Consider the following 115,343-nt stretch of genomic DNA (forward strand, 5'->3'; position numbering starts at 1 on the left):
TTTCAGCCATCACACCGACAATAGCGCTAGAACCGTTACGGATTTGCTGCCCGATATCAGCGGCAACTTCCAACTGGCGGCGGTGCATTTTCTGACAATTACCATGGCTAAAATCGACCACCAGATGTTCCGGTAAATCGAATTCACGCAGGCTGTCACAGGCTGTGGCAATATCAGATGCACCATAATTAGGCTGCCGACCGCCACGCATAATAATGTGCCCATGCGGGTTGCCGCTGGTTTGGTAAATCGTCATCTGGCCGTTTTTATCCGGGGATAAAAACATATGGCTGGCTTGCGCGGCACGGATAGCATCAATTGCAATGCGGGTATTGCCGTCAGTGCCATTTTTGAAACCCACCGGGCAGGAGAGGGCCGATGCCATTTCTCGATGAATCTGGCTTTCCGTGGTACGTGCGCCAATGGCCCCCCAACTGATCAGGTCGGCAATGTACTGACCTGTCACCATATCAAGGAATTCGGTGGCAGTAGGTAGACCTAACTCATTAACTGCCAATAGCAGTTTGCGCGCCATCTCAATCCCTCGATTGACCTGACATGAGCCATCCAACGCCGGGTCAGAAATTAACCCCTTCCAACCCACGACGGTGCGCGGTTTCTCGAAATAGGTGCGCATGACGACTTCCAGGCGATCCTGATAGCGCTCGCGTAATACATTCAGTCGGGTGGCGTAATCAATGGCGGCATCAAGGTCGTGAATCGAGCAGGGACCGACAACCACTAGCAAGCGGGAGTCTTCGCCGGTGAGGATCTTTTCAATTCGTTTACGTGACGCTGTCACGTTATCGGCAATGCTGGCAGAAATCGGTAATTTTTCCGCCAGTTGTTGTGGCGTGATTAAGCTATCGATGCGCGCAGTCCGCAGTTCATCTGTTTTGTGCATGGAAATTCTCTAAATCTGTTCTTCTCTGCGGCAGGAATACCGGGAAGTGATGGCGATCACAATAAACCAAAACTAAATGAATTCAACCGCCACGGCCTTGATTCATACAATTTGTGATGAAATAAACTGTAAATAATATCTCAGGCAAATATTCCATTAAAACATGCGGCGACTCATGCCTAAAATATCCAGGATTTTGGTGGAGATTTCCTCAACGGAGTAGTTAGTGGAGTTCAGATAGCGAATCTGATTCTTGCGAAATAGCGCTTCTACTTCACCCACCTCTATTCGGCATTGGTGCAGCGAGGCATAACGGCTATTTTCACGTCGTTCTTCACGGATTGCCGCCAGCCGTTCAGGGTTAATTGTCAAACCAAACAGTTTTTGCTGAAAAGGTTTCAGCGCGGCGGGAAGTTGCAAATTGTCCATATCATCGGCGATAAATGGGTAGTTTGCAGCACGAATCCCAAATTGCATGGCTAAATAGAGGCTGGTTGGGGTTTTACCGCAACGGGAAACCCCCAATAGAATCACCTGTGCTTGATCCAGATTACGCAGAGAAATACCGTCATCATGGGCCAGGGCGTAGTCGATAGCCGCAATCCGCGCATCGTATTTGCCCAAATTGCTTTCAGTAAGACCGTGGGTTCGGTTGAGCACCGGTTGTGGGGCAACCCCCAGTTCGCCCTGTAGTGGGGCAACCAGTGCTTGCACAATATCCTGACAAAATCCCTCACTGTGCTGAATGAGTTCACGCACTTCCGCACTGATTATCGAATAGAAAACCAGCGGTCTAACGCCAGTGTCTTGATATATCTGATTAATCTTCTGGCAAACCTCTTGCGCACGCGCAGCACTTTCGACAAACGGCAGCGTAAAGGTAGTGGCTTTAACAGGGAACTGCGACAAAACAGCATGACCGAGTACTTCTGCAGTGATGGCGGTACCATCCGAAATATAAAACACACTTCTCTCCACGCTGACTCCTGAGTATTTTTCTGGTCGGATTGACCACACTGATAAATGAGCATCTGGTGACAAGTTTAGCCTAATCAGTGTGCCTGATTCGGCCTATCGGTAAAGCGTTTGCTGTCAGAATCGCCTGAAAATAACTTTTCTTGTTGGGTTGATCGATTCACCTGTCCATGGACTATGGATCATTGTGCTAGTCTGAAATAGCTGATTCGTCAGCCGTGATACCTCCGTCTGTACCCTACTGACCGTCCATAATTAATAGACAATGTAAAAAGGATTGTTTCGATGTCCAACAATGGCCTAAATCTGTGCAATGTGCTTTGGTACAATCAGCTTGGCATGAACGATGTTGAGCGGGTAGGCGGCAAGAATGCCTCCCTGGGTGAAATGATAACCAATCTTTCAGACCTGGGTGTTTCGGTACCTAATGGTTTTGCTACCACAGCTCAAGCATTTAACGAATTTCTGGAGCAAAGCGGTGTTAACCAACGCATTTATCAATTGTTGGATCAGACCAATGTTGATGATATTGCGGCATTAGCCAAAGCGGGCGCGCAGATTCGTCAATGGGTGGTTGAGACGCCGTTCCATCCCGAGTTTGAACAGGCTATTCATGAAGCCTACCAACAATTAGCTGACGGTGAGCCTGAGGCTTCTTTTGCTGTGCGCTCATCGGCTACTGCCGAAGATATGCCAGATGCCTCCTTTGCCGGCCAGCAGGAAACCTTCTTGAATGTGCAGGGGATTGATGCGGTGATGGTTGCTATCAAGCACGTATTTGCCTCACTGTTCAATGATCGCGCTATTTCCTATCGTGTGCATCAAGGCTACGACCACCGTGGGGTGGCGCTATCTGCTGGTGTACAACGGATGGTGCGCTCTGATCTCGCCTCGGCGGGCGTGATGTTTACTATTGATACTGAATCAGGCTTCGATCAGGTGGTTTTTATCACCGCAGCTTATGGTTTAGGCGAAATGGTGGTGCAAGGGGCGGTGAACCCGGATGAGTTTTATGTCCATAAGCCAACATTGCGTAATGGCAAACCCGCGATAGTACGCCGCACTATGGGTTCGAAAAAAATTCGCATGATCTATGCCGAAAGCCAGGAACATGGCAAACAGGTACAGATTGAAGATGTGCCAGAAGTACAACGCAATCGTTTCGCTCTCAGTGATGAAGAGGTACAAGCGCTGGCGCATCAGGCACTATCAATCGAAAAGCATTATGGCCGCCCGATGGACATTGAGTGGGCCAAAGATGGCCATACCGGTAAGCTGTTTATCGTGCAAGCTCGCCCAGAAACAGTACGTTCCAACGAGCAAGTTATGGAGCGTTATCTGTTGAATGCCCAAAGTGAGGTGCTGGTGGAGGGGCGCGCCATTGGTCATCGTATTGGTGCGGGGCCGGTTAAGGTGATTAATGATATCAGCGAGATGGACCGTATTCAGGCGGGTGATGTACTGGTAACAGACATGACGGACCCTGACTGGGAACCGATCATGAAAAAAGCATCAGCGATTGTGACCAACCGTGGCGGGCGTACCTGCCATGCGGCAATCATCGCTCGTGAGCTGGGGATCCCAGCCGTTGTGGGTTGTGGTAATGCCACTGATATTCTGAGAGAAGGGCAGAAGGTTACGGTTTCTTGCGCCGAAGGGGATGCGGGCTATGTTTATCAAGAGTTGCTCGATTTCTCGATTCAGAGCTCACAAGTTACTGAACTGCCTGATTTGCCGTTGAAAATAATGATGAATGTTGGCAATCCAGACCGAGCCTTCGACTTTGCCCGTCTCCCAAATGACGGCGTTGGCTTGGCGCGTCTGGAATTTATCATCAACCGCATGATTGGTGTGCATCCTAAAGCATTGCTGGAATTCGATAGCCAGGAGCCTGCAATTCAGGCAGAAATCAAAGCCTTGATGAAGGGTTATGACGATCCGGTCGAGTTTTACGTTGGTCGCTTGACCGAAGGGATCTCTACCTTGGGTGCCGCTTTCTGGCCGAAACGTGTGATTGTGCGCTTGTCGGATTTTAAATCTAACGAATACGCCAATCTGGTTGGCGGAGAAGCTTATGAGCCACATGAAGAGAATCCGATGTTAGGTTTCCGTGGGGCGGGGCGTTATGTCGCAGACAGCTTCCGTGATTGTTTCGCACTGGAGTGTGAGGCGGTTAAGCGGGTGCGGAATGTGATGGGGTTGACTAACGTCGAAGTCATGGTGCCTTTCGTACGTACAGTGGCTCAGGCAGAGGCGGTGGTGGCAGAACTGGCAAGACAAGGACTGAAACGTGGTGAGAATGGCCTGAAGCTTATTATGATGTGCGAAATCCCGTCCAATGCATTGCTGGCGGATCAATTCCTTGAGCATTTTGATGGCTTCTCTATCGGCTCCAATGATATGACTCAGTTAACATTGGGGCTGGATCGCGACTCCGGTGTGGTTTCTGAACTGTTTGATGAGCGCAATGAAGCCGTTAAGGCGTTGCTGTCGATGGCCATTCAGGCGGCGAAACGTCAAGGCAAGTATGTGGGGATTTGTGGTCAGGGTCCGTCAGACCATGAGGATTTTGCTTTATGGCTGATGGATCAGGGGATTGACAGTTTGTCCCTTAACCCAGACACCGTAGTACAAACGTGGGTCAGTTTGGCGCAACATACTAAGCATTGATTGGACTCGGGTTATACCGATAGAGAGACATTTAATTATCCGCAGCTTAGGTTGCGGATTTTTTGCAATAATAAGTAAAAAAAAAGCCCGTCTAAGATGACAGGCAAAGACTACACACAGCAATACGTGTATTCGATTACAGATATTTAAATAAGTCATTTGAAGATGAATTATTTAAATGCCTTGGGGAAAGCACTTTCTAATAATAATATTAAGTAAATTCCGTGGCTTAGTCATTAAGAATCTTCTGAATATAATAGGTTAAATAAATGTTTTTATAGGATTAATTTCATATGGTTATTAATAATCATTCTATTTAATAACTAATGAAATACAGGTTGAGAATAGAAATAGAGGAATTAAAACGGTTGTTCTTAATTGTTAATAGCGAATGTCGCTGGATAATAGGGGTTCGGCAGCATAACTACCAAACCCCCGGTAAGAGCTAAAGCTCTTCTAAATGCTTGGCAACTTCCTTCATACTCTCTTCAGGTTCCGGCGCTTCATTGACCCAGGCAGAAGTCAGGCGGTAGGAGATGGCTAACACCACCGGCCCAATAAACAAGCCAATCATGCCGAATGACAACAAGCCACCAATCACCCCGGACAGGATGAGAATCATCGGCATATCAGCTTCCATACGGATAAGGTAGGGGCGTAAAACGTTATCCATGGTACCAACGATACAGCTCCAAACCAGCAGTGCCGTGCCCCAGGTGGTATCACCGGTCCAATACAACCAGATAATTGCCGGGACCAGTATCAACAGTGGCCCAAGCTGAGCTACGCAGCAGATAAACATTAATACGGTAAACAGTGTGGCGTATTGAATGCCCGCAATCGCCAGCCCAATCCCGCCCAGCACTGCTTGTACCAGTGCGGTGACCACGACCCCCAATGCGACGGCCCGGATAGCTTTAGCGGCCAGCACCACGACGGCATCACCACGTTTATCGGCAGCGCGCACCGCAAAATGGCGGATACCCAGCCCGACTTGCTCACCATGGAAATAGAGTAAAACACTGAACAGCACCATCAGCGCCAGATGAATCAAAAAATAACCTACATGGGCGGCTTGAGCTACCAGCCAGGTCGCGGCCGCACCAATATAGGGTTGAACTTTGGCGATCATCGCATTGCCACCACCGGCAACCAATGTATGCCAACTACTATAGAGTTTGTTCCCCACCATTGGGATCGATTGCAACCAGGTCATATCCGGCATGCGCACATTAGACGGGCTGGATGCCCACTGGATAAGCGGGCCGCTGTTTTCCACCAGGCTGCTGACCAGTAGGGCTATCGGGATGACAAACAACAACACCAGCAGCAGAGTCATGACAATAGCAGCCAGCCAGCGCTTACCCCAAAGTAGCCTTTGCAGCCTAATCAACAGTGGCCAGGTCGCAATGACTACCATGCCCGCCCAGGCAAAACCCATAATAAAAGGCTGTACCACCCAGAAACTGGCGATAATCATTATCATAATGAATATCACCCCAAACATCAGTTTAGGTAAATCGAAACGGCGCTGCTGCGGGTAATTCATCAATGGGTTCTCACATCGAAAGTCATGGCAAGGTGGCCATCGCACTGTTTTTTAGGCACTCATTAGATTTTGAACTAATTAAGCATCTGTACTAATCATGGTGTATTTTTTAATGTTTTAACAGACAACGCCGGATTTTACTGCTGTGATTTGTTAAAAAATAGCATTAGCTTGGACATAACAAAAACACCGACCGCAACCAAGGTGCTGAAACAATGTTCTTTCGGCGTGGTGCGACTATTATTTATACAATATATAATTTTGATACTTAATGATTTATTGCCGCATTTATCCTCGGCAGATACGCATCACTTTCTCATCATTCTGAATTGACATAAATTATTCGACAAAGAGGATTGCTAGCAGATAATCTCTTGGCGGAACCACAAACATACCTATTAGATAGGGTCACACTAATGATCCCACAGATTTCTCAGGCACCGGGTGTCATCCAGTTGGTGCTAGATTTTTTGGATGCTTTGAAGCAAAACGGATTCACCGGCGATACCGCCACTAATTATGCCGATCGCCTGACTATGGCGACGGACAACAGTATTTACCAACTGCTACCCGACGCCGTGGTTTTTCCTCGTTCGACTGCAGATGTTGCCTTGATTGGCCGTCTGGCTGGCCTGGAGAGTTTTAAATCCCTGGTATTTACGCCTCGCGGCGGCGGGACCGGCACCAATGGCCAGGCACTGAACAGTGGCATTGTGGTGGATATGTCGCGCCATATGAACCGTATTCTGGAGATTAATCCCGAACAGGGTTGGGTGCGGGTTGAAGCGGGGGTGATTAAAGATCAGCTCAATCAATATCTGCGGCCATTCGGCTACTTCTTTTCGCCCGAGTTATCGACCAGTAACCGCGCCACATTGGGTGGAATGATCAATACCGATGCCTCTGGGCAGGGGTCGCTAGTGTATGGCAAAACGTCCGACCATGTGTTGGGGCTACGTGCCATATTGCTGGGTGGAACCCTGCTCGATACCCGCGCCATGCCGACGGCATTGGCACAAACGATTGCGCAGGAGGACTCTGTAACCGGCCGTATTTATCATACGGTGCTGCATCACTGCCGTGAGCAGCGCGCGCTGATTCTGGAGAAATTCCCCCAATTAAACCGTTTCCTGACCGGATATGATTTACGCCACGTGTTTAGTGATGACCTGCAAACCTTTGACCTGACCCGAATTTTAACCGGTGCAGAGGGCACGCTGGCCTTCATTACTGAAGCGACACTGGATATAACACCGCTGCCTAAAGTTCGCCGTCTGGTGAATGTAAAGTATGACTCCTTCGATTCCGCTCTGCGTAATGCCCCGTTTATGGTGGAAGCCAAAGCACTGTCAGTGGAAACTGTGGACTCTAAAGTTCTTAATCTGGCCAAAGAAGATATTGTCTGGCACTCAGTAAAAGAGCTGATTACCGATATCCCTGATAAAGAGATGCTGGGGTTGAATATCGTTGAGTTTGCCGGTGATGATAAGGCACTGATCGATAGTCAAATGGAGGCACTTTGTCAGCGCTTGGATGACCTGATGTCTGCTCAGCAAGGCGGCGTTATTGGTTACCAGATTTGCAGTGAGTTAGCGGGTATTGAGCGCATCTATGGTATGCGCAAAAAAGCGGTTGGTTTGTTAGGCAACAGTAAAGGCCAGGCTAAGCCCATTCCGTTTGCGGAAGATACCTGTGTGCCACCACAACATTTGGCCGATTATATTGTCGAGTTCCGCCAACTGCTTGATAGCCACAATTTGAGCTACGGCATGTTTGGTCACGTGGATGCGGGGGTATTACATGTACGCCCAGCGCTGGATATGTGCGATCCACAGCAAGAAATGCTGATGAAACAGATATCTGACCAAGTGGTGCAACTGACGGCGCGCTATGGCGGCTTGCTATGGGGCGAGCACGGTAAGGGTTTCCGTGCAGAATACAGCCCTGACTTCTTTGGTGAAGTGCTTTACCACGAGGTGCGGCGCATTAAATCCGTTTTCGACCCGGATAATCGCTTAAATCCGGGGAAAATATGCTCACCGTTGGGCAGTGATGCGCCAATGATGAAAGTGGATACCTCAGCTAAACGCGGTACCTTGGACCGGCGTATTCCGTTAGCAGTAAGAACCTCATTCCGTGGTGCGATGGAATGTAATGGTAACGGTCTGTGCTTTAACTTTGATACACGTAGCCCGATGTGCCCGTCGATGAAGATTACCGGTGACCGTATTTATTCACCAAAAGGCCGGGCAACGCTGGTGCGAGAATGGTTACGGCTGCTATCTGAGCAAGGGGTTGACCCCATTGCACTAGAGAAAGGGCTGGCGACCAAACGCCCCAGCCTGCGTGGTTTGATTGAGAAAACCCGTAATACCTGGGCTGCCAGTCAGGGGGATTATGATTTCTCTCATGAAGTCAAAGAGGCGATGTCAGGTTGTCTGGCATGCAAAGCTTGCTCGACGCAGTGCCCGATAAAAATTGATGTACCGGGCTTCCGTTCCCGCTTCCTACAGTTGTATCACACCCGTTATCACCGTCCACTGCGTGACTATGTGGTGGCTGGAGTAGAGAGTTATGCGCCGTTAATGGCCAAAACCCCAAAAGTGTTTAACTTTTTCCTCAAACAGCCGTGGGTCAGGGAGCTAAGCCGGAAAAGTATTGGTATGGTGGACTTACCGATGCTTTCTAGCCCAACGTTGAAGCAATCATTATCCGGCCATTATGCCAGTACTATGACCCTTGAGCAGTTGGAGAAACTGTCTGAGTCAGAACGCCACCAGCATGTGCTGATCGTGCAGGATCCCTTCACCAGTTACTACGACGCTCAGGTGGTGGCGGATTTTGTTCACTTGGTCGAAAAACTGGGCTTCAATCCCGTGCTGTTGCCATTCTCACCCAACGGTAAAGCGCAGCACATTAAAGGTTTCCTGCAACGTTTTGCTAAAACGGCCCGTAAGACGGCAGATTTTCTTAATCGCATTTCGTTACTGGGGATACCAATGGTTGGGGTTGATCCGGCGCTGGTTCTTTGTTATCGCGATGAATATAAAGAGATTCTTGGTGATGCGCGCGGTGACTTTACGGTGCAATTGGTGCACGAGTGGCTACAGATGGCCCTGGCTGACCTGCCAGAGCAGCAGATGAGTGGCGAATCCTGGTACCTGTTTGGGCATTGCACCGAAACCACGGCACTACCTGCCAGCAGCCAGCACTGGGCAGCAATATTCTCCCGTTATGGTGCCAAACTGGAAAACGTCAGTGTCGGGTGTTGTGGCATGGCCGGAACTTATGGTCATGAAGCGAGGAACATCGATAACTCGTTGGGTATTTACGCGTTATCCTGGCAACAGGCGTTACAAAAGTTACCGGGTAAACGCTGTTTAGCCACAGGTTACTCTTGCCGGAGTCAGGTTAAACGTATTGAAGGCAATGGACTGAGACATCCGTTACAAGCTTTGCTTGAGCTGGTTTAACCTACGAGCTGACTATGCTATTTACTTCGTGCTACTTGCCGCCGCCTCGCAGAGGCAAAGCCCAAGGATGGGCTGAGTAATCAGAACAGCTATTGCTGCTGTAATTTCAACAACCAAGGGGAAAAGATGCTGTGGAAACGCACCGCAACGCTGGAACAGTTAAACCAGCAATGCCAGGGCTGTATGGTTGGGCATTTGGGCATTGAGTTTACCCGCCTCTCTGATAACGAAATAGAAGCCACGATGCCAGTAGACCAGCGGACGACTCAACCTTTCGGTTTACTTCATGGTGGTGCGTCGGTGGTGCTGGCGGAGTCGCTCGGTTCGATGGCCGGATATCTGTGTACCACCGAAGGCCAGCAAGTCGTGGGGTTGGAGATTAATGCTAACCACCTGAAAGCAGTACGTTCCGGGAAAGTTCGGGGTTGCTGTCGGGCCATTCATATCGGCCGCAGCCATCAGGTGTGGCAGATTGAGGTGTTTGATGAAGAAGACCATCTGTGTTGTACCTCGCGTTTAACCGTAGCCGTGTTGTCCCGATAAGGTCATTCCCCCACCAAATTACACGTGATTACCTGACTCAGGGCCACCAATGGCCCTGAGTGACGTCAGCAGCTCATGGCACTTGCTGCGGCTCCCTTCAGACAGTTTCATTTAGCCGATAAATGCGGCGAATCTCTATGATAGGTTTCCCCTGTGAGGGTTTTCAGCTAAAGTTAAAATAGAAATAGGTATTTTTTATGAATGTTTTAAATACTCAGCGGCTGACTGCGATTAGCCCTTAATATAGTAAGGGATTCGAGCGTCACCGAGGAATTTATTCATTTATTTCAGGGTGATAAAAGTGCACTTTTTCCTCCAGACCTCTTCGGCCATCGCAGCATGCTTACTCGTTGCCGCCTCATTCGAGGTTCAAACGGCACTTTTCTTAATATCCCTGCAAAACAAACGGTTGAAGTGATAATTATTATCACTACCATTGTAAATAATCTGTGTTGATTCTCCAATAATCAGCCAGCAAATTGTTAACCTGAAAAGATCAACCTAATGGGTGATTGCGAAATATAAGGTAGGGCATATGCAACAGGAATCAGTCGGGACATTTTCACTCGACGAGAATGTCTGGCAGGGCGTGACGATAACAGAGAGCGCTGCCGCACAAATTACACGACTCATGCAGCAAGATCCGCAAATTAAAGGATTGCAGCTTGGCGTGAAACAATCCGGTTGTGCGGGGTTTGCTTATGTAATGGATATGGCTAAAGAGCCCGCCAGCGACGCTCTGGTTTTCGAACAGGGCAGTGCCAAACTCTACGTACCGTTAAAAGCGATGCCGTTTATCGATGGCACCGAGGTGGATTATGTCCGCGAAGGGCTAAACCAGATTTTTAAATTTAATAATCCTAAAGCTCAGCATTCCTGCGGGTGTGGCGAGAGTTTTGGCGTTTGAGCGATGTAAACGAAATGACACGAAGCAATGTAGAGGTTCCAGATGATGTGCAGGCTTGGGTCAGCGATGGTCGTTACAAAGAAGGCTTTTTTACCCAGCTTGCGACTGATCAGTTAGCGAAAGGCCTTAGTGAAGATGTCATTCGCGCCATTTCAGCGAAACGTAATGAGCCTGAATGGATGCTGGAGTTTCGTCTTGGTGCTTATCGCAGTTGGCTCGAAATGGAAGAGCCTCACTGGCTGAAAGCCAATTATAAAAGTCTGGATTATCAGGACTACAGTTATTACTCCGCGCCGTCCTGTGGCAGTTGTGATGACAGTTGTGATTCGCAACCCGGTGCAGTGCAGCAATCGTCTGCGGACAGTGCGGCACCACGTGATCTGTCTGAACAGGCGATGAATGAGTACCTCACCGCAGAGGTTGAATCTGCCTTTGCTCAGCTAGGGGTTCCGGTGCGCGAAGGGGCCGAAGTAGCAGTAGACGCTATTTTTGACTCAGTTTCGGTTGCGACCACCTACCGTGGGAAATTAGCCGAACAAGGGATTATTTTCTGCTCATTTAGCGAAGCTATTCAGGAATACCCGGATTTGGTACGTAAATATCTGGGGTCGGTGGTACCGGCTAAAGATAACTTTTTTGCCGCGCTAAATGCGGCGGTGGCTTCTGATGGCACTTTTGTTTATGTGCCAAAAGGTGTGCGCTGTCCGATGGAGTTATCCACCTATTTCCGTATTAATGCGGCTAAAACAGGGCAGTTTGAACGCACCATTCTGATTGCTGACGAAGACAGTTATGTCAGCTATATCGAAGGGTGCTCAGCGCCAGTGCGAGACAGCTACCAGCTACACGCTGCGGTCGTTGAAGTCATTTTGCACAAAAATGCTGAAGTGAAATATTCAACGGTGCAGAACTGGTTCGCCGGTGCTGATAGCACTGGCGGTATTCTTAACTTCGTGACCAAACGTGCGTTGTGTGAAGGTGCGGGTTCAAAAATGTCATGGACTCAATCTGAGACTGGCTCCGCTATTACTTGGAAATATCCAAGCGTTATTTTACAGGGTGATAACTCAATCGGTGAGTTCTTCTCGGTGGCACTAACGAATGGCCACCAGCAAGCCGATACCGGTACCAAGATGATTCATATTGGCAAAAACACCAAATCAACAATTATTGCCAAAGGGATCTCTGCTGGGCATAGCCAGAACACCTACCGTGGTTTGGTGAAAATCCTGCCCGGTGCGGATAACGCACGTAACTTCACGCAATGTGATTCGATGTTGATTGGGCCGGACTCCGGTGCGCATACCTTCCCGTATGTGGAAGTGCGCAATAACTCAGCCCAATTGGAACACGAAGCGACAACATCAAAAATTGGCGATGACCAACTGTTTTATTGCTTGCAGCGTGGTATCAGTGAAGATGATGCCATCTCAATGATTGTTAACGGATTCTGTAAAGATGTGTTCTCCGAACTGCCGCTGGAGTTTGCCGTCGAAGCACAGAAACTGTTAGCCATCAGTCTGGAACACAGTGTCGGTTAAGTGTGAGTTGAAACACGCATTCGCAGAGTTTTGCGCTCTGGCGCACCAAGGAACCCTATGTTAAGCATTAAGAATTTAAAAGTCAGTGTTGAAGGTAATGAAATCCTCAAAGGTTTGGATCTGGAGATCAAACCCGGTGAAGTGCACGCCATCATGGGGCCAAACGGCTCAGGGAAAAGTACATTATCTGCCGCGTTGGCGGGGCGTGAAGAGTATGAGGTGACCGAGGGGCATATAACCTTTAAAGGGAAAGACCTGCTGGAGTTGGACCCAGAGGATCGCGCGGGTGAAGGCGTATTTTTGGCTTTTCAGTACCCAGTGGAAATTCCGGGTGTCAGTAACCATTTCTTCTTGCAAACTGCCGTCAATGCGGTGCGTAAATATCGCCAGCAAGAGCCATTGGACCGTTTTGATTTCGCTGATTTCATTGAAGAAAAAATTGAGTTACTGAAAATGCCGGCTGACTTGCTGACCCGTTCGGTTAATGTGGGCTTCTCCGGCGGCGAAAAGAAACGTAACGATATTCTGCAAATGGCGGCACTGGAACCCTCGTTATGTATTCTGGATGAAACCGACTCTGGGCTGGATATTGATGCGCTGAAAATTGTCGCTAACGGGGTTAACTCGCTACGTAACGAAAACCGTGCATTTATTATTGTGACTCACTATCAGCGTATCCTTGATTATGTAAAACCCGACTTTGTGCATGTGCTGTATCAGGGGCGGATCATTAAGTCAGGTGATTTCACATTGGTAAAACAGTTGGAGGAGCAAGGCTATGGCTGGCTTACCGACCAACAGTAAAATGCTGGAACAGCAGCATCTGCAACAAAAACAGCGCAGTGATGCACTGAAACAATTCGGTCAACTGTTTAATCTGCGCCAGCATGGCCATTCAACACAGGCCAGTGCGCACTGGCAACAGGTGTTACAGTTGGGTTTCCCGAGCTTTAAACATGAAGACTGGAAATACACGCCACTGGAACGTTTGCTGGTCAATAATTTCAGTTTCGCCAGCCCTGCGCAGGTGACGGCTAGCCAACGCGATGAACTGTCGTTGGTGCAAGATGCTCATCGTTTAGTCTTTATTGATGGCCGATATGCACCTGAACTCAGTGATATTGAGTGTGGCCCTTATCAACTGACCAACCTGAGTGGAAATACGCAGTTTCCTCCGGCGATCCAGTCTGAGGTGTTTTTGCATCTGACGGAAAGTCTGGCGCAGGAAAGTCTGCATATCCGATTGCCGGTGGGGAAACACAGTGAGAAGCCGCTCTATCTGCTGCATATCAGCTCAGGCAATGATTCTGACGTTGTGAATACCAGTCACTACCGACACCATCTGGTGATTGAAGCTAATGCACAGGCTGAAGTGATTGAACATTTCGTCAGTCTGAGTGAGCAGCCTCACTTTACCGGCGCACGGCTTACCATTGAGGTAGGTGATAATGCTGAACTACGCCATTGTAAGTTGGCATTTGAAACCCCTCACAGCTATCACTTTGCCCATAATGATCTGGTATTAAGTCGTGATGCGCGGGCGCGTAGTTATAGTTTCCTGCTGGGTGCCGGGTTGACCCGTCATAATACCAGCGCCCAGCTGAACGGCGAAGGTGCTACGTTATCCATTAATAGCTTGCTGCTCCCGATAGGGCGCGAAATCTGCGATACCCGCAGCTATCTGGAGCACAACAAAGGTTATTGTGAAAGCCGCCAGTTACACAAAACCATTGTGCGTGAACGGGGTAAAGCTATCTTTAACGGCATGATTAAAGTGGCTCAACATGCATTAAAAACTGACGGCCAGATGACCAACAATAATTTACTGTTGAGTAAATTGGCTGAAGTTGATACCAAGCCACAGTTAGAGATTTATGCTGATGATGTGAAATGCAGTCATGGTGCGACGGTTGGGCGCATTGATGCGGAACAGCTTTTTTATCTGCAATCGCGCGGGATTAATCAGGCTGATGCGCAACAGATGATTATTTTTGCCTTTGCAGCCGAATTGACGGAAGCCATTCACAGCGATGCCATTCGCAAAGTGGTGCTGGCGCGGATTGCTGAGCGCTTAGCCGGAGAATCGCTATGAGTTTCCCTATCGAACAGGTCAGAGCTGACTTTCCACTGCTGAGCCGTCAGGTTAACGGCCAGCCGCTGGCCTATCTGGACAGCGCCGCCAGCGCACAGAAGCCACAAGTGGTCATCGACAGGGAGCTTAACTTTTATCGTGAGGGTTATGCCGCAGTCCATCGTGGTATCCATACCCTAAGTAGCGAAGCGACCCAACAGATGGAAGCGGTGCGCAGCCAGGTTGCGGGTTTTATTAATGCCGCCTCGGCTGAAGAGATTGTTTTCGTTAAAGGGACTACCGAGGCCATCAACCTGGTGGCTAACAGTTATGGCCGTCATTTCCTGAGCGCCGGTGACAGCATCATCATCACTGAGATGGAGCATCACGCCAATATTGTGCCGTGGCAGATGTTAGCAACTGACTTGGGTGTTGAAATTCGTATCTGGCCGCTGACGGCGACCGGGGAACTTGAGTTGGCGGCATTGGCGGGCTTGATTGATGATACCACCCGGTTGTTGGCGATTACTCAGGTTTCCAATGTATTGGGGACCGTGAATCCCATACAGCAGATTGTTGCTCAGGCTAAAGCTGCTGGTCTGGTGGTGCTGGTGGATGGTGCGCAGGCTATCATGCATCAATCGATAGATGTGCAGGCATTGGATTGTGATTTTTATGTCTTCTCCGGCCATAAACTTTATGGGCCGTCAGGCATTGGTATTTTATACGGCAAGAGTGAACTGCTACAACACATGCCGCCATGGGAAGGGGGCGGTTCGATGATCAAAACCGTTAGCCTGACGCAAGGTACCACTTTTGCTGATGCGCCATGGCGTTTCGAGGCTGGTTCACCCAATACCGCAGGCATTATGGGGCTGGGTGCGGCAATCAGTTATGTTACTGATGTTGGACTTGCGCAGATCCAGCACTATGAGCAGTCGCTGATGCAGTATGCCTTGGAGCAACTGGGTCAGGTAAACAGCCTGACACTTTATGGCCCGCAAGCCCGTGCCGGGGTTATCGCGTTTAATTTAGGGGTGCACCACGCGTATGATGTTGGCAGTTTCCTTGACCAATACGGTATCGCGATTCGTACTGGTCATCATTGTGCCATGCCTCTGATGGCGTTCTACCAGGTTCCGAGTATGTGTCGTGCCTCATTAGCACTTTATAATACCCGTGAGGAAGTAGATCGCTTGGTGGCAGGGCTACAGCGCATTGAAAAATTGCTAGGTTGAGTGCTATTAATAAGCGCCGTACCTAAAATCAACTACTACCACATTATTGATGCCGCAGGATGAAGCTCATTAATGCCAATGAGCTTACGCGTTCGTGTAATTTGGCGGGGCAGTGGGGCCTTAATCTCCTGCGGCATCAAGTACAAAGGGTATCAGGAAGCACGCTATGGCTGTTTTGCCAGATAAAGATAAATTGATTCGTAACTTTTCCCGTTGTTTGAATTGGGAAGAAAAGTATCTGTATGTGATCGAGTTGGGTGGGCAGTTGGCAGCGTTAACGGAACAGCAGCGCCAGCCGGAGAATCTTATTTCCGGTTGCCAAAGCCAAGTGTGGATTGCCATGACAACCTCTGATGAGGGCCAGGTGGTTTTTGCCGGTGACAGTGATGCGGCTATCGTTAAAGGGTTGGTCGCGGTGGTGTTTATCCTTTATCAAGGTTTAACGCCACAACAGATAATCGAATTGGATGTTCGGCCATTTTTTGCCGACTTAGCCCTGAGTCAGCACCTGACACCATCGCGTTCGCAAGGTCTGGAAGCGATGATCCGTGCTATTCGTATTAAAGCGGCAAGTTTAAAAACTCACTAATTCATGCCAACATTTTGTGCTTTATTCCTCGGCGGTTGACCATTTTTGCGTCATGGGTCACAGTCTTAAAATGGTGGAATTTCAGCAGGTTAAATCGGCTTTCTTGCTGGATAAAGCATAATAAATTACTTTGTAACACCTTGATTTCTAGAGATATAAATTGCCTTTATAATAATGGCTGTTACTATATGTTGGCCTTATAATTGGCTGCTAGAATTAACGTAGATATACCCGTCATCTTTCAAACTGCTGGTGTGTTGGCTGCTCTCATCCCCCCGAATCACTTACTTGCGTAAGCTCAGCGGGATTCATTTGTTTGCCGCCTTCCTGCAACTTGAAATCTATCGGGTATAGCCGTGTAAACCGAATTTGAAGAAGTGATGTAGGAACTAAGCATGAAACGTGCATTAACTTTGATTGGTATGTTATTCGCAACTTGTATGGCGGGAAGTATCACCGCTGCCAATGCGACCGAGTATCCTCTGCCGCCAGCCAATAGCCGTCTGATTGGTGAAAATACTACCTATACCGTTCCAAACGATGGCCGTCCGCTTGAGGCTATTGCTGCCGATTATAAAATCGGTTTGCTGGGGATGCTCGAAGCCAACCCAGGTGCTGACCCGTATTTGCCGTTACCGGGTTCAGTATTAACTATCCCGACCCAGATGTTGCTGCCTGATACCCCACGTGAAGGTATCGTCATCAACCTGGCTGAGCTGCGTCTTTATTACTACCCTAAAGGCCAGAACAAGGTCATCGTATATCCTATCGGTATCGGCCAGTTAGGGCGTAATACTCCGACGATGACGACGTCTGTTAGCCAGAAGATCCCGAATCCGACTTGGACACCGACTGCGAACATCCGTAAGCACTACCTGGCACAAGGCGTTACCTTGCCATCAGTTGTTCCAGCAGGGCCGGAAAACCCAATGGGCCTGTTTGCTATGCGTCTGTCAGCCGGCGGCGGTGAGTACTTGATCCACGGTACTAATGCCAACTTTGGTATCGGTATGCGTGTCAGCTCCGGGTGTATCCGTTTACGTCCTGATGATATCAAGGCACTGTTCAGCTCAGTACCTAAAGGTACTCGCGTACAGATAGTCAACGAACCGGTTAAATATTCCGTAGAACCTGATGGTAAACGTTATGTGGAAGTTCATCAGCCGTTGTCCCGTGTAGACAGTGATGACCCACAAACGATGCCAATTGCGATTAGCAGCAGCCTACTGAAGTTTATGAGTGACAGCCAGACTGATGCTCAAGTGGTCCAGGATGCGATTGTACGCCGCGCTGGCATGCCCGTCATCGTAACAGTAGGTGAGACTGCCCCTGTAGAGGCTCCGGCCGCTGTAGCGCCTCAGGGCGAGCAACAGGCACAACCGCAGACAGAAGAGCAGCAACCGGCTGATGAAGCCGCACCTAAGCTGGTTCAGCCAGGTCCGGTCTACTCCGCCGCTAATTAAGTTTTAGATGCACCTTTGCCATGGCAACTTATCCGTCGTGGCAAAGCGTGTAGCAGTAACCGCAGGATGACATGGTGAGTCAGTAGCAAAGGAAGGTCGATATCAAGGAAGGTAACGTCAGGGATTCATTTTAGCGGGGTAAAAAAATGGCGCACAATGTGCGCCATTTTTCATTTTCAGGAAGTAATATTACTTCTTGTAAGCGTGAGCTTGGTTGTCCAGACGTTGGTTAGCACGTGCTGCATCGTCTTTAGCTGCTTGAACGTCAGAACGGATTGCGTTCACGTCGTTGCTCAGTTGGTCAACTTTAGCGTTCAGAGTTTGAACGTCAGAAGACAGTTGGTCGATTTTAGCATTGCTTGAACAACCAGCCAGCATAGTTGAAGCCAGGATTACCGCGCCCAGTACAAGTTTAGTACGATTCATTATTAACACCCTCTAGATTAAGTTAATCTCCATGTAGCGTTACAAGTATTACACAAAGTTTTTTCGAAAGAGAATAAATTTTTAGTGTTAGAGGGGTTTATTTTGATCGTTCGCTCAAAGAAGCACCTTGTTTTAAAAAAAAGTTAAAAAAACGAGGCAAAACAGCCGGATTCTATGGGATAAGTCTTATTTGAAAAAATGGCTTTAACGCAGTTGGGATAAAGCAGATTTTTCAGAAAGTTTATTTGGATGGTTTAAAAAAGGAAACGCCGCTATTGAAAGCGGCGTTTTTAATTATCATCCGAGAGGACGTGTTGGGATTATAACACGTGCACCGAAGCAGTATTGGTGGTGCCACTTGCTACCAGAGCACCAGAAACCATAACCACAACTTCGCCTTTCTGTGCCAGACCGCTGGCCAAAGCAGCTTCCTTACCGATGCGGTAGAAATCATCAGTTGAAGCAATCTTATCGACCAGTTGAGTCACCACGCCTTTAGTCAGAATAAGCTGACGTGCGGTGGTTTCATTGGTGGTCAATGCCAGAATGGTGGCGGTAGGGAAGTATTTACGCACTGATTTTGCTGATTTACCGCCACCAGTGGCAACGATAATCAGTTTTGCTTCCAGCTTTTCTGCTGTTTCTACCGCGCCACGGCAAACGGCTTCGGTGATTCGCATTTTACGATTATCATTCAGCGTATCAATGCGGCTAGGCATAATTCGGTCTGTACGCTCACAGATGGTCGCCATGATGGTGACAGACTCTAATGGGTACTTACCCTTGGCGCTTTCACCCGACAGCATCACGGCGTCTGTACCATCCAGAATGGCGTTAGCAACGTCGCCAGCTTCTGCACGGGTAGGGCGTGGGTTTTTGATCATTGAATCGAGCATTTGCGTTGCAGTGATAACAACTTTGCGAGCGCGGTTACATTTCTCAATCATCATCTTCTGCGCGAAGATAACTTCTTCAACCGGGATCTCAACACCCAGGTCACCACGGGCAACCATGATACCGTCAGATGCTTCCAGGATTTCGTCGAAGTTATTCAGACCTTCCTGGTTTTCGATTTTAGAGATGATTTGGATATGCTCGCCACCGTGCGCTTTCAGGTGTTCGCGAATTTCCAGCACGTCTGAACGTTTACGGATAAACGAGGCTGCAACGAAGTCCACACCTTGCTCACAACCAAAGATCAGGTCAGCTTTATCTTTTTCAGCCAATGCAGGTAGCTGGATAGAAACGCCTGGCAGGTTAACGCCTTTGTTTTCACCCAGGTCACCGTTGTTCAGTACTTTACATACCACGGTACTTTCAGTGACTTCAGTCACTTCCATGCCGATCAGACCATCGTCAACCAGCACGGTATTACCAATTTTCAGGTCAGCAGCAAAACCGGGATAAGTCACAGCAACGATGTTGTCGTTACCGATAACACTTTGATCCGTGGTAAAGGTGAAAGTTTGACCGGCAACCAGGGCTGCATCTTTGCCGCCTTCCAGTTTCATGGTACGGATTTCAGGGCCTTTGGTGTCCAGCAGGATGCCAGCTTTGTGGCCGGTTTTTGCCATGACAGCACGAATATTCTTGATACGTTGACCATGTTCTTCATAGTCACCATGAGAAAAGTTCAAACGCATAACGTTCATGCCGGCATCAAGCAGTTTTGTCAGCATTTCTTCAGATTCGGTTTTGGGACCGATAGTACAAACAATTTTAGTCTTTTTGTCGTTCATGTTCATGAGGATTTTTCTACAAGTTGTGATGGATTAAAAACGAAAGTTCCGTTAATGAGATCAACGGAGTGGGATCTGATTAGTGTCTGGTGTAGCGAAACGTTACAAAGAAGCAAAACATTACTAAGGATAGATGACAGTTGCGGAAGTTGAGCGGAAAACTTTAGCACGAGGCTAACCGCATGATCGGTATACGATGGCGTAAATGTGAGTTGTATTTTTTTAGCGTATCGGCAGATCAAGATGCTGAAACCATTCAACTGAAACGACGGTTCGTATTATAAGCGGTAACTAACGGGAAATGAAATAGAAAACAGAAACTCATTGCCGTTTTTTATAAAAAGGGGGAATTAGTCGCGCAAGTATTGCGAATATTTCTTATTTTGTTGCGCAACTGGTGTGATGTTTAACATTTTTAGCCAATCCAGGGTTGAAAAACAAGCAGGAGGTGGCAGGGCGATTGGTTGATATTTATTGCTTTATCTCGGTTATATATTGCAGGGAATAGGGGGTAAAAGAGTATTGGGAAGATTAAGAAAACAGAGAGTAAACTGCAAATGCAGAGTGGTGCGTTCTAATGGACTCGAACCATCGACCCCCACCATGTCAAGGTGGTGCTCTAACCAACTGAGCTAAGAACGCATCTAAAGATGATAAACCTGTTGCCAGAGTGGTGCGTCCGAATGGACTCGAACCATCGACCCCCACCATGTCAAGGTGGTGCTCTAACCAACTGAGCTACGGACGCACGTTACCCTACTGACTTGACGCTACAGTGTTACCAACTGCAACGACTACTACCTTAGCGACTGAACTAACAAAATATTTAACGCTATCTACCTGCAATAAATTTGGTGCGTCCGAATGGACTCGAACCATCGACCCCCACCATGTCAAGGTGGTGCTCTAACCAACTGAGCTACGGACGCATCCTCTTTTATTACTCACCATCAATGCTGACAGCGGGGACGAATATTAACGAGCTGCCCGTCTGCTGGCAAGGGGAAAAACACAATATTCACCGCAAACTCACGTAATTGCTGCGCTTTTGCCCATTGCGCTGTTTTTTTCTCCACCTCGGTGTTTTACGCAGTCGCGACTTGCCAATATGAATTCTGGCTGTCACGCCAGAGACTATCGGTACTAATGCGCCGCCTTTTGCAGGATAAATGCTGCTGGCTGTTTTTGTAACCAGCGGATGCGCAGTGCCATTAAAATCGCCGCAGAAGTTAAGCCAATAACGAACCCAATCCAGAAACCACTTGGCCCCATGGCGGGCACGATATAATCGGTCAGCCCCAGCACGTAACCACTCGGTAACCCCAGTAACCAATAGGCAGTAAAGGTAATAAAGAAGATCGAACGTGTATCCTTATAACCACGTAGCACACCGCTACCGATTACTTGAATCGCATCCGATAGCTGGTAAATAGCGGCCAGCAACATCAAGTGCGAGGCCATCATTACCACTGCCGGTGTTTTGTTGTACAGCAAGGCAATGTGCTCGCGGAAAATAACGGTAAATACCGCAGTGACACAGGCCAGCATTAAACCCACGGCAATACTGGTATAAGCGGCCACTCTCGCTTGTTCTACCGAGCCTTGACCGAGGCGGAAACCAACACGAATGGTGGCTGCTACGCTCAGCGACATCGGTAACATAAACATTAATGAACTAAAGTTGAGCGCAATTTGGTGCCCGGCAACAGCGACAATGCCCAGGGGTGAAACCAGTAAGGCGACAACCGCGAACAGCGTCACTTCAAAGAAGAGTGCCAGAGCAACCGGCAGGCCTAGGCCACCCAAGCGTTTCATTACTTGCCAGTCCGGTGCGGCGAACCCTTTCTCCAGTTTGATATCTTGCTGTGAACGAGCGCGGGTGACATACCAGCGCATCATCAGGAACATCACCCAGTAGACTGTGCCTGTTGCCACCCCGCACCCGACGCCACCCAATGCCGGAGCACCGAATTTCCCGTAGATGAAAATATAGTTAACCGGAATATTCACGAGCAAACCAATAAAGCCGATAACCATCCCCGGCTTGGTTTTGGATAATCCTTCACATTGATTACGTAGCACCTGGAAGAAGAGATAGCCCGGCGCACCCCACATAATGGCATGCAGGAAGCCCACGGCTTTATCTGCTAGCACGGGGTCAATATTATGCATTTGCATAATAACGTGGTCGCTATTATATAGAACAAACATAATTAGCAGTGAAACGCAAAACGCCAGCCAAAACCCTTGCCTGACTTGATGGGCAATTTGATTGCGACGCCCGGAACCGTTGAGCTGTGCAACTGTCGGGGTTAGTGCCAACAACAAACCATGGCCAAATAAAATAGCCGGTAACCAGATAGAAGTACCTACCGCCACGGCAGCCATATCAGTAGCACTGACAGAACCGGCCATAATGGTGTCAACCACGCCCATGGCGGTTTGAGATAATTGCGCGATGACAACGGGAATAGCGAGAGCCAATAAGCTACGCGCTTCGACGATATACTTCTGCACGTATGCACCTTTCTCTACCCGTCGCCCTTCAATATACAGGGGTGTTGGCTGCCCTTGCTCACTCCAGACACTTAGTTATCTAAGCTCCTGGAGGTTCACGCGGTTGCCGCCTACCTGTATCTCGAAGTAACTTGGGTATAACCTAGTTATGATTTCAATAACGACTATTTATCGCGCCATGGGCGATAAATAAAATAGCGGAAAAACAATGAAGGATTGTACCTGCTCATCGCGCTTAAGCAATCTTTGTTGCTAATTATCAGCTAAATACCTCTTATCTGTTTTTTTAGTGTAAGTGGTTTGGTTTTCCTTATCTTCTGAGGCAAAATCAAGGCAAAGAAACTTTCTTTCTATAGATAAGAGGCATGGCGTATGTTTACCGGTATTGTTCAAGGCACCGCGCCGGTGGTTGCCATCGAAGAAAAATCAAATTTCCGCACCCATGTAGTAGACATGCCAGCGGAGATGTTGCCTGAATTAGCGTTAGGCGCTTCTGTTGCCCACAATGGTTGCTGTCTGACAGTCACCGCCGTTGAGGGTAATCGGGTTAGCTTTGATTTAATGAAGGAGACACTGCGTATTACCAATTTGGGCGATATTAAGGTTGGTGATACCGTTAATTTGGAACGTGCGGCTAAATTCAGCGATGAAATCGGTGGGCATCTCATGTCCGGCCATATTATTTGTACTGCTGAGATTGCCAAGATATACACATCAGAAAATAATCGTCAGATCTGGTTTCGTATGCCCAGCTTTGATTTAATGAAGTATGTGTTACACAAAGGTTTTATCGGTATTGATGGTATCAGCCTAACTATTGGTGAGGTTGTGGGGAACCGCTTCTGTGTACATCTGATACCAGAAACATTGTCGCGGACCACATTAGGTAAAAAGCGTTTGGGACATCGGGTAAATATCGAGATCGATCCACAAACCCAGGCGGTGGTGGACACGGTTGAGCGGGTATTGGCTCAGCGGGAAACTGTACTCGCTACGCCGGTAGTTGATAAGGCCACTCGCGGATAAATGTGGGCTTAACGTAAATAGGATAGGACAGGCAGTCCACCTGTCCTCTTTTAAGTATTAACGCGGCACGCGAATCCCACCCTCGACCCCGTTAGGGCTGAATAATACTTGCCACAGTTGGATGTCTCTGGCGCGGAAAGCACCCGCACAGGCATTGAGATAATAGCTAAACATCCGCTCAAATCGCGACGAGTAATTCGCAGCCAGGCTCGGCCACGCGGCTTGAAAACGTTCATACCACGCCATCAGGGTGCGATCATAATCAGCGCCAAAATTGTGCCAATCTTCCATAATAAAATAAGGCTCACTGGCGTTAGCAATATGTTTTACTGACGGCAGGCAGCCATTAGGGAAGATATATTTATTAATCCACGGATCGATACTCAGATCAGTACGATTAGCACCGATAGTGTGCAGTAAGAACAAGCCATCTGGCTTCAAATTGCGGTTTACCACATCAAAATAGGTGTGATAGTTCTTTGGCCCGACATGCTCGAACATACCGACAGAAACGATACGATCGAACTGTTCGTTCAGATCACGATAGTCTTGCAATAAAATAGTGACGTCTAAACCTTCACAGCGTTTTTGTGCCAGTTTTTGTTGTTCAGCCGAAATGGTCACACCGGAAACGGCGACGCCGTAATGCCGGGCAGCATAGGCTGCGAGGCCTCCCCAGCCACAACCGATATCGAGCAATGTCATGCCCGGAGCCAATTGAAGTTTTTCGCAGATCATCCGCAGTTTATTTTCCTGCGCTTGCTCAAGGGTCGTGGCATCTTTCCAGTAAGCGCATGAGTATTGCATATTCGAATCGAGCATTAGGCTAAACAGATCATTACCCAGATCGTAATGTTCTTTGCCAACAATCCAGGCTCTTTTCTTTGATTGCAAATTAATAATACGCGCAGCAGCAATGCGTAAAGTATCTTTGAGATGGTGTGGAAGTTGATTTTCCAGGCCAGCCCTGAGAACCCGTTGGAAAAAGATATCCAAGCGGTCACATTCCCACCAGCCGTCCATATAACTCTCACCTAATGCCAAAGATCCTTCTTGAAGTATTCGTTTGAAAAAGTCTGGGTTATTGATTCGAATGTCGAAAGGGCGTGAGCCATTGATTTCAATATCAGCCCGATTCAGCATTTCTTGTACAATGCGAAACCAAGGGGTTTCTTGAATACTCTGGTCTTCTATACAGGATGAACTCATAGCTTCTCCATCACTTTCTTCTGACTTATGACCCGCGATATATGCAGATTCATACCAATAAGGTTGTCGTGACCTTGGTGTCTAATATCCATAACGGACAGAGGAAGATTAAGAAGAAACCCTAATAAAGATTGATTTAGGGTAACTCATCCATAAGCGTAAATGTGACGCAATCCACGCGCACAGAAAGTACTTAAGATAATGCTTTTTTTTAATGATATCGTAATTGGTTAAATCGAGTATAGGCTTGCCGGGAGGCTTTCTCAATAATAAATCACACCCGGCTCACGTGTTCCTTAGTGACTATTTCTATTGGAAATTAATTCACTTCGTCCTTGACGCTACCGCGGTGTTAGCGGCTCTCGTTACTTAGCCCATCCTTGGGTCTCGCCTCTATCAGGCTGCCGCTTGCAGCGTTCAAATCGATTTCCGACCCGAATCATTCCTTATCCAGGCTCACCGTGGTTCATTCGTTTGTTGCTTTGCTGTAACACCGATGACGTTGGGCATCGGATTAGTATCATTTTTTTCTTTTCGCAATGCGTAGCAATGAATGCCATATCCTAAAAACGCCAGCACCACGGTCGACAGCATCACGGTCACTGTTGCCAGCAATGGCTGGCTGATATAGGCCGATACCAACATACTGGCAACAAAACATAACCCGAGCTGAAGCGTATTTTGCAGCGCGGCTGCTTTACCGGTGTTAGCTGGAAAAGGCATTAATGCATTCGCTACGATAATAGGGTAGCAGGCACCATTCACCAGCGCCATTATGCAGAATGGAATAAGTAAGGTCAGCAGCGTCGGCGTGGTTAACGTTGCTATCAGATAAAGTGCAATCATGCTGATTGCATATCCCGCCAACAGCCACGGCAGCAAGGTATTACCCTTGATTCGGGAAAGAGCACTGCGACAACCAAATCCACCTAACAGGAAGGCCAGGGTCTGGGGGACATAACTTAATCCGATGACATTCGGGCTATAACCCATATCACCCAGAATAAAAGGTGAACCGGTTAACCAGGCAAAGAAACCGGCACTACAGGCAGCAAACATCATCACGTTGCCACTAAATGTTGCCGACTTAAGCAACTGCCAGAAACTGATGTTGGTGCTAATGCGTGCAGCATTATCTTGTGCGGTTTTTTTGCGTTCGTTCAACCGCGCCGTTGGGATCAATAGCAGCAACGTAACGGCCAGTAGCACTACAAAAATTGAACGCCAACTGAAGTGGTTTAATAACCAGGCACCCAGTAGCGGAGCTAACGCGGGAGAGAGTGCTACGAGCGGCATAATGGTGGCAAACACGCGATTGGCCTTGCCATCGCGATAACGGTCTACCACTAACGCCTGCCAACTTACAGCAGCAGAACACACCCCTACCGCTTGAATAAAGCGGAGTACCAATAATTGTGTCGCATTTTCAACCCATAAAATCCCCAGACAACCGATGGCAAATAACGCCAAACCGGCTAACAGTACCGGTTTACGGCCTAACTTATCCGATACGGGTCCCCAGATAAGCTGAGCGATAGCAAAACCGGCGAGGAAGATACTTAAGCTGGCACTGATGGCGCCGGCAGACGTTTGAAGCTCTTGTTGCATTGCGCCAAAAGCGGGTAGATACATGTCAGTGGCCAAATAGCCCAACATACTCAGACCGGCCAGATAGAACATAAAACCAGACGACGTTTTCATTCTTTATTTCTCTTTATATCCTTGGTCCTTGAAACCGCAGAGGTGTTAGCAGCGGCTCCAATGACGTTGGCTAAATTATAATTTTTGCAGGCAAAACTTCTGTTATAGAAAATTAATTGCGGAGGGCATTCTATCCGCTGCGATATTCTGTTGTGAAACGGTAATATTTGCACCATGCTATTAAAAAATTTGATAGCAAATTGGTGATGTAAAAAGGTGAAAAACTATGTGGTCTGAATATTCACTGGATGTGGTGGACGCAGTAGCCCGTACTGGGAGTTTCAGTGCTGCTGCTCAAGAATTGCACCGCGTACCGTCTGCGATTAGTTATACGGTGCGCCAGTTGGAAGAGTGGTTGGCCGTTCCGTTGTTTGAACGACGTCATCGCGATGTGGAATTAACCGAAGCTGGCGTGGTTTTTATTAAAGATGCGCGAGATGTTATCAAAAAAATGAATGACACACGCCGTCAGTGTCAACAGGTGGCGAATGGTTGGCGTGGGCAGTTAAATATAGTAATAGATAAAATTGTTAAACCACAGCGTAGTCGCCGTTTAGTGTTGGATTTTTACCGACATTTTCCTGATATTGAACTGCGGGTACGCTATGAAGTATTCAACGGTGTGTGGGATGCGCTGGTGGATGGGCAGGCGGAAATGGCCATTGGTGCGACCCGCGCGATCCCGGTCGGTGGGCGGTTCATCTTTCGCGATATGGGCTTTTTAAGCTGGCATTGTGTGGTGAGTGTCGATCATCCTTTAGCCCAATTAACCGAGCCACTTAGCGATAATCAGTTACGGCCTTATCCCTCACTTTGCCTGGAAGATACCGCCCGTAATTTACCTAAACGTGACACCTGGACTTTAGCAAACCAGCAGCGATTGGTCGCCCCGGACTGGGCAACGGGAATCGATTGCCTGTGTGCAGGATTGTGCATCGGGATGGTGCCGGCACACATGGTATCGCCGTTGATTGAGCAAGGGAAGCTAGCGGCACTGACGCTGGCTGAACCGTTGCCCGATAGTCCATGTTGCTTGACCTGGGAGCAGAACAACCATTCACCAGCATTGGCCTGGCTGCTGGAATATCTAGGTGACAGTGTCACACTTAATACCGAATGGTTGAAAGATGACAGTGAGTTATCAATCAATGACTGAGGATTAATGAGGCAAGATTAGCCGCCGATAGAGCTAAACACTACCGGCAGGAGAGGATTAACGGCGATAATCGAGGAACGGGCCATCAGCGACAGAACGGCGCTCAATCAGTTTAGGGTGTACCTCAATGGTCTGCGAATCTTCACGTTTGCTGACAATACGGTCAAGTAACATGGCAAAGGCCGTTTCGCCCAAGCGCTCTTTGGGCTGGTGAATAGTGGTAAGCGCCGGCGAGAAATAGCGCGCATTACGCACATTATCATACCCGATCACCGAAATATCTTGTGGTATCCGTAGGCCCAACTCATCAGCAGCACATATCGCGCCCATGGCCATAATATCGCCGCCACAGAACACCGCCGTTGGGCGATGTTTTTGTGTCAGGATTTGATGCATCGCTTTATAACCGGATTCCGGTTCAAAATCCCCTTGGACCACCCACTCATCACGCAGGGTAATATTTGCTTCTTCCAGTGCTTTCAGGAAGCCCTGGTGGCGGCCACCACCGGTATTACGGGCTAACTGGCCGGGGATAGCCCCAATGTCACGATGACCGCGCTCAATCAGGTAACGGCCCGCCAAATAGCCGCCTTCAAAAGCGTTATCAATAATCGAGTCAGTAAAATCACCCCGTGCGGTTCCCCAATCCATGACGACCATTGGGATATTGCGATATTCTTCCAACATCCCGAGTAGCTGCTCAGGATATTCTGAACACATCACCAGCAACCCATCGACACGTTTTTGTGCCAACATCGCCAGATAAGCTTTTTGCTTGTCCAGATTATTATGAGAATTACATAAAATCAGGGTATAACCTTTGCTATAACAACTATTTTCGACCGCTTCGATCACTTCGGCAAAATAGGGCGCTTCGCTGGATGTTGCCAGTAAACCAATTGATTTAGTGTGATTAACTTTCAAACTGCGGGCTACAGCGCTGGGTGAATAATGCAGTTCTTTAATGGCAGCCCACACCGCAGCCTTGGTATTCTCGGCGACGAAACGAGTTTTGTTGATAACGTGCGAAACGGTGGTGGTGGACACACCCGCGTGTTTGGCCACATCTTTAATCGTTGCCATAAAAAGAATGACTCCTAAGCTTACCGGTTACAGTAGGGTAAGTATTATGTTAATCGTTTGCCTGCATAACCCGAAAACCGCTCAGACAAAAACACGATATTAGGCTGGGAAGTTAAATCAGCTGATTGTCTGAGAGTATTTATTGGACGTTATTAGTCGGTATGCAGTTATGAACTGCGAATTTTGGCTGATCTGGAGGAAAAGTGAAAGGGGTAATCAAAGTTATAAAGTGCGTAATGAGCACAAGATTTTTTTTCTGAACTGTGGGAAAATAATTTAACACACTAACTATGTGCCTTTTCCCTACTACAAACTAACCGGCTAAGGAGTTTTTATGGATACCAATCTGAAAATGTCGCTGATTACGACTGTTGGTGCGCTGGCGATGATTATTGTCTTTAGCTTCGTGGCGGTAATGAATTAATTAAACCGCTTGCCGGTGTGAAGTGATAAGTAGGGCGGGTTAATCCCGCCCTTAATTATTTTTACGCGTAATGCGACGATGGGTTGTCACTCTTCTTGCCGTATCAGGCTAAATTTTTCTCAACGAAAGACCAGTTAACCAGTGCCCAGAAGTTTTCCAGGTATTTTGGCCGCGCATTGCGGTAATCAATATAGTAAGCATGTTCCCACACATCTACGGTTAACACTGGTTTATCGTTGGTGGTCAGTGGAGTTGCTGCATTAGACGTACTGACAATCGCCAGTGTGCCATCTGCTTTTTTAACCAGCCAGGTCCAGCCCGCACCAAAGTTTTTTACTGCCGCATCAGTAAATTGTGCTTTAAATTCAGCAAAAGAACCAAATGATTGATTAATGGCATCGGCAACTTTGCCCGTAGGTTCGCCGCCGCCGTTAGGTGACAGGCAGTGCCAGTAGAAGGTGTGGTTCCAGACTTGGGCCGCATTATTAAAGATCCCGCCATTAGCGGTTTTTACAATCTCTTCCAGCGTCTTACCCGCAAACTCAGTGTCTTTAATCAAGTTATTGAGATTAACCACATAGGTGTTGTGATGCTTGCCGTAGTGGTATTCCAGCGTTTCAGCTGAGATGTGGGGCTCTAGCGCATTTTGCGCATAGGGTAATGCCGGTAATTCAAAAGACATCGCTCTCTCCTTTCGGGGTTGCTCAGGGTGTTTGCTCCTCAAATCACATCAATTGCCACGGGCAGTGAGGTGGCGAAGAGCGGTTAAAGCTTAATTGTTGTATTTTTGTTGTGGGTATTAATCTTAACAACTTTCAACAGGAATGACAGATATAACCATACTGTTTGATGGGTGATTGTATCACCGTTATGCCATGGGGATAACAAGTGCAGGGGCGTTATTGTGCCATCAGCACCCGGTAGGACAACCGGGCGCAAACTGAAGTCTTAGCGGATGGTTTTCGGTGTGACCACACGGCGTGCGCCAACGTAATGATCCTGCCAGTAGTCATTGTCCAGCATACTGATACGAATTTCTTCACCAGTGCGTGGGGACTGAATGAACTTACCGTTACCCAGATAGACGCCTACATGGTCGGCGACGCCACGGTTGGCAATATTGAAGAACACTAAATCCCCGCTCTCCAGCTCAGCACGTTTGACGGGGGCGGCGTCACGCAAGTGATACATCTCGTTCGCGGTACGCGGCATTTTTATTCTGATCACGTCTTTATAGGCGTAATAGATAAGCCCGCTGCAATCAAATCCGGTATTAGGAGAGGTGCCACCCCAACGATAAGGTTTACCGACTTGCTTCATCAGTTTGCTCATCGCGGTCTGTTTGGCGTGTTGATAGCGTTTTTTATGCGCTGGACTGAGCTTGATTTTACTATTGGCGACTAATTCGGTAGCCGCTTTGCCTTGGGTTTTATTTCTGTGTCGGCCATAAGCGACTCTTTCTGTTTTTTTACCTGCAGTCACTTTTTTATTGGCTGCAGTTTTAATATTGGTTTTTTTCGTATTGCTGGTTTTTTTTGTAGCGATTTTACTGACTTCCTGCGTTTTCTTTTTAATGGTTTTAGTCGTGCCGGCGGCAATTTTCTTTTTATCGCTGCTGGTTGCTGTTTTATTGGTAGTCACTTTGCTGGTAGGGGTTTTATTGCTGGCTACTTTTACTTTTTTGGTACTTTTATCTGCTTTACGTTTTTTACGATCATCAGGGCTGGCCTGGCTGACCTGTCCTTTCTTCTGCTCAGCAGACACATGAGCCTGCGGCGACGCATGCGCCAGATTTAAAAATAGCTGGGTAAACAGCAGCACAAACAGCGTAAATATTAAACGCATAATAACGCTACCAACCTTGCCCTGAGATGAATATGAAGAGTCACAGTATTGCCGAAACTCACGATATAAAAAAGCAGAGAGCGACAGGATCTTAATCGATATTGTGAGAAAACATTAATGGCTTAGATATTGTCGCTTTTTCACACGTCTAATGGACTTAAATCAACCATACGTCAACGAGTTATCTCTTTCCTACTTGAAGCCGCAGGGGGAATCCCATAAAGAAGATAATAGTGAAGTGATGGGATCAAAAATGTTATTCTAAATGCACATATTTGTAGCTGACAATATAACCATTCGTCCACGGAGTAAAGCCCCTGCAAAAGATGGCGTTTTATTCCAGTGGTAACAGTCGCTACAATAGGCCGGACGCAATAATAAAACAGCCCTAATGGATAGGTTCTAAGTATTGTAGCCACTATATGGCTTGAGGAAGCAAGAAATGACGACGATTGATAAAATCCAGCGCCAGATAGCAGAAAACCCAATCCTGCTTTATATGAAGGGTTCACCTAAGCTGCCAAACTGCGGTTTCTCGGCTCAGGCTGTGCAGGCGCTGTCTGCCTGTGGCGAACGCTTTGCTTATGTTGATATCCTGCAAAACCCGGATATTCGTGCGGAACTGCCAAAATATGCTAACTGGCCAACCTTCCCACAATTGTGGGTTGATGGTGAATTGGTCGGCGGTTGCGACATTTTGATGGAAATGTATCAGCGTGGCGAACTACAACAGTTGTTGAAAGAAACCGCTGACAAATACCGAGCACAAGAAGAAAAGCCTGCCGCAGAATAGGGCATGTGTGTTTTCTGTGACAAAAATAAAAAGGTGGCCTTTGGGCCACCTTTTTTGAACGTAAAATTGTTGCGTCTTCTCTCATGAACAATCTTATTTCGTGAACACTGCGCTATTCGGATTCCCCCGCCGGTATAGGCCAGCCACCCAGTTTTTTCCAGCGGTTGACCAGTTCACAGAATAATTTTGCCGTTTGCATGGTGTCATACAATGCGGAGTGCGCCTGACTACTATCAAACGGAATACCTGCCGTCAGGCAGGCTTTCGCCAGCACAGTTTGCCCCAGCACCAGCCCACTGAGCGCCGCAGTATCAAAGGTTGCAAATGGGTGGAACGGGTTACGTTTCAAACTGGCGCGTTCAGCAGCAGCCATCACGAAGCTGTGATCAAAATTGGCGTTGTGTGCCACGATAATAGCTCGGTTACAACCTTGATCTTTCAGCCCTTTACGCACGGCTTTAAAGATGGCGTGCAAAGCATCGTATTCACTCACAGCACCACGCAAAGGGTTGGTTGGGTCAATGCCATTAAATGCCAGTGCTTCTGGTTGCAGATTGGCACCCTCAAATGGTTCTACATGGAAATGCAGCGTTTCATCGGGTAATAACCAACCATCCTTGTTCATCTGCAAGGTTACGGCAGCAATTTCTAATAATGCATCGGTTTGCGCATTAAAACCGGCGGTTTCCACATCAATTACAACGGGGTAATACCCACGAAAACGGCCACTTAGGGCGTTAAGATCACTTTTATCTGCCATCAGTTTCTTATCTTCATCGAATTCAGCGCGCATTATGTCAAATTTTAGCGCGGGATGCAGGGGGATATCGCGATGAGAAAAAAGGCACCTTAGGTGCCTTTGCGCTAATCAGTTGCCAAGGCCGTGTCCGGCGCTCTTATTCTCGATTAACTCGATTTTGTAACCGTCGGGATCTTCGACAAAAGCAATAATAGTATTACCGCCTTTTACCGGGCCGGCTTCACGGGTCACATTCCCACCCGCCTGACGAATTTGATCGCAGGTAGCGGCAACATCATCCACGCCCAGCGCCAGGTGACCAAATGCAGTCCCCATGTCGTAACTGTTCACGTCCCAGTTATAGGTCAGCTCAATCACTGAACCTTCACTTTCATCGCTATAACCGACGAAAGCCAGCGAGTATTTATACTCCGTGTTTTCGCTGGTACGCAGTAAACGCATCCCTAATACCTTGGTGTAAAAATCGATAGAGCGTTGCAGGTCACCAACGCGGATCATGGTATGGAGTAAGCGCTTCATAATACCTCTTTATAATCAACAGTTTAAAGTCTTAAAATCATTATAAATCAAAACTGATTCATAATCATATAGTAATATCATCCCGCTCTCTACCATGACTCTTCTGATATTTGGTTATCATTATGGCGGGATTGTCCCTGGAAAGGGGGGAATAAATTGACTTTTTTTGTGACATTATGTCAGTACACTATTCTGATTCAGTAAAATATCTGTATTATCCCGTGGCTAGTCGTAGGAATTTTATGGGTACTATTCTTATGGATGAATCATTAAATGGACTCTTTAGTTGTAGCGATAGCAGAAGCTTTATTTAATTTATTGGTAAGCCTATTTTCTTTTTTATTTTCGATAATACTCTTCGTGGTTGAAGCAATTTATTCTTTAACCTAGGGTGCTAAATGGATACGTAGATTAATCACAGTAGGCGTATTGAGGGCTATTGCGGGTATTATCGTCTTTTTTGCCATCATGTGAAGATCAATTTAATCGACTCTCCCGCTATGCGTTCTTGTGGTTAATCATCTGCATGTTAAGTAATATCATTAAAAAACAATCTGTTAATTTATAGTTGAGTACCGTCACTTCTGAAATATCAGTTTGATGCCTAGCAGCGCCATGACCAAACCACCAATACGGTCAAAATATATTTTGAAACGCATATAATAGTTTCTTGGTACCGGGGCTGACAGGACACAAGCGACGATTGCGTACCAAATGAGGTCAATCAAGAATGCCAGAACAGGTAACACAATATACATCCAGCCCACGATATTCTGAGTAAGGATTGCGGCAAATATGCCGCCAAAAACCAATGCTGTATTGGGATTACTAATTTGTGTAATAAGCCCGATATAAAACGAACGAGACAGACTTGTTTGTCCGCCAACCTCGGGTTCAAATTTTATTGCTTTTTTAGGCGCGAAAAACATTTTAAAGGCTAAATAAATGAGATAAAAACCGCCGCCGATTTTAAGTGACATATATAGCCAAGGTACGGTGAGTAGCAAAGATTGCAAACCAAGCAGAGCGACCAAGGCAAAGAATGCACACCCGGTGCCCATGCCTAAAGCAACGGCTAAACCATTTTTAAGTGAGGATGACATTGCCGTTCGCGCAACAAGGATGAAACTCGGCCCTGGAGACATAGCCCCTAAAGCTATCACTCCACTGATGGTTAAAACAGAAATAATAGTGCTGTCCATTTTATCCTCCCTGTAAGTATTCCTCTGTTTCTACTCGTCATTTTTTACAAAATCAATGGCTTTATCTTGTTTCCAAAGAATTCGAAATGAATCACTAAATACCTAAGTCGATAGCGGGGGTTGTATTACATCATCCGTAGTGGGGGCAATTGCGCCATTTTTTGTGTTATCTCACCTGTAGCCATAAACAAAACAGCCAGTCAGAGGGTTAATCTAACTGGCTGTTATTCAATGATTTAATTTACGGACTAATCACAGAGTTGGGTAGTCGGTATAACCTTTTGCGCCACCGCCATAGAAGGTATCACCATCTGGTTCATTCAACGGAGCCTGTTGTTGCAGGCGGGTTACCAGATCCGGGTTAGAAATATAGCTACGGCCAAAGGCGACGGCATCAATAAACCCTTTATCAATGAGCTCTTCAGCTTTTTCAGCCGTGTATGCACCGGCACCCACAATCACACCTTTGAATTTGGCGCGGACGGCATCACGGAATGCGTCGGAGTAAGGCTTACCACCCGCCCAGTCGGGTTCCGACATGTGCAGATAAGCAATATGACGTTTGTTCAACTCGTCAATGAGGTACAACGCAGCCTCTTCCTGATCCTCGCCATTATCCAAGCCGTTGAATGGCCCCAATGGTGAAATACGAATACCAATATGTTCAGCGCCCCATTCGGCTACTGTTGCATCAACCACTTCCAATGTCAGACGGGTACGGTTTTCAATACTACCGCCGTATTGGTCGGTACGTTGATTGGATGCCGGAGACATAAATTGATGCAGCAGGTAGCCGTGGGCTGCATGCAATTCAATATAGTCAAAGCCAGCTTCACGGGCATTCGCTGTTGCCTGACGGAAATCATTAATGATGCCAGGGATCTCTTCTGTTTCCAGGGCGCGTGGGGTGGAGCAGGGAACGCGTACCCAGGCTCCCGTTTCATCGCGCACGGTGGTGCGGGTATCCGCGGCAATGGCTGAAGGTGCTACCGGCGCTTGCTGACCTGGCTGCAAACTGTTGTGCGAGATACGGCCGACATGCCATAACTGTACAGCAATATGTCCACCGTCTTCATGCACCGCCTGCGTGATTTTTTTCCAGGCGTTTAACTGTTCCTGAGTGTGTAACCCTGGAGCACCCGCATAGCCTTTCGCCTGGAAAGAAATCTGGGTGGCTTCGGTAATAATCAAACCGGCGCTGGCCCGTTGACGGTAATATTCAGCCATCAGAGGAGTTGGAATATCACCTGGCTCAATGCTGCGCAAGCGCGTTAGCGGAGCCATAAATACGCGGTTTGGCAATGTGAGCGCGCCAACTTTCAAAGGGGAGAACAGTTTAGCAGTCTTCATGGTGCGTCCTATATTAATAGACCAGTCAACTAGTAACTGGGTGAATTCTGAAAAACAAAAGTGTTAGCTTCAGAATCATTGGATTATGGGGTTGGTTGTAGAATCAGTTCGATACTTTCTAGCGCACAGGTCAGCGGAGCAACCGATCGTTTCACTTTAGCCCGCAGTGAAGCACCGAGCCACAAGGCATACAGTGTTTCAGCGGTTGCCGCCGGTGAGAGCGTAATGCGCAGCGAGCCCTCAGCAATACCGGCTTCAATGGCATCTTGCAACCGACCAATCACACGGGCAGTGCCGATATCCAATGCATGACGCATAGGTTCGGATAAGTCACTTACCTCTGCTGATAGTTTAACCGCCAGACAAGCATTGTGGCATTCACTGCCACAATAGTTAGCAATAGCTTGAGCAAAATAGTGCAACAAATGGTGGCGCATATCACCTTGTGAATGGGTGAGCAGGCTTTCCATTTCAGCGTCGTAACGATCAAAATAACGCTGTAGCATCGCTTCACCAAAAACTTCCTTAGAACGGAAATAGTGATAAAACGAGCCTTTCGGTATGCCTGCCGTGGTCAGTAACAGGCTGAGACCCATACCATTAAAGCCAAGACGCAGGCTAAGGCTCTCACCGGTTGCTAACAGATGTTCACGGGTGTCTATGTGTGTGTGCTGTATTTTGTTCATGTCGCAGAGCGTAATAGACCAATCGGTCTAGGTCAAGAAAAAAATGCCAGCGGAGGGAAACACTGGCATCAAGCTCACTATCAGGTATTAACTCTTTACGGACTTTTTTGACTAATTCTTTCGCCCTGAGTTCGGCATTTCTGTAGTAAATCTAGTTCTGATTGGTATTCAGTGGTTTGAATATTCATCATGCCCAATAAGGTATGGAACAGATTATCTTGTGATATTTCATCATGTTGTGCACTGGAGGATAAGCACTGACGGTCAATGCCATAGTTTTTTGTATATTCAGGTGATAGCCACATTAGAAATGGTATATGTGTCTGCTGACTTGGGGCGAACATATAAGGGGTACCGTGCAAATACATGCCATTTTCGCCTAATGATTCACCGTGATCAGAGAGATAGACCAGCGCAGTGTTAAAGTTATTATTGTGTTGTTGCAATAACTTAATGGTGTTACCCAACATCGCATCGGTATAAAGAATAGAGTTATCGTAGGTGTTTACCAATTCCTGTGGGGTGCAATCCTGAATTTGGTTGCTATCACAGGTAGGGGAAAACTGGCGAATTTCTGGAGTTGAACGGCGATAATAAGCCGGCCCGTGGCTGCCCATTTGGTGTAAGACAATGACACCGTCACCTTGTAGCCCATTAATATAATTATCTAATTTATACAGTAATGCGTTATCTAAACAGACCCCGTTCTCGCAATCGGTGGTGAGCTGCAATTGGGTAACATCCTGATGTGGAATGCGATCGCAGGCACCTTTACAACCCCCGTCATTTTCGCGCCATAAGACATTCAAGCCAGCGTGGGCAAGAATATCCATTAAGCCCTCCTGATGACTGGCGAGGGTGGCATCATAATTTTTGCGCGCCATATTCGAGAACATACAAGGTACCGACACCGCAGTTTCAGTCCCGCAGGATGATGCTTTGCTGAAATAGGTAACATCTTGTTTTTTCAGGTTCGGATTGGTTTCTCGCTCATAACCGCCCAAGGAGAAATTCTCTGCACGGGCAGTTTCACCGACCACGAGAATGACCAGCGTTTTCTTTTGTTGCCCACTAATCAATGGGCCTTTATGGGCATCTTCACCGAGTGTTACCAGTGGCAGATTACGGGTGAAATATTTGTGTTTAGTGAATTGAAAACTGCCACTGACAAAGTTGGATGGAGTTAACATTTTAACGATGTTTTTATTATTACGAATCAACGATGCATAATCTTTATAAAACAGGGCAGCAACCAACAGAATAATCACTGCTGATATCAAAATATTTGCTGCGCGCAGCCCCAACATATACCACCATGGGCGGCTGACCCGAATACGGGCAAAGCAGACCAGGGTCGCAGGAATAATACCTGCCACCAGTAGCCATAGGGCCATACGGGGAGTGAAAAGAGCGGCCGCCTCTTGTGAGTTGGTTTCAAAGGCATTTTGCATCATATTGGCGTCAATGACGGCACCATAACTAAACATAAAATAGTTTGCCGCCGCGCTGCCCAACAGCAATAGAATAATGATTGGCTTATGCAGAAAGGGCACAGCTAACAGGCTAAATATGATGTTCAGTGCGCAAAATATCACCACCGGAATTGTCGCGGCGAAGAAGTAACTGTCACTGCTGTCAAAATGGATCAGCGACCAGGCTTTCGCAATAAACAGTGCGTTATGACCCAGAGTGAAAAAGAGTGCACTGGCCAGGATAAAACTCAGGCTGTTACACCGTAACTTATATCGAACATTCATTGTGAAAATGGAATCCTACAGTTCACTAATTACCTGAATGGTATCGAATGAAACTTAAGATAACCTTAGCGGTTAAGGGCCGCGCCTCGGCGCTGATAGCGGATTTTTACAACCGTAAACAAATTGGACTTGCCAGCCGCGGTGAAGCAGTCTTCAATTAAGGTATCAGCCGCAGGAGGCAGCGTGTCTCAGCAACTTGAGTTTTTCGACATTCCCAGTCCGTGCCGTGGCATCTGCCAATCAGATGACCGTGGCTTTTGTCGTGGCTGCCTGCGTAGCAGGGATGAGCGCTTTAATTGGATGAAAATGAGTGACCCGCAGAAACGGGATGTATTGCGTTTATGCCGCCAACGCCTACTGCGCTTGCAGCGTGGTAACAAACAAGTCGATGAGCCGTTACCAGAACAACCTTCCTTATTCTAATTCGCGCTTAATCGGTCTTAAACTTTACCATTTCTGGCTATTTTACCGCTAAGCCCCCGTTTGACCTTTAATTGATGGTTCAGGGAGGATTTAACCTTACCGCCGGTTGTGTATGCTTATAGGTAGATAAACAGATGAGGTAGCTAATAATGGATACACGTAGCCAACTGGCTCCGCTTGGACCTGAATTTTCACGTATGATTTGCGGTTATTGGCGGCTGATGGAATGGGGCATGACGCCTGAGCAGTTGTTGGTTTTTATCGAGCAACACATTGAGTTGGGTATTACTACGGCGGATCATGCTGATATTTACGGCGGTTATCAGTGTGAACAAGCATTTGGCCAAGCCTTACGGCTTAAACCGTCCTTGCGTGACCAACTGGAGCTGGTGAGTAAATGTGGCATTGCCACCACGGCTAAACCGGAACATGCGTTGGGGCACTACATTACGGATAGTTCACATATCATTGCAAGTGCTGAGCAATCATTGGCCCATTTGCACACTGATTATCTTGATTTACTGCTGATTCACCGCCCGGACCCGTTGATGGATGCCGATGAGGTGGCAGAAGCCTTCACCCAACTGCACAAAAGCGGCAAAGTAAAACATTTCGGTGTGTCAAACTTTACCCCTGCGCAATTCAATTTACTGCAATCACGCCTGCCATTCTCGCTGGTAACGAATCAGGTAGAGATTTCCCCGCTACATCAGCCTGCTATTGTGGATGGTACGCTCGATGCTTGCCAGCAACTGCGTATCAAACCCATGGCATGGTCTTGTCTTGGTGGCGGTAGGTTGTTCAGCGACCCGGAGTACCAGGCATTACGTGATGAGTTACAGGCGGTAGCTGACGAAATCGGTGCAGCAAGCATTGAGCAAGTGGTTTATGCCTGGGTGCTACGTTTGCCGTCAGCGCCGCTGCCGATTATTGGTTCTGGCAAGATAGAGCGGGTTAAAGCCGCATGGGCATCACTCTCCTTGACGATGACGCGCCAGCAGTGGTTCCGCATTCGTCGTGCTGCACTGGGTTATGACGTGCCTTAAGCTTCTTTTCTGCGCCAGTAAGCTTCAGGCTGGCGCAGTTTTGCTTTCCTCAGCAGGAGGGGCCAGTTGCAGTTGTGTCAGTGAGCAATATAATCGCCAAATCAGCCCCGCCAGTTCCCGCCCAGAGGCATCGGGGTATTGAGCCAAAATAGCACTCATTCGTTGTAACTCCTGCAATGTTGCGAGTAACGAACTGGGTTGCACACCTTTTTCGGTCATACACCCCTTCAGGCAGTGAATACAAACGTCCCGTACTGCTGACAAGGGTGCAGAGGTGGTTTGCCAATCCCGTAATTGCCAGACCACATGGCTACAATTGAGCAATACCATCCCCCAACGCAGCAGCCACAGGCGAGCTGACTGATCTTTACTGAGATTGAGTTGGTTAATTCGATGGTAAATCAGTGATTCGAATTGATTCTGGCTCTGTTGTGGATGGCTACTGATTTGATCAATGAAATCGCGGCGGAGCATCCGAATGATACGTCGACTTTTGCGTTTATCAGAACTGGGGCGCAATAGCTGAAAAGCAACACCAGCTAACATTACGCCGACTAATTTACCAATATTATCATTAAGGAACTCTTGATAATCATAGCTCGGCGGGTTGGTTACACTTAGGAAAGAACCCATAAAGACAATCAATTGTCCCCACAATGAAGCATAGGCAGGATGCTGTAGTTTCATCATCTGCATGGTGATTAAAATGGGGAACAGTACGGCAGCAAATTGCCAGAAATCATCAATCTGTACCATCACACCAAACTTAAGAATAAAACAGCCGATAGAAAGCAGAACAATGGCTTTCAATAGTGTAGCAATACTGTCGGTTGGCGACGGGGTTGCGGAGTAGAGCACGCAACTTACCGCGGCCAATGCCAGTGCAGCACTGCCCGAACTCCACTGCGTATTTATCCAAAATGCACAACCAATAACAATACACACGAAGGTTCGCAGCCCATTATAGGCGGCCTCATAGGTATCGGTATGGCGAGCCAGCGCGGTTACTGGTGGCGGTTGTGGCAGGTCGCTGGCAGATTCTTTATCCAACTGTGTCAGCCAACGATTCACTTGCAAATATAACCAACAAAAATGCTGTAATCGTAACCAGAAGGCGCGGTGTCGATAGTCGAACTCATCATGCGGGGCGATTTGTTGCAGTATTTTGGCCAATTGATATTTATCGCAATCGGGTCGCTGTAGTGTTTGTAGCAACTGTGACAGAACTGGTGTCAGGTTCTCCGGTGGCGTTGGCCAGTTAAGCAACATGCGTCGTAAACTGGTAATTACACTGGTTATACGTAATTGACGATGCAAAATAAAATTCAAGACGTTATTTTGCCGCCGCAAGCGGTAATGGCTCCAAAAGGCTTGGATCCGCAGTACATTCATGGTCAGGATCTGGCCAATTACCCCTTCATGTGAGGCACGTAGCTGGGGGTTATGATCGGTTTGCCACAATAACTCGGCATGTTCCAGTAAGCGAGATTGCATGCGGCGCAGTGAGGTCAGTAATGCTTCGCCGTCGGAGGTGCTCGGCATCATCATCATCATCAGGCCACCACAAAGAATACCGGTAATTACTTCACACACTCGGGCTTGCGCGATATCAAAAATTTGCTGGGTGCCAGCGGTGTTGACCGTAGAAAAGGCAATAATCGCGGTGGTATAACCGGCTAACGCAAACGCATAAGAAACATTATTTTGATAGTGATTGGAGACAAAAGTACAAAGGGCAATCCAGGCTGCAATGGTAAAGGTAAACAGCCAGGGGTCATTTAGGCAATGGCCGGCAATTACCACTGATGCGGCCGCCCCCAGTAAGCTGCCGATGATGCGACCAATACTCTTGCTGATGACCCCGCCGACGGTGGGGAAACTCACCACTGCAGCGGAGGTCATTGCCCAGTAAGGCTCATCTAAATTCAGCGCAAAGGCAATCCACAGTGATAAGCACATTGCCAATGAATTACGCAATGCATAACGCCACTGACCGGTATTGGCTTTACCCCATGGGGTCTGGTGCCACAGGGGGAAGGAGATACGCATCGTTTAGTCAACCAGTGAAATAGTGCAGGTGGTGCCGGCAATAAGGGTGACATCGGCTGGGACATCCAGCAGTTTGATTCTTACCGGAACCCGTTGGGCCAGCCGTACCCAAGGAACATTAGGTTTTACATCTACCAATAAGTCACCGCTGCTATCAACACTTTGGTCATAAATAGCACGACCAATACTTTCGACTACGCCGCGTAAAGGAATGTTGCCATTATACAAAACAATCTTGGCTTTATTACCTTCTCTAATATGTTTCAACTTGGTTTCTTCGAAATAGCCCATCACATAGAATGAATTGGTATCGATTAGCGCGACTAATGGTATGCCGGCGGTAGCATAGTTACCCACCCGTGTTTGCAAGTTGGTTATATAACCATCGGTCGGCGCATAAATACGGGTTTTGCTGAGATTCCATTTCGCTTGTTCGACATTCGCCACTGCGCCCTGATAGGCCGCTTTCATGCTATCGGCGGTTAAGTTGGCAATGTCGAGATCTTCACCAGAAATGATATTTTTCGGTAAATTTCGCCGACGTTCTGCTTCATGATTCGCTTTAGCCAGGTCAGCTTGCGCCTTCACTAAAGCGGCTTGTGCGTTATCCAGTGCCAGTTGGTAGGGTTGTGGGTCAATCACAAATAATAAGCTACCCGAGCTTACCAACTGGTTATCATGAGCTACTATTTTAACCAGCCGGCCCGACACTTCCGGGGTGATGCTGACCAATTCAGCCCGGACTTTACCATCGCGAGTCCAGGGTGATTGCATGTAGTAGTTCCACATCCACCAACCCGCACAAAGTGCGAGAGCGAAGACAATGACAGAGGAGAAATATTTAAGAGACTGATGATTCATATCAATTTACCAACTGGCTAATATCCATAAAGAAACGCTGACCGCAATGACAAAAATTGACAGATCCATTAATATTGGATGCCAGATGTCACCAGAGTAGATCCAATTCCGTAGGACATGATGGATCAATAGCCAAAACACCAAACCTAGCATAACCGCCTTAAACATCGGCGGGAAATAGATTGAGGCACCTATAACCAAGTCTGTAAGAGGTGCGTTTATGGGTAACACTGATACATACATAAGGTTAATCCTTAATAGGTATTTTTAGCTAAAACATCATTTTTTCTAAAGGATTCGCCGTATTTATTGCTATTACCCTAGCATCGACGGTATATATACATTTGTGTTTTTAATGTTAATTACCCAAAATAGACGGGACTCTGGGAGTTATGCTAGCACGCTAATTAAAAGGAGGGGCAATTGGAATCGACATTAGGATCTGATTTAGCACGATTAGTTCGCGCTTGGCGCGCGCTTATCGACCATCGGTTGAAGCCGCTGGAGTTAACTCAAACGCATTCGCCAATTCCCAAACGAAATGCAACAAAGTGCCCCACCGGTCAGGTACGGATAAAATAGCCGTATTGACCCTGTCGGAGACCCTGTTGCATGAAGGGAAAACATTTGACTCAGCATGAGCGCTTTTACATCGAAAAACGAAAAGCTGAAGGCGTTAATCAGTCCTGCATTGCCAGAGAACTGGATGTCTCTCGCTCTACCCTGAGCCGGGAGCTCAGGCGTAATACGGACCCCGCCTTCAACGGACTTTACTCCTCCAGACGCGCTGATGCCTTAGCCAGACAACGGCGGGGCGCCACCTCGGCACACAATGCCTGTTTCCCTCTGGGCCAGCAGACACAAGACTTTCTCCGGCAGGCGCTGGCTGTACATACCTCCCCTGAGGTTATCTGTGGGAGACTGAAAATCCAGTTTGATATCGCCGTCAGCAAAAATACCCTCTACCGCTATATCCGTTCGGACAGACAGGCTGGCGGTAAGCTTTACCTTCAGCTCCCTCACCGGGGTAAACGCTATCGCTATGATACGGGTGAGCCCGGACGCACGCCCATCCCGGACAGGGTTGGCATTGAGCACAGGCCTGCTGAGGCTGAACTCAAACAGGTTCCCGGGCATGTTGAAATCGATACGATTTTTGGCAAAGACCAGAAGTCATTCCTGCTGACGGTCGTGGACAAAGCCACAAAGCAGGTCATTATCCGTAAACTCCCCAATAAGTGCGCTGAGAGCGTCGTGGAAGCGTTCAGGGACATCGTGGCGAATACTTTCTGCGAGTTTAAAACCCTGACGGCAGATAACGGACCCGAGTTTGCGAAACATAAGGACATCACTCAGGTAACGGGCGCAAAGGTTTACTTTGCCCGGCCTTATCATTCCTGGGAGCGGGGGTTGAATGAGCATACCAACGGTCTGATACGGCGGTTTTATCCGAAAGGAACCGATTTTAATGGCGTCAGCGATGAAGATATTGCGAGACTGGAGCACATCCTCAACACTCGGGGGCGCAAATCTCTGGAATACAGCTCACCGAATGAGGTATTTTTAGAGTATCTACTCGCTGCATAACGCATGATGGTTTGTTGCGTTTCGTTCGGGAATGGGGCATTGGGTTACCTTGCATAACATTAATCGTTTACCGCCTGAACAGTCACAAATTCAACTGGCAAAAGCGATTGGTATCGAACAACCATCATTGGTTAGAACCTTAGATCAACTGGAGGAGAAAGGTTTAATCACACGGCATACCTGCGCAAATGATCGCCGTGCGAAGAGGATAAAACTGACGGAGCAGTCTTCACCGATAATCGATACGGTTGATGGAGTCATATGTTCCACCCGTAAAGAAATTCTTGGGGGGATTTCAACAGATGAGATTGAATTGCTATCTGGTCTGATTAATAAGCTTGAGAGCAATATTAACCAATTACAAAGCAAGTAATAATAAAGATTTACGACTCTATTCACAGCAGAAAGAAATATTTTAGTAAAACAAGCCAGAGTTCATTACGAACTCTGGCTTTTACCTGAAGACAGTAATAGCAGAGTTATTAGCGTGGGCTAACGGTAACGGTGCTACCACTGCTCGCTAGCATCACGCGCTGACCGACGCTAAAGCGAGTTGGGCCTTGTTTTTGCACCACCAGAATGGTTGTGCCGTCATCTTTACGGACTTCAAGTTGCACGCCGTCGGTGCGGTTCATTGCGCCCTGAACACCTTGCCCTGCCATACCACCCGCAACAGCACCTGCTGCAGTTGCCAGGCTACGACCAGTACCACCACCAACAGTATTGCCAAGGAAACCACCCAAGACTGCACCGCCAATGGCACCCATAACATTGTTTTCATCGCCACCCTGAATAGTGACTGGGCGTACGGATAGTAGGGTACCGTAAGTCACAGTTTGTACTTGTCGGGCTTCGGATGCGCTGAAGACATCACCGGACAGGGTGCTATTATTGGCACAACCGGTCAGAGTAACCGCAGCGATAGCAACGGCGATTAGTGGCTTGATCATAAAAACTCCTATTAAAAATGCACAACCGTATTACGGTTCAGTATGCCAGGGATATCCAAATCCAGTCTATTGATGGCCCAGTATTTGCGCAGGGCCGATATTTGCACAAAGTATGGCTTACCCAAATGTTTATTTCACTACTTACTTATTTTAACTTTCTGCTTAATTTTTCGACCACCATCGATGGGTACGCAGCTTAGCGGTTTATACTTCAACGAATATTAAACGGCAGTTTAACTTTCTTAAAGTAAGAAATATCACTGCGATAAATGAAAATGTCAGTAAGAGTGACTTTTATGTGACCTTTCCTACAAATAAAAAGTAGCGTTTAGGACAGGCTCCTATAGCGGTATACACTTTAAAAAGTATATCTTTTCAGGGTGTTAATTTTATTATTCTGACTTGGCTTGTGGAAAGTCTTATTGCTATTTTGTCCCTGAATGAGGGAATAAGGTCATTGCTATGAAATCAGGCCGTTTTATTGGAGTGATGTCAGGAACCAGTTTGGATGGGATTGATGTGGTGTTAGCTGCCATTGATGAGCGTATGGTGGCCCAGCAGGCCAGCTATAGTCATCCAATGCCGCTACAGCTGAAAAAAGATATCCTCGGCATGTGTCAGGGCCAGTCTACGACCTTGTCCGCAGTGGGTAAGCTTGATGCCCAACTGGGTATCTTGTTTGCGCAAGCGGTGCAGGGCTTACTAGCAAAAGAAGGCCTTAGCGCACAGGACATTACCGCCATTGGCTGTCATGGGCAAACGGTGTGGCATGAACCGCTTGGTGAACCGGCGTTTACAATACAATTAGGTGATAATAATCGTATTGCTGCGTTGACAAACATTGCTACTGTTGGGGATTTCCGCCGCCGTGATATGGCTTATGGCGGGCAAGGTGCACCTTTGGTACCCGCTTTCCACCATGCGTTACTAGCCCATGCCACCGAGCGGCGCATGATACTGAACATTGGCGGTATTGCTAATTTATCTATGCTATTACCCGATTTGCCGGTGCGGGGGTTTGATACCGGGCCTGGCAATATGTTGATGGATGCCTGGATCTGGCGTAATCGTGCCTTACCCTATGATAAAGATGCGTGCTGGGCACTGTCGGGGCAAGTTAATCAACCGCTGCTTGAGCTTATGTTCAGTGATCCCTATTTTGCCAAGCCTGCTCCAAAAAGTACCGGGCGGGAATATTTCAATGCCGGGTGGTTGGATAAGCAATTGGCGAAGGTGCCGGGGCTGAAACCGGAAGATATTCAAGCAACGTTGGCAGAGTTAACCGCGCTATCAATCGCCGAACAGGTGCAGTTGGCGGGAGGCTGTGAGCGGCTGTTGGTGTGTGGCGGCGGGGCGCGTAACCCGTTGCTGATGTCACGGATGTCAACCTTGTTACCGGGGACGGAGGTGTGCGTAACTGACAATTTTGGTGTGAGTGGCGACGATATGGAGGCTCTGGCGTTCGCCTGGCTGGCATTTCGGACCTTGTCCGGTAAATCGGGTAATTTGCCCTCGGTGACCGGAGCCAGTTGCGAAACCATTTTAGGAGCAGTCTATCCTGTATCGTCACGCTGAGGGTGTTAAGCTGCCATAGGGTACGGTGCCTTATTCCATCAACGAGGACGACATAATGAAACACTTATTTGTTGCAACTTCAGTATTTGGCGTAACAGCAGTATTGATGTTGGCAGGATGCAGTCTGGTTCAACCTAAAAGTGAAACGTTGCATTATCAGTGTGGCACAACCCGGCTGACCGTTGCTCAGGACAACCGCCAAGATAAAGTCAATTTGGTGTTAGATGGTGAACAGTTGACCTTACCTCAGGTGCGTGCAGCTTCCGGCACTAAATATAGCAACGGCCACTATAGCTTCTGGTCGAAAGGAAATAGTGCTTTTGTTGAGCGTGATGGAAAAGTCATTATCAATGACTGTGTTTTGATCAAGTAATCAGGCCGTTGTCTGCTCTGAGTGATTGTGATTCTTGCTCTGCAAGGGCAGAATAATAGTCACTGCTTTCCTGCGCGTTACAGAGCTTATATGACTGACAAGAATGAATTTGATGTTGCAGATTTACGTCGTGAATATATTCGCGGCGGTTTGCGTCGCAGTGATTTAACCGAAAACCCACTGGACTTATTTGAACGTTGGTTAAAACAGGCCTGTGAAGCGCGTTTGCCTGATCCAACAGCTATGTGTGTGGCTACGGTAGCTGCCGATGGTCAACCTTATCAGCGCATCGTGCTGCTGAAGCATTATGATGATCAGGGTATGGTGTTCTATACCAATTTGGGCAGCCGCAAAGCGCAGCAACTGGCTGAAAATCCACATATTAGTCTGTTGTTCCCTTGGCATATGTTAGACCGGCAAGTCATCTTCCTCGGTACCGCAGAACGGCTTTCAACCCTTGAAGTGCTGAAGTACTTCAGTTCCCGCCCGAAAGATAGCCAGATTGGTGCCTGGGTTTCCCAACAATCATCACGTATTTCTGCTCGTGGTGTATTGGAAAGTAAGTTCCTCGAGTTAAAGCAAAAATTCCAGCATGGTGACGTGCCGTTGCCCAGTTTTTGGGGCGGGTTCCGCGTTAAGTTTGACTCTGTGGAGTTTTGGCAGGGCGGTGAGCATCGCTTGCATGACCGTTTTATTTATCAACGGCAAGCAGATGCATGGAAAATTGACCGTTTAGCCCCTTGAGAACGATGAAATAATTGTGGTTAAGCCTAGCGCTCGTGTGACGGGCGCTTTATTCTATACCCTTCGTACTTGAAGCCGCAGGGGGTTTTTACGTTCGTTACTCGGCCCACCCCTGAGTCTCGCCTCTGCGAGGCCACGGCAAGCAAATTTGTCACTCTAATCGCTTATTTCTTATTTGAGTAAGCCCAGTGGGATTTATTTGCTTGCTGCCTGGCTGCAACGCCAAGTTTTTTGGGTATAAATCCTCTTTTCCTGGTAAAAGATAATTTTTGTAAAAGACAATTTTTTGTGAAAAACAATGGAGTCGTTGATGACCAGCAGCAACCTGATTAAACAATTGCAAGAGCGGGGCCTCGTTGCCCAGGTTACGGATGAAGACGCGTTAGCAGAGAGACTGGCGCAAGGGCCAATTTCACTGTATTGCGGTTTCGATCCTACCGCAGACAGCTTGCATTTGGGTCATCTGGTTCCGTTGTTGTGCCTAAAGCGTTTCCAACTGGCTGGGCATCGTCCCGTGGCGCTGGTCGGTGGCGCTACCGGTATGATTGGTGATCCAAGTTTCAAGGCTAGCGAACGCAAACTGAATACGGAAGATACGGTTAACGAATGGGTGGAGAAAATCCGCCGTCAGGTTTCGCCATTCCTGGATTTTGATTGCGGTGAAAACAGTGCTATTGCGGCCAATAACTACGATTGGTTTGGTGGCATGAATGTGCTGACCTTCCTGCGTGATATTGGCAAGCACTTCTCTGTTAATCAGATGATCAATAAGGAAGCGGTTAAGCAACGCCTGAATCGCGATGACAGTGGGATTTCGTTTACTGAGTTTTCCTATAACCTGTTACAAGCTTATGATTTCGCTTGCCTGAATAAAGCTCACGGTGTGGCGCTGCAAATCGGCGGCTCTGATCAGTGGGGTAATATTACCTCTGGTATTGATTTGACGCGTCGCCTCCATCAGCAGCAAGTTTATGGCCTGACCGTGCCATTAATTACTAAAGCTGACGGCACTAAATTTGGTAAAACCGAAGGTGGTGCGGTATGGCTTGATCCGAAGAAGACCAGTCCTTACAAATTCTACCAGTTCTGGATTAACACCGCAGATGCCGATGTTTATCGTTTCCTGAAGTTCTTTACTTTCATGAGTATGGAAGAAATTAACGCGCTGGAAGAAGAAGATAAAAACAGCGGCAAAGCGCCACGTGCGCAGTATGTTCTGGCCGAAAATGTCACCGGCATGGTCCATGGTGCAGAAGGCCTTGCTGCCGCCAAACGTATTACCGCGAGCTTATTCTCCGGTGATTTAAATGAGCTGACCGAAGCCGACTTCGCTCAGTTAGCACAAGATGGCATGCCGACAATTGAACTGAGCCGCGATGCTGATTTACAACAGGCATTGGTTAATGCTGAGTTGGTCCCTTCTCGTGGGCAGGCGCGTACTATGATTGGTTCTAATGCTGTCGCCATTAATGGTGAAAAGCAGGCAGACCCAGAATACATCTTTACCGATGCTGATCGTCTGTTTGGGCGCTATACCTTATTGCGTCGTGGCAAAAAACATTATTGCCTGATTAGCTGGCTATAAGAATGAAATAAGATAAGGGGCCGAAATGCCCCTTATTTTTTGGCTAATGTTTTGTTAGCTGATGTTTTATTCCAGTCAGCGCTGTATTACAAAGTGGGCATGGGTGCCCTTAACTTTAGGCCGTTCCAATGAAAAATATACTTTCGATTCAGTCTCACGTTGTTTTTGGCCATGCGGGTAATAGTGCTGCTGAATTTCCTATGCGCCGAATGGGGGTCAATGTTTGGCCGCTGAATACCGTCCAGTTTTCCAACCATACGCAATATGGTCACTGGACTGGTTGTGTGATGCCCGCCAGCCATTTGACTGAGATAGTACAAGGCATTGCCGATATTGATCGGCTGAAAGATTGTGATGCGGTATTAAGTGGTTATATCGGTTCACCCGAGCAGGGCGATCATATTCTGGCTGCGGTTGCACGCGTAAAACAAGCCAATCCGAATGCCTGGTATTTTTGTGATCCGGTCATGGGGCATCCAGAGAAGGGCTGTATCGTCGCGCCAGGGGTGGCAGAGTTCTTCTGTAAAGAGGCCTTGCCTGCCAGCGATATCATTGCACCGAACCTGCTTGAACTGGAGCAACTTAGTGGTGTGCGGGTTGAAAGTGTCGAACAGGCCGTTAAGGTTGCTCGTGATCTCTGCGCCCAAGGGCCAAAAGTTGTGTTAGTTAAGCACCTAAGCCGCGCCGGTTATCATGCTGACTGCTTTGAAATGTTATTAGTCACGGCCGATGAGGCATGGCATATCAGCCGTCCGCTGGTGGACTTTGGTGCCCGCCAACCGGTCGGTGTGGGTGATTTGACCAGTGGTTTATTGCTGGTGAACTTGCTGAAAGGTGAAGCACTGGATAAGGCACTGGAGCATGTTACTGCCGCTGTATATGAAGTGATGCTGAAAACTCAGGAGATGGGTGAGTATGAACTTCAGGTTGTCGCCGCTCAGGATGGAATTGTTAATCCCGTCAGTAAATTCTCTGCCATCAAGTTATAATCCCAGCTATACAGTGCCCCTTAATGGAGGGGCACTCTAATTAATCAAAGGACTTATTTCTTAACGTCTTCTGCGGCTAATGCGGCTTTAACGGCTGGGCGTTCTGCTACACGGCTCATATATTTATCCAAATTACTGCGCTGGGTAATATCAAGTTTCAGCGCACTCGCCCAACGAGTGACAGTAAATAAATAGGCGTCAGCCACGCTGAATTTTTTGCCTAACAGATAATCGTGTTGTGCTAATACGCTGTCTACATAACTGAATTGTTTATTCAGCCGCTCACGTGCGATCGTTTTATAGTCATCTGGTGTTTTCGGGTTAAACAGTGGGCTGAAACCTTTATGTAATTCAGTCGCAATGAAGTTTAGCCACTCAATGGCATGATAGCGGGAAAGGGTCCCTGATGGGGCAATCAGGTGGCGGTCTGGCACCATATCTGCCAGATATTGCACGATAGCAACACCCTCAGTGAGCAGGCTGCCATCATCCAGTACCAAGGCGGGTACCTGTCCTTTTGGACTGATGCTTAAATAGTCTTCACCCGTTTCAGTTATTTTGGCCGCCAGATCGACACTCTCAATACTAAAATCTAACCCTGCTTCACGTAATACAATATGTGGAGACAGAGAGCAGGCACCGGGTTTATAGAACAATTTCATCACAAACTCCTTAATCGATCACTGAAAGAAAAAAGCTTCCTTAATCCTAAGGCAGGCGGGGGAAAAATGCTGCTAGCGGTGTAATATAATTGTGCGGGAAATAAAATTAGTCGCAGAAATAAAGTGTTGTCCTACAGCAGTGAGTATCCACCGCTGTAGGTAATCCCTGTCTGTTATTATCAGGCAGTGGAAATCAGTTACCGTGGTGGGCGAGTGCTGATCGATGCGGACCAGCTAAAAGTGGTGGTACTTGGTGCGGTTTTTTTGGTTTTTCTTTCTACGCGGGTTAACTTGGCGACTTGTTCCCGAGCGTTCATGATTTTATCTATTGCTTCTTCTCTTACTTTATTCTGTTCTGAATTGGTTAAAGCCCTTCCTAAATTTATTCTGGCTCTATCGAGTTGCGTTTTGACGTCACGTTGCTCACTTTCGGTCATTTCTTTTAATGTTAGCCTTTTCATTTTTTTCGCCTTGTTTGCATCAGTCTTACTCAGTGTACAACCTTATCCTGCGTGTGGATGTAAGAGATTGCGATCTGGGCGACATTAATCACCATAAAAGCCTGATATTAGCCCCAGTCAAAGCTAATAAAGCGAGGACCAACGGAGTAACAGCCACCGCTCTCTGTAAATGTTATCAGGAGCGGTGTTAACGAAGGGAAGGTTTGGAGGTCATAATAGCCGTGAACCGTAACCCCACAGCAATACAGTCAGACCAAGGAGTAACTCTAATACCAGCACGCCGATGGCAAATGTGGAACCGGAGAAGATAAAACCTTCTTGTCGGTCTATATTCAGGAAGGTGGGGATGCCCAAATACATCAGGTAGCCTGCATAGCAGAGTGCAATGATGCCAACCAATAAGCACAACCAGATAATCGGGTAGAGGGCAACCACGCCACCTAAAAACATGGGCGTTGCAGCATAACCGGCGAATAAGGTACAGCTTTGCCAACTAGGCCGGCTCTCATAGCGGCGGGCCATCCAATAAATTACTCGTCCCATGAGAGCTACCGCCGCCAAAATCAAAACATAGAAAATAATGGCAAAATAGAGTGCGGTAAGGGGAGCCAGTTTTATTATCTGACCATCACCAAAGTTCCAGCCCACTTGTGTGGTGCCGATAAACGCGCAAATCACGGGAATGGCAGCCATTAAAAGGACGTGATGGGCATACAGGTGGCGGACACTTTCCCCCTCGCGTTTAATTTGCTGCAATTCCTGACTAGGACGGGTCAGAAGCCCCCATACATGGTTTATCATAAATCACCTCCTTGCCGGTTATTGACCGCAAATAACAGACGGGTTTCATTCTGATATCGCTCAAAATGGAGTTAACGCTGTGCGGTCTGTTATCAGTATAGTTTATTTTTTGCGCACAAATAATGTGATGAAGTTATCATTGATAAGGCGAGTGATATTCATCATCTCAGTAAATGTTTAGGATGAATCAGTGAATTAATCAGGTATTTTAATCAGGAGCCGTTTATGGGTATTCAGGGAAATGATAGTCGAATTGACAACATAGAGTTTGCCGTCGGTGATATTGCTCGCTCGAAGGATTTCTATGGCAAGGTATTCAATTGGCGCTTTACTGACTATGGCCCAGGATATTGTGAGTTTACCGATGGCCGACTGACCGGTGGCTTCACCACCCTGAGTGACGTTCAGCCCAACGGTGGGCCGTTAATCATTCTGTATGCTGATGATCTTGAACAGACGCAAAAACGGTTGGAAGAAGCGGGAGCCTCTATTGTGCTGGCGATATTTACTTTCCCCGGCGGGCGTCGTTTCCACTTTACCGACCCGGATGGCTATCAGTTGGCGGTATGGTCTGACAAATAAGTATTGAATTTAGGACTTATTCTCGCCAAACGACAGGCTGTCTGAGTTTTACGTGGGAGTTGGCAGGATAAAGTGCTTAGCACGCGTGCTTTATCCTGCCGGGCAATTATGCGGCGGTTACTGGGGTCGCTTTATGACTCTCTGTTGGTGCGAGAGTCATGCGATACAGTTTTGGTGCAGTGAGCATCATCAATACTGCGATAATGGCAGTGACAATACCAATCTGCATAAATACATGGCTATAGATTGCCAGTGATGCATGGGCATCAGTAATATCACTTGGCACCGCAGTTAATGCTGCAACTTTACCGGCGATCAGGGCTGCTGCTGCTGTCGTCAGGAACCATGAACCCATGATGAAGCCCATCAAGCGCTGAGGTACCAACTGCGCAACCATCGCCAGGCCGAGGCCCGAAATCATCAGTTCCCCGATACTTTGCAATGCGTAGCTCAGGATCAACCAGTTAACGGACACAATGCCATGTTCGTTGGCGAAGCTGGCACCCCATGGTAGAACCAGGAAGGCCGCAGAGCAGAGCACCATACCGAAAGCAAACTTGTGTGGCATTGGCAGTCGGTCACCCATCTTATTATAGATAGCCGCCAGTATTGGGCTGGCTACCATGATCCAGAACGGGTTCAGCGCCTGATACTGTTCTGGTTCGAAGGTAATACCAAAGATTGAATGCTCAACGTTATGAATAGCAAAGAAGTTCAGCGACGTTGGCATTTGGCTATACAGCACAAAGAACACCACCGCTTCCAGCATCAGTAAGAATGCCACAATCATTCGGCGGCGGGCAGTGCCATGCAGAGAGAAGGTCTCTTTGGCAAAGATACAGATGATGCCCAGAGATACTAATGCCAACGCCCAACGTGCCACTATTTGGTTATGCAGCAACCAGCTTGACAGCGTGACCAGTGCAACCACACCCACCAATACCATCAGTAACTTTTTAATCTGTAGTGGTGCAAAGTCAGGTTTTGAACCTTGATTTTTTACCCATTTACGGCAGAACCAGAAGTTTACCAAGGTGATCAACATACCCACTACGCTCAGTGAGAATGCGACGCTCCAGCCATACTTCGCGGCTAACCATGGGGTGGCCAGCATAGAGAAGAATGAACCGATATTGACGGACATGTAGTACATGGTGAATGCGCCGTCTAAACGCGGATCATCTTTGTTATAGCATGTTGACAGCAGAGAGGATGGGTTGGCTTTGAACAAACCATTACCAACCGCAATGGTCGCCATACCCAGATAAACCCAGAAAATGTCATGGCCGGAGTAGGCAATCATGGCATAACCAACTGCCAGCGTTAATGCACCAAGTACGATGACACGTTTGGCACCGAGCACCTTATCGCCTAACCAGCCACCGATGGCCACAAAGCCATAGACCAGTGCACTGAAGGATGAGAACAAAGTGATAGAGTCGGCTTCGCTCATCCCGAGCATTTTTACCAGATAGACGGCCATGATCCCTTGCAGGCCGTAATAACCAAAGCGCTCCCAAAGCTCGATAGAGAAGATCAGGTAAAATGCTTTTGGTTGTTTGAAAGCATTCATACTGATGCTTTCGGGTTGCTCACTGTTGGGTGGCTGTTGACTGTTGTTTGCTGTTGACACGGGGACCTCTGTTTTTCACTACCGACCACAAATGGTGGGAGAGACAAAAGTGAATGCGCGAACCGGCATCCTTTTGCATTGTTATAAGATGTTTAGCGGCGGTTAATGTTCACTATCTTTGTCAACGAGACAAGGCTTTTGCAATATTCTGTTACATATATCTCAGGCAGGGCTATGCGACCATGTTACAAATGTTATGCAGTATTAACGTTTATGTTTTAGCTGTTTGACGATTTTTTGTTTTGATTAAAAGCTGAACTGATTTTATTTGGTGGTATATTCTGCTATTTGATTGGTTAGTGGTTTATATGGTCAGATGTGAGTGAATAAACAATTCAATATTGTGGTTATTGTGAATAATCTGAAATTATCCAAATTTCGTTCAAATGTTAATCAGTAAAATGCCTGAGTTGAAAGATGAAATGGGATCTGGATCAGATAGCTGTGTAAATTTTTCGCACGAAAAAGGCCAGCACGGCAAAACATGCCACCAAGGGACGATGGTATACTGGATAGAATCATGAAAATCTGAGTATCTGTATGGATATCAAGCAACTGGTCTATCTCTGTAATCTGGAGCGCGAGCGCCATTTTGGTCGTGCGGCTGAGGCCAGCTTTGTCAGCCAGCCAACATTGTCGATGCGTCTGAAAAACCTGGAGCGGGAACTGGGGGTGGCACTGATAAACCGGGGTAATAATTTCGAAGGATTTACCGCCGAAGGTGAGCGCGTATTAGCCTGGGCCAGAGAGATTGTCTCTGTCTATCAAGGGCTAAAGTTAGAGGTGGAGTCCCTTAAACATGGTTTAAACGGCACGCTGCGTATTGGTGTAGTACCACAATGCAGTATCTCGTTGGCACTATTACTTAAAAGTGCCAGTGAACGCTATCCCCATCTGGATTACCGTGTTTCAGTGTTAAGTGCTGACCAATTACTGGAAGCTTTAACCGGTCACTCGGTCGATGTGGGCATTGGTTTTTTTGAATTGACCACCTTGAATGAGCTGCATTTTCAGGTACAACCGCTAGTTGACGGGGGCATTGACCTGGTGTTTCACCCCGGACATTTCCCTGATTTGATGGGGACTGAGCCGCTGGCACTGGCCCAGGTAGCACAACTGCCGCTCTGCCTGGCTGAACCCAGCCGTTACTTCCGCCGCTATCTGGATAACAGTTTTCGTGATGCCGGTCTGCCGCTGCATGTGCGGCTGGAAAGTACTTCTATCTTTCAGTTGTTACAAGGCATCTTTGTCGGTTTAGGCTGTGGCCTGTTCCCGCAGGGTAGTCTACTTGAGGATATGTCACCCGACCTGCAACGGCGGCCGGTGGATATTTTGAAGATGAGTCGGCATGCTGCTGTCGTGGTGGCTGAACCAGGGCGAGTTACACCGCTGGCCCAGCACTTTTTTGATGTCGCTAAAACGTGGTTGGCTACCCACTAAAACACTGCAATCCGCAATTGCGGGCGAGTATCAAACAGCTTGCCCCAGCGTTTGTCTTAACCGGTTGGTCCATCCGGCTGCGGCGGTGTCGAAGATGATACTCACCAGTTGCTGATTACTGACACCCAGAGCTAACAATGGACTGATATGTTGATGGCTAAAGCGTTCTGGTGCGCGAGTCAACTCGGCTGCGGCATAGATAAGCCAGTGGATAATCTGCTCATCAGATTGAGTCGCCAAAGCGTTATCAATCCCCGCGTCAAGTGCCGTTATCAATGTGGTGTTAGGGGTTAATTGGTGCAATTGGTGTTTATGGATAGCCAGACAGTAGCGACTGCCATTGATGCGCGCAGTCACCAACGCCACCAATGCCAGCCAATCAGGTGGCAGCAACGGAGGATAATGTTGGCGGGTGATAATGGTGCGGTACGCGAGCAGACTTTGCTGATGGTGTTGTAGCAACTCACTGAGGGTTATCTCTGCGTCATCTGACGATGGCTCAGATGAAATGACCTCATTGATTGTCTTTGAGGGTAACCAACCTTGCCATTGCGCTACAGATGACGCTATCAAGCCTGCGGGAGCATCTTCCATGCGCGGAAAACCGGGCAATATTACCGTAGGATATCCAGCGAGTGCACAAAGGGCTGCCACTACTCTGGCTTGATAACTAACAAAACCAATAATCTGCGATAAAACAATAATATCTGTAGCGGTTAAACCTACATCAGCGAGTTGTTGCAAAGCATGCTTATCAATTAATGTCGGCTGACTGGCCAGTTGACGGGCATATTGGGTTATCTGTGTCAATCGCATATTACTTTCCCGCGATGCGTCCGGGCTGGAAAGTGGCGTCAGGCGGGCGGCATAATGGCTGCACAACCGTTGAACCCCGGTAACTTGTGCCACCGTCAGTGCGGTACTTAAGCGGTCATACAGTGAAAAGGTGTGGTCTCGGTTCAGCTCGACAGTGAGCGGGAAAAGTGCCTGATACATTGCATCTGAGGCAGACAAAATCGCCGCATGCTGGCGTAACGGGTCATCTAATCGGGCGGGAATAGTATCGGCTAAGCCAAGCAAAAAGATACCCTGTTCAATGCTGTTCTCATTTGTCAGCAGATTATCGCCATTACAACTATTAGCACTGTAACTCTCCTCGGTGACGGGGGCGGCGTAGATCTCCGGGTTACCGCTGCGTTGAGTTTCATGATACCAATGGGCATTATCCTGTTGTCGAAATTGCACCATGATGACCTCCGTTAGGGACAGCAACGCGCCCAGGTTAACGATAAAGAGGTTGTAAGCACCGTTTGGCTATAAACCGAGAGCGAATCAGTGACAAGGGTAGGTAGTGCGGTATCGGACCGGGAGCATAGCAAAGTAGTCGGTATCAACATCGGCAAGATATCCTGTTGTTTTATGGAATGAACACAGTGGATATCATTACTGATTGAGTTTGCGAGATAAAATAATGTTAAACCATAATCCATAACTAAAAGTAATAACATATTATTATATATAACAAAAATGTTGTTACGTTAGCGAATAAATGACTAAAGAAGCAGGAAAAAATCCGCGCTGAGGTGAGCGCGGAATGGGTGATCGTGGAGGTAAATGGCAGGGCAGAAAACCCGCCTAAAAATGGCCTGAGTCCCGCCGCCAGGCATCGGCGGTTAAAGCTTCACCAAAGTGGCTGGAAATCAGCCGCTTAGTCAGATCGTGCAGCGGGGATGCCAGCACCTCGGCCGTGCTACCACGCTCCACCACTTCTCCTTCATGCATCACAATCACCTGATCGCTGATATGTTTCATCATGCCTAAGTGCTGGGTGACATAAATATAAGATATGCCATGTTTTTCCTGTAATTCCAGCATCAGATTAATAATCTGTGAGCGCATGGACATATCCAAAGACGCCAGTGCTTCATCGGCAACAATCACTTTAGGTTGCAGGATAAGTGCCCGTGCCAGTGCGATACGCTGCTTCTGGCCGGACGCCAACATATGCGGATAATAGTTAGCGTGATCGGGCAGTAATCCCACTTGCCGCAAGGTCTGATAGATTCGTTGCTCACGAGCCACCGCGTCTAAATCAGTGTTCAATTTCAGTGGCGCATCCAACAACTGGCCGATGCGCTGACGCGGGTTAAGTGAGGTGCTCGGATCCTGAAAAATCATACGGATACGTTGGCTGCGGTAAGCATAATCACCGTAGGACAGGCGATGATCGTCAATCAGCAATTCACCATCCGTTGGTTCAATCATGCCCGACAGCATTTTTGCCAAGGTGGATTTACCGGAACCGTTCTCACCAATCACCGCCAGGGTTTGGCCTTCGCGTAAAGTAAAACTGACCGATTTGACCGCTTCTACGTGCTGACGACGAAATAACCCGGTGCGGTAGCGGAAGGTTTTGCTCAGATTACGGACTTCGAGCAGAGTCTCTGCCATTATTGCTCCTCCAGATTTAAGGGGAAGTGGCAGGCAAAGGCGTGGTTTTTTACCAGCCGCAAGCGCGGTGTTTCAATACAGGTTTTTTGCGCATAAGGGCAGCGAGGCCCAAGACGACAGCCAACGGGCAAATGCTCCAGTGATGGAATAGCCCCAGGCAAGGTATTTAAGCGACTTTTATGTGGCAGGGAGCGGCCAAAATCGGGCATGGCACGGATCAGCGCTTGAGTATAAGGGTGGTGGGGGGCGGCCAGCAGGTCTTCGCAAACGGCACTTTCCACAGTTTGGCCGCAATACAGCACGTTAACCCGATTCGCCCATTTACTCATCATCTGCAAGTCATGGCTTATCAGCAAAATAGTGGTGTTGTTATTCTGATTAAGTCGCGCCAGCAGACGGAAAATTTGTGCCTGAGTGGTGGGTTCCATGGCATTGGTAGGTTCATCGGCGATAAGCAGCCGAGGTTGATTAGCCAGTGCAATGGCAATCATCACCTTTTGGCATTCACCTTCAGTCAGCTCATAGGGATAACTGCACATAATATCTGTGTGGTCTTTAATCCCTACACGGTGCAGCAACTCAATTGCCCGCCGTTTGCGCCAATGAAAACGTTGCCACCAGCGACCTTTATAGGTCCAGCCCGGTATCGCTTGTATCAATTGCTGACCAATATTTTCTGAGGGATCCAGACAGGATTGCGGTTCCTGAAAAATCATCGAGATATTATGGCCGATCACCTTGCGTCGTTCGCGTGGGGTCAATTGCAACAGATCGATGTCGTCAAAGCGAAAACGGTCAGCGGTAATGCGCCAGTTATCTTTACTGACCCCACAGATAGCTTTGGCGATTAAACTTTTACCTGAACCGGATTCACCCACCAGACCACGAACTTCACCCTCAGTCAGGGTAATACTGATGCGATCAACCGCTTTGACCATCCCTTCAGAGGTCATAAATTCAATGGTGAGGTTACGAATATCAAGTAACGGCATTATTCCACCCCCGCATTAATTGCCCGGCGCATGCCGTCACCCAACAGGTTAACTAGCAGTACGCTGACTAAAATCGCGCCACCCGGCAACATCACGGTCCACGGGGCGACATAGACTAAATCAAGTGAGTCCCCCAGCATCGCTCCCCATTCCGGTGAGGGCAATTGTGCGCCTAAATCCAAAAAACCCAACGCAGCAATATCCAAAATTGCCATTGATAGTGCCCGGGTAAATTCAGTGACCAAAATAGCGGCAATATTGGGGAAAATAGCATAAGCCAGAATATGAGGGGTAGACGCGCCATCTAAACGGGCGGCAATAACATATTCTTTATCCAACTCATCATGTACGGCGCTATAAATGGTTCGTACCATTCGGGGTAGCAGTGCCAGCCAAACCGCGAACATGGCATGTTCTAAACTCGGCCCGACAAAGGCGACCACAATGATGGCCAGCAGCAGCGACGGAATAGAGAGCAGGGTATCCAGTACATGATTAAGAATAGCGGAGCGAAAGCCGTGAGTGATACCGGCAAATACACCAAGGATCACGCCACACAGCGCCGCAGCCAGTGTGACTAACAGTGCCGAGCCATAAGTCGATGCGGTTCCTGCCAATAATCGGCTTAAAATATCGCGGCCGAGATCATCAGTGCCAAGGAAGAACGAAACGTTGCCATAGCGCGACCAGGAAGGCGGGAGCAGTTGGTAGCCCAAAAACTGTTGGTCAAGGGCATAGGGTGCCAGTGTATTGCCCAACACACAAAGCACCAAGAGGGCGAGTACGCCGTAGAAGCCCACCATTGCCAAGGCATCGCCATAAAAAAGCCGCCAGGTATACAGCAACGGGCTGGGCATTTTCTTCTCACGGTAGACATTATCGAAGGGCATACCATTCCTTATGCTTTAGCGGTGTCATCATTGCACCCAGAATATCTGACAGGACGTTAATGACGATAACCAACGACCCGACCACCATTACCCCCGCAGAAATGGCGGCGTAATCCTGCTGGCGAATGGCGTTTATCAACCAACGGCCCAATCCCGGCCAGTTAAACACCACTTCGGTTATCATCGCTAACGTCAGCATGGTGGAAAACTGTAACCCCAGTTTTGGAATGATGGGCGGCAATGCATTATGCAGCACATGGCGGCGAATAATGGTAAAGCGTGATAGGCCGCGAGTGGCGGCGGCTTTAATGTAGTTTTGCCCAATAACATCATCGGTACTGGTGCGCATAAGGCGAATGACTTCGGTCGTTGGGGCCACCGCCAATGCGGTGATTGGCAGGATCATATGCTGCACAGCGCTGAGCATCATCTCTTTGCGATACGGCGAAGGTGATAGCCATGCATCGACCAGAGCCAAACCAGTGACCGGTTTCACTTGATATAACAGGTCAAACCGGCCAGAAACCGGCAGCCAACCTAAATGCAGTGAAAAGAACAACATCAACAGCAGCGCCAACCAGAATACAGGAATTGAGAAACCAAGTAATGCGACAGAACTGATGGCGATATCAGCCCATTTCCCGCGCATCACACCGGCAATAATCCCCAGCGGAATACCAACAAATAGGGCTAGTGTAAAGGCCAGTACACATAATTCCATGGTGGCGGGGAAGGCTTCACGCAATTGCTCGCTAATAGGTTGACCATTGATGCTAGAAACCCCGAAGTCCCACTGAAACAGGCTATTGAAATAGAAGCGGTAAGCATCCATTAAGGATGCGCCATTTAACGGCGCATGAGGGGTAAAGTAGCTCAGGCTAAAACTGACCAGTGACAACATAAACAACGTTATCACTAATAGTAATAAGCGGCGTAAGGTGAAGATAATCATGGTTTTTTGCCCTCATTGCTCTCACGGAACACGCCAGCAAAAGAAGAATTGCCAAACGGGCTTAATACCAAACCTTTAATATCATAACGGTATGCCTGTAACCGTAATGAAGATGCTAATGGCAACAGTGGCAATTGTTGCTCCAAAATACGCTGAGCTTGCTGATAATATTCAATACGCGCGGATAATTGCTGGGAACGTAATGCTTTTTGTAGCAATTCATCAAACGCCGGATCACACCAATGAGCATAGTTTGTTTGCGAACGAATTGCCGCACAGCTTAATAGCGGGCGGAAGAAACTGTCTGGGTCATTACTGTCTGTCGACCACCCCGTCAGCGTCAGGTCGTGATTCATCTCCATCAGCCGCGCCTCTTGGAATCGGCCTTCGACCGGCACTATATTGACCGTAATCCCCACCTGAGCCAAATCAGCCTGAATCAGTTCCGCCGTTTTTAATGGGCTGGGATTATAAGATTGCGAGGCGGTCGGCACCCATAGATTGAATTGTAAATTAGTCAATCCAAGCTGTTTTAGAATCTCTTTAGCTTTTTCTGGATTATATTCGGTTACCTGGGCCTGATTGTCATATGCCCATGATGCACGAGGTAAAATAGACGCTGCGGTCTCAGCGGTACCGTAATAGATTGACTGCATTAATCGCTGGTTGTTAATCGATAATGCGATCGCCTGCCGCACCCGCTGATCGTTGAGTGGTGGCTTACGGGTGTTGAATGCCAAATAAGCTACATTCATCCCTGGGCGCAGTGTCAGACGCAGGCGAGGGTCATCTCGTAAAATGGATAATTGGCTGGCTGCTGGATAGGCCAACACATCACACTCGCCGGTCAGTAGTTTGGATAAGCGGCCAGTACCACCCGCACCCAGATCGATAACCACCTGCGGCATGCGCGGTAAACCTTTCCAATAATCACTGTTACGGAACAGACGAATGTATTGCCCGGAGCGATATTCGTTCAACAAGAAGGGACCGGTCCCCACAGGCTCACGATCGATCTGCTCTTGTCGGCCTTTTTGGGTCAACACGTCGGCGTACTCGGCAGAGAGTACTGGTGCATAATGGGTAGCCAGATGCCAAAGGAAGGAGGCATCTGGAGCCTTCAGCTTAAATTCAACCGTATAATCATCCAGTTTTTTGACACTTTGCACTGCGTCGGCAAATTGTAAACTGTCGAAGTAAGGATACTCGCCACCATTGACATGGTGGTAGGGGTGTTGTGAGTCAAATACCCGCTGAAAGCTGAATATCACATCATCTGCGTTCATCATCCGGGTTGGGGTAAACCAATCGGTGGTCTGGAAGGGGACGTCTTTACGTAAATGAAAACGATATGTCGCGCCGTTATCCAGCACTTGCCAACTTTCAGCTAGTTCAGGGATTAAACGGTAGGTATACGGGTCAACGTCCAGCAGGCGGTCGTAAAGTTGTGCTGCCAGGGTATCGATGGTCAATCCGCTACTGGCCATCTGCGGATTAAAGGTATTGAGTATCCCGCTGACACAATAGACGAAGCCACGTTGGCGGATATCCGGCAGCGGTTGAGCGGGTTGAGGGGCCGGGGCGGGTTGCGCCAGCGCTGATGTCGCAAGGCAAGACAACGACAGCAAGCAAATAAGTAAAGCACGCATAAACGCTTCGCAGTAAGTAAGCAATACTCTTAGTGTACCGTAATCTGACACTCCCCCCAATCCATTGAGTAAAACAACTGCACTGTCTGCTGGTTGTTGCAGCAATCGAGGTGAATAAACAGCAAATTGTTGTTTATACGCGAGGATGTAGTGAGAGCAATGGGCGGCGGCGGCGGTGTTCGATGCTGTAATTGAGTATAATTCCATCATAATCAGTGCGGGAATGAGAAAAATTCTCAACAAAGTGTTTGCAAGTGATATTGATAACCATTATCATCATTTTGCTCTTCGAGATAAGGCCAGTAGCTTCTGGTTTTAGACAGGAAAGCACGACATTGCTCACATTGCTTCCAGTGTTTTTTAAGCCAGCTCGGGTGCTGGCTTTTTTTTTGCCTGGCGTCGCCTGGTCCTTTCATATGTTATGTGTACTGACGTTCGATCACGATTTAATTATAAATGATAATGATATTTATCCTGTGTGCACTCAGTTTTTTTGTATTATGAAATCAATACATCCATTGCTATATTAATAAATGAAAAATATTAGTGCTGAAACTGTATTTATATAGTCTGGTGGCGTTATGAAACGATGTCAATTAATGGTTTTATTGTTTATTTCTTATATAATAAGTATGAGTGGTTGGGCTAAACCGCCGGATATTGTTTGGCGTGTTGATACCCGCGATTATCAAGAGATATTCAGTCAGGGTTTTCACTCTTTAGGTGATAATGATTCTGTAGTAGAACACCTTAGTGGCAGAAGTTGCCGTGGTGACCATGCCACATCAGCGGATAGTATATTTATTTCCACTACAGCCGATAAAATATTTGCTTATAATTATTTAGAGAGAGTTTTGAAAAAAACACAAACGACAATAGGCAGTGATGCACTGGTTTATCTTTATCAGATAAGGGCTGATAGTAATATGTATAGCGCAGATTATACATTGAATTTTATATTACGCGTGGGGGCGAGTGGTATGCAACAGGAGCTTCACCATATTTTTCGCTATTCGCCGTTCTTATCGGAATGGATGGCGCATAGCAGAATTTTAGGAGAACAAATTATGTCAGCAACTTCATACCTGTTGCGTCAGGGCAAAGTTATCGCTAATGAGTTTATGCCTAACCCTTTGTATCGGCAAACACGATCGAGTGCCAGTGCGAATCCTTATCGCAATGCTTTAATAATACCGTCGACTCTGAATATAATGCGAGTCTGGATGTTAAGAATGGGAATAAGACCGATGGTCAGGGCGTGTTTTGGCAGTATGAAGTCAACGAACCACAAGCGGGGTATAGATTCAATTTATCGAGGTCATGGCAGAATGTTTAAGTTAATCGCTATTTTATAAAGTTAATATTCCTAATATGTAGAGGTTATATTATGAAGGTGGTTATTTATGGGGCCATTGTGTTATTTTGTAGTTCGGTATTGGCGACTAAACCTGGAGATTTAAAATCACAATGTGATGCTGATAACAGCATGATGATTTATAATCAGATAATTAAAAAATATAATGCGACTATTATGTGGCGACCGGATGATATGTCGCTTAATGCGATTAATATTAAAATAGATGATAAATGGTATGGAACTATAGCAGAAGATAAAGTTAATGGTAATGGAGCGAAAGGGCTATCCAGTTTTGCACAAGCCGCTTACTTAATTAATCTCCCTGTCGATGTCTGTGTTAAAGGTAAATATCTACGGGGGCTGGAGGGGGTTCATTAGCTTTTCGCTCAGATCAGCCGGTTATTATCCTCTGCACTGAACGAAATGAGAAGCTAATTCTTTTCTACTGACCGATATCACCGCTTAAAATAGCATGTTTCTTTAACATGCCACGTAACTGATGGTAGGTTAGCCCGAGTAAACTCGCCGCTTTGCGTTGATTGAACCGCGCCTGTTCCAAAGCGTGTTTCAACATTTGCTGTTCACTGTTTTGCAACCACTGCTTTAGGTCGAGAGGCAATTGAGGAAGTTCAGAAACGTGAACGTCTGCCATTTGCGGCGCTTTGTTTTCACGAGGCTGTCGGGGTGCGAAAGGATTAATAATGATATTATCCAGTGATTGGTCACTATTCCCGTGGCGATAAACTGAACGTTCCACCACATTTTTCAACTCCCGCACATTACCCGGCCAGTCATAATCCAGTAGTTGCTGTTTAGCTTGTGGCGTAAAGCCGGGAAATAGCGGCAGACCTAACTCTCTACACATCTGGATGGCAAAGTGTTCAGCGAGTAACATGATATCTTGCTGACGTTCACGTAACGGTGGTAGTTGCACTACATCAAAGGCGAGCCGGTCCAGCAGGTCGGCGCGGAATTTACCTGCCTGCGCTAAAGCGGGTAAATTGTCATTGGTAGCACAAACCAGCCGGACATCCACTTGCAACGGCTGACTGCCGCCAACGCGCTCCAGATGACCATACTCAATCACACGCAGTAATTTTTCCTGCACTAACATAGGCGCTGTGGCCAGTTCGTCTAAAAAGAGCGTCCCCCCATCTGCTCGTTCAAAACGCCCCAGATGGCGCTTCTGCGCACCGGTAAACGCCCCAGCTTCATGACCAAATAATTCTGAGTCAAGTAAGTTTTCATTCAATGCGGCACAGTTAAGTGAGATGAATGGCCCCTGCCAACGGTTTGATAAATAATGTAACCGGTGCGCAATCAGCTCTTTACCGGTGCCTCGTTCACCAATCACCAACACCGGCTTATTCAACTTTGCCAGCCCGGAAACTTGCTCCAGCACTTCAACAAAAGAGTTTGCTTCGCCTAACAGGTTTTCTAATTGCTCGCTCATGATGAAATTCGCCAATAGTTGGTTAAAACACTCACTTTACATTCTATCTTAATTTAAGCAGAAAATATTTTTTTGTTATTTTTCAAGTTATTAAAACTAATGAAAAGTTGGCACGACTCTTGATAATAGTTATTCCACAAGAGTTAGGCGAATGGATGCAACCAGACGCCGCTATTTCAGAAAGCCATTAAGTCAAAGAGGACATACATTATGGGTATTTTTTCACGCTTTGCCGATATCGTGAATGCCAACATCAATACATTGCTGGATAAAGCGGAAGATCCACAAAAGTTAGTACGCCTGATGATTCAGGAAATGGAAGATACACTAGTCGAAATTCGTTCAACATCTGCCCGCGCATTAGCTGAGAAAAAACAGTTGTTGCGTCGCATCGATCACAGCGAAAGTCAGCAGCAAGAGTGGCAGGAAAAAGCCGAGCTGGCTCTGCGTAAAGATAAAGAAGATTTAGCCCGCGCGGCACTGATTGAAAAACAAAAAGTTGCTGCATTGATTGATACACTGACCCGTGAAGTGGCCACAGTAGAAGAAACACTGAGCCGCATGAAACATGAAATTAGCGAGTTGGAAAGTAAGCTAACTGAAACCCGCGCCAGACAACAGGCGCTGACCCTGCGCCATCAGGCTGCTGCGTCATCTCGCGATGTGCGCCGCCAGCTCGATAGTGGGAAACTCGACGAAGCTATGGCACGTTTTGAGCAATTCGAGCGGCGTATTGACCATATGGAAGCTGAGGCTGAAACTGTGGGGGTCGGCAAACAAAAGTCGCTGGAAAGCCAGTTTGCTGAACTGAAAGCAGATGATGAAATCAGTAACCAGTTGGCCGCACTGAAAGCGAAAATGAATTCGGCTGAGTAATGGTCTTGATCCATTTGCGTAAGCCCTATCTTTTGCTCTGTTTTATCGCTTTAGTGGCGAAAATATATCGAGCGGGCCGTAAGCAATAAAGCGGCCTGCCATAATTTAAATGCGGATACCCGCCAGATGATTAAGGGGAACGAATGAGTATCCTGTTTCTTGCCATACCACTGACCATTTTTGTACTGTTTGTCGCACCTATTTGGTTATGGCTGCATTACAGCAATCGCCAGCAAAGTGGCGCTCAGCTTAGTCATCAGGATATGCAGCGCCTATCACAGTTAACTGATGATGCTCGCCGGATGCGGGAACGGATTCAAACATTAGAAGAAATTCTTGATGCGCAACATCCGAACTGGAGGCAGTCATAATGGGCGATGTTTTTAAAAATAATATGTTAAGTGGCAAAAAACTGTACCGGGTGCCAGAAGAGGGCATGATCAAAGGGGTGTGTGCTGGTCTGGCCCACTATTTTGATATTCCAGTACGATTGATTCGGGTGATGGTGGTGTTATCTCTGTTCTTTGGTTTGTTTGTTTTCACTATCGCGGCCTATATCGTACTGACTTTTATACTGGAACCGGTCCCCGCAGCCAGTTTTAATGGGCAGCATGAAGCAACGCCTCGTCAGCTGCTGGATCAACTAGAGTTTGAGTTGGGCGCCGGGGAACAGCGTTTGCGCCAGGTAGAGCGCTATGTCACCTCTGAGACTTTTGGTGTCCAGAGCCGTTTTCGCCAGTTGTAGTGTTACCAATTATTGCAGCCGGGAATGTTGCCCATAGATGTTACTTACCTATCCATACAGCCTGCCGGAGGGCAAAAGATGAACAATAATCCCGCCCGTTCACGTGCAGGTGTAGTATTAACGTCACTGGTTAAAATTATCTTTACTGTTGCATTGGCCTATGGCCCAGCCAGTGCGGCTGGCTTGATAGTAAAGAGTGTGAGTCGCAAGCCCCTGCGTTGGTTGCTGCTGATGCTGCTCGAGCCAATGTTAAAACGCGCAATGCAGGCAGCTGCTGGCCAATTTGCCAAGGAGAAGCATGAAACGACTGCAAAATGAGATCACGTCTTTGGTTAATCGTGGGATGGATCGCCATCTGCGATTAGCGGTAACCGGCTTGAGCCGCAGCGGGAAAACTGCCTTTATTACTTCGTTAGTGAATCAATTACTTCATGTCCACAGCGGTGCACGTTTACCGCTGTTTTCGGCTGTGCGCGAAGAGCGGCTACTGGGTGTAAAACGGGTACCGCAGCGTGATTTGGGTATTCAACGTTTTACCTATGATGAAGGATTGGCGTCTTTATATGGCACACCGCCAAACTGGCCAACCCCAACCCGTGGCGTCAGTGAAATTCGCTTAGCATTGCGCTTTCGTTCTGGTGATTCGCTTTTGCGCCACTTTAAAGAGACATCGACACTTTATTTGGAGATTGTCGATTACCCCGGTGAATGGTTACTGGACCTGCCTATGTTGGAACAGGACTATTTAAGCTGGTCCCGCCAGATGGCTGGTCTACTACAAGGGGATCGCGCACAGTGGGCCAAACCTTGGCTAACATTGTGTCAGCAGTGTGATCCGTTAGCACCGGCAGACGAAAACCAGCTAGCGGCCATTGCACAGGCCTATACCGATTATCTTATTCGCTGCAAGAATGAAGGCCTGCATTTCATTCAACCCGGGCGGTTTGTCCTGCCTGGTGATATGGCTGGTGCGCCTGCACTACAGTTTTTCCCGTGGCCGGAGGTGAATGAACTGAGTGAATCACGGCTGGCGCAGGCGGATAAACATTCCAATTTGGGTATGTTACGCACCCGTTTTAGCTATTACTGCAACTCGGTGGTGAAAGGTTTTTATAAAGAACATTTTGTCCGATTTGATCGACAAATTGTGCTGGTGGATTGTTTGCAACCTTTGAACAGCGGGCCGCAGGCATTCAACGATATGCGCCTGGCTCTGACACAATTAATGCAGAGTTTCCATTACGGAAAACGAACGTTATTCCGTCGCTTATTCTCGCCGTGTATCGATAAGCTGATGTTTGCGGCGACTAAAGCGGATCACGTGACGGCGGATCAACACGCGAATCTAGTATCGTTACTCCAGCAATTGGTGCAGGAAGCCTGGCAAAATGCTGCTTTCGAAGGGATCAGTATGGATTGTGTTGGGCTAGCATCGGTACAGGCGACAGAAAGTGGCATAGTCGAACATCAGGGGCAAAAAATCCCTGCATTGCGTGGCCATCGCCTACTGGATGGTGTACCGCTGACGGTATTCCCGGGGGATGTCCCGGCGCGTTTGCCTGGTCCGGCATTCTGGCAGCAACAGGGTTTTCATTTTGATGAATTTCGTCCACAAGCGGTGAATGTTGATAGCCCATTGCCCCATATTCGGCTGGATGCAGTGATGGAGTTCTTATTGGGAGATAAGTTGCGATGAGTGAGCCGTTGAAACCACGGATAGATTTTGAACAGCCTTTGCAGCCTCTTGATGAGCCAGTATTAAAAGCAGCACAGGCTTTTGATCAACAAACCGCGGAGAACTTCTACCCTGCGGCACCTGAACTAGACGCTGAAGATGAAGAAGGGCGGGTGGAAGGGTTGGTGAATGCTGCGCTGAAACCCAAACGCAGTCTGTGGCGCAAAATGGTGACGGCCGGACTGGCACTCTTTGGTGTCAGTGTAATTGCCCAGTCAGTGCAATGGGTTAATCAGGCTTGGCAGCAGCAGGATTGGATAGCACTGGGGGCAACGACTGCCGGTGGGCTGATTGTGGTGGCCGGAGTTGGTTCGGTGTTGACCGAGTGGCGGCGCTTATACCGTTTACGCCAGCGGGCACAAGAGCGAGATATCGCCCGTGAACTCTTGGTGAGTCACGGTATCGGGCAAGGGCGCACCTTTTGTGAAAAACTGGCGCGTCAGGCCGGACTGGATCAAGGGCATCCGGCACTGCAACGTTGGCAGGCGTCCTTGCATGAGACGCATAACGATCGAGAAGTGGTTGAGTTATATGCCAAACTGGTACAGCCAGCACTGGATAATCAGGCACGGGCAGAAATTAGCCGCTACGCTGCTGAATCAGCATTAATGATTGCGGTCAGTCCTCTGGCGTTGGTGGATATGGCCTTTATCGCCTGGCGTAATATTCGTCTGATTAATCGTATTGCTGCTTTGTATGGTATCGAATTGGGATATTTCAGCCGAATTCGGTTATTCCGCTTAGTGTTACTGAACATTGCTTTTGCCGGGGCTTCCGAATTGGTACGAGAAGTGGGTATGGACTGGTTGTCACAGGATTTGGCCGCGCGTTTATCGGCTCGTGCGGCGCAAGGGATCGGGGCGGGGCTACTGACCGCCCGACTGGGTATCAAAGCGATGGAGCTATGTCGCCCGTTGCCATGGCTGGATGGTGATAAACCTAAACTGGGAGATTTTCGCCGCCAGTTGATTAGCCAATTGAAAAATACGCTGCCGAAAAAAGACCAAGCTAAGCCATAGCCGGTTGGCTATTTCAATCGCGGATCGAAGGCGAAGGAGAGTGTTTTAGCGGTACTCAAACAGGTCTGAAAATCTTTGTGGCGTGGGTTGACCAGCATATTGTGTTCTGATGGCACCAGTGTGGACGGGACCAGTAATCCAATTGATGATTCTGATGCCAACCACTCGGTGCCGATATCCATCGTAGCGACAGGTGCGGGGTCGTTACGCCAGTCAATGGGCCAATCCTGTGGCTGTAACAGCATGATATTGCTATCATCAATCTCAATTTGAAATAATTCAAACTCACAGAGTGTTGAGCTGTCTTGAATATGCACCAGTGTTTCCAGCATTGCCAGTGACACACTACTGGCTAAATAGATGGCAGCGTGGCCTTTATGATTCCAGCGGCCGCCATAGATTTCAGCGCCATAGCCGGTCCAGGTTGAAGCAAGATAACGGCGCATCACAATGCGATAGAGCATCATAAGTATTGCCCCGTCGGGTTGCTAGTAATTGTGAACTTATCCATGTCATCTTCCCTATACAACTTTTATCCTTCCTGGCACTCAGCTATGAAAATACACCGTGTTCCAGCCGGCCAATTAAATCACAGATTTCTAGTGCGCCGGTTTCGGTCTCCAGCAGTGAGTCAGGGCTGCGATGCCCAAGCCCCTTAATTGGCGTCGACATCCAGACGATGGCTTTGCCTTTATCACCACCAAATAGATCAACGGCGGCATCCATTACTCGCACGAAACGCGCAATTCGCTCGCTTTCTTCCGGTGTGAAACGGCCATCATGGGTGCGTCTGCGGGTTAGACTACGGCTGGGAATACCGGTAGCACGCAATACTTCAGATTTAGGTATGGACGCCCAGAGATGGATGCTATCGATGACATCGACAGAAAAACCCAATTTGATGCTATCCACCAATACCGTGCCACGACTGGCCGGCAAACCAATTTCACGCCAGAGCGCCCCTGCCTTGGTTGTGGGGGTAGGCTGATAAGCTCTCATGTAACCTCCTCGGTCATATGGCTACCTCTACTATAGCCAGTTGGCCGATGGAATGCAAAGTGTCACCTCACCTTGACGAAGGGACTGATACAGTCAGGCATTATATTATTCTGAATTATTCTTATAAAAACTAATAACTCGCTAGATGTATGGCGCACAGGCGCTGAAAATCTTACCTTGCTAGTATTGGTCGGGAAAAAAATCAGCAAAAACCCGATTCCTGTCAACTTTTGCTGACAGACTGCTTCATCAGCAAGGGGGGACAGGGTATTATCATAAGCAGAGACTCCGCACCTGCACTATATAAGGTCGATACTGATGCGCTTGGAAGTTTTTTGTGAAGACCGACTCGGTCTCACCAGAGAGTTACTTGATCTCTTGGTTTTACGCAGCATTGATTTACGGGGGATCGAAATTGATCCGATAGGGCGTATTTACCTGAACTTTTCTCAACTGGATTTCAGTGTATTCAGTGCTTTAATGATGGATATTCGACGTATCGAGGGGGTAACAGACGTTCGAACCGTCTCCTTTATGCCATCAGAACGTGAACACCGCGCGCTGCGAGCGTTACTTGAATCGATGCCAGAACCGGTATTCTCCATTGATTTAAGAGGTAATCTTGAGTTAGCTAACCCTGCGGCCCGTGAGCTTTTCTCCCTTCATGAGGAGCGTATTCGCCACAAAACTGCCGGCAGCCTGCTCGGGGGATATAACTTTGCCCGTTGGTTTGAAGGGGGGGAAACCGCGCCTCATACCGAACGGGTGTTGATCAACAATCAGGATTACCTGATGGAGATAACCCCCATCGAGCTTGAAGACGAGCATCAGCAGAACCAAACAGTGGGTGCAGTGGTGATGTTAAAATCCACGGCGCGCATGGGTAAACAGTTACAAATCTTATCAGTTAACGATGATACTGAATTTAAAAAGATTGTTGCCACCAGCGTTAAGATGCGCCAAGTGCTTGAGCAAGCCCGTAAATTGGCGATGCTGGATGCCCCCTTGCTATTGGTCGGTGATACCGGTACTGGTAAAGATCTCTTGGCTCACGCCTGTCACTTGCGTAGCCCGCGCGGGAAAATGCCTTTCCTTGGCCTTAATTGTGCTTCAATGCCGGACGATGTGGTAGAAAGCGAGCTATTCGGCTATGCAGCCGGGGCTTACCCGAATGCCATCGAAGGTAAAAAAGGCTTCTTTGAGCAGGCGAATGGTGGCTCGGTGCTACTGGATGAAATCGGCGAAATGTCGCCACGCATGCAAATCAAACTGTTGCGATTCCTAAACGATGGTACCTTCCGCCGTGTCGGGGAAGAACATGAAGTGCATGTCGATGTTCGGGTTATTTGCGCCACGCAAAAGAACCTGGTGGAGTTGGTTCAGCGTGGTGAGTTTCGTGAAGATCTCTATTATCGCCTTAATGTGCTGACTATCACCTTGCCACCATTGCGTGAGCGTCAGGCTGATATCATGCCACTGACCGAATTGTTCGTTGCCCGCTTTTCGGACGAACAAGGCGTGCCACGGCCGAAGTTGGCTCCTGAACTGAGCAGTTTTCTGACTAATTATGGTTGGCCCGGCAATGTACGGCAGTTGAAAAATGCCATTTATCGCGCTCTGACCCAATTGGACGGTTTCGAACTACGGCCCCAGGACATTATCTTGCCGGAGTTCGAAGTTGAAGCCGTACTGGGGGACGAAGTGCTTGATGGTTCGCTTGATGACATCAGCAAACGCTTTGAACGCTCAGTGCTGACCCGTCTTTATCGTAATTATCCCAGTACACGTAAATTGGCCAAGCGCCTTGGCGTCTCGCATACCGCGATTGCCAACAAGTTGCGCGAATATGGTTTAAGCAGTAAGCGGCCAGTCAGTGATAACAGCGAAGAAGAGTAAGCAACAGAGCAATACGTTGCTATAAATGGATTGTATTAAAAACGGATTGTATTAAAAACGGATTGTATTAAAAAACGGCTGTACCCAGATGGGCCAGCCGTTTTGAGTTAATGCTCCGGTTTAGTTAAACCCAAGTTAACCAGTTACTTCAATGCTGCCAGGGCGGCATCATAGTTTGGTTCAGTGGTGATTTCGTTAACCAGTTCACTGTAGATAACGTTATCTTGCCCATCCAGAACCACCACAGCACGCGCAGTCAAACCAGCCAATGGGCCTTCGGTAATGGCCACACCATAAGCTTGTTTGAAATCGGCGCCACGCAGCGTTGATAAGGTCGTTACGTTGCTCAGGCCTTCAGCACCGCAAAAGCGTGATTGAGCGAATGGCAGGTCAGAGGAGATACAAAGAACGACAGTGTTCTCAAGTTCGCCAGCCAATTGATTGAATTTACGTACCGATGCCGCACAAACGCCGGTATCAATACTTGGGAAGATATTCAGGACTTTACGTTTGCCAATGAAGCTGCTCAGGGCAACATCAGATAAATCTTTCGCAACCAAAGTAAAGTCTTTTGCTTTATCACCAGCTTGTGGCAGTTGACCTGCAACAGTCACTGGATTGCCTTGAAAATGTACGGTCTGTGTCATTATTTGATCCCTTTTACAGATGTGTAACACGAAGTTCAGTTTAAGGTAACAATGGCGGCTTGGATATGAGAAATTTGCTAAATAATTGAGATTTCGCTTACGTTAGGTTCTAACGTCTGATACTCAAACCCGAATTTTGCCAAGGAGCCATAATTGAGAACAATGCGTTTCTACCCTGAGGCATGGCCTTTACATTCTGCGTTTGTTATTTCCCGTGGTAGCCGCACAGAAGCCAAAGTGGTGGTCGTCGAGATTGAAGAGGACGGCATCCTGGCTTGCGGCGAATGTACGCCATATCCACATTATGGTGAAAGTGAATCATCGGTCATGGCACAGCTCGCCTTGGTTGTTAATGCCATAGAAGGTGGCATTTCACGGCAGGATTTACAGCCGCTATTATCCGCAGGGGCCGCCAGGAATGCGGTGGATTGTGCACTGTGGCAGTTGGAATGTTTACAGAGCCAGCAAAGTTTGTGGCATATGAGCCAGACAACGGCTATTCCCCATATTTCAATGGCTCAAACAGTCAGTATCGGCACGCCAGAAGCGATGGCGTACAGTGCCAGTGCATTGGCACATCTTGGCGCCAGATTGTTGAAAATAAAACTTGATGACCATCTTATTGCTGAGCGTTTAGTGGCGATCCGCAGTGCTGCGCCAGAAGTGACCTTAATCGTGGATGCCAATGAATCCTGGCAAACCGAAGGGCTGGTTGCCCGTTGCCAGTTACTGGCAGATTTAGGTGTGGCGATGCTGGAACAGCCGCTACCGGCCGGTGAAGATGATAGCTTGCAGAATTTTATTCATCCGTTGCCGATTTGTGCTGACGAAAGCTGCCATACGCGGGCGGATTTAGCCGGACTGGTTGGCCGCTATGACATGGTAAACATTAAACTGGACAAAAGTGGCGGGTTAACCGAAGCGTTATTGCTAGCCGAGCAGGCAAAATCACAGGGATTTGCCATTATGCTCGGTTGCATGTTGTGTACTTCCCGCGCCATACGAGCGGCCTTGCCACTGGCACCGGGCGCGCGGTTTGTTGATCTCGACGGCCGACATGGTTGGAACAGGATATTGAGGGTGGGTTGCACTTCTCAACAGGGGCGATCGATTTGTCGGTTTAATCCGCCAACGTGAGTAAATCCACCAATGCAGCCAGATAACATTCACTGGCCGCATCGGCGGAAATTGGCGGTAATTCTGCGGTGATACACGGCAAATTGCGATCAGCGCACCAGCTACCAAATGACCCAGGTGTGGCGTAACCGACACTGTTAACGAGCGGTAATGCGAAATTGGCTGCCAACCGAGCCCCTAGCACAGAGCTATCAGGGTCTTCAATGCAGGCCAGCGGCTCATGGAATGAGACGACCCAGCGGGGAGCAAGTTGCTCAATCAAGGCGCATAAAGCTTGTGTTTCTGGCTCTGAACCTGCGTGTTCGCCCGTCAATAACCGGACATCACGTGCATCAGCGGCACTGTTCCAGCGATAAACCGTCTCGCCTGGTTGCCAGTTTTTTGCCGGGAAATTGCGATTAAGATCAACACCATTGGCATTAGCACGTAACCCTAATTGGCAACCATCCGGGTTCACTGCTAATACCACATGATGGCGCTGTTGTTCCGGGGCAATAGTGCGTAACGCGCAGGAAAGGGCAACAATGGCCGCACTTTCATCGCCATGGGTGCCGGCGATAATCAACCCGGTGTTCACAGATGACGTGGGGGCAGGGAAGTAAAGCAGCGGTGCCCCCAGCAGCGATTGGCCGTAGTGTTGGCCTAAGGTGAACAAATTTCCTCGTGCTGAACGAGGTCGATATTGAGTCATAATGTTCTCTGTTATCCTGAACATATTTATAATACTTTCAACATAGCATTTAATATTATTTCTTTGAATCAATAAGTTATTTTTGATGCTGATGGCAATGGTTCAGAGAACCATAAAGGCTAACGTCAGTCGCTGATTGTATTGTTGAATGCAGTTTACTTTTGATGTTGCCGTGGTGAGCTATATTTTATCATCGTCAGTATAGGGTTTAATCTGCTAGTTTATATCGACAACGTGTTGAGTTGATGTTGAAGCTTTACTGTTTGATTTACTTTAAATAAATAGATCTAGAAATAATGATGCGTTAAATTTACACACACAGTAACCCCAAGGTCATGGCTGAATATTACCTACATAGAATATGTTGGTACGCGCTGTGAGTAGTTAACGTTATGAGCAGTCAGGGGCTGCTTTCGCTGACATGGACAACAACGATAAGGTTATCGATTATGCGCTATTTCCGTTATGCATTGTGTGCCGCATTAGTGGGCACCGCGTTGGGCGCAGCAAATGCTGCTGATGTTCCTGCGGGTACCGTATTGGCAGAAAAACAAGAAATCGTTCGTCATATTAAAGATGAGCCAGCCTCCCTTGATCCGATGAAAGCCGTGGGGCTCATCGAGGCTCAGGTCGCGCGTGACCTGTTTGAAGGCTTAGTGAATCAGGATGCTCAGGGCCAAATAATTCCCGGAGTGGCATTAAGCTGGCAAACAACAGATAACCAAACCTATATATTTACTTTACGTAAAGACGCTAAATGGTCTAACGGCTCACCGGTCACTGCACAGGACTTTGTTTACAGCTGGCGTCGATTAGTTGACCCTAAAAGTTTATCTCCTTTTGCCTGGTTCGCTGAATTAGCGGGGATGGAGAATGCACAGCAAATTATTTCAGGGAAAATGTCACCCGACACGCTAGGGGTGAGTGCTATTAATAATCACACCTTAAAAGTCAAACTCAGTAAACCAGTACCTTATTTCCCAAGTCTGACAGCAAATTTCAGTTTATTCCCGGTACCCCAGTCTGTTGTTGAACAATATGGTAATGATTGGACCAAAGTCGGTAATCTGGTAGGCAATGGCGCATTTAAATTACAAGATAGAGTCGTCAATGAGAAATTGGTCTTAGTACCGAATGAACATTATTGGGACCATGCGCATACGGTGCTGACCAAAGTAACGTTTGTTCCAATTAATCAGGAAGCAAATGCCACTAAACGTTATCGTGCGGGTGATATTGATATTACAGAATCATTCCCGAAAAATTTATATCAGAAGTTGCTAAAAGATATTCCTGACCAGGTTTATACGCCTGATCAGCTAGGAACCTATTATTACGCCTTTAATACGCAACGTGCACCAACCAATGATATTCGCGTACGTAAAGCATTATCTTATGCGATAGATCGTAAAATCATTGCTGAAAAAGTATTAGGTACTGGAGAGAAGCCAGCTTATCACTTTACGCCTGATGTTACTGCTGGCTACCATCCGGTTGCAAATTTATTGCAGCAGCAAGATCAGGATGAATTGAACGCACAAGCCAAAGCATTGCTGCATGCTGCGGGCTATGGCCCTGATAAGCCGTTAACATTATCCCTCTTGTATAATACCTCTGATAATAATCAGAAATTAGCCATTGCCATTGCTTCTATGTGGAAGAAAACATTGGGTGTGGATGTCAAAATGATTAACCAGGAATGGAAGACATATATTGACAGCCGTAACACCGGTAATTTTGATGTGGTTCGTGCGTCATGGGTCGGTGACTATAATGAGCCGTCTACCTTCCTGTCACTGCTGACATCCACACACAGCGGAAATATCGCGAAATTTAATAGTGTAGATTATGATAAGTTACTCAATGAAGCGGGTAAACAGACCAATGCTAAAGCACTGAGTGATGATTATAATAAAGCTGAACAGATTATTGCCGAGCAAGTACCTATCGCACCTATATATCAATTTACCAATGGCCGTTTAATTAAGCCGTGGGTGAAAGGTTATCCAATCACTAACCCTGAGGATGTGGCATACAGTCAGACGATGTATATCATCAAGCACTAAAGCTGGTGTGTTTCTGACAGTTAGACCGCCAGTATTAATTGGCGGCTTTTTCTATTTTTTTAATTTGCTCTCAGTGGTGATGAGATAATTAAATCTATCTGGTCACTTTATGTTTAGATTATTTTACTACATTTAACATTGCGTTTTCTTAGTGTCAGACGGTTCTGTTATGGCTGCGGCGAGCTATCCTGGTTCATCACCTTTAAAGATCGGGTGGCTAGCGCTACACTGAGCTAATTGCATGATAAATTCCGAAATAGAGGATGTTGTTGTGGATGTAGTCGAAGGGAAAGCACTTCAAGTCGCTGATGCGGTTTATGCCTATCAACTCGATGGTAAAGGGGGGGTGACGTCAATAAGTGTTGATGCGGTCGCCACAGCGGAGCAGCCTTGCTGGTTGCATCTGGATTATACCTATCCGCAAAGTGCAGCCTGGTTGCAAAATACACCCTTACTGCCAGAGGTGGTGCGTGATGGTCTGGCGGGGGAGAGTGTGCGTCCTAAGGTCACCCGGCTGGGTGATGGCACGATGATAACCTTGCGTGGTATTAACTTTAACACCGATGCCCGTCCCGATCAGTTAGTGACGATTAGGGTCTATATCACAGACAAATTGATCGTCTCAACTCGCCATCGTAAGGTTTACTCCATCGATGATGTACTAAATGACCTGCAAAGCGGCACTGGCCCGACAGACAGTGGTAATTGGCTGGTGGAGATTGTCGATGGCCTGACCGACCATACCAGTGAGTTTATCGAAGACTTACACGACAAAATTATCGATCTTGAAGATGATTTACTGGAGCAAAAAATCCCCCAGCGTGGGCAAATGGCATTATTACGCAAGCAGCTAATTGTGTTACGCCGCTATATGGCACCACAACGCGATGTATTTTCTCGATTGGCCAGCGAGCGTTTGCCCTGGATGAATGATGATGATCGGCGTCGAATGCAGGAAATCTCAGAACGGCTGGGCCGTGGATTAGAGGATTTAGATTCAAGCATCGCCCGCACGGCAGTGCTGTCTGATGAAATTAGTTCATTAATGGCTGATGCGATGAACCGGCGGACCTATACCATGTCGCTTTTGGCAATGGTCTTTTTACCGACGACCTTTTTGACCGGTTTGTTTGGGGTCAACCTTGGTGGGATCCCCGGTAATACCGACTCTTTTGGTTTTGCGACTTTTTGCATGATGTTGGTGGCTTTGGTGTTAGGTGTTGCCTGGTGGTTAAAGCGCAGTAAATGGCTCTAATAATGAAGCGGTAGGCGCGTAAAAGAGTGTGCCAGAGATAGGGTTAATCACTGCAAAATTGAGCCACATCAAGATTTGATGGTAATGACTCAGGCATTATCACTGTGCAGGTGAATGCAACGTCAAGCGATGGGCGTTGCGCTCCATATTTGTAATACTTTTATTTTGAATTACTGCATAGCACATAATTGTTACGATGCCGATGTTGTCTCAACATCGGCATTTTTTTTATGCATTTTTAGCAAGATATTTAATTCCTTTCAACCTGCTCAGGGTTGCTGCAATTTCTACTGTTTCATGGATGCATAAACTTACGTATAATAACGCTTTACTTTTTCACTCGGAATTAGTTGCTCTGAACGTTATTAGAGACCTGATAAGTATTTATGAATCAAGAAGATACAAGAAAAGAAACCCTTGAGTTCAATAAACTCCAGAAGCGCATTCGGAGAAATGTCGGCAATGCTATCACCGATTACAACATGATCGAAGATAATGACGTTGTAATGGCATGCATGAGTGGTGGGAAGGACTCGTTTGCAATGTTGGACATCCTGCTCGGCCTACAAAAGGTTGCGCCGATCAAGTTCGATGTTATTGCGGTAAATTTAGACCAAAAACAGCCCGGTTTTCCTGAGCATATTCTGCCTGAGTATCTTGAAAGCCTTAATATCCCTTATTATATTGTGGATAAAGATACTTATTCGGTTGTTAAAGAGAAAATACCTGAAGGTAAAACAACCTGCGGGCTATGTTCTCGTCTACGCAGAGGAACATTGTATTCATTTGCGGAGAAGATTGGCGCTACAAAAATCGCGCTCGGTCACCATATGGATGACATTGTTGAAACGCTATTTTTGAATATCTTCCATGGTGCACGCATGAAAGCGATGCCGCCAAAATTACGTTCTGACGATGGACGTAATATTGTTATCAGGCCGCTGGCATATTGCCGCGAGAAAGACCTGATTAAGTATTCTGAGTATAAAACTTTTCCAATAATTCCATGTAACCTGTGTGGTTCGCAGGAGAATTTGCAACGCCAGGCGATTAAAACCATGCTAGGCGAATGGGATAAAAAAGATCCGGGCCGGGTTGAGAGTGTATTTAAGTCAATACAAAACGTAAGCCCAAGCCAGTTAGCTGACCGTAACCTTTTTGATTTCGTCAACCTGCCGTTAGATCGTGACGGGGATAGGGAAGAGTACGCGTTTAGTGAAGCAACGGTTTCTTCTACCAATATCAATAATGCCCTGTATATAGATGTAACCAATCTCTGATTTTATTTATCTATTAAGTCAACGCGGTAATATCACCTTTGACCCATTCTGCTATTCCCCCATTGATTTATGGGGGAGTACTCAGTACGAGAAAAACAATAGAATAGGGTGCCCCCAGAATCAAAACCCGCAGTACAACGCCCCGAAGGAGGCGTTGTTATCCTGCTGATAAACGATGTTGATACTGAGTGGACTTATCCCTCAGAGGCGGTTTTTTCTGTTTTCCCTGCCAGTAAGCTCAGGAAGTCGTAGCGTTTTTGCAAGTCTTTCTCCGCCGCCGCGTACAACTGTGCCGCCACCTCCGGCTCTTGGGTATTGAGTCGGCGGAAACGTTGCTCATTCAGCAGTGTGGTGGTCAGGTCACTGCTTGGTGGGCGGGAGTCCAATGCCAAGGCCGCTTTGCCTTCGTCAGTGCGGCGTGGGTCAAAGCGGTATAGCGGCCAGAAACCGGTGGCGGTTAATTGCTTCATCTGATCATGGCTGTAGGCCAAATCATAACCATGCTCCTCACACGGACTGTAAGCGATAATCAGCGATGGGCCAGGATAAGCTTCCGCTTCTTGAATGGCTTTTACCGTCTGATTGAGCTGCGCTCCCAGCGAAATCTGGGCAACATAGACATGGCCATACATCATCATACTGACGCCTAAGTCTTTGCGCGCCTTACGTTTGCCATGCTCACCAAATTTAGTGACCGCCCCGAGCGGGGTCGCTTTAGATTGCTGACCGCCGGTGTTGGAGTAACACTGGGTATCGAGCACCAGCACATTGACGTTTTCTGTTAGGCTCAATACATGGTCAAGTCCACCAAAACCAATGTCATATGCCCAGCCATCGCCACCAATCAACCAGATGGATTTATCGACTAAATAATCCGCATCCGTTGCCAATTGTTGAGCATCATTGCCTGGGATGTCACGCAATAGCTGACGCAATTGAGAGACTTGCTCACGGCGTACTTCTGGCGTGGCATCCTGAAGAATTAACTGATCGACCAGCTCTTGTGGTAACTGTGGTGCCAGTTGGTTGATTAGGCGAGTTACCCGCTGACGATGCTGATCGACGGTGAGGCGGAAGCCCAGACCGAACTCGGCATTATCTTCGAACAGTGAGTTAGCCCATGCCGGACCACGGCCATCGGCGTTGGTGGTATAAGGCGTGGTAGGTAGATTGCCGCCATAGATTGATGAGCAACCGGTGGCGTTGGCAATTAACAGACGATCGCCATATAACTGGGTCAACAGCTTAATATACGGTGTTTCGCCACAACCCGAACAGGCTCCAGAGTATTCAAACAGCGGGGAAATCAATTGTGACGTACGGATATCAATACGTTCCATTTGGGTTTTATCGATTTCCGGCAATTTGAGGAAGAAGTCATAGTGTGTTTTTTCTTCCACCAGGTGCTCCAGCCGTGGTTGCATGTTGATGGCTTTGATTTCAGGATTCTGGCGATCTTTGGCCGGACAGACTTCATAGCACAGGTTACATCCGGTGCAATCTTCCGGCGCAACTTGTAACACATACTTCTGCCCACGCATATCACGGGCTTTGACATCGAGTGACTGCAAGCTGTCAGGTGCACCAGACATAGCCTCTGGCGGTACCACTTTGGCACGGATTGCTGAGTGTGGGCAGGCGGCAACGCAGTGGTTGCACTGGGTACAGAGGTCGGGCTGCCAGATAGGAATATTTTCTGCAATATTGCGTTTTTCCCACTGGGTCGTACCCACCGGCCAGGTTCCATCAGGCGGGAAGGCTGATACTGGCAGTGCGTCCCCCAAACCAGCCAACATGGTTGCGGTAACTGTTTTGACGAAATCAGGTGCTTGATCGGAGACGATCGGTGGCCGCATCGGGCTATTTTCATTAATCGGTTGTAGCGGGATTTCAATCAGTGCATCAAGGGTCGCATCCAGTGCCTGCCAGTTGCGCGTGACAATTTCTGGCCCTTTATTACTGTAGCTACGATCAATTGCGGCCCGCAACTGCTGTTGCGCCATCGCAGTGGGTAAAATCTGTGTCAGATGGAAGAACGCCATCTGCATCACGGTATTAATACGAGCGCTCAGTTTGCATTCACGGGCAATTTTGGCTGCATTGATCACAAACAGCCGCGCATTGCGCTGGTGCAATACGGCCTGCACTTCTTGTGGTAGGCGAGACCACATTTCGTCTGCACTGAATGGGGTATTAATCAGGAAGATACCACCCGGTTTCAGCCGTTCGGCCATTTGGTAGATATCAATAAACTGCAACTGGTGGCAACCGACAAAATCGGCGTGGCTGACCAAATAGGCGGAATTGATCGGAGTTTCACTGACGCGCAAGTGCGAGACCGTCAGGCCACCCGCTTTTTTCGAGTCATAAACAAAATAACCCTGTGCATACAGTGAGGTACTGTTGCCGATTATCTTGATGTTGTTTTTAGTGGCAGAGACCGAACCATCACTGCCCAGGCCATAGAACAGAGCCTCCAGTGTGGCGCGTTGTTCTATCTTTTCGTCAGTCAATGGCAATGACAGACCAGTAACATCATCAAAAATCCCTACGGTGAAACGTGGACGAGGCAAATCCAATGTCAACTCTTTGAAAATGGCGAGAGCACAATCAGGGCCAAACTCCTTGGAAGACAAACCATAACGACCACCAATCACTTTCGGTAATGTGGCGCGTTCGCCACGGCTATAGGCTTCAGCCAATGCGGTCATCACATCAAGATAGAGTGGCTCGGCCAGTGCACCCGGTTCTTTGGTGCGATCCAACACGGCCACTTTTATTACTGATTGGGGTAAGACACTCAACAGCTGCGCCGCAGAGAAAGGGCGGAATAGACGCACTTTAAGCACGCCGACTTTTTCGCCGCGCGTCAACAAAGTATCGATCACTTCTTCGCAGGTGCCGATAGCGGAACCCATTAAGATAATGACACGCTCCGCCTGTGGGTGGCCGTAATATTCAAATGGTTTATATTCGCGCCCAGTGGCCTCGGCAAAAGCGGCCATGGCATCAGCAACATGCTGATAGGTGTTGTTATACCAAGGGTTGGTCGCTTCACGCGACTGGAAATAGGTATCAGGGTTGGCAGAGGTACCGCGCACAACCGGACTCTCCGGTGACAGCGCTCGGCTGCGGTGGCCATCTATCCCTTTTTGCGGCAATAATTGGCGTAGCGTGTCATCATCGAGTGGCACAATTTTATTGATTTCATGTGAGGTGCGGAAACCATCAAAGAAATGAATAAATGGAATGCGACTATTGAGCGTCGCTACCTGTGAAATCAGGGCGAAATCCTGCGCTTCTTGCACGCTGCTGGCGCACAGCATGGCACAACCGGTCTGGCGCACGGCCATAACATCGGAGTGATCACCAAAGATGGATAAGGCATGAGTCGCAATGGTTCGGGCTGCAACATGCAGTACGAAAGGGGTCAGTTCACCCGCTAACTTATACAACGTGGGGATCATCAACAGCAATCCCTGCGAAGAGGTAAAGGAGGTCGACAGTGCGCCAGTTTGTAGTGCGCCATGCACAGTGGCAATGGCGCCGCCTTCTGACTGCATTTCAACCACGCGGGGGCCCCATTCCCGAACGAAACGCAACAAACCATCATGCGTTATGCAGCGAGTAGATACTCTAAAAATACCTCATTCGGTGAGCTGTATTCCAGAGATTTGCGCCCCCGAGTGTTGAGGATGTGCTCCAGTCTCGCAATATCTTCATCGCTGACGCCATTAAAATCGGTTCCTTTCGGATAAAACCGCCGTATCAGACCGTTGGTATGCTCATTCAACCCCCGCTCCCAGGAATGATAAGGCCGGGCAAAGTAAACCTTTGCGCCCGTTACCTGAGTGATGTCCTTATGTTTCGCAAACTCGGGTCCGTTATCTGCCGTCAGGGTTTTAAACTCGCAGAAAGTATTCGCCACGATGTCCCTGAACGCTTCCACGACGCTCTCAGCGCACTTATTGGGGAGTTTACGGATAATGACCTGCTTTGTGGCTTTGTCCACGACCGTCAGCAGGAATGACTTCTGGTCTTTGCCAAAAATCGTATCGATTTCAACATGCCCGGGAACCTGTTTGAGTTCAGCCTCAGCAGGCCTGTGCTCAATGCCAACCCTGTCCGGGATGGGCGTGCGTCCGGGCTCACCCGTATCATAGCGATAGCGTTTACCCCGGTGAGGGAGCTGAAGGTAAAGCTTACCGCCAGCCTGTCTGTCCGAACGGATATAGCGGTAGAGGGTATTTTTGCTGACGGCGATATCAAACTGGATTTTCAGTCTCCCACAGATAACCTCAGGGGAGGTATGTACAGCCAGCGCCTGCCGGAGAAAGTCTTGTGTCTGCTGGCCCAGAGGGACACAGGCATTGTGTGCCGAGGTGTCGCCCCGCCGTTGTCTGGCTAAGGCATCAGCGCGTCTGGAGGAGTAAAGTCCGTTGAAGGCGGGGTCCGTATTACGCCTGAGCTCCCGGCTCAGGGTAGAGCGAGAGACATCCAGTTCTCTGGCAATGCAGGACTGATTAACGCCTTCAGCTTTTCGTTTTTCGATGTAAAAGCGCTCATGCTGAGTCAAATGTTTTCCCTTCATGCAACAGGGTCTCCGACAGGGTCAATACGGCTATTTTATCCGTACCTGACCGGTGGGTCACTTTGTTGCATTTCGTTTGGGAATTGGCGTATTGATATTAATCGCCTGATAATGGGTTAATGCATGGGACAGGCGATAGCCTTTGCTGAGAATATATTGCTGTATCGAGCTTTCAATGACTTTTTGGTTCAAATCAGGGAAAGCGGAGACTGGCATGCGCGAATTTTCGATTTGAACCTTACGATTATCAATGTAACGCAAACGTGAGAATGCCCAGATAAAATCATCCGCGCTAAGGTTAAAGATCTGTTGTTCTTCATTATCAGGGCGGCGTTTATGCAGATTAATTAAACGAAAACTGATTTGGTTAAATTTCTTTTCGGTAATTGAATTGTATACCAGTGGGTTATTACCCACGCCGGGATTAATGAAGATCCCAGCACCTTGCACCATATGCACGGCACCAATGGCTGCCAGCTTCTCTAACGCTTTGCGTATGGTAAAACGTGACACGCCATATTCCTCTGCTAACTGGCGTTCCGGCGGCAATTTCTCAGGTAATTTCTCGCCAGACTGATACATTTTACTCAGCAAGTCCTGAGCAATAAATTCTTTCTTTTTCATTTGGTTGTCCAGCACAGATAAACCTAGCCGCGTGATAGTAGTATATCGATTATTGACGTTATCGGCAGCGGGAAAGATGAGATGGGGAGGGAGAGAAACGCCACTCAAGGCATCAAGTGGCGTAATACACGATGCTGTTTTACTTAACTGCCGTTATTGCCCTGCAAAAAACGAATAGCGTTAATCAGCTTATCCATACCGGCTTCGACCTTGCTGCGGGAACAGCCTACATTCAGACGTAAAAAGCCACGCCCCTCTTCGCCATAGGTAAAACCGGGCATAATGGCGACTTTCTCTTTCTCAATCAGCACCTCTTGCAACTGATGGTCATCAATGTTCAAGGGGCGTAGGTCTATCCATGCCAGATAGGTTGCTTGCGGTGGCTGCCAGTTTAATGCCGGGAACGCCACATTAAGGCGCTGTGCCACATAAACCAGATTGGCTTGCAAATAACTGCGTAGCTCATCCAACCATGGTTGCGCCTGCTGGTAAGCCGCAATGTGCGCCACAATGGCCAGTACCGCCGGAGAGGATAGTCCATCACGGCCTTTCAACATTTGAGTGTAGATATCACGGGTTTCACTGTCACTGATAAAACCGTATGCACCGGTTAAGGCGGGGATATTGAATGTTTTGGAACCCGAGGTCAGCAGCGCCCATGGAGTCTGACCTACCTCACTCCAAGGGGTGTGCACCTGATTGCCCCAGGTCATATCCATATGGATCTCATCGCTGATAACGCGGACCTGATGGCGTTCACACAGTTCGGCCATTTGCGCCAGCTCCTGTGGTGTCCAGACTTTCCCTGTTGGATTATGCGGACTACACAACAGCAGCACTTTCGTCTGTGGCCGCGCCAACAGTGCCTCCAGATGTGCCATATCACATTGCCACTGGTTATCTACTTTGTGCAGCGGGCAGCTAAGTAGCTGGCGCTGATTACCGAGAATGACTTTATAGAAGGCGTCATAGGCAGGGGTGTGGGTAACGACGAAATCACCGGGCGCAGACCAACAGCGGATTAGCTGAGCGACCATATAGATAACTGACGGGCCGTAGACCGCCATTGAGGTATCGATATGGCAATGAAACCGTTGCAGATACCAATGACGAATAGCACCAAGGAAATCTTCATGCTGCCAGCGGCTATAGCCCAACACACCGTGGGCTATCCGCTGATTCAGCGCTTGCAGAATCACCGGTGCGGTAGGGAAGTCCATATCAGAAATGGTAAAAGGCAACAGGTCAGCAGCACCAAAACGGTCGGCAATATAATCCCATTGGGTACACCAAGTGCCGTGACGATCGACAGGTGTGGAGAAATCAAACATCAGCATCTCGCTTATCAAATATACCCTTGGTCCTTGAAGTTGCGGGGAGTTTCGGCACCTGTTACTCGGCCCATCCCTGGACCTCAGGCGAGGCCGCTGCAAATCACGCTCAAATCGATTCCCGACCGATTTTTCATTTGCTGTGGCCTACCTGCAACGCCAATAACCTTGGGTATAATTTTTCATGTAACTGGTATTTAGGTAACGGCGCTTAGCGAATTACCGTCCTAAGGCGTCGCAAACTGAGTACTGCTTATCAGTGAGTCTAATTCATCTTTCACCGATTGCACTTGTGGACCAATAACAACTTGCAGATTATGGTCATTCAGTTGAATAACGCCAATGGCGCGGTTGGCTTTTAACGCCTCTTTATCCACCAAACTCATATCTTTAACTGACATCCGCAAACGGGTAATACAGTTATCCAGCGAGACAATGTTATCTGCACCACCCAGCGCATGAAGAATAGCAGGGGAGTTATAACCGGATTTACCGGTTGCAGCGCCATAAGTGGCTTTTTCTGCATTGCTGCTAGCGGTGGTTTCGCTTTCGCGGCCTGGTGTTTTGATATTGAAGTGCTGAATAGCAAAACGGAAAATCATGTAGTACGCCACGAACCAGATCCCGGCAACCACTGGCACCCAATACCATTTAGTCGCAGTGCCATGCAGAATACCAAATACCACGAAATCAATGATATTACCGTCGGTATTACCAATGGTGACACCCAGCAACGCCATCACAGTAAAGCCCAAACCGGTCAGGATCGCATGGATCAAATACAGGAACGGTGCTACAAACAGGAACAGGAATTCAATCGGTTCGGTGGTACCGCCAATCACACAAGCCACAACACCGGAAATCAACAACCCTTTAATTTTATGTCGATTTTCAGGCTTGGCACAGTGATACATGGCTAGCGCAGCACCCGGCAGGCCACCGAGGAAGGCGGGCATTTTGCCTTGAGACAGGAAGCGAGTCGCACTTTCTGAGAAGCCGGTGGTGGTTGGACAAGATAACTGAGCCTGGAATATTGTCAGTGCACCACTCACGCTATGACCACAAACATCCATGGTTCCGCCCGCTTCAGTAAAGCGGATCAATGCCACCAAAATATGGTGCAGGCCAAACGGCAGCAATAGACGTTCGCCACTGCCGAAAATCATCGGCCCGAACATGCCGGCACCGTTAATCAGGCGACCCAGACCGGTGATACCGGCGGCGAAAAATGGCCAGATCAGCGGGATCAACAACCCCACCAGCCCGAGCACTACCGTCGTCACTATCGGCACAAAGCGAGTACCGCCAAAGAAGGCTAATGCATCAGGTAAGCGAATGGTGTTGAAGCGTTCATGCAGTAAATAAACAATGACCCCGACAATCACCGCCCCCAGAATCCCAGTGTCGATCGACTGAATACCTAAAATATTTTGAATGTTATGGGTTTTCAGGACTAATGGATCGGTGGTTGGCAACACACCGCTGGTGGTGAGGTAAAAGTTGGTCGCCAGATTCAGCACGGCAAAGCCGACGAAACCAGAGAAGGCGGCTACACCCTTATTTTCGCGCGCCATACCCAGCGGGATAGCAATGGCAAACATTACGGGCAGGAAACTAAAGGCAAATGAACCCACCTTGCTCATCCAGGTAAATAGTAGCTGGAAGGCAGGATGACCAATTACCGGTAATAGGGTGATGACATCTTTACTGCTGAGTGAACTGCCGATACCCAGCATGATCCCACAGAAGGAGAGCAAGGCGACCGGCAGCATGAAGGTTTTCCCTAAACTCTGGAAAAACTCCCACAGCGTAATTTTTTGTTTTTTTACCGCTGACATAGTGACTCCTGTTTTTCAAAACGCCTGATGTTAAAAATGTCTGCTCTAACCACCGCGCTTCTTAATACGGTGTGTTTATCGATAAATGGCGACTATTTCGCCTCCCTGTCTGCAGGTTAAACAAGATAAAACGTTTAACCCAGATAATATGAGTGATATGTCACAATTACTGATCCTACTTCTGTATTAGAGTAAATCATTAGATTAAACGTTTAACTTGGCTTGTTTATCCGCGGGTATGACCATTAAAAAAATCACAATTACCGATGTGGCTAAGTTTGCCGGCGTCTCAGTGGCGACAGTTTCATTAGCTATAAGTGGCAAAGGGCGTATCTCTGGGGCAACCGCTGACCGGGTCAATCAGGCAATCGAACAGTTAGGTTATGTGCGTAACCGCCAGGCGGCACAATTACGCGGTGGTGAGTCCGGCGTGATTGGCTTGATTGTGCGCGATATCGGCGATCCGTTTTATGCCGCAATGACGGCGGGTTTGAGTGAGGCGATTGAGGCAGAGGGCAAATTGCTGTTTCTGACGCAAAGTGGTCGCGAGGGCAAAGGTCTATTGCGCTGCTTCGATACCCTTATCGCTCAGGGTGTTGACGGCTTGGTCCTCGGCGGGGGAGCCAAACGTGAGATGGGATTGCAGGAGAAGGCGGCAGAGCATGATATCCCATTGATTTGCGCGGCACGGTCGAATGTGTTGGAAGGTGTGGATGTCGTGCGCCCTGATAATATGCAGGCGGCTAAAATGGCCACTGAGTTTTTGATTGGCCGTGGTCACCGGCAAATTGCCTACCTTGGCGGGCACTCGCATTCATTGACGCGGGCAGAGCGCTTGGGAGGCTTCTGCGCCACGTTGGTTCAATATGGCCTGCCATTCCGTTCTGAATGGGTGGTTGAATGTGACGGGCAACAGCAGGCGGCGGCAGATGCGGCAGAAGAGCTGCTACGTTATCACCCCAATGTCAGTGCCATCATTTGTCATCAGGCATCAGTGGCATTGGGGGCTTACTTTGGTATCTTACGCACCGGTCGGACTATTGGTAGTGCTGGTGTAGACACCTATCTGGATCAACAAGTGGCACTGATTGGTTTTGGTGACGTGCCGGCAGCCGAATTAACCGAACCACCACTCACCTTTATCACCAGTTCCGCCAGAGAAATTGGTTACAGTGCCGGGCAGCGGTTACTCCAGCGTATTGCCGGTGTTGACCTGCAACTGCAAAATGTCATATTACCGCCGGTGTTGATCCGCCGAGGGTCTGCTTGATCATGCCTGATCTTGGGGGTTATTCATTAACGCCAAAGCATCGACATCGCCCGCGGTAATCAGATGCAGGTTGCGGCTGATATCTTCTATCGGCCAGTCCCACCAAGCAATAGCCTCGAGTTTAGCTATCGTTACTGGTGGGAAGCGGCTCTTAATCACGGTTGCCGGGTTGCTCCCCACAATGCTATAAGCCGGTACATCACGCGTCACTACCGCTCGTGATGAAATGATGGCACCATTGCCGATGGTCACACCTGGCATGATAAGTACGTCATAACCAATCCAAACATCATTTCCAACGCAGGTATCGCCTTTATAGGGCAGTTCATCCATTGATGGTGTGACGCGCTCCCAACCATTGCCAAAAATATTGAAAGGATAAGTCGAAATACCTGAAATTTTATGATTGGCGCCATTCATGATGAATTGAACCCCGCGTGCCAGCGCGCAGAATTTGCCAATAATCAGTTTGTCACCAATAAACGGGTAGTGATAGAGCACGTTGCGCTCGAAGTTTTCCGAATCTTGTGGATCGTCGTAATAGGTATAATCCCCGATAATAATATTCGGGTTGTTCGTTGTATTTTTGATAAAGCAAACCTGCGGAAAGCCTAGCATAGGGTGCTTGCAGTCGGGGTTGGGGCCGGTCATAAGTTTATCTGTCATTGCAACCTCCTGCGTACTGTTTGGATCCAGAGATAAAAAAACGGAGCCATCAGGCTCCGTTCTATGTGTTATTACTGCGACTTATTGCAACAACTATTGTGCCGGAACCGCAGGTTCTGCTGGGGTTGCTGGCATCTCTTCTGGTGCGCTGCCGGTGTCTTCTTCAGCAGGTGCCCCGCCAAACATACCAAACAGGCCAACAAACTCTTGCAGTGACATTTTCTGGCCATTCAAATTGACCTGATTATCAGCAAAATGGAAGCTGCTGCTGATAACATCATCTTTGGTGGTGGTCAGTTTAAACATCTGGCCCATAGCGGCAATGCCTTGAACCTGTTGTTGTGCCAGCTTCTGAGCTTCTTCCGGGCTGTAGCCTTGCAGGCGTGCGGCCTGGGTCGTCAACTCAGTTGCCATTGGCATCGGGATAGTCAGGGTTGCGTCAACTTTCTTCACTGACTGTGCTAACAGGGGTTCTGCACTTGCTTTAGTCTGCGCCGGATCAACCAAGTCGATATTCAGGGTAAAGGTACTTTCCCCTTTAGCGTTTTTCCAGCTCAGTGGCGCAATGCTCACGGTTGGATTGCCTTTTAACAGCCCTGGAAGATTGGCAATTAACATCTCAGTCATTTGCTCTTGATAGGCAACAGGATCGAGATTTTCACCAGCCTGAACGGCTTTCAGCACTTGTTGATTATACGCGCTGGTGAACTGCTTCAGGTTTTGGCCATCAAGCTTGTCAAAGGCAAAGGCTAATTTACCGGAACCGAAATCATTACCCTGAATTTTTAATGCATCGAGGGTGTAGCTCAGTTTGCCGTTCAGGTCTTTATCCGTTTCACCCAATTGGGTATTAAGGTTAAAGCCAACCAGTGTTGCCATCTCTTTGCCATCAAGACTGAAACCAATTTGCTTGATAGCGACTTGCTGATCACCAATGCTGAGATCAAATTTACCCATTTTGCTGTCACTTTTCAGCGTCAGGCCCTGCACGCTGAATTGTTCCAGTTGGTCCCACTGATTTTTGCTGGTGAAGACGATATTCTCGCTGCTACCACTCATCTTCACATTACGCATATCGCGCGAAACATCGGCATCAATGGTAGCACCAGAGAATTTCATGCTGGTGGTATTTTGCTGATAGTCGATAGGAATAAAGGTAATGGCGGAAGAGGTATCACCGCTGTATGAAATGCGTGAATCCGCAGTAAACGGTGATTGGCCCTTGGTAACATCAAATAGCTTTTTCAATGCAGGGGTATTGGCAAGTTCGGTATGTACCGATGCCATGCTCGGGATCAAATTGAATTTCTTCAACTGCGCGAACGGGAATGGGCCGTGATCGATAGTTTCGATAAAAGCGATTTCATCACCGTCTTTTAACGCTTTTTCACCCACGACACTGCTATCTGCTTGCAGCACATAGCGAACCTGGCTACGGAACAAACCACGTTGGTAATCTGTATAGGCGAGTTTGACACCGGCTTTAGGCAGCAATGTTCTGATCTGCCCGTTTGCGGTGTTAACCAGCTCGCCCATCCGTTGTTCAATCAGTTTGCCGGTATACCATGAGGCTCCAGTCCATGCTGCGCCAAGTACGACAATGACGCTGACAGCCACTAACGATTTTTTCATTGTTCTGTTCATCCTTTTCTAATACACCAAATTCACTATGTTGAACGCGGTAATGAGTTGCTGGTGAAAAACCACCCAAGAGAATGCCTGAAAAACAGTATTCACCAAATTAATATAGGCATAGATTAACCGGACACAAATATTATTGCGACGATAACTATCCTGAAACGGCAAGCGCGAGTTCTGCGTAATAACAAAACCCCGTCATTGCGACTATGGAATCTATCTATCACGACAGCAAAAAGCCAGTTATTGACAACAAAATGAGTGACTTCGTTCAGTCTGCGTTGTAAACACGCGCAATAGAGCCAATTCCTTGCACTGTAACCGGTGATTCATTCGCCGGGATAAAACAGGATTCGCCTGGTTGTAGTGTTATTTCCTGCTGCTGTTTTTTCAATACCGCCTGACCCTGAATACAAAACACAATTGCCGCACTAGGTTGTGCCAACACTTGAGTCTCGGCCGTTACTGTATGCAGTGAAAAAGCAAAATCCTCAACAGGGATAGGGAAGGCCAGTTCATTGCCTTGCTGTTTTGGCGTGGTCAGCAGAGTATCAGCCGGTTTGGGGATAAATTGCAGATTGGCCATCAGTTCGGGAATATCGATAAACTTGGGTGTCAGGCCCGCGCGTAATACGTTATCGGAGTTTGCCATCACCTCTAGAGCCACGCCGTGGAGGTAGGCGTGCGGTGTTTCAGCATACAGGAACATGGCTTCACCCGGTTGCAGGGTCACGACATTTAGCAATAAGGGGGAGAACAAGCCGCTGTCATCAGGGTAAAAACGCGAGATACTGCGGATGGTATCCCAAGGCTCACCTAACTGGTTATTTAAGGCTGCTTTCAAAATCCCCAGCGCGAGCGTTTTTGGGTCACCAGCCAAACTCAGCAAACTGGCAAACAGAGCCGCTAAGTGTTCAGTATCCGGTTCGCGCAGGAATGCGGCGATATCGGGATGCGCTGCCGCCAAGGGGTGGAGTAATGCCTGAATATCTTCCAGTGTACGGAAACCATTCATAGCCTGAAAGGGTGTTAGCGCATAGACCAGCTCCGGCTTATGGTTGGCATCTTTATAATTTCTTTCGCCAGCATCCAGTGGGATACACGCCTGATTCTCTTTGGCAAAACCAATTTCGGCGGCGGTTTTACTGGGATGAACCTGAATCGATAACGGTTGTGCCGCACAAAGTACTTTGAACAGGAATGGTAGCTCACCAAAACGGTTGAAAACATCATGGCCCAGATTAGCATCGGGATCTTGTTCGATCACATCACGCAATGAATGCCACTGGCCGTTAGCATCTGCCACCTGTGAGCTGCTCTTCGGATGCGCGCCCATCCACAGTTCAGCCATCGGTTTCCCCTGTGGATTTGCTATGCCATAAAGCTGAGTGAGGGCGTCAGTACTGCCCCAAGCGTAGTTTTGCACTGCATTCTTCATCTTTTGCATATTTACGTTCTGCCGTTTGTTAAGGGCCAAATTAAGGGTTACACACAAATCAGTTATTTTATATGACTAATCGCGCCTGGCCCTGCCGCCCAATAAAATTGTCCCTTAGTAAACAATGGCGCTACGGGGGTTGCAAGTAGTAATCGGAGGGTGGGGGCCAATTGAACGAAAACGGGCACTACTGCCGTTTAATGTCGCGAAGAGGGCGTAACATCGACGCCCTTATTTAGGAAAGTGAGAAAACCGCTAAGGTAAATACGGCGAAAATCACCGAGCAAAAGATAGCGCTTGCCCTTGCCATCCAGTGGTACGCAGGAATTGTTCCCAGGTTAAACTGGCCGGATTTACTTGTCGGCTCCAAAGCAGATCTCGCTCTTTACGGAAGTAACCGTACTCTACCGTATACTCAGCCATACCGATTACCTCATCCACTAATCCCCCAATGCTGGAAAATGTGGGGAAGTGTTGACATAGCTCCTCACGTGTAAACGCCGAGCTGTAGCGGGCTTTTTTCCCCGTGACACGGCTAAACGTTTCAACCATCTCTTTGGGTGAAATGATCTCCCCGATAACAGGCAAAGATTGGCCCGCGTACAGGTCCTTATCATCAAAAATCGCTAACACCGCTGGGCCGGTCGCTGTCAATGGGTCGACAAAAGGTGCGCAAAAATCTTCAGGTAGATAGAGAGGAAAGACTAAAGTATCTCCTTCCATTCGTGGCTGATAGAACTCAAGTAGATTAGTGTAAAAAAACGCCATGTAGATAAATGAACTGGTGACGGGCAGTGTACGAATGTAGCTCTCAACCCGGCTCTTATCGGTAAAGTGTGGCACCCACTTTTTCCCTTCGGTAATCTTTTCTACGTTTTCCAGACTAGAGAATACAATATGTTTTACCCCCGCTTCGACGGCGGCATCTGCTATTTGTTTACCTAACGCTGTTTCGTGTGTTTCCGCGTGGCTTGCCTGCGGCGTGATAGCGGGCGTCATCAGAAACGCGCCATATGCCCCTTTAAATGCTTGAACAAACGTCTCTTTATGGCCCAACTCTAGCGGCACTGCCATGAGTTCTGCACCCTGAAGCGCCAGCTCTTGCGCTTCAGGGGAATCTACCCGCCGCGTTAACGCGCGTACTCGGTAGCGCTGACTCTCTAGTAGCGTGCGCACCACACTACGCCCTTGTTTACTCAATGCTCCCACCACTGTGATGAGTGGTTTGCTATTCGATAACATCAACTGTCTCCTGATCATCCCTACAACATGAACTTGCATTATGATGACGGCTGAGGGATAAGAGAAATCGATTGTTTTATATTAAGGAATCCACCAAATGGATACCACACGGATAGACCTAAACCTGTTGGTCACCCTGGAAGCTTTGCTTGCTGAACAGAATGTAACGAAGGCCGCAGCGCGACTTAATCTCAGCCAGCCCGCAGTTAGTGCGCAACTGAATCGCTTGAGAGAGGTATTTGACGACCCTTTGCTGGTTCCTGCGCGACGGGGGATGACGCCGACTGCAAAAGCGCTGGAGTTACTTACTCCGCTGCGTGCGTCTTTGGACCAACTGCGCCGCACGCTGCAATCGCACAAGGATTTTTATCCCGAGCGGGCTCAACTGACGGTCACCATTGCTGGTACTGACTACATACAGGCTGCGGTCGTCATGCCGCTGGTTTTGGCCTTACGGCAAAGATCACCGGGGGTCCGCATTGCCGTTCGTCACTATAATCCGAGCCAGTTGGAACAACAGTTGGCCAGTGGCGAGGTTGATATAGCGGTTATTACACAAGGTGCCTATCATGCGCGTCTAAGAGCACGCCATTTGTTCGATGAAACTTATGTACTCATCGGGCGGAAGGACCACCCGGGGCTTAGAGACAAGTTAACAATGGCAGATTTTAGCCAACTAGAGCATGTCATTGTTTCACCTTCTGGGGGCAGCTTCACCACACCAATAGACGATGCTCTGGCGGCATTCGGATTTCAACGTAATGTTGTTATGTCGGCAGCGTCATTCCTTTTTGTTCCTGAGATAGTCGCCACTAGCGACCTTGTTGCTTTAATTCCACGGAGATTGTGGCAAGTGCAGGGGCAGCCGGATCGATTCACGATGGTTGAGGTTGGCTGGCTTGCGGAGCAATTTGATGTCAGCTTAGTTTGGCATGAGCGCAGTCATAGTCATGCTGGCCATGGTTGGATCCGAGATTTGATGGTTGAACTGAGTGGTCACAAGGATGAGTGTGCTAATTAGCGGTGTGTTTTAGCCGCCGGCTCGTTATGAGAATATTGATCACAAAATGATATAAATGCGAATCAATCGCATAAAGGTGACAGCAAATGTGCCATGATAGTTGTCATGTCGCCAGTGAGACTGGTATGACAATACCTCAACCGTTCAGTTCTACATGCTAAGGAGACCGTGATGGCGACCACCCGCAGTGAAAAAGACTCTATGGGGCCTATCGATGTACCAGCAAATCAATTATGGGGCGCACAAACCCAGCGTTCACTGGAACATTTCCGTATCTCGCAAGAAAAAATGCCGACGGCACTGATCCATGCTCTGGCACTGACCAAACGGGCAGCGGCGCAGGTCAACATGGATTTAGGGCTACTACCAGCCGAACGGGCAAAGGCCATCATGCGCGCCGCAGATGAAGTTCTGGAAGAGTGTCATCCGAGTGAGTTTCCACTGTCTATCTGGCAAACCGGGTCTGGTACCCAGACCAACATGAATATGAATGAGGTTTTGGCGAACCGTGCCAGTGAGTTGTTAGGTGGCGAGCGCGGAAACAATCGGTTAGTGCATCCTAATGATGATGTGAATAAAAGCCAAAGTTCAAATGATGTCTTCCCAACGGCGATGCATGTTGCTGCGGTTATCGGGTTGCGGCAACATCTGTTACCGGAACTCAAAACATTGCAGGAGACACTGGCACACAAAGCGGACGCCTTTCGCGATATTGTGAAGATTGGCAGGACGCATTTGCAAGATGCTACGCCATTGACCTTAGGGCAGGAGATATCAGGCTGGGTGGCGATGCTATCTCACAGCGTGCAGCATATTGAAGCGACTATTCCTCATCTGTGTGAGTTGGCGTTAGGGGGGACGGCGGTAGGAACCGGGCTGAATACGCATCCAGAATATGCCGTGCGAGTAGCCAAAGAGATTGCGGCGCTTACCCATCAACCATTTATCACTGCGCCTAATAAGTTTGAGTCATTAGCGGCTTGTGATGCATTAGTTCATGGTCATGGGGCTTTAAAAGGACTTGCGGCTTCATTGATGAAAATTGCCAACGATGTGCGCTGGTTGTCTTCTGGCCCTCGCTGTGGCATTGGTGAAATCGCGATTCCTGAGAATGAACCGGGCAGTTCAATCATGCCTGGCAAAGTGAATCCGACACAGTGTGAAGCCATGACGATGTTATGCGCACAGGTTATGGGTAACGACGTGGCCATCAATATTGGTGGAGCATCCGGTAATTTTGAGTTGAACGTCTTCCGCCCGTTGGTGATTCATAACTTCCTGCAATCAATTCGTTTGCTGGCCGATGGTATGCGCGGTTTTAATGAACATTGCGCGGTGGGTATTGAGCCAAATCGTGACCGTATAACGCAGTTACTGAATGAGTCTTTGATGTTAGTTACCGCGTTGAATACCCATATTGGTTATGACAAAGCTGCCGAGATTGCCAAAAAGGCCCATAAAGAAGGGCTTACACTCAAAGCTGCCGCCTTGAAATTAGGCTATCTGACCGGAGAACAGTTTGATGAATGGGTCAAGCCGGAAGATATGGTTGGCAGTATGAAATAACGGCCAGCCAAACAAACGATTAACGCCGGTCCTTATGACTGGCGTTTTTTACGGATAAAAAACCGGTGTTATCAACCGTCAAACTCAGATCTCCGTTTTCTATACGGCAGCTACTATCAGCAATACAACTTGTCTAAAGGAAACATCGATGGATGAGAACCATAAAGAATTCAGCAGGGAAAGTTTTATCGTTACGACAGACAAATCTCGCTTCGATATTCATGCTATGCACGCATTTTTAACATGCTCTTCCTGGGCTCCAGGAATTGATCTGGAAACGGTCAGACTTTCCGTTAAAAATAGCCTTTGTTTTGGACTGTTTGATGGAAAAAGACAGATTGGGTTTGCCCGTCTGGTCACTGATTATGCCACTTTTGGCTATTTATGTGATGTGTATGTGCTTGAAGAGTACCAGGGATTAGGTTTAGCAAAGTGGCTGGTCGAATGCAGTCAGGCTCATCCGGTTACAACCAGCCTTAGACGGATTATGCTCGTTACGGACACTGCCGCTTTCCTTTATAAAAAGACTGGTTTTCAGGCGATCAATCGTCACGACTTTGTATGGCAGATAAACCGTCCAGATATCTATCTTAAAAAATGTATATGAATTCGTTATGGTTATTGCCCGTACTGGAATTGATCTTGGCAACGCATTATTTATTCAACGTCGATATACAGATGCAGCCTTGGCACCAGTAACCGCAGAGGTTTGGCATCCGGCTTATATTTATGCTTAATTTGGTTGATATCGTAGTCTATTAACTCACCTAACTTAGGCAATTCCGCCGCTGATTGTACCTGGCAAAAAGCAATTAACGGCATAGGGCAGGGGTGCTGCACTTGCTTTTGCTGTTCCTGATACCAGACTCGCGCGATAGGCTGCACTTTTACTGGCCGCTTAATCTTCAGGCGGGTATTTTCAGGTAAACGTTTTACATCATTAATTTCCAAGCTAATTAATTCCATCCACTGTTCGCGGCTAAAAGGCGGCACCGCGCGCCCGGCATTAAGGCTTTTATTCAGTTGAACTAAGATCTCTTCACGGGTGACATTCTTAATTATATGTTTGTTGGCCCAGCCGAAACGCACAGAACTAGGATTGATGAGTGGAGTAATGGTGCGGTAAGTATTTAAGGTAATCAGACCATGCAAATGGGTATGCACAAACTCGAAACGTTGCTCACTCGGTAAGCCAGACTCGACGGTAATGATATGTTCCAACTCACTTTTCAACTGATTAATCTGAGCAATAGTATTTTCACATTCCCCCAGTTCGCCAATTCCCAAACGAAATGCAACAAAGTGACCCACCGGTCAGGTACGGATAAAATAGCCGTATTGACCCTGTCGGAGACCCTGTTGCATGAAGGGAAAACATTTGACTCAGCATGAGCGCTTTTACATCGAAAAACGAAAAGCTGAAGGCGTTAATCAGTCCTGCATTGCCAGAGAGCTCGGCGTCTCTCGCTCTACCCTGAGCCGGGAGCTCAGGCGTAATACGGACCCCGCTTTCAACGGACTTTACTCCTCCAGACGCGCTGATGCCTTAGCCAGACAACGGCGGGGCGCCACCTCGGCACACAATGCCTGTTTCCCTCTGTGCCAGCAGACACAAGACTTTCTCCGGCAGGCGCTGGCTGTACATACCTCCCCTGAGGTTATCTGTGGGAGACTGAAAATCCAGTTTGATATCGCCGTCAGCAAAAATACCCTCTACCGCTATATCCGTTCGGACAGACAGGCTGGCGGTAAGCTTTACCTTCAGCTCCCTCACCGGGGTAAACGCTATCGCTATGATACGGGTGAGCCCGGACGCACGCCCATCCCGGACAGGGTTGGCATTGAGCACAGGCCTGCTGAGGCTGAACTCAAACAGGTTCCCGGGCATGTTGAAATCGATACGATTTTTGGCAAAGACCAGAAGTCATTCCTGCTGACGGTCGTGGACAAAGCCACACGTCAGATACACTATCGATAATAATCCCACCACTGCTTGACTCATATAATAAGGCTGAGCCAACAAGCGGTATCCAATGTAATTAAATAAGGTGACAAAGCTGCCCATTATCAGAAAACCTTCGGCAAACAGCAGTGGTAAGCCTGGGTCACGCCAGTGCAGCTTGAAATTAATCACCAGTGTTCTAGGGCGTAACGACGTTGGGCGGAAATGTTTAGACGGCGGGAGAATTCGCCAAAACATGCAAGCGGCAGCTAAAGCAAACAACCCAATAACCGCCAGTGCAATACGCCAGGAAAAGAAGTCACTCAACACCCCCGTCACCAGGCGGCCACTCATCCCTCCAATGGAATTGCCGCTGATATACAAGCCCATGGAGAGTGCGACAAAACTTGGATGAATCTCCTCACTGAGGTAGGTCATGGCCACAGCAGCAACGCCGCTTAAGGACAGACCAATCAATGCCCGCATCAACAAAATCCCTTGCCAACTGGTCATAAAGGCACAAATTAAAGTACAGATAGCCGCCAGCATTAGCGCAACGACCATGACCGACTTACGTCCAATGGCATCGGAAAGTGGACCGGTAAACATCAGGCCAAACGCTAACATGCCGGTGGCGGCTGAAAGCGATAAGCTGCTGCCCGCAGGTGAGATATTAAAGTCTTGAGATAACAGTGGCAGGATGGGTTGTACACAATAGAGCAGGGCGAATGTAGCTAATCCTGCTGAAAAGAAAGCCAGTGTCACACGGATAAATTCTGGTGTACCACGTTGAATATATGGCCGTTTAGTTAAACGTGTAACCTCGGGAAGCGGAACTAACGAAGTTGCACCATCGTGTGCTGCGGATGTCGGCGCTACGGTGGTCGTAGTGCGCAAAGAGGTGGTCACGGTATTTCCTTATCAATAACCCAATTAAAGACTGTCTGTTTCGATTTAGCCACTATTTAGCTTAATGAGAAGAGCATAGAAATAGCTGAGTTTTTTGTCTAATATATTAATTATTATAAATGAGACTTTAAACATATCAATGGAGCGCAATGAGTATTGAACTCAGACATTTACGTTATTTCATTGCCGTAGCAGAAGAATTGCACTTTGGTAGGGCGGCAGAGCGCTTGCGCATTTCTCAGCCACCACTCAGCCAGCAAATTCAGAGTTTGGAAGAGCAAATTGGTGCCCGACTCTTGGCGCGTAACAACCGTAATGTCAGCCTGACCCAAGCCGGCTCCTTGTTTTTAAAGGAGTCTTACCAAATTTTAGCCCAAGTGCATTCGGCAGCGGAAAAAGCGGGGCGTTTGCATCGCGGAGAATCCGGCGAACTGACTATCGGTTTTACTTCATCGGCACCTTTTATTAGCACGGTATCTAAAAATTTACAGGCATTCCGGCAACTGCATCCTCAAGTGCATATCAAAATGCGGGAAGTTAACAGTAGACAGCAAATTGAACCTTTACTGGATGGGCGGCTTGATCTTGGCGTAATGCGCAATACACGATTGCCGGAGGCACTGCAATATCGTCTGTTGTTACGTGAACCTTTGGTTGCCGTTGTCCACGAAAAAAGCCCCTTAGCGGCTTTACCTTCGGGGAGTGTTAAATTTAGCTCACTGGCAGAACAACCCTTTGTTTTCTTTTCGCGTGAAGTGGGTACTGCCCTGTATGATGAAATCCTCGCACTATTAACCCGCGCGGGTATCACGCCTTATATTACGCAAGAAGTAGGAGAGGCGATGACCATCGTCGGTTTGGTGTCCTCTGGTTTGGGCGTGTCGATACTGCCTGCCTCATTTACCCGAGTAAAAGTGGATGGGGTGAAATATTTACCTTTGGCTGAACCTGATGCCACCACCGAAGTGTGGTTGGTTAATCATAAACATCGGCCAGTAACCGCCCCAGCAGAAGCGTTGATTCGCTTGATGGTTAAGGATACTCAAGCGACGCCAGCCAACTGACTCCGTATAAATAACCAGCAGTAAAGCCAGGAAAACCGGTGATTATGTGCAGTAAATCACATAACTAATCAAATAGTTGACGGCATATACTAAAAGCCCCAACATAGCCGATAATCTTTATTTAGAAGCGCGAAAAATACTCGGTTGGCAGAGAAGGAGCCGGTTCAGTGATAACGGATGGACAGCCTGGGCACATTGATCAAATCAAGCAGACCAATGCAGGAGCCGTTTATCGGCTGATTGATTTGTTCGGCCCAATATCCCGTATTGAACTGTCTAAACGGGCGCAACTGGCCCCGGCCAGTATCACGAAGATTGTGCGGGAACTGGTTGAGGCTCATCTGGTCAAAGAGACCGAATATCAAGATATTGGCAGCCGTGGGCGGCCTGCCATTGGTTTAGTTCTTGATACCGAAGCTTGGCATTATGTCTCTGGGCGTATCAGTCGCGGTTCTATTACTCTCGCCTTGCGTGATCTCAGCAGTAAACTGGTGGTTGAGGATCAAATTCCGTTACCGGATAGTCATCCTGAACCGCTACTTAATCGTATTCTCAATGAAGTTGATCAATTCTTTATTCGGCATCAAGACAAGCTTGAGCGGTTAACTGCGATTGCAATTACTATGCCTGGCATCATTGATGCCCCGGCGGGTATTGTGCATAAAATGCCGTTTTATGATGTTGATGAGATGCTGCTTGGCCCAGCACTGGAACAGCGCACGGGATTACCTGTCTATCTACAACACGATATTTGCGCCTGGACGATGGCCGAAGCACTGTATGGTGCTTCACGTGGCTGTCAGAATGTCATCCAAGTGGTGATTGATCATAACGTCGGTGCTGGTGTTATCACTGCCGGAAGGGTATTGCACGCAGGTAGTCGTAGCGTAGTGGAGATTGGTCATACTCAGGTGGATCCCTACGGCAAGCGCTGTTATTGCGGTAATCATGGCTGCCTTGAGACAGTTGCCAGTATCGAGAATATGTTGGAAATTGCCCAGCAACGATTAAATGGTTCAATGAGTTCGCTATTACACAGTTCTCCACTGAATGTTGAATCTTTATGTGATGCGGCGCTGGCGGGCGATCAGTTAGCTAAAGATATTATTCTGGGCGTTGGCCACAGTGTTGGCCGAATTATTGCCATTATGGTCAATTTATTTAACCCGGAAAAAATTCTGGTCGGTTCCCCATTAAATAAAGCCGCATCTATTCTACATCCGGCAATTGCGTCATGTATTCGTCAACAAGCACTACCTGCTTACAGTGAGAATATTCTGGTTGAACCTACAGCATTTTTTAATCAGGGCACAATGCCAGGAGCTGCATTAGTAAAAGAAGCGTTATATAACGGTTCATTATTGGTGAAGTTGCTGCAAGGGTAAGGTATTAACACTAATAATTATGGGTTAATTATTAGTGGGTATGTACGATGTATTCCTCCTATTATTTGGTGTTATCCGTTAAAAACCTCTCTCAGTTCGGCAAAACCTTGCGCTAACGCAAGCTGTCTGTTGTCGGCATCGCCTAGACTTTTATCCATGTTGCCAATTTCGCTAATGTTAGGCGGAAAGACTTGAGTCTAAGTGGCCAGATTGCGGAGTATTGTTATGTTAACGCGTGTATTTGTGACGGGTACCGACACTGCTGTCGGTAAAACCGTGGTGTCACGGGCCTTACTTCAGGCCTTAAGCCAAAATGGCAGAACAGCGGTAGGCTATAAGCCGGTAGCGACAGAAAGTAAAGAGACACCTGAAGGGTTGCGTAATCAGGATGCACTTATTTTGCAGGCTTCATCCTCTATAAATTTGGATTATCAGGAAGTTAATCCATTCCCGCTGCAAGGGGATGTTATCCATGCCTGCACGGATACGCTGATTAATTACGGTGCAATGACCGAAGGATTACAACGTTTATCCGCCAAAGCCGATACGGTTGTGGTCGAAGGTTGTGGTGGCTGGAAAGTTATGATGAATGACCAGCGTTTCTATTCTGATTGGGTGATACAGGAACAATTGCCGGTTATTTTAGTCGTCGGAATTAAATTAGGTTGCATCAATCATGCATTATTAACAGCACAAGCCATTATCAACGATGGATTACCCTTATTGGGATGGGTCGCAAATCGAATTAATCCCGGATTAGCTCATTACGCCGAAACAATTGCTATGCTACGCGAACGGTTACCTGCGCCACAATTAGGGCAATTACCTTATCTTCCTCATCCAGAAGAGAAGCCGCTGGCGAAATATTTAGATTTGACGGCGATCGGCTGATCATCTATTTATCCCTTTGGGCTGATTAAATTAATAGTGGCTATCCACTATTGCATTAGTTGCCTATTTTAGCGTGAATGATATACCGAAATCGGACGCAACCATCGGGCTATTGTTGTTGAAATAACACAGGATAATAGTAATCCTGGGAGTAGGGTGTATTCGCCCGTCATTTCGCAAACCATTAATGCCGCCATGATAGGGGCATGAGTGGTCGCAGCCAATAGAGTCGCCATACCGGTCAGTGCCATCAACAACGCAATATTGTCACCAAGAGCTGGCCACCAGGCAAACATCTGCCCACATAACATGCCTAACGCGGCCCCAACAAACAAGGTCGGGGTGAATACCCCGCCCGGAGCACCTGAACCGCTACTGGCTAATACAGCCAACAATTTGCATATCAATATACCTGCAATCAATAAAACCCCTGGCGGAGCTGTCAACAGTGACTGCACCACACTGTAGCCATTGCCCCAGACCTCAGGGAAAATCAGCGATAATAGCCCGACAATTATCCCCCCCAGCGCAAGCTGTAATGGGGGAGAAAGATTCAGCGAGCGGAAAGCATAGCCACTGGCGGCCATCCCTTTTAAAAACAAGGGGCCACAGAAGCCAGCCAGCAAGCCTAATAGTGCCATCAGTAAATATTGTATTGGCCACGGTGATGGTAGCGCTTGCACTTGATAAAGGGTTTCCTGGCCACCGTGTAGCAGGTTGGTGGTGAGCAATGCACTGACGGCAGCGATCACTACTGGCCCAAGTGAGGCCAGCATCAACGTACCAAACAGAATTTCCGCAATAAATAGACTGCCCGCCAGCGGCGCATGATAGGCGCTGGCCATCCCGGCGGCGGCACCACAGGCAACCCAAAGCTTCCATTCGTTAGGTTTGGCATAGCGCTGAGCAAAAACGGACGCAAACAAAGCGGCCAACAGCACCATTGCCCCTTCGCGACCAATCGCACTGCCGCTGGAGACCACGAGTAATGAAGCGAGAGACTTGACCAGACTGGCGGAAACATCTAACCGGCCATCACCGATCTCGATGGCCTCCATATAATCAGTTGGCGCACTGGGCTTTTGTTTTCGGTAACGCTGGTATCCCCATAAAAGAGCACCGGCGGCCAAACCACCTAATGCGGGGGTTAATGCGCGTCGCCAGCCAGTAATAGAAGAGGCAGCGGCTACCAGACTGCCATCAGTTCGGGCAAATAACAGCCACTCCAAGCCCAACATTGCTTGATGGAATAACCAAACAATCAAGGCTGCCATCATACCCAGCATGATCGAAATCAGTAGTCGACGCAGCATGGCGCGATAGTAATACAGGTGGGCAGGCCGTTTCATGCAACGCTACTGACTGACATAGTGAGGTAAACCCCATACTTTGGTGATTGATAGGTAAGTTGACGGAGAGTGTGTTACTTGTCATCGATTGTTACTTGCCATCAAATGAATGACCGGTGAAAATTGAGAAATGCAGAAATAAATTATTGATAAAACAAAAGGGTGCACCGAAAGGCACACCCAGACCGGTGACGGCGAAATTACTCGCTGTCGGTTATGCGGGTATAAACAATTTTCTGGCTATCATTTTCGCAATGTCCAACCACCTGACCGCCAGCTTGCTGAACTTGATCATTAGGAACGATATCCAGTTTAAAGCCGGACTCAGGCACCCCATTATTGATAATCTTCTGCGTGATATCTGCTTTCACACTTTCACAAGATGCCAGAGCAGCCAAAGGGGCCAGCGATAACAACAATGTACTGATAATAAGCGTTTTTTTCATCATAAAATCCTTATGTGGATGAATAGCTTGCCTAACATATTGATTCTTAAACCGTGCCTAAAGGATAGTCCAGATTCTCATAACCTCAAGTAAATCTGAGCCATAGCCACCCATTACGGATTAATCTGGCGACCTGATAGCCGATCCAGACAGCGCTGCGTGTTAGGCTCCCAATAGGCGTTCAAATTTTCACTGCGGTCGCAGTTGTCTTTCGCATCTTCAGCCCGATCAAACTTATCAAAGTTCTTTTCAACCCGGGTATTAACTTTATTGCGCAGACGATGAGTATCATCCCATTGCTGTTGGCTTTGGCGAGCCTGTTCTTTGGACATCGAATCATTACTACCACCAACAGAAACACAAGTGCTGCCTTGGGTGCAATTGGTCGCCTGTGCCAGGGCCGGTGTTTGCCAGGCAAGCATAACCAAAGCTAGCGGTAGAAACGCACGCGTCAGGCGTGGCAGGCTAGTTATTTTCATCGTCTTAAGTCCTTTATTAGTCGGTGATGTTAAATCATCATGTGGTTTACTGGCACGCTATCAGCGGATAAAAAATTATATCATTGCTTTCGGTATATAAACCAGTCAGCGACAGGTTTGTCGGGAATATGTAGAGTAACCTAATGTTAATTTTAAACATTTGCCTCAGAGGTAAGATGTTGCTGGCAATATCAAGAGATCAGAACATGTTAAAGACGTCGTTACTGTTTTTTGTTACCGCACTGGCTGAGATAATTGGCTGTTTCTTGCCCTATTTGTGGTTACGTAGAGGAGGCCCTCTCTGGTTATTACTGCCCGCGGCGGCCAGTCTGGCAATGTTTGTCTGGTTATTGACACTGCATCCCGCTGCCAGTGGGCGTGTTTATGCGGCATACGGTGGGGTTTATATCGCGACAGCGCTAATTTGGTTACGGGTAGTGGATGGCGTGAAACTTTCACTGTTCGATTGGGTCGGCGCAGGGGTCGCTCTGATTGGGATGCTGATTATTGTTGCGGGCTGGCGAGTAAATTAAGGGTGGGGCGGTGATAGCCCCCTCGTTTTCTTTATTGTACTAAATGTGATTATGATGATATTAATTAAAACTGACAAGCAGCCATTGAGATTATATATAATAAATTTTCGACTATATTTTTAGTTGATTTGTCTTTTGGTATGCATATGGATAAAATGCCTAAACGGAAAAATTTTTATTACAGTGATTGCCCCATTCCCGAACGAAACGCAACAAACCATCATGCGTTATGCAGCGAGTAGATACTCTAAAAATACCTCATTCGGTGAGCTGTATTCCAGAGATTTGCGCCCCCGAGTGTTGAGGATGTGCTCCAGTCTCGCAATATCTTCATCGCTGACGCCATTAAAATCGGTTCCTTTCGGATAAAACCGCCGTATCAGACCGTTGGTATGCTCATTCAACCCCCGCTCCCAGGAATGATAAGGCCGGGCAAAGTAAACCTTTGCGCCCGTTACCTGAGTGATGTCCTTATGTTTCGCAAACTCGGGTCCGTTATCTGCCGTCAGGGTTTTAAACTCACAGAAAGTATTCGCCACGATGTCCCTGAACGCTTCCACGACGCTCTCAGCGCACTTATTGGGGAGTTTACGGATAATGACCTGCTTTGTGGCTTTGTCCACGACCGTCAGCAGGAATGACTTCTGGTCTTTGCCAAAAATCGTATCGATTTCAACATGCCCGGGAACCTGTTTGAGTTCAGCCTCAGCAGGCCTGTGCTCAATGCCAACCCTGTCCGGGATGGGCGTGCGTCCGGGCTCACCCGTATCATAGCGATAGCGTTTACCCCGGTGAGGGAGCTGAAGGTAAAGCTTACCGCCAGCCTGTCTGTCCGAACGGATATAGCGGTAGAGGGTATTTTTGCTGACGGCGATATCAAACTGGATTTTCAGTCTCCCAGAGATAACCTCAGGGGAGGTATGTACAGCCAGCGCCTGCCGGAGAAAGTCTTGTGTCTGCTGGCCCAGAGGGAAACAGGCATTGTGTGCCGAGGTGGCGCCCCGCCGTTGTCTGGCTAAGGCATCAGCGCGTCTGGAGGAGTAAAGTCCGTTGAAAGCGGGGTCCGTATTACGCCTGAGCTCCCGGCTCAGGGTAGAGCGAGAGACATCCAGTTCTCTGGCAATGCAGGACTGATTAACGCCTTCAGCTTTTCGTTTTTCGATGTAAAAGCGCTCATGCTGAGTCAAATGTTTTCCCTTCATGCAACAGGGTCTCCGACAGGGTCAATACGGCTATTTTATCCGTACCTGACCGGTGGGTCACTTTGTTGCATTTCGTTTGGGAATTGGCGATTTCGTTAAAACCATCACTTCAATATGATAGCATCCATCAAGCTTCATGCGGCAATGAATATTTAAATTTATTATAATGGGTTTATTTATAATTATTTTCCTAAATAATATTAGGGCAGGATTAATTCACTTAAGATTAATAAATAGTAGATAACTAAAGTGCCTTCGAGACCATCTTGATATCGCGGATTCTGTTGAGTATACTTTATAGGGTTGCACTCAATGGTCACATTCTTTTTTATTAAAAATAACTTGAGAGGCTGAACTGATCATGGATGAAAAAAATAAGCCATCGGATTCAAAAAATTTAGTCGTAAAATCCTTAAATTCACTGCCGCTGATTTCCATTATGGAACACAGCCATGAACCGTGGGTTGTGAGAGATTGCCAATCGCGTTACGTGTACGTAAATCAAGCCGGTCTGGATTTTTTAAATTTACCTGCTGGTTTTGATATCGAGGGACGGTTAGATAACGAATGTCCGGCTGATTGGGCGGAGTTTGCTGAACAATATCAAGCGAATGATAGAAAAGCGGAAAAAAGTGGAAAACGTGTGGCTATTATTTCAACCAATTTTTATGGCCGAGATAGAATACTAGAACCCTACTATTTACCCAGGTTTCCTATTTACAATAAAATCGGTGAATGTATAGGAACATTAACAAATGCCAGCAAATTAAATTTTATTTCTCTTTCTCAATATATAGACCGCCGTACACCTTCAGTATTAACACTTACCCCGCCAACAGATCTGTTTAGTGAAAAAGAACTTGAGATAATCTTTTTCATATTACAACCTATGACTACTAAGATGGTAGCGAAAAGGCTTTCTTTATCACACAGAACAATAGAAAATAGATTAGGTATAATGTACGAAAAATGCGGTGTTGGTTCTATAAATATGTTTAGAGAGTATTGTGGGAACTTAGGTTTTGATTTATATATCCCCCCTAAGTTTGTAAGACCCAATGTTCAAAATCAGAGTTAATTTTATATTAAAAACACCCAACGCCAAGCATGCTGATAATTGTTGCGGACTGGCGGATAAATTAAGGGTGGGGCGGTGATAGCCCCAGCCCAATTTTACCCAATAACGCCTGATATTAACCTTCGCGATGAATACTCAACCCAGCAAAAGATTGACTGACCGGCATCATCTCCAGTGAGTTAATATTGACCCGTGCTGGCAGCGTAGCAACCCAATAGACGGCTTCAGCGATATCCTCAGGTATCAGTGGATTAGCGCCATCGTAGGTTTTATTGACTTTATCGCCATCGCCTTTAAAGCGAACTGCTGAGAATTCAGTGCCACCGACCATACCAGGCTCAATATCCGTCACACGAATATGTGTACCGTGCAAGTCAGCACGCAGACCCAGACTAAATTGTTTCACAAACGCTTTCGTGGCTCCGTAAACATTACCACCGGCATACGGCCAGTTGGCGGCAGTAGAGCCGATGTTAATCACGTGACCAACATTACGTGCCACCATTGCGGGCAATAATGCTCGAGTCATATTCACCAAACCTTTGGTGTTGGTGTCAATCATCGTATCCCAGTCTTCAACATTAGCTTTATGTGCAGGTTCCAACCCCAATGCCAAACCGGCATTGTTAACTAACAGATCGATATCTTTTAGTTCGGTAGGTAGCTCATCGATAACTTGCTGAATAGCCGCCCGATTCCGTACATCTAAACGTACGATATGTAACTGCTCACCCAATTCGTCCTTCAATTCTTCCAAACGCTCCTGACGACGACCTGTCGCGATAACCTGATGACCGTGGCTAATAAACTTTCGAGCGATTGCCTCACCAAACCCTGAGGTTGCACCAGTGACGAAAACGATCATACACATTCCTTATTTTTAGTTGCTAAAAATATAATTGATATGATTAACATACTCTTAACTACAGAAGGAAGCTATTCCGGCATAGTCCACTACACATTTTAGCGTCGTGATGGTTTCTTACGTACTTCATCGCCCGCATCACCGCTAAGGGTTAATGTATCTACTAACGATAGTAATGCGACCAGCGCGATAACCACAAATGCTATCTGGAAATTCTCCAATGGGATCACACCTGCGCGATGGGGGTGAAACCACTCAGCTATCCGCAGCGCTAAGGCTCCGATGGCGATGCCGAGGCCAATTGCCATCTGTTGCGCCATATTAGATAGCGTATTGGCACCGGCCATTTTCGGACCAGGCACTTCAGAAAAAGCCAGCGTATTGAACGCAGTAAACTGCATTGAACGCGTCAAATAGGTAGTAATAAAGCCCCCCACAGGAGGTCCGAGTATCGGGGCTACCAATCCGGGCCAGGTAATGGTGGCGATGGCTTTGATCAGATCAGGTTTGGCCGTATTACGTAATACAATGAGCCTACCGACCGGGACCATCATCGCACCGCCAAAACCCTGCAAAATTCTTGCGGCAGTAAATGTCATCAAATCAGTGCTTAATGCACACAGCACTGATGCTAATGTGAAAATAATCATTGCGGCAGCAAAGATATTACGAGCGCCACAGCGATTGGCAATCCAACCACTGGCAGGAATAAAAACCGTCAGTGTCAGAATGTAAGCAGAAATACCAATATTCATATCAATGGGATGTACTGCAAATGCCGTCGCCATCTGCGGCATGGCGGTGACAATAACTGTCCCATCGAGATTTTCCATAAAGAAAGCGCCAGCAACCAATAATGGCAGAGCGGAATTGCGCACTATCGATTGGCTCATCATTCGCACCAGTGGGAGTTGTGGTAATTTACTGATTTATATTGGAATAGATAATTTAAGTTGGCTACTGGAATCACGTTTCAGATCCACAAGATTTTCTGACATATTTCGAGCATACCGGATCTAGATAGGATTAAAAAGGGGGGTTATTGGTGACGGTGTAACAAAAAAATAGGCAATCAGGGAGATTTGCCATCTAATAAAATGGGCTGTCACTTCACAGCCCATTCTGATATTACCGAGCAAACTATCATGGTTATTTTTTCTTATAAACATCAGCAGTAGCATGAATTTTTGTGTTGGTATTTGCTGATGTTACAACAAAATAATCCCCACCAAGCTCATCAGCCTTTTTAGACAATTCTTCCTTAGCATCACTTGGCGCTAACTCGCCAGCAGTAACAATATTGCCGATTTTTTCGTATTGACCTGGGCTTTGCCCCATTCCCGAACGAAACGCAACAAACCATCATGCGTTATGCAGCGAGTAGATACTCTAAAAATACCTCATTCGGTGAGCTGTATTCCAGAGATTTGCGCCCCCGAGTGTTGAGGATGTGCTCCAGTCTCGCAATATCTTCATCGCTGACGCCATTAAAATCGGTTCCTTTCGGATAAAACCGCCGTATCAGACCGTTGGTATGCTCATTCAACCCCCGCTCCCAGGAATGATAAGGCCGGGCAAAGTAAACCTTTGCGCCCGTTACCTGAGTGATGTCCTTATGTTTCGCAAACTCGGGTCCGTTATCTGCCGTCAGGGTTTTAAACTCACAGAAAGTATTCGCCACGATGTCCCTGAACGCTTCCACGACGCTCTCAGCGCACTTATTGGGGAGTTTACGGATAATGACCTGCTTTGTGGCTTTGTCCACGACCGTCAGCAGGAATGACTTCTGGTCTTTGCCAAAAATCGTATCGATTTCAACATGCCCGGGAACCTGTTTGAGTTCAGCCTCAGCAGGCCTGTGCTCAATGCCAACCCTGTCCGGGATGGGCGTGCGTCCGGGCTCACCCGTATCATAGCGATAGCGTTTACCCCGGTGAGGGAGCTGAAGGTAAAGCTTACCGCCAGCCTGTCTGTCCGAACGGATATAGCGGTAGAGGGTATTTTTGCTGACGGCGATATCAAACTGGATTTTCAGTCTCCCACAGATAACCTCAGGGGAGGTATGTACAGCCAGCGCCTGCCGGAGAAAGTCTTGTGTCTGCTGGCACAGAGGGAAACAGGCATTGTGTGCCGAGGTGGCGCCCCGCCGTTGTCTGGCTAAGGCATCAGCGCGTCTGGAGGAGTAAAGTCCGTTGAAAGCGGGGTCCGTATTACGCCTGAGCTCCCGGCTCAGGGTAGAGCGAGAGACGCCGAGCTCTCTGGCAATGCAGGACTGATTAACGCCTTCAGCTTTTCGTTTTTCGATGTAAAAGCGCTCATGCTGAGTCAAATGTTTTCCCTTCATGCAACAGGGTCTCCGACAGGGTCAATACGGCTATTTTATCCGTACCTGACCGGTGGGTCACTTTGTTGCATTTCGTTTGGGAATTGGCGAAGTGCCTTAATATCGTATTTGAACAATGATCCAACCACAGCACTGGAAGACGATTCCAGTGCTGTTTTTAGTAGAACGTAGATAACTCAAAAGGCCCAGCCAAGGATAGTTGAGTAATTAATGACGGACCGTAAAATATGAAGCGTGAACTACGCCAGCGCAATGGTACAAGATGTTCGTGAGTACGGAACAACTGTCAGGAGCTTGGGCAAGTACACTGGATTGAAGATTGAATAGTACAACCTGAGCAGGCAAGTTTCCCCTGAGCTGGCGTACCAACGAAGAGATTTAAATAATCAACAACCACATACATGATAAAGCCTAAACCCTCAGATTCTACCTAACACCACCTTGGTGCGCATAATGTATATTATGTTAAATTGATTGGAGCAACCCATAACTTCATGGTTATCTGTGCCACCATCACAAATCCGTCAGTTACCTTTGATGATGCCCCTCTCTATTTTGTTATGATCTTCATTGTTCATTGCAGATTTTGATGAATGTTCGTTATGTTGTCAGGAGTGATTTCTCATGTATTCACTCCCCAACCTCTGTCGACATTATCAGTTTCAGGAAATAATTCTTTACTGCCTCATCACCATCTTTAATGGTTTGCGAACCTAAAATTATTTATGTCATTATCCCAAGGTTATTATTTATTAACTAACTCGCCATAATGCACCGCTAACCAGATAGTCGGTCCATTCGGATCGGTCCATGCAACCCGATGCCGGCACTGGGCTGGAATATTAACAAAATCCCCGGCATGTAGTTCACGAACGCTCGATTCATCTGCAAAATGCAAACATGCGGATCCCTGTACAACCATCACCCACTCACTTTGTGGCTGACAATACCAGAAATCTGGCGGACTCGATTGCCCGGTTGATATTATGCGTTCAATACGGACATTTGGTTGAGATATCAACTCTTCAAAAGTTTCTGATGCCGCCTGTCTCGCCGCGTCTGGGAAGTTAGTAAATATATTTTCCGTCATATAAAATAATTCCTCTATTCGTTAGCTGAAGATCCGCGCAGGTCTGTGTGACTATGGGAACGATGTGCGAGTATCCACAGCAATGAGTAAAATCAAATTTCATGTATTTGGATACAAGAATCGGATGATTTGAATATAATTCTGCTCGAAGGAATAATAAATAAGGCACCATTGAATACTGACTCAGATATTAAGTACAATCCCTGTTAGCGTTAGTTAAGGCTCAACTGGCCTGTTTAGCTCCGGTTTATGCCTTTTAACACCATTAACAGTAAGATAAAGAAGAAGTTATCAATAGAAGAATTAAATAAAACAATTGAAAACTTAAACAAACAGAGGACAAAAATGTCCGTATTGTCTATTTTTGCCGCTGATGACCATAGCCGCTGCTTGCACTTTAGCAGAGGATAGTCGGTTTCTTTGCCAGGCAATTATCAAAAACTGGAGAGTATTATCGCCTGTTCTCATCGCTTTCACTCTGTAACTAAAGTTACACCGCGGGGTGCACTTCTCGCTTGTACTCTTTTACTTGCCAGTTGCTCCTCCGAACCGCCGAGGTCGCTCGTCACCCCGCTACCTTCGGTGGCTAAAGTTCAGCAGAGTCAGGAGCCGGTGCGCGGTGTCTGGCTGGCGACTGTTTCCCGCCTCGACTGGCCACCGGTAGCGTCAGTCAATGCCAGCAGCTCTGCTATCCGCATCAGCCAGCAGCAGCAAGCACTGACCGATAAGTTAGATAAGCTAAAAACTCTCGGTATCAACACCGTGTTCTTCCAGATTAAGCCTGATGGAACTGCACTGTGGGCATCAAAAATTTTGCCATGGTCAGATATGCTGACGGGCAATATTGGTGAGGATCCTGGATACGATCCCCTGCAGTTTATGCTGGATGAGGCGCACAAACGTGGCATGAAAGTCCATGCTTGGTTCAATCCCTATCGGGTATCTGTCAATACCAAGCCGGCTACTGTTACAGAACTGAACCGTACATTGTCGCTACATCCGGCCAGCGTATTTGTGCTACATCGCGACTGGGTCCGCACCGCAAACGAGCGTTTTGTCCTCGACCCAGGTATCCCTGAGGTACGGGACTGGATCACCAGTATCGTGGCCGAAGTCGTTGCACGTTATCCTATTGACGGTGTGCAATTTGATGATTATTTTTATGCCGAGTCAGCAGATTCAGCCCTGAACGACAGCTAGACATTCAAAAAGTATGGTCAATTATTTGAATCAAAAGCGGACTGGAGACGGCACAACACTCTGCAACTTATTCAACAAGTTTCACGCACTATCAAGCAATTGAAACCCAACGTTGAATTCGGCGTCAGCCCTTCTGGTGTCTGGCGTAACCGTTCACACGACCCAGCAGGTTCCGACACGCGAGGAGCGGCGGCATATGATGAAGCTTATGCAGATACCCGCCTCTGGGTACAACTGGGATTACTGGATTACATTGCTCCGCAGCTTTATTGGCCCTTCTCACGCCAAGTAGCCCGTTATGATGTGCTAGCCAAATGGTGGGTTAGCGTGGTGAAACCCACAAAAACACGGCTCTATATTGGTATTGCCCTGTACAAAGTGGGTGAACCTTCAAAAAATGAGCCTGAATGGTCGAATAATGGGGGCGTGCCAGAGCTGAAAAAGCAGCTCGATTGGAACGAGTCAGTACCACAAATCACCGGAACGATTCTGTTTAGAGAGAATAACCTCAACCAACCACAGACCCAAGAAGCAGTCAGTTACCTTCGAAGCCGCTGGGGTGGTTAACTAAACTATTTAGGCAATTATTTGGCTCAGCCGCTGTATCCCTGCTACGATTTCCGCAGGTGAATGAGCGGCAAAACCTAATAAAATAGCCTGTTCTGGCGAATTTGTTTGGCAATAACGAGAAAGTGGTTGTGCCCCTAGCCCAATTTTACGACATTTATCGATAATATCTTGCTCTTTTAGATTGTCTAATAACCAGCAGACAATATGAATACCTGAATCAGCAGGTTCAATCTTAAAACTATTTGGCAGATATCGTTGTATGGCGTCTATTATTACTTTTTTACGTTCGTAGCAGGCTTTTCTGACCCGTCTCACGTGGTGGGCGTAATGACCATCAGAAATAAAAGTGGCCAGTGTAGCTTGTTCTAAATAAAATGTACGCGTATCTGCATAGTATTTAGCGAGCTTAAATGACTCAATGAGATTATTCGGTATCACCAGGAAACCTAAGCGAAATTCGGGGAACATCATTTTTGAAAAGGTTCCGGCATAAATTACTCGTTGTTGTTTATCCAACCCCTGAAGAGCTTGTATCGGCGGAGCGGTATAGCGGAATTCACTATTATAGTCATCCTCAAAAATCCACGTTTTATTTTCAGCCGCCCAGTCAAGTAAAGCCATCCTCCTCGATAAACTCAATGTTCCTCCCAGCGGAAATTGATGTGAAGGAGAAGTGAAAATCATTTTGGCATTTGGCCAGCCCCTGATGCCATAGGAAATATCCATACCGTCTTTATCACTGATTACAGGGCAAATTTTGGCACCCATGGCAGTAAATCGCCAATTCCCAAACGAAATGCAACA

At 47.7% G+C, this 115,343-nt stretch carries 98 protein-coding genes, 3 tRNA genes, 1 other RNA gene and 9 pseudogenes (1 of these 111 cut by a window edge); 50 read left to right on the forward strand and 61 right to left on the reverse strand.

Annotated features, from left to right (window positions below; all coding sequences use genetic code 11):
• Positions 1-904 carry the 5' portion of a 3-deoxy-7-phosphoheptulonate synthase gene (locus ACWJJO_RS10615; protein WP_083158715.1) on the reverse strand. The gene continues 143 nt to the left of window position 1, outside the view, so the window shows 904 of its 1,047 coding nt (coding positions 1-904); it begins with the start codon at positions 902-904; its stop codon lies beyond the left edge, outside the window.
• A 156-nt stretch (positions 905-1,060) separates the two neighbouring features.
• Positions 1,061-1,882 (reverse strand): posphoenolpyruvate synthetase regulatory kinase/phosphorylase PpsR, encoded by an 822-nt coding sequence (ppsR, locus tag ACWJJO_RS10620; protein ID WP_083158716.1) that lies wholly within the window; start codon positions 1,880-1,882, stop codon positions 1,061-1,063.
• Between the two features lie 282 nt (positions 1,883-2,164).
• Between ppsR and ppsA the strand changes: the two genes are divergently transcribed.
• Positions 2,165-4,549 carry a phosphoenolpyruvate synthase gene (ppsA, locus tag ACWJJO_RS10625; protein WP_481091007.1) on the forward strand — a complete coding sequence of 795 codons (2,385 nt, stop codon included), beginning with the start codon at positions 2,165-2,167 and terminating at the stop codon, positions 4,547-4,549.
• Positions 4,550-4,624: 75 nt separating this feature from the next.
• Here ppsA and rprA read toward each other — a convergent pair.
• An RNA gene (gene rprA, locus ACWJJO_RS10630) (antisense sRNA RprA) lies at positions 4,625-4,729 on the reverse strand.
• Positions 4,730-4,994: 265 nt separating this feature from the next.
• The gene (gene ydiK, locus ACWJJO_RS10635; protein WP_083158718.1) at positions 4,995-6,098 is read right to left on the reverse strand and encodes an AI-2E family transporter YdiK; all 1,104 of its coding nucleotides are present in this window, start codon (positions 6,096-6,098) and stop codon (positions 4,995-4,997) included.
• Positions 6,099-6,514: 416 nt separating this feature from the next.
• Between ydiK and ydiJ the strand changes: the two genes are divergently transcribed.
• The 9 genes from ydiJ to ACWJJO_RS10680 all read left to right on the forward strand — a co-directional run bounded on the left by ydiJ (position 6,515) and on the right by ACWJJO_RS10680 (position 17,923).
• Positions 6,515-9,571, forward strand: coding sequence for a D-2-hydroxyglutarate dehydrogenase YdiJ (gene ydiJ / locus ACWJJO_RS10640; RefSeq protein WP_481091008.1), 3,057 nt, complete (start codon positions 6,515-6,517; stop codon positions 9,569-9,571).
• Positions 9,572-9,697: 126 nt separating this feature from the next.
• Complete coding sequence (locus ACWJJO_RS10645) at positions 9,698-10,114, forward strand: hotdog fold thioesterase (RefSeq protein WP_083158721.1); 417 nt, start codon at positions 9,698-9,700, stop codon at positions 10,112-10,114.
• 535 nt (positions 10,115-10,649) lie between these two features.
• Positions 10,650-11,021 (forward strand): Fe-S cluster assembly scaffold SufA, encoded by a 372-nt coding sequence (gene sufA / locus ACWJJO_RS10650; protein WP_083158723.1) that lies wholly within the window; start codon positions 10,650-10,652, stop codon positions 11,019-11,021.
• 14 nt (positions 11,022-11,035) lie between these two features.
• A complete protein-coding gene (gene sufB, locus ACWJJO_RS10655; protein ID WP_372559127.1) occupies positions 11,036-12,562 on the forward strand; it encodes a Fe-S cluster assembly protein SufB in 1,527 nt (508 codons plus the stop codon).
• A gap of 57 nt (positions 12,563-12,619) precedes the next feature.
• Positions 12,620-13,366, forward strand: coding sequence for a Fe-S cluster assembly ATPase SufC (gene sufC / locus ACWJJO_RS10660; protein ID WP_083158725.1), 747 nt, complete (start codon positions 12,620-12,622; stop codon positions 13,364-13,366).
• Positions 13,341-14,654 (forward strand): Fe-S cluster assembly protein SufD, encoded by a 1,314-nt coding sequence (sufD, locus tag ACWJJO_RS10665; RefSeq protein ID WP_083158726.1) that lies wholly within the window; start codon positions 13,341-13,343, stop codon positions 14,652-14,654. The genes sufC and sufD overlap by 26 nt, the downstream gene beginning before the upstream one ends.
• Complete coding sequence (sufS, locus tag ACWJJO_RS10670; RefSeq protein ID WP_420073173.1) at positions 14,651-15,871, forward strand: cysteine desulfurase SufS; 1,221 nt, start codon at positions 14,651-14,653, stop codon at positions 15,869-15,871. Before sufD ends, sufS begins: the two co-directional genes overlap by 4 nt.
• A 166-nt stretch (positions 15,872-16,037) precedes the next feature.
• Positions 16,038-16,460 carry a cysteine desulfuration protein SufE gene (gene sufE / locus ACWJJO_RS10675; protein WP_083158728.1) on the forward strand — a complete coding sequence of 141 codons (423 nt, stop codon included), beginning with the start codon at positions 16,038-16,040 and terminating at the stop codon, positions 16,458-16,460.
• 395 nt (positions 16,461-16,855) lie between these two features.
• Complete coding sequence (locus ACWJJO_RS10680; protein WP_083158729.1) at positions 16,856-17,923, forward strand: L,D-transpeptidase family protein; 1,068 nt, start codon at positions 16,856-16,858, stop codon at positions 17,921-17,923.
• Positions 17,924-18,112: 189 nt separating this feature from the next.
• Here the strand turns inward: ACWJJO_RS10680 and ACWJJO_RS10685 are convergent, their stop codons facing one another.
• The 6 genes from ACWJJO_RS10685 to ACWJJO_RS10710 all read right to left on the reverse strand — a co-directional run bounded on the left by ACWJJO_RS10685 (position 18,113) and on the right by ACWJJO_RS10710 (position 22,605).
• Complete coding sequence (locus ACWJJO_RS10685) at positions 18,113-18,349, reverse strand: major outer membrane lipoprotein (protein ID WP_005165631.1); 237 nt, start codon at positions 18,347-18,349, stop codon at positions 18,113-18,115.
• A gap of 320 nt (positions 18,350-18,669) precedes the next feature.
• On the reverse strand, positions 18,670-20,088 hold the full coding sequence (gene pykF, locus ACWJJO_RS10690; RefSeq protein WP_372569885.1) for a pyruvate kinase PykF: 1,419 nt from the start codon (positions 20,086-20,088) through the stop codon (positions 18,670-18,672).
• A gap of 565 nt (positions 20,089-20,653) precedes the next feature.
• A tRNA-Val gene (locus ACWJJO_RS10695) sits at positions 20,654-20,730 on the reverse strand.
• A 29-nt stretch (positions 20,731-20,759) separates the two neighbouring features.
• Positions 20,760-20,836: transfer RNA gene (locus ACWJJO_RS10700), tRNA-Val, on the reverse strand.
• Between the two features lie 104 nt (positions 20,837-20,940).
• Positions 20,941-21,017, reverse strand: a tRNA-Val gene (locus ACWJJO_RS10705).
• A 214-nt stretch (positions 21,018-21,231) separates the two neighbouring features.
• On the reverse strand, positions 21,232-22,605 hold the full coding sequence (locus ACWJJO_RS10710; protein ID WP_083158730.1) for an MATE family efflux transporter: 1,374 nt from the start codon (positions 22,603-22,605) through the stop codon (positions 21,232-21,234).
• Positions 22,606-22,977: 372 nt separating this feature from the next.
• On the opposite strand from ACWJJO_RS10710, the gene ACWJJO_RS10715 reads away from it, so the two are divergent.
• Positions 22,978-23,631 (forward strand): riboflavin synthase subunit alpha, encoded by a 654-nt coding sequence (locus ACWJJO_RS10715; RefSeq protein ID WP_083158731.1) that lies wholly within the window; start codon positions 22,978-22,980, stop codon positions 23,629-23,631.
• Between the two features lie 57 nt (positions 23,632-23,688).
• On the opposite strand, the gene cfa is transcribed toward ACWJJO_RS10715, so the two are convergent.
• Positions 23,689-24,840 carry a cyclopropane fatty acyl phospholipid synthase gene (gene cfa / locus ACWJJO_RS10720; protein WP_083158732.1) on the reverse strand — a complete coding sequence of 384 codons (1,152 nt, stop codon included), beginning with the start codon at positions 24,838-24,840 and terminating at the stop codon, positions 23,689-23,691.
• Positions 24,841-25,296: 456 nt separating this feature from the next.
• A complete protein-coding gene (punC, locus tag ACWJJO_RS10725) occupies positions 25,297-26,541 on the reverse strand; it encodes a purine nucleoside transporter PunC (RefSeq protein WP_083158733.1) in 1,245 nt (414 codons plus the stop codon).
• A gap of 226 nt (positions 26,542-26,767) precedes the next feature.
• Here punC and punR point away from each other — a divergent pair, with 226 nt between their 5' ends.
• The gene (punR, locus tag ACWJJO_RS10730) at positions 26,768-27,697 is read left to right on the forward strand and encodes a DNA-binding transcriptional activator PunR (RefSeq protein ID WP_083158734.1); all 930 of its coding nucleotides are present in this window, start codon (positions 26,768-26,770) and stop codon (positions 27,695-27,697) included.
• Positions 27,698-27,754: 57 nt separating this feature from the next.
• Here punR and purR read toward each other — a convergent pair whose 3' ends face one another.
• Positions 27,755-28,780: an HTH-type transcriptional repressor PurR gene (purR, locus tag ACWJJO_RS10735; RefSeq protein WP_481091009.1), complete on the reverse strand. Its 1,026-nt coding sequence runs from the start codon at positions 28,778-28,780 to the stop codon at positions 27,755-27,757.
• 334 nt (positions 28,781-29,114) lie between these two features.
• On the opposite strand from purR, the gene cydH reads away from it, so the two are divergent.
• Positions 29,115-29,204 (forward strand): cytochrome bd-I oxidase subunit CydH, encoded by a 90-nt coding sequence (gene cydH / locus ACWJJO_RS10740; RefSeq protein ID WP_019079325.1) that lies wholly within the window; start codon positions 29,115-29,117, stop codon positions 29,202-29,204.
• A gap of 103 nt (positions 29,205-29,307) precedes the next feature.
• Here the strand turns inward: cydH and sodB are convergent, their stop codons facing one another.
• Together sodB and ACWJJO_RS10750 are read right to left on the reverse strand one after the other, a co-directional pair.
• On the reverse strand, positions 29,308-29,886 hold the full coding sequence (gene sodB, locus ACWJJO_RS10745; RefSeq protein WP_083158736.1) for a superoxide dismutase [Fe]: 579 nt from the start codon (positions 29,884-29,886) through the stop codon (positions 29,308-29,310).
• Between the two features lie 266 nt (positions 29,887-30,152).
• Positions 30,153-31,049: a C40 family peptidase gene (locus tag ACWJJO_RS10750; RefSeq protein ID WP_083158737.1), complete on the reverse strand. Its 897-nt coding sequence runs from the start codon at positions 31,047-31,049 to the stop codon at positions 30,153-30,155.
• A gap of 442 nt (positions 31,050-31,491) precedes the next feature.
• Between ACWJJO_RS10750 and ACWJJO_RS10755 the strand changes: the two genes are divergently transcribed.
• Entirely contained in the window at positions 31,492-31,842 is a 351-nt protein-coding gene (locus ACWJJO_RS10755; protein WP_083158738.1) for a Grx4 family monothiol glutaredoxin, read from the forward strand.
• A 112-nt stretch (positions 31,843-31,954) separates the two neighbouring features.
• Here ACWJJO_RS10755 and rnt read toward each other — a convergent pair whose 3' ends face one another.
• From rnt to eptA, 6 genes are all read right to left on the reverse strand, one after another.
• Entirely contained in the window at positions 31,955-32,635 is a 681-nt protein-coding gene (gene rnt / locus ACWJJO_RS10760; protein ID WP_193784653.1) for a ribonuclease T, read from the reverse strand.
• A 75-nt stretch (positions 32,636-32,710) separates the two neighbouring features.
• On the reverse strand, positions 32,711-33,121 hold the full coding sequence (gloA, locus tag ACWJJO_RS10765; RefSeq protein WP_005184478.1) for a lactoylglutathione lyase: 411 nt from the start codon (positions 33,119-33,121) through the stop codon (positions 32,711-32,713).
• A gap of 578 nt (positions 33,122-33,699) precedes the next feature.
• Complete coding sequence (locus tag ACWJJO_RS10770) at positions 33,700-34,323, reverse strand: LysE family translocator (RefSeq protein ID WP_083158739.1); 624 nt, start codon at positions 34,321-34,323, stop codon at positions 33,700-33,702.
• Between the two features lie 252 nt (positions 34,324-34,575).
• A complete protein-coding gene (nemA, locus tag ACWJJO_RS10775; protein WP_083158740.1) occupies positions 34,576-35,673 on the reverse strand; it encodes an alkene reductase in 1,098 nt (365 codons plus the stop codon).
• Positions 35,674-35,756: 83 nt separating this feature from the next.
• Complete coding sequence (locus tag ACWJJO_RS10780) at positions 35,757-36,359, reverse strand: TetR/AcrR family transcriptional regulator (protein WP_083158741.1); 603 nt, start codon at positions 36,357-36,359, stop codon at positions 35,757-35,759.
• 95 nt (positions 36,360-36,454) lie between these two features.
• Positions 36,455-38,116 (reverse strand): phosphoethanolamine transferase EptA, encoded by a 1,662-nt coding sequence (gene eptA, locus ACWJJO_RS10785; RefSeq protein ID WP_442820864.1) that lies wholly within the window; start codon positions 38,114-38,116, stop codon positions 36,455-36,457.
• A 183-nt stretch (positions 38,117-38,299) separates the two neighbouring features.
• Between eptA and ACWJJO_RS10790 the strand changes: the two genes are divergently transcribed.
• On the forward strand, positions 38,300-38,539 hold the full coding sequence (locus tag ACWJJO_RS10790) for a DUF1289 domain-containing protein (RefSeq protein WP_420073296.1): 240 nt from the start codon (positions 38,300-38,302) through the stop codon (positions 38,537-38,539).
• 149 nt (positions 38,540-38,688) lie between these two features.
• A complete protein-coding gene (locus tag ACWJJO_RS10795) occupies positions 38,689-39,585 on the forward strand; it encodes an aldo/keto reductase (RefSeq protein ID WP_083158744.1) in 897 nt (298 codons plus the stop codon).
• Positions 39,586-39,609: 24 nt separating this feature from the next.
• Here the strand turns inward: ACWJJO_RS10795 and ACWJJO_RS10800 are convergent, their stop codons facing one another.
• Genes ACWJJO_RS10800 through ACWJJO_RS10810 form a run of 3 tightly spaced genes read right to left on the reverse strand, consistent with a single transcriptional unit; the run spans position 39,610 to position 42,738 of the window.
• Entirely contained in the window at positions 39,610-41,634 is a 2,025-nt protein-coding gene (locus tag ACWJJO_RS10800) for an FUSC family protein (protein WP_481091010.1), read from the reverse strand.
• A gap of 3 nt (positions 41,635-41,637) precedes the next feature.
• A complete protein-coding gene (locus ACWJJO_RS10805; protein ID WP_083158746.1) occupies positions 41,638-42,495 on the reverse strand; it encodes an efflux RND transporter periplasmic adaptor subunit in 858 nt (285 codons plus the stop codon).
• Positions 42,496-42,501: 6 nt separating this feature from the next.
• Positions 42,502-42,738 carry a DUF1656 domain-containing protein gene (locus ACWJJO_RS10810; protein ID WP_083158747.1) on the reverse strand — a complete coding sequence of 79 codons (237 nt, stop codon included), beginning with the start codon at positions 42,736-42,738 and terminating at the stop codon, positions 42,502-42,504.
• A gap of 180 nt (positions 42,739-42,918) precedes the next feature.
• On the opposite strand from ACWJJO_RS10810, the pseudogene ACWJJO_RS10815 reads away from it, so the two are divergent.
• The 3 genes and pseudogenes from ACWJJO_RS10815 to slyA all read left to right on the forward strand — a co-directional run.
• Positions 42,919-43,020: pseudogene (locus tag ACWJJO_RS10815) on the forward strand (transcriptional regulator SlyA); the annotation flags it as partial.
• 87 nt (positions 43,021-43,107) lie between these two features.
• Positions 43,108-44,082 carry an IS30 family transposase gene (locus ACWJJO_RS10820; RefSeq protein ID WP_481090514.1) on the forward strand — a complete coding sequence of 325 codons (975 nt, stop codon included), beginning with the start codon at positions 43,108-43,110 and terminating at the stop codon, positions 44,080-44,082.
• Between the two features lie 37 nt (positions 44,083-44,119).
• Positions 44,120-44,455, forward strand: a pseudogene (gene slyA, locus ACWJJO_RS10825) (transcriptional regulator SlyA); the annotation flags it as partial.
• Between the two features lie 109 nt (positions 44,456-44,564).
• Here the strand turns inward: slyA and ACWJJO_RS10830 are convergent.
• Positions 44,565-45,032, reverse strand: coding sequence for an outer membrane lipoprotein (locus ACWJJO_RS10830; protein WP_083158749.1), 468 nt, complete (start codon positions 45,030-45,032; stop codon positions 44,565-44,567).
• Between the two features lie 462 nt (positions 45,033-45,494).
• Here ACWJJO_RS10830 and anmK point away from each other — a divergent pair, with 462 nt between their 5' ends.
• The 5 genes from anmK to pdxY all read left to right on the forward strand — a co-directional run bounded on the left by anmK (position 45,495) and on the right by pdxY (position 50,298).
• The gene (gene anmK, locus ACWJJO_RS10835) at positions 45,495-46,607 is read left to right on the forward strand and encodes an anhydro-N-acetylmuramic acid kinase (RefSeq protein ID WP_083158750.1); all 1,113 of its coding nucleotides are present in this window, start codon (positions 45,495-45,497) and stop codon (positions 46,605-46,607) included.
• 55 nt (positions 46,608-46,662) lie between these two features.
• Complete coding sequence (locus ACWJJO_RS10840; protein ID WP_083158751.1) at positions 46,663-46,980, forward strand: MliC family protein; 318 nt, start codon at positions 46,663-46,665, stop codon at positions 46,978-46,980.
• Positions 46,981-47,070: 90 nt separating this feature from the next.
• A complete protein-coding gene (pdxH, locus tag ACWJJO_RS10845; protein ID WP_372559107.1) occupies positions 47,071-47,724 on the forward strand; it encodes a pyridoxamine 5'-phosphate oxidase in 654 nt (217 codons plus the stop codon).
• Between the two features lie 310 nt (positions 47,725-48,034).
• Complete coding sequence (gene tyrS / locus ACWJJO_RS10850) at positions 48,035-49,309, forward strand: tyrosine--tRNA ligase (RefSeq protein ID WP_372569225.1); 1,275 nt, start codon at positions 48,035-48,037, stop codon at positions 49,307-49,309.
• 128 nt (positions 49,310-49,437) lie between these two features.
• Positions 49,438-50,298, forward strand: a complete 861-nt coding sequence (pdxY, locus tag ACWJJO_RS10855; RefSeq protein ID WP_083158754.1) for a pyridoxal kinase PdxY — start codon at positions 49,438-49,440, stop codon at positions 50,296-50,298.
• Between the two features lie 53 nt (positions 50,299-50,351).
• Here pdxY and gstA read toward each other — a convergent pair whose 3' ends face one another.
• The 3 genes from gstA to ACWJJO_RS10870 form a co-directional block, all read right to left on the reverse strand.
• Complete coding sequence (gstA, locus tag ACWJJO_RS10860; RefSeq protein WP_481091011.1) at positions 50,352-50,960, reverse strand: glutathione transferase GstA; 609 nt, start codon at positions 50,958-50,960, stop codon at positions 50,352-50,354.
• 197 nt (positions 50,961-51,157) lie between these two features.
• Positions 51,158-51,421: a YjbD family protein gene (locus tag ACWJJO_RS10865; RefSeq protein WP_005184457.1), complete on the reverse strand. Its 264-nt coding sequence runs from the start codon at positions 51,419-51,421 to the stop codon at positions 51,158-51,160.
• Between the two features lie 210 nt (positions 51,422-51,631).
• Complete coding sequence (locus ACWJJO_RS10870) at positions 51,632-52,222, reverse strand: Yip1 family protein (protein WP_083158756.1); 591 nt, start codon at positions 52,220-52,222, stop codon at positions 51,632-51,634.
• 225 nt (positions 52,223-52,447) lie between these two features.
• Here ACWJJO_RS10870 and ACWJJO_RS10875 point away from each other — a divergent pair, with 225 nt between their 5' ends.
• Positions 52,448-52,804 (forward strand): VOC family protein, encoded by a 357-nt coding sequence (locus ACWJJO_RS10875; RefSeq protein WP_083158757.1) that lies wholly within the window; start codon positions 52,448-52,450, stop codon positions 52,802-52,804.
• 106 nt (positions 52,805-52,910) lie between these two features.
• Here the strand turns inward: ACWJJO_RS10875 and dtpA are convergent, their stop codons facing one another.
• Entirely contained in the window at positions 52,911-54,437 is a 1,527-nt protein-coding gene (gene dtpA / locus ACWJJO_RS10880) for a dipeptide/tripeptide permease DtpA (RefSeq protein WP_420073293.1), read from the reverse strand.
• A 540-nt stretch (positions 54,438-54,977) separates the two neighbouring features.
• Between dtpA and ACWJJO_RS10885 the strand changes: the two genes are divergently transcribed.
• Positions 54,978-55,877: a LysR family transcriptional regulator gene (locus ACWJJO_RS10885; RefSeq protein ID WP_372569222.1), complete on the forward strand. Its 900-nt coding sequence runs from the start codon at positions 54,978-54,980 to the stop codon at positions 55,875-55,877.
• Between the two features lie 30 nt (positions 55,878-55,907).
• Here the strand turns inward: ACWJJO_RS10885 and ACWJJO_RS10890 are convergent, their stop codons facing one another.
• From ACWJJO_RS10890 to sapA, 6 genes are all read right to left on the reverse strand, one after another.
• Positions 55,908-57,125 carry a CMD domain-containing protein gene (locus ACWJJO_RS10890; protein ID WP_372569221.1) on the reverse strand — a complete coding sequence of 406 codons (1,218 nt, stop codon included), beginning with the start codon at positions 57,123-57,125 and terminating at the stop codon, positions 55,908-55,910.
• Positions 57,126-57,512: 387 nt separating this feature from the next.
• Positions 57,513-58,328, reverse strand: a complete 816-nt coding sequence (gene sapF, locus ACWJJO_RS10895; protein ID WP_032906086.1) for a putrescine export ABC transporter ATP-binding protein SapF — start codon at positions 58,326-58,328, stop codon at positions 57,513-57,515.
• Positions 58,328-59,320 carry a putrescine export ABC transporter ATP-binding protein SapD gene (gene sapD / locus ACWJJO_RS10900; RefSeq protein WP_481091012.1) on the reverse strand — a complete coding sequence of 331 codons (993 nt, stop codon included), beginning with the start codon at positions 59,318-59,320 and terminating at the stop codon, positions 58,328-58,330. Before sapD ends, sapF begins: the two co-directional genes overlap by 1 nt.
• On the reverse strand, positions 59,320-60,210 hold the full coding sequence (sapC, locus tag ACWJJO_RS10905; protein ID WP_083158763.1) for a putrescine export ABC transporter permease SapC: 891 nt from the start codon (positions 60,208-60,210) through the stop codon (positions 59,320-59,322). The genes sapD and sapC overlap by 1 nt, the downstream gene beginning before the upstream one ends.
• On the reverse strand, positions 60,197-61,162 hold the full coding sequence (gene sapB, locus ACWJJO_RS10910; protein WP_083158764.1) for a putrescine export ABC transporter permease SapB: 966 nt from the start codon (positions 61,160-61,162) through the stop codon (positions 60,197-60,199). Before sapB ends, sapC begins: the two co-directional genes overlap by 14 nt.
• Complete coding sequence (gene sapA / locus ACWJJO_RS10915; RefSeq protein ID WP_372569884.1) at positions 61,159-62,811, reverse strand: ABC transporter substrate-binding protein SapA; 1,653 nt, start codon at positions 62,809-62,811, stop codon at positions 61,159-61,161. Before sapA ends, sapB begins: the two co-directional genes overlap by 4 nt.
• A 581-nt stretch (positions 62,812-63,392) precedes the next feature.
• Here sapA and ytxA point away from each other — a divergent pair.
• Together ytxA and ytxB are read left to right on the forward strand one after the other, a co-directional pair.
• Positions 63,393-64,166, forward strand: a complete 774-nt coding sequence (ytxA, locus tag ACWJJO_RS10920; protein WP_102970402.1) for a putative AB5 enterotoxin ADP-ribosylating subunit YtxA — start codon at positions 63,393-63,395, stop codon at positions 64,164-64,166.
• Positions 64,167-64,198: 32 nt separating this feature from the next.
• The gene (gene ytxB / locus ACWJJO_RS10925) at positions 64,199-64,546 is read left to right on the forward strand and encodes a putative AB5 enterotoxin binding subunit YtxB (protein ID WP_083158766.1); all 348 of its coding nucleotides are present in this window, start codon (positions 64,199-64,201) and stop codon (positions 64,544-64,546) included.
• A 64-nt stretch (positions 64,547-64,610) separates the two neighbouring features.
• On the opposite strand, the gene pspF is transcribed toward ytxB, so the two are convergent.
• Positions 64,611-65,621 carry a phage shock protein operon transcriptional activator gene (pspF, locus tag ACWJJO_RS10930; RefSeq protein WP_372569218.1) on the reverse strand — a complete coding sequence of 337 codons (1,011 nt, stop codon included), beginning with the start codon at positions 65,619-65,621 and terminating at the stop codon, positions 64,611-64,613.
• A 210-nt stretch (positions 65,622-65,831) separates the two neighbouring features.
• Here pspF and pspA point away from each other — a divergent pair, with 210 nt between their 5' ends.
• The 6 genes from pspA (at position 65,832) to ACWJJO_RS10960 (ending at position 69,996) form a co-directional block, all read left to right on the forward strand.
• Positions 65,832-66,497, forward strand: coding sequence for a phage shock protein PspA (gene pspA / locus ACWJJO_RS10935; RefSeq protein ID WP_083158768.1), 666 nt, complete (start codon positions 65,832-65,834; stop codon positions 66,495-66,497).
• A gap of 143 nt (positions 66,498-66,640) precedes the next feature.
• Positions 66,641-66,868 (forward strand): envelope stress response membrane protein PspB, encoded by a 228-nt coding sequence (pspB, locus tag ACWJJO_RS10940; RefSeq protein WP_032906081.1) that lies wholly within the window; start codon positions 66,641-66,643, stop codon positions 66,866-66,868.
• Positions 66,868-67,242, forward strand: a complete 375-nt coding sequence (gene pspC / locus ACWJJO_RS10945; RefSeq protein WP_193784654.1) for an envelope stress response membrane protein PspC — start codon at positions 66,868-66,870, stop codon at positions 67,240-67,242. Before pspB ends, pspC begins: the two co-directional genes overlap by 1 nt.
• Positions 67,243-67,320: 78 nt before the next feature.
• Positions 67,321-67,560, forward strand: a complete 240-nt coding sequence (gene pspD, locus ACWJJO_RS10950; RefSeq protein WP_083158769.1) for a phage shock protein PspD — start codon at positions 67,321-67,323, stop codon at positions 67,558-67,560.
• Positions 67,541-68,938, forward strand: a complete 1,398-nt coding sequence (locus ACWJJO_RS10955; RefSeq protein WP_083158770.1) for a YcjX family GTP-binding protein — start codon at positions 67,541-67,543, stop codon at positions 68,936-68,938. Before pspD ends, ACWJJO_RS10955 begins: the two co-directional genes overlap by 20 nt.
• A complete protein-coding gene (locus ACWJJO_RS10960; RefSeq protein WP_083158771.1) occupies positions 68,935-69,996 on the forward strand; it encodes a YcjF family protein in 1,062 nt (353 codons plus the stop codon). Before ACWJJO_RS10955 ends, ACWJJO_RS10960 begins: the two co-directional genes overlap by 4 nt.
• An 8-nt stretch (positions 69,997-70,004) precedes the next feature.
• On the opposite strand, the gene ACWJJO_RS10965 is transcribed toward ACWJJO_RS10960, so the two are convergent.
• Complete coding sequence (locus tag ACWJJO_RS10965; protein ID WP_481091013.1) at positions 70,005-70,463, reverse strand: RES family NAD+ phosphorylase; 459 nt, start codon at positions 70,461-70,463, stop codon at positions 70,005-70,007.
• Between the two features lie 85 nt (positions 70,464-70,548).
• Positions 70,549-70,995: a DUF2384 domain-containing protein gene (locus tag ACWJJO_RS10970; protein ID WP_083158773.1), complete on the reverse strand. Its 447-nt coding sequence runs from the start codon at positions 70,993-70,995 to the stop codon at positions 70,549-70,551.
• Positions 70,996-71,313: 318 nt separating this feature from the next.
• Here ACWJJO_RS10970 and tyrR point away from each other — a divergent pair, with 318 nt between their 5' ends.
• A complete protein-coding gene (gene tyrR / locus ACWJJO_RS10975) occupies positions 71,314-72,891 on the forward strand; it encodes a transcriptional regulator TyrR (RefSeq protein ID WP_481091014.1) in 1,578 nt (525 codons plus the stop codon).
• A 143-nt stretch (positions 72,892-73,034) separates the two neighbouring features.
• Here the strand turns inward: tyrR and tpx are convergent, their stop codons facing one another.
• A complete protein-coding gene (gene tpx, locus ACWJJO_RS10980; RefSeq protein WP_083158775.1) occupies positions 73,035-73,538 on the reverse strand; it encodes a thiol peroxidase in 504 nt (167 codons plus the stop codon).
• A gap of 153 nt (positions 73,539-73,691) precedes the next feature.
• Between tpx and ycjG the strand changes: the two are divergent.
• A pseudogene (ycjG, locus tag ACWJJO_RS10985) lies at positions 73,692-74,662 on the forward strand (L-Ala-D/L-Glu epimerase).
• On the opposite strand, the gene mpaA reads toward ycjG, so the two are convergent.
• Positions 74,659-75,366 carry a murein tripeptide amidase MpaA gene (gene mpaA, locus ACWJJO_RS10990; protein ID WP_083158777.1) on the reverse strand — a complete coding sequence of 236 codons (708 nt, stop codon included), beginning with the start codon at positions 75,364-75,366 and terminating at the stop codon, positions 74,659-74,661. The pseudogene ycjG and the gene mpaA sit on opposite strands and share 4 nt — an antisense overlap.
• A gap of 449 nt (positions 75,367-75,815) precedes the next feature.
• On the opposite strand from mpaA, the gene ACWJJO_RS10995 reads away from it, so the two are divergent.
• From ACWJJO_RS10995 to ttcA, 3 genes are all read left to right on the forward strand, one after another.
• Positions 75,816-77,432: a peptide ABC transporter substrate-binding protein gene (locus ACWJJO_RS10995; protein ID WP_481091015.1), complete on the forward strand. Its 1,617-nt coding sequence runs from the start codon at positions 75,816-75,818 to the stop codon at positions 77,430-77,432.
• A 271-nt stretch (positions 77,433-77,703) separates the two neighbouring features.
• Positions 77,704-78,687, forward strand: coding sequence for a zinc transporter ZntB (zntB, locus tag ACWJJO_RS11000; protein WP_420073764.1), 984 nt, complete (start codon positions 77,704-77,706; stop codon positions 78,685-78,687).
• Positions 78,688-79,073: 386 nt separating this feature from the next.
• Entirely contained in the window at positions 79,074-79,967 is an 894-nt protein-coding gene (gene ttcA / locus ACWJJO_RS11005) for a tRNA 2-thiocytidine(32) synthetase TtcA (RefSeq protein ID WP_083158780.1), read from the forward strand.
• A gap of 194 nt (positions 79,968-80,161) precedes the next feature.
• On the opposite strand, the gene nifJ is transcribed toward ttcA, so the two are convergent.
• From nifJ to malX, 5 genes and pseudogenes are all read right to left on the reverse strand, one after another.
• Positions 80,162-83,611, reverse strand: coding sequence for a pyruvate:ferredoxin (flavodoxin) oxidoreductase (gene nifJ / locus ACWJJO_RS11010; protein WP_481091580.1), 3,450 nt, complete (start codon positions 83,609-83,611; stop codon positions 80,162-80,164).
• Positions 83,584-84,558, reverse strand: a complete 975-nt coding sequence (locus ACWJJO_RS11015; RefSeq protein ID WP_481091016.1) for an IS30 family transposase — start codon at positions 84,556-84,558, stop codon at positions 83,584-83,586. The genes nifJ and ACWJJO_RS11015 overlap by 28 nt, the downstream gene beginning before the upstream one ends.
• Before the next feature lie 93 nt (positions 84,559-84,651).
• Positions 84,652-85,182 (reverse strand): annotated as a pseudogene (locus ACWJJO_RS11020) (GntR family transcriptional regulator); the annotation flags it as partial.
• A gap of 143 nt (positions 85,183-85,325) precedes the next feature.
• Entirely contained in the window at positions 85,326-86,513 is a 1,188-nt protein-coding gene (locus ACWJJO_RS11025) for a MalY/PatB family protein (protein WP_193784660.1), read from the reverse strand.
• Between the two features lie 227 nt (positions 86,514-86,740).
• A complete protein-coding gene (malX, locus tag ACWJJO_RS11030) occupies positions 86,741-88,351 on the reverse strand; it encodes a maltose/glucose-specific PTS transporter subunit IIBC (RefSeq protein ID WP_083158863.1) in 1,611 nt (536 codons plus the stop codon).
• Between the two features lie 238 nt (positions 88,352-88,589).
• Here malX and malI point away from each other — a divergent pair, with 238 nt between their 5' ends.
• On the forward strand, positions 88,590-89,621 hold the full coding sequence (gene malI, locus ACWJJO_RS11035; RefSeq protein WP_083158862.1) for a Mal regulon transcriptional regulator MalI: 1,032 nt from the start codon (positions 88,590-88,592) through the stop codon (positions 89,619-89,621).
• Here the strand turns inward: malI and vat(F) are convergent, their stop codons facing one another.
• From vat(F) to ACWJJO_RS11055, 4 genes are all read right to left on the reverse strand, one after another.
• Complete coding sequence (vat(F), locus tag ACWJJO_RS11040; RefSeq protein WP_481091017.1) at positions 89,622-90,287, reverse strand: streptogramin A O-acetyltransferase Vat(F); 666 nt, start codon at positions 90,285-90,287, stop codon at positions 89,622-89,624.
• A 93-nt stretch (positions 90,288-90,380) separates the two neighbouring features.
• Complete coding sequence (locus ACWJJO_RS11045; RefSeq protein WP_083158860.1) at positions 90,381-91,919, reverse strand: YdgA family protein; 1,539 nt, start codon at positions 91,917-91,919, stop codon at positions 90,381-90,383.
• Between the two features lie 277 nt (positions 91,920-92,196).
• On the reverse strand, positions 92,197-93,372 hold the full coding sequence (gene manA, locus ACWJJO_RS11050; protein ID WP_481091018.1) for a mannose-6-phosphate isomerase: 1,176 nt from the start codon (positions 93,370-93,372) through the stop codon (positions 92,197-92,199).
• Between the two features lie 267 nt (positions 93,373-93,639).
• Positions 93,640-94,605: an NmrA/HSCARG family protein gene (locus ACWJJO_RS11055; RefSeq protein WP_083158858.1), complete on the reverse strand. Its 966-nt coding sequence runs from the start codon at positions 94,603-94,605 to the stop codon at positions 93,640-93,642.
• 97 nt (positions 94,606-94,702) lie between these two features.
• On the opposite strand from ACWJJO_RS11055, the gene ACWJJO_RS11060 reads away from it, so the two are divergent.
• From ACWJJO_RS11060 to ACWJJO_RS11070, 3 genes are all read left to right on the forward strand, one after another.
• Complete coding sequence (locus ACWJJO_RS11060) at positions 94,703-95,626, forward strand: LysR family transcriptional regulator (protein WP_083158857.1); 924 nt, start codon at positions 94,703-94,705, stop codon at positions 95,624-95,626.
• A gap of 171 nt (positions 95,627-95,797) precedes the next feature.
• On the forward strand, positions 95,798-97,192 hold the full coding sequence (gene fumC / locus ACWJJO_RS11065; RefSeq protein WP_372569178.1) for a class II fumarate hydratase: 1,395 nt from the start codon (positions 95,798-95,800) through the stop codon (positions 97,190-97,192).
• 148 nt (positions 97,193-97,340) lie between these two features.
• The gene (locus ACWJJO_RS11070; RefSeq protein WP_083158855.1) at positions 97,341-97,799 is read left to right on the forward strand and encodes a GNAT family N-acetyltransferase; all 459 of its coding nucleotides are present in this window, start codon (positions 97,341-97,343) and stop codon (positions 97,797-97,799) included.
• A gap of 50 nt (positions 97,800-97,849) precedes the next feature.
• On the opposite strand, the pseudogene tus reads toward ACWJJO_RS11070, so the two are convergent.
• Positions 97,850-98,467, reverse strand: a pseudogene (gene tus, locus ACWJJO_RS11075) (DNA replication terminus site-binding protein); the annotation flags it as partial.
• 88 nt (positions 98,468-98,555) lie between these two features.
• On the opposite strand from tus, the gene ACWJJO_RS11080 reads away from it, so the two are divergent.
• Positions 98,556-99,170, forward strand: a complete 615-nt coding sequence (locus ACWJJO_RS11080) for an IS30 family transposase (RefSeq protein WP_481091019.1) — start codon at positions 98,556-98,558, stop codon at positions 99,168-99,170.
• On the opposite strand, the pseudogene ACWJJO_RS11085 reads toward ACWJJO_RS11080, so the two are convergent.
• Positions 99,150-100,043 (reverse strand): annotated as a pseudogene (locus ACWJJO_RS11085) (MFS transporter); the annotation flags it as partial. The gene ACWJJO_RS11080 and the pseudogene ACWJJO_RS11085 overlap by 21 nt on opposite strands.
• A gap of 149 nt (positions 100,044-100,192) precedes the next feature.
• Between ACWJJO_RS11085 and ACWJJO_RS11090 the strand changes: the two are divergent.
• From ACWJJO_RS11090 to bioD, 3 genes are all read left to right on the forward strand, one after another.
• Positions 100,193-101,107 carry a LysR family transcriptional regulator gene (locus ACWJJO_RS11090; protein ID WP_083158849.1) on the forward strand — a complete coding sequence of 305 codons (915 nt, stop codon included), beginning with the start codon at positions 100,193-100,195 and terminating at the stop codon, positions 101,105-101,107.
• Between the two features lie 167 nt (positions 101,108-101,274).
• Complete coding sequence (gene mlc / locus ACWJJO_RS11095; protein WP_083158848.1) at positions 101,275-102,492, forward strand: sugar metabolism global transcriptional regulator Mlc; 1,218 nt, start codon at positions 101,275-101,277, stop codon at positions 102,490-102,492.
• A 225-nt stretch (positions 102,493-102,717) separates the two neighbouring features.
• The gene (gene bioD, locus ACWJJO_RS11100; RefSeq protein ID WP_083158847.1) at positions 102,718-103,383 is read left to right on the forward strand and encodes a dethiobiotin synthase; all 666 of its coding nucleotides are present in this window, start codon (positions 102,718-102,720) and stop codon (positions 103,381-103,383) included.
• Positions 103,384-103,451: 68 nt separating this feature from the next.
• On the opposite strand, the gene clcB is transcribed toward bioD, so the two are convergent.
• From clcB to ACWJJO_RS11115, 3 genes are all read right to left on the reverse strand, one after another.
• A complete protein-coding gene (clcB, locus tag ACWJJO_RS11105; RefSeq protein ID WP_481091020.1) occupies positions 103,452-104,732 on the reverse strand; it encodes a voltage-gated ClC-type chloride channel ClcB in 1,281 nt (426 codons plus the stop codon).
• A 200-nt stretch (positions 104,733-104,932) separates the two neighbouring features.
• On the reverse strand, positions 104,933-105,178 hold the full coding sequence (locus ACWJJO_RS11110) for a DUF1161 domain-containing protein (RefSeq protein WP_083158845.1): 246 nt from the start codon (positions 105,176-105,178) through the stop codon (positions 104,933-104,935).
• A 113-nt stretch (positions 105,179-105,291) separates the two neighbouring features.
• Entirely contained in the window at positions 105,292-105,657 is a 366-nt protein-coding gene (locus ACWJJO_RS11115) for a DUF1283 family protein (protein WP_083158844.1), read from the reverse strand.
• Between the two features lie 206 nt (positions 105,658-105,863).
• Here ACWJJO_RS11115 and ACWJJO_RS11120 point away from each other — a divergent pair, with 206 nt between their 5' ends.
• Positions 105,864-106,190: a YnfA family protein gene (locus ACWJJO_RS11120; RefSeq protein WP_442848682.1), complete on the forward strand. Its 327-nt coding sequence runs from the start codon at positions 105,864-105,866 to the stop codon at positions 106,188-106,190.
• Positions 106,191-106,417: 227 nt separating this feature from the next.
• On the opposite strand, the gene ACWJJO_RS11125 is transcribed toward ACWJJO_RS11120, so the two are convergent.
• Entirely contained in the window at positions 106,418-107,392 is a 975-nt protein-coding gene (locus ACWJJO_RS11125) for an IS30 family transposase (protein WP_481091001.1), read from the reverse strand.
• A 361-nt stretch (positions 107,393-107,753) separates the two neighbouring features.
• Between ACWJJO_RS11125 and ACWJJO_RS11130 the strand changes: the two genes are divergently transcribed.
• Positions 107,754-108,470, forward strand: a complete 717-nt coding sequence (locus tag ACWJJO_RS11130; protein ID WP_372569184.1) for a helix-turn-helix transcriptional regulator — start codon at positions 107,754-107,756, stop codon at positions 108,468-108,470.
• 115 nt (positions 108,471-108,585) lie between these two features.
• Here ACWJJO_RS11130 and ydfG read toward each other — a convergent pair whose 3' ends face one another.
• The 5 genes and pseudogenes from ydfG to ACWJJO_RS11155 form a co-directional block, all read right to left on the reverse strand.
• Positions 108,586-109,335, reverse strand: a complete 750-nt coding sequence (gene ydfG, locus ACWJJO_RS11135; protein WP_050085366.1) for a bifunctional NADP-dependent 3-hydroxy acid dehydrogenase/3-hydroxypropionate dehydrogenase YdfG — start codon at positions 109,333-109,335, stop codon at positions 108,586-108,588.
• Between the two features lie 98 nt (positions 109,336-109,433).
• Complete coding sequence (locus ACWJJO_RS11140) at positions 109,434-110,228, reverse strand: MFS transporter (RefSeq protein ID WP_481091021.1); 795 nt, start codon at positions 110,226-110,228, stop codon at positions 109,434-109,436.
• Between the two features lie 256 nt (positions 110,229-110,484).
• Positions 110,485-110,661: pseudogene (locus ACWJJO_RS11145) on the reverse strand (YdgH/BhsA/McbA-like domain containing protein); the annotation flags it as partial.
• A gap of 43 nt (positions 110,662-110,704) precedes the next feature.
• On the reverse strand, positions 110,705-111,679 hold the full coding sequence (locus tag ACWJJO_RS11150; RefSeq protein WP_481091022.1) for an IS30 family transposase: 975 nt from the start codon (positions 111,677-111,679) through the stop codon (positions 110,705-110,707).
• A 745-nt stretch (positions 111,680-112,424) separates the two neighbouring features.
• Complete coding sequence (locus ACWJJO_RS11155; RefSeq protein ID WP_083158838.1) at positions 112,425-112,769, reverse strand: cupin domain-containing protein; 345 nt, start codon at positions 112,767-112,769, stop codon at positions 112,425-112,427.
• A 453-nt stretch (positions 112,770-113,222) separates the two neighbouring features.
• On the opposite strand from ACWJJO_RS11155, the pseudogene ACWJJO_RS11160 reads away from it, so the two are divergent.
• Positions 113,223-114,536 (forward strand): annotated as a pseudogene (locus tag ACWJJO_RS11160) (glycoside hydrolase family 10-like protein).
• 9 nt (positions 114,537-114,545) lie between these two features.
• Here the strand turns inward: ACWJJO_RS11160 and ACWJJO_RS11165 are convergent.
• Positions 114,546-115,316 (reverse strand): annotated as a pseudogene (locus tag ACWJJO_RS11165) (aminotransferase-like domain-containing protein); the annotation flags it as partial.
• Positions 115,317-115,343: the final 27 nt, after the last annotated feature.

The sequence above is a fragment of the Yersinia antarctica genome, from assembly GCF_056636475.1.

Bases quoted from the DNA above. Each gene is read 5' to 3' on its own strand.
- sufD (WP_083158726.1), top strand. From the start codon at position 13,341: ATGGCTGGCTTACCGACCAACAGTAAAATGCTGGAACAGCAGCATCTG.
- sufA (WP_083158723.1), top strand. From the start codon at position 10,650: ATGCAACAGGAATCAGTCGGGACATTTTCACTCGACGAGAATGTCTGG.
- pspF (WP_372569218.1), bottom strand. From the start codon at position 65,621: ATGAGCGAGCAATTAGAAAACCTGTTAGGCGAAGCAAACTCTTTTGTT.
- ACWJJO_RS10805 (WP_083158746.1), bottom strand. From the start codon at position 42,495: ATGAATCATCAGTCTCTTAAATATTTCTCCTCTGTCATTGTCTTCGCT.
- ACWJJO_RS10875 (WP_083158757.1), top strand. From the start codon at position 52,448: ATGGGTATTCAGGGAAATGATAGTCGAATTGACAACATAGAGTTTGCC.
- eptA (WP_442820864.1), bottom strand. From the start codon at position 38,116: ATGAATGTTCGATATAAGTTACGGTGTAACAGCCTGAGTTTTATCCTG.
- ydiK (WP_083158718.1), bottom strand. From the start codon at position 6,098: ATGAATTACCCGCAGCAGCGCCGTTTCGATTTACCTAAACTGATGTTT.
- ACWJJO_RS10870 (WP_083158756.1), bottom strand. From the start codon at position 52,222: ATGATAAACCATGTATGGGGGCTTCTGACCCGTCCTAGTCAGGAATTG.
- malX (WP_083158863.1), bottom strand. From the start codon at position 88,351: ATGTCAGCGGTAAAAAAACAAAAAATTACGCTGTGGGAGTTTTTCCAG.
- ACWJJO_RS10820 (WP_481090514.1), top strand. From the start codon at position 43,108: ATGAAGGGAAAACATTTGACTCAGCATGAGCGCTTTTACATCGAAAAA.
- ACWJJO_RS11060 (WP_083158857.1), top strand. From the start codon at position 94,703: ATGGATACCACACGGATAGACCTAAACCTGTTGGTCACCCTGGAAGCT.
- sufC (WP_083158725.1), top strand. From the start codon at position 12,620: ATGTTAAGCATTAAGAATTTAAAAGTCAGTGTTGAAGGTAATGAAATC.
- ACWJJO_RS10750 (WP_083158737.1), bottom strand. From the start codon at position 31,049: ATGCGTTTAATATTTACGCTGTTTGTGCTGCTGTTTACCCAGCTATTT.
- sapF (WP_032906086.1), bottom strand. From the start codon at position 58,328: ATGGCAGAGACTCTGCTCGAAGTCCGTAATCTGAGCAAAACCTTCCGC.
- nemA (WP_083158740.1), bottom strand. From the start codon at position 35,673: ATGAAGACTGCTAAACTGTTCTCCCCTTTGAAAGTTGGCGCGCTCACA.
- ACWJJO_RS11055 (WP_083158858.1), bottom strand. From the start codon at position 94,605: ATGTTATCGAATAGCAAACCACTCATCACAGTGGTGGGAGCATTGAGT.
- ACWJJO_RS11130 (WP_372569184.1), top strand. From the start codon at position 107,754: ATGGATGAAAAAAATAAGCCATCGGATTCAAAAAATTTAGTCGTAAAA.
- pspB (WP_032906081.1), top strand. From the start codon at position 66,641: ATGAGTATCCTGTTTCTTGCCATACCACTGACCATTTTTGTACTGTTT.
- pspA (WP_083158768.1), top strand. From the start codon at position 65,832: ATGGGTATTTTTTCACGCTTTGCCGATATCGTGAATGCCAACATCAAT.
- ACWJJO_RS10645 (WP_083158721.1), top strand. From the start codon at position 9,698: ATGCTGTGGAAACGCACCGCAACGCTGGAACAGTTAAACCAGCAATGC.
- pykF (WP_372569885.1), bottom strand. From the start codon at position 20,088: ATGAACGACAAAAAGACTAAAATTGTTTGTACTATCGGTCCCAAAACC.
- anmK (WP_083158750.1), top strand. From the start codon at position 45,495: ATGAAATCAGGCCGTTTTATTGGAGTGATGTCAGGAACCAGTTTGGAT.
- tyrR (WP_481091014.1), top strand. From the start codon at position 71,314: ATGCGCTTGGAAGTTTTTTGTGAAGACCGACTCGGTCTCACCAGAGAG.
- ACWJJO_RS11070 (WP_083158855.1), top strand. From the start codon at position 97,341: ATGGATGAGAACCATAAAGAATTCAGCAGGGAAAGTTTTATCGTTACG.
- sapC (WP_083158763.1), bottom strand. From the start codon at position 60,210: ATGCCCTTCGATAATGTCTACCGTGAGAAGAAAATGCCCAGCCCGTTG.
- ACWJJO_RS11080 (WP_481091019.1), top strand. From the start codon at position 98,556: ATGAAGGGAAAACATTTGACTCAGCATGAGCGCTTTTACATCGAAAAA.
- ytxB (WP_083158766.1), top strand. From the start codon at position 64,199: ATGAAGGTGGTTATTTATGGGGCCATTGTGTTATTTTGTAGTTCGGTA.
- ACWJJO_RS11150 (WP_481091022.1), bottom strand. From the start codon at position 111,679: ATGAAGGGAAAACATTTGACTCAGCATGAGCGCTTTTACATCGAAAAA.
- ACWJJO_RS11025 (WP_193784660.1), bottom strand. From the start codon at position 86,513: ATGTTTGATTTCTCCACACCTGTCGATCGTCACGGCACTTGGTGTACC.
- ACWJJO_RS10840 (WP_083158751.1), top strand. From the start codon at position 46,663: ATGAAACACTTATTTGTTGCAACTTCAGTATTTGGCGTAACAGCAGTA.
- ACWJJO_RS11120 (WP_442848682.1), top strand. From the start codon at position 105,864: ATGTTAAAGACGTCGTTACTGTTTTTTGTTACCGCACTGGCTGAGATA.
- ACWJJO_RS10680 (WP_083158729.1), top strand. From the start codon at position 16,856: ATGAAACGTGCATTAACTTTGATTGGTATGTTATTCGCAACTTGTATG.
- pspC (WP_193784654.1), top strand. From the start codon at position 66,868: ATGGGCGATGTTTTTAAAAATAATATGTTAAGTGGCAAAAAACTGTAC.
- punR (WP_083158734.1), top strand. From the start codon at position 26,768: ATGTGGTCTGAATATTCACTGGATGTGGTGGACGCAGTAGCCCGTACT.
- ACWJJO_RS10890 (WP_372569221.1), bottom strand. From the start codon at position 57,125: ATGGTGCAATTTCGACAACAGGATAATGCCCATTGGTATCATGAAACT.
- ACWJJO_RS10795 (WP_083158744.1), top strand. From the start codon at position 38,689: ATGGATACACGTAGCCAACTGGCTCCGCTTGGACCTGAATTTTCACGT.
- ACWJJO_RS10800 (WP_481091010.1), bottom strand. From the start codon at position 41,634: ATGCGTATCTCCTTCCCCCTGTGGCACCAGACCCCATGGGGTAAAGCC.
- ACWJJO_RS10830 (WP_083158749.1), bottom strand. From the start codon at position 45,032: ATGATCAAGCCACTAATCGCCGTTGCTATCGCTGCGGTTACTCTGACC.
- ytxA (WP_102970402.1), top strand. From the start codon at position 63,393: ATGAAACGATGTCAATTAATGGTTTTATTGTTTATTTCTTATATAATA.
- sufS (WP_420073173.1), top strand. From the start codon at position 14,651: ATGAGTTTCCCTATCGAACAGGTCAGAGCTGACTTTCCACTGCTGAGC.
- mpaA (WP_083158777.1), bottom strand. From the start codon at position 75,366: ATGACTCAATATCGACCTCGTTCAGCACGAGGAAATTTGTTCACCTTA.
- cfa (WP_083158732.1), bottom strand. From the start codon at position 24,840: ATGAGTTCATCCTGTATAGAAGACCAGAGTATTCAAGAAACCCCTTGG.
- gstA (WP_481091011.1), bottom strand. From the start codon at position 50,960: ATGAAATTGTTCTATAAACCCGGTGCCTGCTCTCTGTCTCCACATATT.
- sodB (WP_083158736.1), bottom strand. From the start codon at position 29,886: ATGTCTTTTGAATTACCGGCATTACCCTATGCGCAAAATGCGCTAGAG.
- sufE (WP_083158728.1), top strand. From the start codon at position 16,038: ATGGCTGTTTTGCCAGATAAAGATAAATTGATTCGTAACTTTTCCCGT.
- bioD (WP_083158847.1), top strand. From the start codon at position 102,718: ATGTTAACGCGTGTATTTGTGACGGGTACCGACACTGCTGTCGGTAAA.
- ydiJ (WP_481091008.1), top strand. From the start codon at position 6,515: ATGATCCCACAGATTTCTCAGGCACCGGGTGTCATCCAGTTGGTGCTA.
- sapD (WP_481091012.1), bottom strand. From the start codon at position 59,320: ATGCCGTTACTTGATATTCGTAACCTCACCATTGAATTTATGACCTCT.
- ACWJJO_RS10810 (WP_083158747.1), bottom strand. From the start codon at position 42,738: ATGTATGTATCAGTGTTACCCATAAACGCACCTCTTACAGACTTGGTT.
- punC (WP_083158733.1), bottom strand. From the start codon at position 26,541: ATGAAAACGTCGTCTGGTTTTATGTTCTATCTGGCCGGTCTGAGTATG.
- fumC (WP_372569178.1), top strand. From the start codon at position 95,798: ATGGCGACCACCCGCAGTGAAAAAGACTCTATGGGGCCTATCGATGTA.
- ACWJJO_RS10770 (WP_083158739.1), bottom strand. From the start codon at position 34,323: ATGGACAGCACTATTATTTCTGTTTTAACCATCAGTGGAGTGATAGCT.
- ttcA (WP_083158780.1), top strand. From the start codon at position 79,074: ATGAATCAAGAAGATACAAGAAAAGAAACCCTTGAGTTCAATAAACTC.
- ACWJJO_RS10995 (WP_481091015.1), top strand. From the start codon at position 75,816: ATGCGCTATTTCCGTTATGCATTGTGTGCCGCATTAGTGGGCACCGCG.
- purR (WP_481091009.1), bottom strand. From the start codon at position 28,780: ATGGCAACGATTAAAGATGTGGCCAAACACGCGGGTGTGTCCACCACC.
- manA (WP_481091018.1), bottom strand. From the start codon at position 93,372: ATGCAAAAGATGAAGAATGCAGTGCAAAACTACGCTTGGGGCAGTACT.
- ACWJJO_RS10685 (WP_005165631.1), bottom strand. From the start codon at position 18,349: ATGAATCGTACTAAACTTGTACTGGGCGCGGTAATCCTGGCTTCAACT.
- ACWJJO_RS10865 (WP_005184457.1), bottom strand. From the start codon at position 51,421: ATGAAAAGGCTAACATTAAAAGAAATGACCGAAAGTGAGCAACGTGAC.
- sapB (WP_083158764.1), bottom strand. From the start codon at position 61,162: ATGATTATCTTCACCTTACGCCGCTTATTACTATTAGTGATAACGTTG.
- tpx (WP_083158775.1), bottom strand. From the start codon at position 73,538: ATGACACAGACCGTACATTTTCAAGGCAATCCAGTGACTGTTGCAGGT.
- ACWJJO_RS10965 (WP_481091013.1), bottom strand. From the start codon at position 70,463: ATGATGCTCTATCGCATTGTGATGCGCCGTTATCTTGCTTCAACCTGG.
- ACWJJO_RS10885 (WP_372569222.1), top strand. From the start codon at position 54,978: ATGGATATCAAGCAACTGGTCTATCTCTGTAATCTGGAGCGCGAGCGC.
- ppsA (WP_481091007.1), top strand. From the start codon at position 2,165: ATGTCCAACAATGGCCTAAATCTGTGCAATGTGCTTTGGTACAATCAG.
- pspD (WP_083158769.1), top strand. From the start codon at position 67,321: ATGAACAATAATCCCGCCCGTTCACGTGCAGGTGTAGTATTAACGTCA.
- rnt (WP_193784653.1), bottom strand. From the start codon at position 32,635: ATGCGCGCTGAATTCGATGAAGATAAGAAACTGATGGCAGATAAAAGT.
- ACWJJO_RS10955 (WP_083158770.1), top strand. From the start codon at position 67,541: ATGAAACGACTGCAAAATGAGATCACGTCTTTGGTTAATCGTGGGATG.
- ACWJJO_RS10970 (WP_083158773.1), bottom strand. From the start codon at position 70,995: ATGAGAGCTTATCAGCCTACCCCCACAACCAAGGCAGGGGCGCTCTGG.
- gloA (WP_005184478.1), bottom strand. From the start codon at position 33,121: ATGAAGCGCTTACTCCATACCATGATCCGCGTTGGTGACCTGCAACGC.
- ACWJJO_RS11090 (WP_083158849.1), top strand. From the start codon at position 100,193: ATGAGTATTGAACTCAGACATTTACGTTATTTCATTGCCGTAGCAGAA.
- ACWJJO_RS10960 (WP_083158771.1), top strand. From the start codon at position 68,935: ATGAGTGAGCCGTTGAAACCACGGATAGATTTTGAACAGCCTTTGCAG.
- ACWJJO_RS10715 (WP_083158731.1), top strand. From the start codon at position 22,978: ATGTTTACCGGTATTGTTCAAGGCACCGCGCCGGTGGTTGCCATCGAA.
- ACWJJO_RS11140 (WP_481091021.1), bottom strand. From the start codon at position 110,228: ATGAGCCAATCGATAGTGCGCAATTCCGCTCTGCCATTATTGGTTGCT.
- ACWJJO_RS11115 (WP_083158844.1), bottom strand. From the start codon at position 105,657: ATGAAAATAACTAGCCTGCCACGCCTGACGCGTGCGTTTCTACCGCTA.
- ACWJJO_RS11125 (WP_481091001.1), bottom strand. From the start codon at position 107,392: ATGAAGGGAAAACATTTGACTCAGCATGAGCGCTTTTACATCGAAAAA.
- cydH (WP_019079325.1), top strand. From the start codon at position 29,115: ATGGATACCAATCTGAAAATGTCGCTGATTACGACTGTTGGTGCGCTG.
- ACWJJO_RS11110 (WP_083158845.1), bottom strand. From the start codon at position 105,178: ATGAAAAAAACGCTTATTATCAGTACATTGTTGTTATCGCTGGCCCCT.
- malI (WP_083158862.1), top strand. From the start codon at position 88,590: ATGACCATTAAAAAAATCACAATTACCGATGTGGCTAAGTTTGCCGGC.
- ydfG (WP_050085366.1), bottom strand. From the start codon at position 109,335: ATGATCGTTTTCGTCACTGGTGCAACCTCAGGGTTTGGTGAGGCAATC.
- sufB (WP_372559127.1), top strand. From the start codon at position 11,036: ATGACACGAAGCAATGTAGAGGTTCCAGATGATGTGCAGGCTTGGGTC.
- ACWJJO_RS11045 (WP_083158860.1), bottom strand. From the start codon at position 91,919: ATGAAAAAATCGTTAGTGGCTGTCAGCGTCATTGTCGTACTTGGCGCA.
- tyrS (WP_372569225.1), top strand. From the start codon at position 48,035: ATGACCAGCAGCAACCTGATTAAACAATTGCAAGAGCGGGGCCTCGTT.
- clcB (WP_481091020.1), bottom strand. From the start codon at position 104,732: ATGAAACGGCCTGCCCACCTGTATTACTATCGCGCCATGCTGCGTCGA.
- sapA (WP_372569884.1), bottom strand. From the start codon at position 62,811: ATGCGTGCTTTACTTATTTGCTTGCTGTCGTTGTCTTGCCTTGCGACA.
- ACWJJO_RS10755 (WP_083158738.1), top strand. From the start codon at position 31,492: ATGACGACGATTGATAAAATCCAGCGCCAGATAGCAGAAAACCCAATC.
- ACWJJO_RS11015 (WP_481091016.1), bottom strand. From the start codon at position 84,558: ATGAAGGGAAAACATTTGACTCAGCATGAGCGCTTTTACATCGAAAAA.
- ACWJJO_RS11155 (WP_083158838.1), bottom strand. From the start codon at position 112,769: ATGACGGAAAATATATTTACTAACTTCCCAGACGCGGCGAGACAGGCG.
- ACWJJO_RS10780 (WP_083158741.1), bottom strand. From the start codon at position 36,359: ATGAACAAAATACAGCACACACACATAGACACCCGTGAACATCTGTTA.
- pdxY (WP_083158754.1), top strand. From the start codon at position 49,438: ATGAAAAATATACTTTCGATTCAGTCTCACGTTGTTTTTGGCCATGCG.
- pdxH (WP_372559107.1), top strand. From the start codon at position 47,071: ATGACTGACAAGAATGAATTTGATGTTGCAGATTTACGTCGTGAATAT.